Source organism: Acetobacterium wieringae (genome assembly GCF_023700225.1).
GTDB classification, from domain to species: domain Bacteria; phylum Bacillota; class Clostridia; order Eubacteriales; family Eubacteriaceae; genus Acetobacterium; species Acetobacterium wieringae.
The window spans coordinates 978514-1093856 of the sequence record NZ_CP097897.1; the positions used below are offsets into that span (position 1 = coordinate 978514).

Sequence of the window (115343 nt, forward strand, 5' to 3'; positions counted from 1 at the left end):
CAATGATCGTCGGCCGGCAATCTCAGCGTTTGAGTGAGGAAGTCTATCGCCAGATTGGTGCAGCCCTGGATGCAGGTAAAGAAAAGCTATATTTAGTGGTACCGGAGCAGTTTACGCTGGGTGCCGAAGAAGCCCTGATCAAGGCCAATCGGTTGTCCGGGTTGCTTGATGTCGAAGTGCTGAGTCCCAAACGGCTGGAAAATCGGGTGCTTCAGGAAACCGGTGGACTGACCAAGACCTATATGGACAGCCACGGTAAAAATATGCTGCTGCAAAAAACCCTGGGAGACATTCAGGAACAATTAACCATTTATCGATCGAGCGTGAAGAAACCCGGTTTTCTGCTAAACATAGCAGATCTGATTGGTGAGCTTAAGCAGAATGAGATCTCACCGGAAAATCTGGAAGAAACGAGAAAGCGCCTGAATCAGGGGATCATGCCTCAAAAATTGGGAGATGTGATTAAAATCTATCGCCATTTTCAGGAATTATTGGGAAATGATCGTAAAGACGAAGAAGACTTACGTAATTTTGTTTGCGGAAAAATACCAACGGCAGAATTTCTTAAAGATAGTGAAATCTGGATTGATGGTTTTCAGAATTTCTCAGCCCAGGATTACCGGATGATTGGAAATCTGCTGGAAACAGCCACAGAAATCCATATTGCCTTGCCCTGGGATCCCAATCCCGTTGCCAGGGATCTAGAAGTGTTTCACTTAACAGCCACTACCATGGACGCCATCAAAGCAATCGGGGCTCGGGCCCAGGTTTCATTTAAGGTAGAAAAGATTTCTAGTGTGCATCAAAAAAAACCGGAGCTTGCTCACCTCGAAGCCAATCTTTTTGCCTATCCCAAGCTGAAATACCTGGAAGCAGTCCATCAAATCAGCTTGATCCAATGCCAGAATACCTGGGAAGAGGTGGAAATGGGTGCCCACACGATTCTTGAGTTGATCCGGGAAGAGGGGCTGTCCTTTCGTGATATAGTGGTTCTGGCCGGTGATCTGGACGAATACGGCAGCATTATTAAGCGCATTTTTGCGCAATATCAGATTCCCTTTTTCATGGATGATCTGCGGGCCATTGGCGATAATCATCTGGTTGAAGCAGTGGTGACAGCGTTGGAGGCGATCCAGAGTAACTACCGGCTTGATGATGTTATTGGTTTTGTTAAAACCGGGTTTTCACCGATTTCCCTGTCTGAATGTGAAGATCTGGAAAACTATGCTTTGGAGTTTGGCATCCGGGGCAAACAATGGGAGCAGGAATTTTCCAAAATCAGCCAGAATTCGGCTCTGGAACTTGTAAGTCTGAATGCGTTGCGGGTTAAACTAATTACTCCCCTGGCTCAGCTCAAAGCAGCGCTCAAGGCTGGACAAACCTGCCAGGATTATACCCGAACCCTCTATGAATTTCTGGTCACAATCAAAACCCCGGAAAAAATTGAGGCCCTGGTGGAACAACTTTTACAGGAACAAAATTATGAAGCGATGGAGATTTATCACCAGATTTGGAATATTCTAATGGAAGTCTTTGATCAGATTGTCGAAACCATGGGAAGTGATGAAGTGACTGGTGAAGAATATTTGCGGATCTTAAAAAGCGGATTTCAGGGCTATCAGTTGGGGATTATTCCACCCTATCGGGACTATGTCAGCATCACTGATCTACGCCGGAGTCGTAGCTCGGCTTTTGAGGTTCTGATTGTTTTTGGTCTGAACGAAGGTAAAATTCCCGGCGCTGGGAGCGAGCCCAATCTTTTTTCAGATCTGGAACGGCAGATTCTTGGGGCGAACCAGATCTGGCTGCAAAACAATCGCAGTTTTCAGATGGATCAGGAACGGTTTCTGGTTTATGATCTGTTGACAAAACCACAGTCCCGGTTGGTCCTCCATTGGGCTTTAGCCGATCTGGAAGGCAACAGTCAGCAGCCCAGTATTCTGGTCAGCCAGATTCTGGGAATCTTTCCGACAATTGAGATCATCTCAACCCTTACTGATGGGGTAGCAGCGTTCTGGAACAGCCTCAGTACTCCCGATGCGACCCTGTGGCACCTGGTCAATTACCTCCGTAAAAGCCAGACCGAGTCTAGTGCGACCCAGCAGGAAAGGGTACTGTGGGCAGAAGTACTAGACTGGTATCAAAACAATCCGGCCTACCGAAAAAACATTGACAATCTGATGCAGGCCCTGAACTATGCCGGAGTTTCTCAGGCCATGACCGGAACAGAGGCTGCTGCGCTTTACGGTAAAAATCTGCGAACCAGTATTACCCGATTGGAAACCCACCGTCAATGCCCCTTTTCCCATTATGTCCGATATGGTTTAAAACCGGAGGGGCGGCCTATTTATACGATTGCAGCGCCAGAAATTGGTACCCTGCTTCATGAACTGATTGACGGTTTTTTTAGGGCTGTACGGGAGCAGCAACTTGATCTGCGTACCCTGCCAAAAATCAAACGGGATACCCTGCTGGAAGAGGTGCTGGAAAGCTGCCTGCCGCAGATCAAAACCAATGTTTTTAACAGCACTGGCCAAAACCAGTATTTAGGCAAAAAACTGGAACGGGTGGGTAAAAAGTCGATTGACATTCTGGTGCAACAACTGTGTGCCGGGGATTTTGAACCCCAGGCTACTGAGTTCTGCTTTGAACAGGAGTTAAGCCTACCGGATGCCAAACTGGGTGAGGTCAAAATTTACGGCAAAATTGACCGGTTGGACCTCTATCAAAAAGACGGCCACACCTGGGTCAAGGTGATTGATTATAAAACTGGCAGTAAGAAACTGGGTTACGATGACATTTATTATGGTCTTTCGCTCCAACTGCTGGTCTATCTCGACGGGGCGATGACCGTTATCCCGGCTGAGGAGATCCTGCCTGGTGGAACCTTCTACTTTTATGTGGATGATCCGATGCCTCGGCTGGATTTTGGCGAGAATGTTCAGGCAGCCATTAACAAGTCCTTTAAGCTTAATGGGCTGCTGTTGGATGATGATCTGGTCATTGCCGCCATGGATCATGATGCTGATGCTAAAACATCGGACATTTTGCCAGTATACCGGTCGGAATTCAAACTTAAACAGGACGAATTTACGGACATTATCGACTACGTCCGAAAAACCGTAATCCGTCAAATTAAAAATATTTATCAGGGTGATATAAAGATCCGGCCCTATAAAAAAGGTGCAGACTATGCCTGTCAGTATTGCGATTACAAAGGCATCTGCCAGTTTGACGAGGCGATCAGCCAGGGCGGGTATGAGGTGCTGAAATCAGCGATGAAAAAAGAACAGTTCTTTACACTAATCCGGGAAGGAGAAGGCAATGAAGTGGACCAGTGATCAGTTAGAAGCAATCGAAAACCGGGAAAGCAACATGTTGGTTTCTGCTGCCGCCGGATCAGGTAAAACAGCACTGCTGATCCAGCGGATTATACGCATTATTCTGGAAGAAAAGGTTGGTGTTGATGAGCTGCTCATTCTGACCTTTACCCGGGGGGCTGCTGGCGAAATGAAAAATCGTCTGAGTCAGGCTTTGGCCCGGGAACTGGAAAACCCCAAAAATGACCGCAGCTTTTTAATGAAGCAAATAAATAGTTTAGGGGGGGCTTCCATTTCCACCCTGCATTCTTTTTGTCTTAGCGTTTTACGCCAATATTTTCATAAGGGTGACATTGACCCGGGTTTTGCCATTGGCAATGATACGGAAATGGCATTGATGCAAAAAGAGGCTCTGGAAGAGGTCTTTGAAGAAGAATACCAGCAAGCCATCGCCCGGAGAGATTCAGAAGCGTCCGAGCAGAGCCAGGAAATAAATCAGAAACAAAATGATCGGGATATCGATTTTTTGGATCTGATCGAAAAATACAGTGGCAATAAAAATGATCAGGCATTAAAAGACACAGTGGAAACCCTCTACCGTTTTCTGGCCACCCAGCCAAATCCCGGGAGCTGGAGTCGTCAGGCCTTGACATTGTTTGATTGCGATCAGAAAAGCCTGAAAACATCGGTGTGGGGTAAGGCCTTGAAAAAAATAATTAAAACCGAGCTTCAGGGGGCCATGGATGCCGCCATTAAAGCCAGAGACCTCAGCGCTGCTGCCGGTTTTGAGAAAACCCATGAGCAGATGATAAGTGAAGAGGCGATGCTAAATTCCCTAAAAAAAGCGCTACAAGACGATCTGGTTGCGGGGCTGGAAGCGTTAAAAAATCTTAGCTATGAACGCTTTAAAGGGTCGGCCAAAGAGAATAAGGAACATAATGAGCAAATCAAAAAATATCGGGATGAAGCCAAGAGCTGTATCGCAAAACTGCAGAAACGTTTTGCCATCAATCTGGAGGAGATGGTTCAGGAGCTTAATGATCTGAAAAAACCGATGGCCGATCTGGTGGCACTGACCGAAAAATTTTGGGCGGCCTTTCAGGCCCAGAAAGCCCGGAAAAACCTCGTCGATTACAATGACCTGGAGCAGCTGACCCTTAAGATTCTGATGGATCCGGATGTGGCGGCAGAGGTTCGCTCCCGCTATCGCTATATTTTTCTGGATGAATATCAGGACACCAATGAAATGCAGGAAACCATCCTCCAGCAAATTGTTCGGGATAATAATTATTTTATGGTCGGGGATGTTAAACAAAGCATCTACCGCTTTCGTTTGGCTGATCCAACTATTTTTATCGGCAAGTATGAACGTTTTGGTCGGGATGAAGACCCCAATAATCGTCTGGTGACCCTTAATCAGAATTTCCGATCAGCCCAGGGGGTGATCAACAGCGTCAATGCTGTTTTTGAGAAAGTCATGAGTGCCGGACTGGGGGAAGTCAATTATGATGAACAGGCTCGGCTTAACAAGGGTCTGCCCCATGAAGGGCCCTATCAAAAAACCGAGATCCATATCATTGAAGAGCAGCAGCAGGAAACCGAGGATGGTGATCGTGAGGCTTTTGATCAAGTGGAACAGGAAAATCTGACGGCTGTCGAAGTGGAGGCCCGTTTTGTGGCCAGGCAAATTCAAGCGTTGGTTGGCACAACCTTTTTTGATACTCGCCATAATCAGGAACGTGTCATCGGTTATGGTGATTTTGGAGTGCTGATGCGCAGTGTTGTCGGAAGAGGAGATGTCTATCTCAAAGTTTTCAGCGAAATGGGGATTCCCACCTATTTCGACGGCGGTACCAATTATTACGAGTCGCTGGAAATCACGATGATTCTAAACTTGCTGAACCTGATGGACAATCAGCATCAGGATTTGCCGCTACTGAGTATTATGACCTCACCGATCGGCAATTTTACCACCACCGAATGTACCCGGCTGCGGATTGCCCATCCTCAGGGATTTTTTTATCAGGCTGCGGAAGCCTATGCTCAGACTGAAGCTGACGAGCTGGCGCAAAAACTGGCTGCCTTTTATCAAAAACTGACAAAATGGCGCGATCAATCCAAGCTGATGCCAGTGGAAGATTTTCTCTGGAAAATTTATCTGGAATCCGGTTATTATGCTTTTGTCGGGGCCTTGCCCGGTGGTGAACAGCGGCAGTGCAATTTACGGATTTTGTTGAAGCGGGCTGGCGATTATAAAAAATCGACCCTCAAGGGTTTGTATCAATTCATCCGCTTTGTTGAAAATATGAAGAAATACAAACAGGATATTTCGCCGCCAGCCCTGGTTGGTAATGATCAGGCGGTGGTTCGGCTGATGACGATTCATAAAAGTAAGGGGCTTGAATTTCCGATTGTTTTTCTTACCGGAATCGGAAAAGGCTTTAATAAGCGCAGTAATTATGCCCAGGTGTTATTCCATAAAGAGCTGGGGATCTGCCCGGACTATGTCAATTTGGAAAAACGCTACAAACATAATTCGCTGGCCAAGGAGGTCTGCAAGGCCCAAAGTAACATCGAAATGCTTTCTGAAGAAATGCGGCTGCTGTATGTGGGGATGACGCGAGCTGAAGAAAAGCTGGTGATCGTTGGAACAGTGAAGAACTGTGAAAAAGCCTGGCAAAAATGGTACAACGAGTCGGACGAATACCACCTTCTCAATGCCGCCAGTTTGCTGGATTGGGTGATGATGGGCGTATTGGCGGGCCGGGATCCGGCGCTGTCCAATCGGGAGCTGGATGATTTTAGCATTGTATATCATCAGGCTGATCGGTTTACCGAAAACACGGAAATCAAGCAGAATTCAGCTGATCGGTCACTAGTGAATGATTCGGGGAGGGATGATCCGAAAGCAGTAGTAGATAAGGCAACACGTTACATTTCACAGGCCGACCGGGAGGCTATTTACCAGCGCCTGGATTTTAGCTATCCGGCCAAAGCGGAGAACGAACTACCCAGTAAGATGAGTGTGACCGAAGTTAAAACGTATCAGAAAAGCGATTTGACAGATCCGACTAAACGATTTGGAACGATTACTCCAAAACAGGAGAAACCAAAATTTCTGGAACAAAAACAGACGGATTTCACCGCTGCGCAACGGGGATCGGCCCTCCATCTGTTGATGGAAGTGGTCGATTTAAAACCGATTCGGGATGAATTGCTAAATAATGGCCAGCTGACCCTGTCGGTCTTTCTAAAAAAATATCTGGCAAACCAGATTGAAATCCTGATTCAAAAAGAATTTCTGCCAGAAGCTTTGGCCCGAACCATCTGCATTGATAACCTGGTTCGGTTTTATACCTCAGCTCTGGGGCTCCGGTTATTGTCAGCTGAAACAATCAGGCGGGAAATACCGTTTAACTTTGCTTACCCACCGGCAGCAATACGAGCAGAGTGGGCGGGAATTTCTGAAAAGATCATTGTTCAGGGAATTATTGACTGTGCCTTTATTGAAGCCAATCAATGGGTGATCATCGATTATAAAACAGATTATTTAAAAGATACCCGCCAGGAGATCATTAATGGCTATGAAACGCAGATCAATCTGTATGCCCAAGCCCTGGCAGAATTAACCGGAATTCCGGTGGGGGAAAAAATAATCGCGTTGATTACCATGAACGAAGCGCTCAGCATTCCCTGAGCGGTCGAATTATTTTACCCGTAATTGGGTGTTTTCTTAATCAAAACATGGTAAAATATTAAAAATAAACAGGTTCTACTTTGCCTTAGCAGTTAACTTAGCTAGATTATATTAACGTACGATTGGTGGCAGAGTTGGACATAAAATAATGATAACAAAGGACAGTCCAATGAAAGCATTGCAAAAAGATACACTCAGAGAAATAAAAAAATCCAGGAACCGTTTTCTATCGATCGTTGCCATTATTGCTCTGGGGATTTGTTTTTTTGTGGGGGTTAAAACAACCGGCCCCAGCATGAAACACACAGTCAGTGAGTACTATCAGAACCAGCAACTGATGGACATGCGGCTGGTTTCCACCTATGGCTTTTTGCCAGCCGATGTGGAGGCCATCAAGAACACCCCGGGGGTGGCAACCGTAATGCCCAGCTATTCGGCAGATGTAATCATTGAGCGGGGCGACAAGCGACCGGTCATTAAAATGATGGCTTTCCAAAGGGATCAGACCCTTAATCAGCCAGTCCTGGTGGCTGGGCGGTTGCCGGAAAACGCCGGAGAAATACTGATGGAACAGCCCCAGGAAGATAAAGGCATGGGGGTTTCCAGCCATATTTATCAACTGGGCGAAGTCATTAAGTTATTCCCGGAGGTCGGCGATAAAGCCCTCTCCGAGTCGATCAAACGGGATCAATTCACCATCGTCGGTTTTGTCCGATCACCCCAGTTTGTTTCCATCGAGCGGGGCAGTACCTCGGTTGGTCGAGGGGAGGTCGATTATTATGGGTTCATTCCGGTTGAAAATTTCGCCTTTGAACGTTTTACTGAAGTTTATCTCCTGTCTCAGGCCAGTGTCGATGGGGTTAAGCCCTATTCTGATGAATATGCGTCAGCCATCGTTAGCCTGGAAAATAAGCTGGAAGCGTTGGGAATCGAACAACTGGAAATCAATTACAGCGATATTATGGACAAGGCTCAGGCTGAACTGGATAAGGGCCGGGTCAAGTACAACGATGGGGTAGCCCAATTTAATGCGGGGATCGCCCAAGGTGAGGCTAGCTTGGCTGATGCCAGAAACCAGTTGGTTGATGGCGAGGCAGCCCTCAGTGCTGGCTGGGATGAGTATTACTTCACCATCGCTCAGACTCAGGCTCAGCTTGATGATGCCCGGAATCAGATCGTTCAGGGTGAAGCTCAGCTGATTAATGGCGCCGCGACCTTAAAACAGGAACTGGCGGCAGGGGAAGCCCAACTGGAAACCTTGCGCCAGGGTATCAGTGAGTTAAAAAGCGGTATTGCTCAAATGGAAGCGCAGGATCCTTCAGGTCAACTGCCGGACTTGGAAGCTCAGCTGGCTGAGCTGGAAAACCAGATTACCCAGGGTGAAAGTGCCTTGGCAAACCTTAAAGCGCTGCAGGTCGGAGTTGAAGGCCAGATTGAGAGCCTGGATCCGACTGCTCCAGATTATCAGGAACGGCTGGCTGCGTTAGAAGCCCAACTGGCTGAGATCAACAGCCAGATTGCCGGAGTCGAAGCGGGCTTATCCCAGGCTTACGCTGGAAGAGATCAGATCCAGCAGGGGATCGATGATATTTATGCTTTTCAGGCCCAGCTAAACGGGATGCGAATCCAGCTGGCCGAGTTGGAAGCGACGCTACCCCAGGCAGAAGCTGCTCTGGCCCAGGCCAAAATCGATGGTGAGAATCAGTTGTCGGCCGGATGGACAAAACTGGCCGACAGTAAGAAACAGCTCAATGCCGGGATTGCTGCCTTCGAGGCGGGCAAGGAAGAGGGACTGGGAACCCTGATTGCTTCTCAGGCCAAATTAGAGGCTGGCTGGGGGGAGCTAGCTGATGGCGAAGCCCAGCTGGTTCAGAAACGGGCCGAGGGTGAGGCCGAACTGGCCAATGCAGCCAATGAGCTGGCCAAAGCAGAGGCGAAAATCGGCGATCTGGAATTTGGAAAATGGTATCTGTTCAACCGTGATGATAACCCCGGCTATACCAGCTATGGTGAGGATGCCCAGCGGATTGATAATATTTCCGGGGTCTTTCCCCTTATTTTTCTACTGGTAGCAGCGCTGGTGTCTTTTACCACCATGACCCGGATGGTAGAAGAACAGCGAACCCAGATTGGAACTCTGAAAGCGCTGGGTTACCGGCATTATCAGATCGGCTCGAAGTTTTTTATCTATGCCTTATTAGCAGGTAGCATTGGTTCTGCAATTGGTTTAATTATCGGGATCAATACGCTGCCGTATCTAATTTCCAGTGCCTATGGTCTGCTTTATCAGGTGCCCGATTTAGTCATTGCACCGCCCTGGTTGCCGATTATCGTTTCCTGTTTAATTGCGATTTCCTGCACCGTGGCGGCGGCGGTGATTGTTACCCATTATGAGCTCAAAGAACACCCTTCGGAGTTGATGCGCCCCAAGGCTCCTAAAATCGGAAAACGAATTTTTCTGGAAAGCATTCCGTTTATCTGGAAACGATTGGGTTTTATTGAAAAAGTGACTGCCCGTAATCTGCTGCGTTACAAGGGTCGATTTTTTATGACCGTGATTGGGATCGCCGGGTGCACGGCCCTGATTCTAGCCGGGTTCGGGCTTCAGGATGCAATCTTCTCGATGATCCCCCGGCAGTTTGAGAACATTACCGTTTTTGATGGCTACATGGCTTTAAAAAATGAAGGAACGCTGGCCGAAAAAGCCAATTTCAAAAAAATGCTGGATAGTGATAGCCGTTTTGGTGAAAATATGCTGGCCCATCAGTCCAAGATGACCATTGAAAAAGCGGGAACGGAGAGTGGTAAAGCTGCCTATCTGTTTGTACCGGAAACAGCGGCATGAAGATTGATCATTTTATTCACCTGCAGGACAGAAGTTCTGGAGAAGCCATTAATCTGGAAGCGGCTGGTGCTGTTTTATCGGAAAAAGTTGCCAATAGTCTGGGACTTAAGGTCGGGGACACGATCCGGATTTACAATGATGACGAAAGTCACGAGGTGGTTTTAGGTGCCATCACCGAAAATTATCTGGAAAATTATCTTTACTTATCGCCAGCCGTTTATGAAAAAGCCTTTGGAAACCCATTGATGGTGAATATGGCCTACGTTAATATTCCCGATACCAATACCGACCTGGAAAATGCCATTGCCAATGAGTGGCTGGCCAAAGATGGGGTGGTGGCAGTGAACTTTACCGGAAACATTGTTAAATCATCATCAGACAGCCTCAGCAGTTTGAGTATTGTAGTCGTTGTGATGCTTATTTCGGCGGGGGCGTTGGCAGCGGTGGTGCTTTATAATCTCACCAACATAAATATTTCGGAACGGGTCCGGGAAATTGCCACCATCCGGGTCTTGGGTTTCTATGACATGGAAGTATACAAATATATTTTTCGGGAGAACATTGTCCTTTCGGCGATTGGGATCGTGGTTGGTTTATTCTTAGGCGTTCTGCTGGATGGGTTTATCATCAACACCGTGGAAACCGATATTGCCATGTTTGCCCGGGAAATTGAGCCAACCAGTTTTATTTACTCGGTGGTCTTTACACTGGCTTTTACCTTTATAGTTAATATTCTAATGACCCCACTGATCAAGCGAATCAGCATGGTGGAATCACTCAAATCAATTGAATAATTTGGACAAAAAAGCCGACTGAAAGTTTTAAATTTTCAGTCGGCTTTAAATTTGTTGTCAATCTGTGGGGGTGTTTTATACCGGATTAGTGATAAACGAATCGCCGGAGGTATCAAAGGGGGTTCCTTTGGGAACAACTTTTACCTCAATGCTTTCCAGGCGGTAGCCGTAGCCGGAGGAGCCGGATTGTTCGCCGTTAGCTGCCCAACTCAGCCAGCCCAAATTTTGAACATGGGTACGGTAGTAGAGGTCAAATTGATTGGCATCGGCGCCGGTGAGTTTAATCTGAATGGCTTCCAGCCGTAATCCTGCTCCGGACGTACCGCTGAGCTCGCCGTCATAACGCCAATCCTGCCAGCCGATGTCCTGGATATGGGTGTGATAGGCAATACCCAGGTCGTAGCCAGGATTATCCAAGAGAATTTGAATGGCTTCCAGGCGGTAACCTAAACCGGAAGTGCCGCTGAGCTCGCCATTTCGTTTAAAGAGCGGTTCCCAGCCAAGATTTTGAATATGGGTTTTATATAAGACCGATAAAGGTTTATCCGTGACAACCTTTTGTAAGGCCTGATCCAACTGGATTAAACCATAACCGAAGGCATCATCTTTGCCAGGATCACCCAGATCAAGCGCAGTGCTTGTCAGAGCCGTTTCGACATCGCGGGCACTTAAATCACCGTTGGCAGCCAGCAACACGCCGCAGGCACCGGCAACAATCGGAGCAGAGAAAGAGGTGCCACTGTCGCTTTTGTAACCATTAGAAATTGAGGTCGTATAGACATTTTCACCAGGAGCAGCCAGATCGACCATGCTGTTATACTGGGAGAAGGTAGCCCGCTCATTGGTTCGAGTGGTAGCGGCCACCGAAATAACGCCATCGTAGGAAGCTGGATAAGAAGGGAGTCCGGCCTCCGGATCTGTTGGTTCTCCCTCATTTCCGGCTGCTGCAACCAGAACCTTGCCCCGGTCTTTTGCGTATGCAATAGCGGCAGCCTCGCTGTTATTGTATTCATAACCGCCATAACTCATATTAATGACTTTAATATCAGAGCGATCAGCAGCATCCATCAGAGCAGCGCAGATATTGGCCACCGAGAGACCCTTGGTTCCGACCCGGTAGGGGGCAATCTTTATATTGGCGGTGCCAGCGACACCAGAAAGACCGATGCCGTTATTGGCAGTAGCGGCAATAAAACCGCTGACCAGGGTACCGTGACCATCTTGATCCGTTACCGCATCGCTCTTGTTGACATAGTCATAACCGGCAATGATTCGGCCAACCAGATCGGGATGGCTGGTATTTAAACCGGTGTCTAAAACAGCGATACCAACGGTTTCAGAATTGGCTACCTGATCCCAGGTTTGATCAGCGCCAATGCTTACAAACTGCCAGGCGCTCCCATCGGTTACATACGGATCGTTTGGCAGGTCATAGGTTCTTAAGATACAATTGCGATCGGCCACCAGAACATTGGGGTTTTCATTGATGGTTTTAATAAAGGCATCGATGTCGACATCGCTTTTTACCTCTAAAACATCAACTCGATCTGAGATCGTTTCGCCGGAGACAACCTCATTGGTCGATAAAGACAGACTTTGAACATTTAAGGGACTGGTATTTTTGTAAATGATTACGACCTGCGAATCGATGTTTCCGGTGCTGTCCACATCAGGAATTTCGGACAGGGTATTGATAGTCATTTGCGCTTCCCCACTCACTTCACTGGGATTGTTTATAGCAACTGTTTTAGTTGATTCATTGGCTAGGATTGGGGCTGGCAGAAAAAACATTGACAGCACAATGCTAAACAAACACAGTAGGTGTTTCGTTTTTGGTTTCATGGAACTCTCCTTGGATATTTATCTAGTTGCCACAACACGAATTCAGAGTAACAACTCAAAATACTTATAAAATAATTGTAGCACAATTATCCCGTGATTACCTTATTTTTACTGCATAATGAAGTCGAAATGAGGGATGATTTTGAAATTTATAAGCCTGGCTTGCGAATTGGTTTATTAAGACGAACTGTCGTTTCATCAAAAGAAAAGAAGCATCAATACGCAAGCCGGTATTTTTCGAAATATGAATCGAAAATCGAATTTTTACAGCTTCTTTTTCTTTTAAATAAACTATATAAATGTTAAAATGATTACAATTGAATGTGTTTACCTGACAAAAAAGAAGTTCTGATTTGGAAGGAATTAGTTTAAAATTCAAATCTGCATCAGCAGATTGTTTTATTGCTGCCTTCCTGTTTAACAGGAAGTTTTTTTGAGTAATTTGAAAGGAGTGATCGAACATCGAACGTGTAGCGGTGCTAACTGCAATTTTAGAAAATCCACAGGAAGTTCAGGAAGCGTTTAATCGGATTATTGCATCCTATCAATCGCTGGTCATTGGTCGGATGGGCTTACCACTTTCGGATAAAGGCATCTCCATTGTTTGCGTCACCTTATGCGGTAATATGGACGAGATAAATTCTTTAAACGGTCAGTTGGGTAAATTAAAAGAAGTGCATTCAAAATTAACTGTTTCAAAAAAGAGTTTTAGTAAAGGATGAAGAAGAAAATGATTAAAAAAATGAACACAAAGAAAATGATTGTGCTGGCTGGCTTGATGATGGGGATGATCCTGTCTTTTACTGCTTGTCAGGCAAAGCCAGCAGAACCACAAACTGTTAAGGTTGGAACTCTGGCAGGACCAACTGGAATGGGAATGGCCGAAATGATTGTTAACGGCGTCAATCTGGGAGAAAATGTGACCACCGAATTTACTGTGGCCGGTGCACCGGATCAACTGACGGCCAGTGTGATCAGCGGAGAATTTCAGCTGGGCCGCCCTGCCCAGCAACCTGGGCGCAGTGTTGTTTAATAAAACTGAGGGACAGGTTGTTCTGGGATCGGTCAACACCTTGGGCGTGCTTTATATCGTTGCTGATGAAACCGCTGGGGTAGCCAGTATTGCTGATTTAAAAGGAAAAACCATTGTTGCCAGCGGACAGGGCTCAACCCCGGAATATGTGCTGAATTACTTACTGGAAAAAAATGGCTTGATACCAGGTGTTGATGTCACTATTAATTATGTGGCGGAACACAGTGAAGCAGTCACACAATTGGCGGCTGGACAGGCCACCATTGCGATGATTCCGGAACCGTTTGTGACGACGATTACAACAAAAAAACCGAATATCAAAATCGCTGTGGATATGTCAGAAGCCTGGGAAGCGACCAGCAACGGTTCGCAACTGCAAATGACAACATTGGTTGTTAATAAAGAGTGGGCTGAAGCGAACCCTGAGGTACTAAAGAAATTCCTAGAAGCCTACGAAGCCTCAATTGATTCAGTCAATGAGAACCCGGCCGAAGGGGCGAAAAATATTGTGGCAGCTGGGATCATGACCGATGCGTCCCTGGCTGAGAAAGCGATTCCCAATTGTAATATTGTCTTTATTCCAGTTAAAGAGGCTCAGCAGTCTTTAAATGAATACTACACCATATTAGCCGGTTTTGAACCAAAAGCTGTTGGAGGAAAAGTTCCTGGTGAAGAGTTCTACGTTCTTGGAAAATAAAAGACCGTTCAATAGGATCATAAAAAAAATAGGAGTCGCCATTTTTTGGGTGCTTCTTTGGGCCCTGGCAGCCTGGTGGGTCGATAGCCCACTGGTGCTGCCATCGCCGCTTAAAACCCTTGAAGGTGTGATTATCCTGGCAGGGGATTTTGAGTTTTTTGTGAGTATCGGGGCAACCCTGCTACGGGTTTTCGGAGGGGTTTTTATTTCAGTGGCGCTGGGTCTGGTGCTGGGTCTGGCTGGCGGACTCAACAAAGCTTTTTATGAGATCATGAATCCGTTTGTCAGTACCATCAAATCGTTGCCCGTGGTTTCGGTGATTATTCTGATTAATTTGTGGATTGCCTCGGGGGTGGTACCGCTAGTAGTCACCTTTCTGATCTGTTTTCCAGTCACTTGGACTAATGTGGTACAGGGGGTGAGAACCACCGATAAAAAGCTGTTGGAGATGGCTAAAATTTATAATGTCGATCAAACTAAAATAATCCGGGATATTTATATACCATCGGTTAAACCGTTTGCGGTTTCAGCACTGATGAATGCCATCGGTCTGGGCTGGAAGGTTACCGTTACCGCTGAAGTCCTGGCCAATGCCTTGCCATCCATCGGGATGAATCTGTATTATGCCAAAATATATCTGGAAACCGATTTGTTGTTTTCCTGGACACTTGTCATCGTGATCTGTAGCCTTGCCATTGAAAAGATCACCCTCCATGTGATTGGAAATAATCGAAAGGAGGAGGGCCAATGTCCATTGTCATAACAAACCTCAGTAAAAAATATGGGGCAGAGACTATTTTTGAGAACTTCAATCTGGTGATTAAAAAAAATAAAATAACTGGCATTCTCGGGCCCTCCGGGGCTGGCAAAACCACCCTACTCAATCTTTGTAGTGGTCTGGAACAACCTGATTGTGGAACCATAGCAGGAATTAACTTTCAGTCGATCTCGTATATTTTTCAGGAGCCCCGCTTGCTGCCCTGGCGAACCGTACGGGAAAATCTGCGCTTTGTCTTTAAAGAAAAATCGATTAAGAAGCCGAGTCTTCATGATGCCGACATCGATGCGATGCTGGAATTGGTAGGTCTGGCAACGGTGGGAGACCATTATCCTTCGGAACTCAGTGGTGGGATGCGCCAGCGGGTTTCGATTGCCCGGGCGTTTTTATACCCTTCCGAATTGCTGCTGATGGATGAACCCTTTAGCAGTCTGGACTGTGCGCTTAAAAATCGTTTGATCGACGATTTTTCAAAGATCTGGGCCCAAGACAAACGGACGGTGATTTTTGTCAGTCACAATGAAGATGAAATCAGTCGCTTGGCTCAGGAAGTGTTGACCTTTTCTGACAAACCGGTTCAGCTGCTCAGCAGAGAAATCCGGGTTTGATTGTAATCAAAATATTTAAATTGAATGGAGTTACCTGGTGAAAATTGTTAAGTCGTATGTTAAACTGAATCGATAGGCAAAAAACTAATTTAAGGAGAAGTCAATATGAATAAAAAAGCAATAATTGCGAAGAAAGCCCCGGCGGCAGTAGGGCCATATTCACACGCTTATTTAGTGGGGGATACCTTATACACGTCGGGTCAGTTGGGTCTGATTCCGGAAACCGGTGAATTGGCAGAAGGCGTAGCGGAGCAGGCTAAACGAGGTTTGGACAATTTGAATGCTGTTTTGGAAGAGGCTGGATTCAGTCGGAGCGATATTGTTAAAACCACGGTGTTTCTGGCAAATATGGCTGATTTTGGGGTGGTCAATGACATTTATGCCGAATTCTTTGAAGGCCAGGCAGAGTATCCTGCCCGTTCCTGTATGCAGGTAGCGGCTTTGCCCAAGGCAGCACTTTTCGAAATTGAAGCCATTGCTGTAAAATAAGATTACTAATGCTGAAAAACAGATCGAATAATTTAAACGCCCATGGTCATGCCGTTTCGGCAAATGATCATGGGTATCTTATTGACTGAATGTGACGATGAAAAAAGCGAGGGGAAGTTTGAACAAAAAATTGCAGAACTATGTGTCACTGGTAGATTTTTTAGCCGATTTTATGGGCGATAATACGGAAGTGGTACTTCATGATCTGACGGACTGGCATCATTCCGTGATTGCGATTCGCAATGGCCATATCAGCGGTCGGAAGGTTGGTGATCCGATTACTGAAACGAATCTGAGAATTCTCAGAAGTGAAGTGCACAAAAAAGTACCCTATATGAACAATGATCCCAAAAAATTCAAGAAGAAAGAATCAATTAAATCGGCATCATGGTTTATTAAGGATGAAAATGACGTTTTAATCGGGATGATCTGTATCAACTCGGATTGCCAGGACTTAATTGCCGCCAGAGAACTCTTGGATAAGATGATCCGGCCACCGCTCGTAGAGACCGCTGAACAAGAAAAAGGCCCGGATAAAATAAACATTGATGTCAAAGAATTGGTCGACAATAATTTAAATCACATCTCCCGGGATCTGTTGAAAAAACTGAAGTCTTTATCCAAGGATGAAAAAATTGAACTGGTCGGAAAACTCAATGAGATGGGTACTTTTTCGGTTAAGGGCACGGTCTGGTATTTGGCCAAGTGTATGGGGGTATCGGTGCCGACTCTGTATCGTTATCTTTCAGCAACAAAAAAATGATTATAGTAAGCAGCGACGATTTTAATTCTATGGGTAACGGTTAAAATGATAAACGCAACGTTAAAATGGTTAAGGTTATTCTTAATCAGAATAAAAATAAAATTATTTTTATTTAATCGTTTACTTTTTGCCTGAAAGATGTTATATTGATATCAATAATTCTCATTTTCACAATAATTTCCAGGAAGACCTCAGGCTTAGCCTGAGGTTTTTCCTTTTTTGACGGAGAAAAAGCTGTTATGAAGATGGAGAATTGAGTCTTAAGGAAATCTTGTTTCAATTGAGCTCCAGGTGAGAGAATTTACAAATCTTTTAAAATAGCATATAATATTGATATTACAAACAAGAAAACAATTGCCTAAATATAAGAGAAATAGAGGTGCAATATGACGAGTCAGTTAAATAGCGATAATCTGCCGGAACATATAGCCATAATCATGGACGGTAATGGCCGTTGGGCGAAGGCGAAAAATCGGCCCCGGTTATTTGGCCACAATGCTGGCATGAAGACATTGAAGAAAATTGTCCGGGCATCCTCTGATGCTGGAATAAAAATAATTACTATGTATGCTTTTTCAACTGAGAATTGGAAAAGGAGTCCCGAAGAAGTTGATGGACTGATGAATATTGCGGTTGAGTATTTTCATAAAGAAGTTGGCGAACTCCATCAAAACAATGTTAAAATTAATGTCATCGGCAACGTAAATGGACTGGCAAAAAAAGTCAGAGAAGCCGCTGTAAAGGCTATGAGCACCACCGCAGAAAATACTGGGCTGGTGTTAAATATTGCCCTGAATTATGGTGGCAGAGATGAAATTCTTCATGCCGTCAAAGCACTGATCGCTCAGAGGATTGATCCGGAAGCCGTGACAGAACAGCACATCAGTGATCAACTTTACACCAAAGGTCAACCAGATCCAGATCTGTTGATTCGGACCGGTGGGGAAAGCCGGCTTAGCAATTTTATGCTGTGGCAGATGGCCTACTCCGAATTTATGTTTACAGACGTTTATTGGCCTGATTTTGAAGTCGACGTCTATTATGAAATGATTAAAAATTATCAGAAAAGGAATCGGCGCTATGGATCGGCCGAGTAGCAGTCTTGAGAGTCGTCGGGCAGAACGGGCACTGGCTGAAAATCGACGGGCTGAAAAGAGCTCTATGAAAACCCGAATCTGGACTGGGGTCATTGGTCTGCCGTTGCTTATTTTTATACTCTATACCGGAGGGTTTATCCTGGTTGTCGGCGTGTCAATCCTGGCATTTGTCGGAACAATGGAATATACCCGTGCCATCAATAAAATGATACGGCCAAAAATGAATGTGGTTTTAATGATTATTCTGACGGTGATGCTGATGGTGACCATTAAGCTGGATTATTACTTTCTGATGCCGGTTCTGCTGGTAGCCTTTATCATTATTTTCTGTTATGAAATCCTATCTGGAAATGCGGGAATTGAGCGTGGCAGTGCGACCCTGATGGGACTTATTTATGTGCCGATTATGTTTGGTCACCTGTTTTTGTTTGAAACGGTTAATAAAGGGCCCTACTATATGTGGCTGATTTTTGTGATTGCGTTCACAACTGATACAGCGGCATATTTTATCGGCAAATCAATTGGCAACCGTAAAATTGCGCCTTTGATTAGTCCCAAAAAAACCATCGCCGGTTCAGTCGGTGGTGTAGTCGTTGCGACCTTATGTACCATTCTTTACGGCACCATTCTGAGCTCCTATTTCAGTTTTGTGTTGCCCTGGTATTTATATCTGGTTGTTGGGGTTTTTGGCAGCATCGCCGGACAGTGTGGCGATTTAACCGCCTCGATGATTAAGCGAAAGGCCAAAATAAAAGATTTTGGCACCATCCTGCCCGGTCATGGCGGAATTTTGGATCGCTTTGACAGTATCCTATTTATTATTCCGCTAATTTATATTTTTGCCAAACTAACCATTGGCATTGCGTAGGTGAAAATTTGAATCTCTATACCATCCTGATTACACTACTGATTTTATGTGTCCTGGTGATTGTGCATGAACTGGGACATTTTATGGTTGCCAAAAAAACTGGCATCTTTGTCGAAGAGTTTGCCATTGGCATGGGGCCAAAACTGTTTGGCCGACAGGGCAAAGAAACCCTGTTCACAATTCGGGCCTTTCCGGTGGGTGGTTTTTGTAAAATGCGGGGTGAAGAACCGGAATTTGATACAGACGGAAACCTGATTCCCAGAGATCCCAATATCCCTATTGATCCCCGCAGTTATGAAGCCAAAAGCCGGGGCCAAAAGCTGCTGGTACTGGTGGCCGGTTCGGCGATGAACATCATTTTTGCAGTGGTTTGCCTGGTTGTGGTGGCCCTGTTTACCGGTCATACCAATGTCTTTGATGCCATCGGCACGGCCTTTTTAAACACCTGGCGGTTTTCCGGTCTGATTTTTCAGAGCTTTGGGATGTTGTTTACCGGCCAGGTGGGTCTGGATCAACTGGCTGGTCCGATTGGCATGGTATCGATGGTGGATACCTTTTTACAGAGCGGACTGATTATTTTACTGGCCTTTACTGCCATGCTCAGTGTCAATCTGGGGATCATCAACCTGTTTCCATTGCCAGCGCTGGATGGCGGACGGATCTTTATTATTTTGATTGAAATGGTGGTGCGCCGGAAACTCAGTCCCGAACTGGAAATGAAGATCAATTATTTTGGTTTTATCGCCTTGATTGCCCTGGCAATTCTGATTGCTGTGAATGATGTCATGCGTTTGGCGGCATAGGAGAGGGATATGAAAATACGAAAAAAGACCCGGGTGGTCAACATCGGCGGGGTAGCCATTGGTGGTGAAAACCCTATTGCCATCCAGTCAATGACCAATACCGATACCAGAAATATCGAAGCGACGATTGCCCAGATTAATAGTCTGGAAGCTGGTGGCTGTGAGATTGTCCGGGTGGCTGTACCTGATGAAGCGGCTGCCAGAGCGATTGCTGGGATTAAAAAGGGCATCGGTATTCCCCTGGTGGCGGATATTCATTTTGATTATCGACTGGCTTTAAGTGCCATGGAAAATGGGGTTGATAAGTTGCGCATCAATCCAGGGAATATCGGTTCGGAACGGGGCATCCGGGAAATTGTTGCCATGGCCACTGAACGGGACATCCCGATCCGGATTGGCGTCAATGCCGGTTCCCTGGAAAAAGAAATCCTGATAAAAAACGGGGGTCAGGCCACCCCGGCCGGGATGGTCGCGTCAGCCCAACGCCACATCCAGATTCTGGAAGATGCTGGCTTTGATAATATGGTGGTTTCGATGAAGGCTTCGGATGTGCGCTTCACCATCGAATCCTATGAACAATTTTCTAAAAGTTATGATTATCCACTCCATCTGGGGATCACTGAGGCCGGAATCCTGCGCAGCTCGGCGGTTAAATCCGCTCTGGGCATCGGCTATCTGCTTCTCAATGGATTGGGGGATACCCTGCGGGTGTCAATCACTGGTGATCCCCGGGAAGAAATCGAGGTTGCCCGGGATATTCTCAGCGACATTGGCTTATACACTGGCCGTCGACCCCGGGTTGAAGTGATCTCCTGCCCCACCTGTGGCCGCACTGAAATTGATCTGATCGGTATCGCCGAAGAAATTAATAAGCAGCTGCGAACCGTTGAAAAAAACATCAAGGTTGCGGTGATGGGTTGTATTGTCAATGGCCCCGGGGAAGGCAAGGCCGCGGATATTGGCATTGCTGGCGGAAAAAATAAAGCAGTATTATTTAAAAAGGGTGAAATAATAAAAAGCATTGCCGAGGATGAAATTATCTCGGTGTTAATGGATGAAATAGAAAAAATGTGAGGCGAGATCTTTGAGTATTTTAACCCGACGACAGGAACGATATCAAAAAATAATAGCGGATTATCATCTGATTACCGATAGTATAAAAATCAATTCCAGAAACGAGGAATTGATTTTTAAATTTTCCAGTCCGAAAAAACAAACGGACACCGAATTTATCAAAAAAGAAATGCAGGAAATATTTGATTATGCCAAGGCCCTGGAAATCGAGGTGGCACCACTAAACTATCAGGATGGTGAGCATCTTCTGGCTACCGATGGCCAGGGGGTCAGTCAGTTGTTGATTGGCATCAATCAGAAGATTGCCAATATTCTGCTGATTAATACCCTGATTGCCGAAGGCAATACCTTTTATGTCCGGGGGCGATCCACCGGAGAACTGGATGGTGAAGCGCTGGCGATTTTTACGGGTCGTTTTAAACGACTGATTGCCGAGCATTATGGTCTGGAATCAGAATTGGTGGTGCGTTTCACCGATGAAGGCTCGGTGGCAGAAAAAAGTCAGCAGGATCTGGAAAAACGATTGGCGGCCATTAAGCCGGTTGCTTCAAGCAGCAGTGCATCCAATTCAGGCGCTACCCAAAGCCCGGCCAAACTTCCCAAGGCTGAAAAGCCCGGCGATGTGGTCATTGGAAAAAAAATAACCAATTCCTGGGATTGGTTGAAGAATATCGATTTTAATATCAACGGCGAATCGGAAGGAAAAAGTGTGGTCATCCGGGGCTGGGTGTTTGGAGTCAATACCCGGCCACTGAAAAATAATAAGACCTTGCTGACCTTTAATATCACCGATAATACCAACAGTATTACCGGTAAACTATTTACCGACAAAGAAGAGGTCATCGCTGGAATCAACGAAGGCTGCTGGTATCTGGTAGAAGGCAAAATCAATTATGATGAATATTCCCAGGAAATGATGTTATATCCCCGCAACATCAATCTTTCCAAAGAAACCATCAAAACCGATGATGCTCCAGTAAAACGGGTGGAGCTTCATATGCACAGCCAGTTCAGTGCCATGGATGCGGTCAGCAAGGTCGATCAGATCATGAAGCAGGCCGCCAATTTTGGGCATGATATCATCGGTATCACCGACCACGGTGTACTGCAGGCCTATCCGGAAATGATGGAACTGGGCCGCAAGAAAAAAATTAAGGTGCTCTATGGGGTGGAGGGGTATCTGGTTGAAGATCAACTGAACATGGTTTATGGCAATCAGGATCAGGACTTCTGTGGCGAATTTACTTTTTTTGACCTGGAAACCACCGGTCTGGTACCGGGTAATCATAAGATCATTGAAATTGCGGCGGTTCGCATTAAAAATAAACAAATCATCGACAGCTTTTCAACCCTGGTCAATCCCCATTGTGAAATACCGGCATTCATCACAAATCTGACCAATATCACAAATCAGATGGTGGCCGATGGGATGGAAGAACGGGCGGCACTGGAAAAATTCCTAGATTTTGCCGGTGAGACCATCCTGGTTGCCCACAATGCCCCTTTTGATATGAGTTTTTTAAATAAGGCCTTAGTTGATCATGGCATTGTTCGGGAAAATACTGCAGTGGATACCCTGGCTCTGTCCCGCTGTCTGCTGACCCAGATTACCCGCCATAATCTGAAAAAGCTTTGCTCACATTTTAAAATTGATATTCAGAATCATCACCGGGCCCTGGATGATGCGGCGGCATCGGCCAAGGTATTTGTCAAACTTTTAGATCTGGCTGAGAAAAAAGGCTGTACGTCAATCCAGGCCCTCAATACCCTGTCCAGCCGGGAACGGAGTATTCGTCTTAATGCCACCAACCATATTATTATTTATGCCAGAAATCAGGCGGGCATCAAGGATTTATATCGGATCGTTTCGGAGTCGCATCTCAATTATTTTTATAAAAAGCCGCGAATTCCCAAGTCACTGCTGGCAAAAAATCGGGAAAACCTCTTGCTTGGTTCGGCCTGTGAAGCTGGCGAATTGTTTTCTGCCATGGTTCACAATAAGTCTCAGGATGAGATCCAGCAGATCGCCAGCTTTTATGACTATCTCGAAATTCAGCCACTGGGTAATAATCAATATCTGATTGATAATAACAGTGTGGCGGATCAGGAGGCCCTGAAGACTTTGAACCGGCGGATCATTGCATTGGGAAAAAGTCTGAATAAGCCGGTGGTGGCCACTGGGGATGTCCATTTTGTCAATCAGGATGATGCCCTTTACCGGGAAATCTTATTTACCGGCCAAGGTTATAAGGATGCTGGCAAACAACCGCCGCTGTATTATCGAACCACCCAGGAAATGCTGGATGAGTTTGACTACCTTGATGACGAAACCGCCCGGGAAGTGGTGATTGATAATCCCCGCAAAATCGCAGCGATGATTGACGAGATCCTGCCGATTCCTGATGGCACCTATCCGCCAGTTATTGAAGGATCGGATGAAGAGATTAGAGAAATGGTCGAAGGCCGGGCCCGGGAGCTCTTCGGTCAACCGCTGCCGGAGATCGTTGAAAAACGGATTAAGAAAGAACTCGATTCGATTATTGGCAACGGCTACTCGGTCCTCTATCTGATTGCCCAGAAACTGGTTTACCATTCCATGGAAGATGGTTACCTGGTGGGGTCCCGGGGTTCGGTGGGATCCTCCTTTGTAGCCACCCTTTGTGGGATCACGGAGGTAAATCCGCTGGCGCCACATTATCGTTGTCCCAGCTGTAAACATTCCGAGTTTTTCAACAGCACGGAGGTTGGGGTGGGGCCGGATTTAAAAGACGCCGATTGTCCCCACTGCGGCGCCAAGCTTGATAAAGATGGCTTTGACATTCCCTTTGAGACCTTTTTAGGATTCGAAGGCGACAAGGAACCCGATATCGACCTTAATTTTTCCGGTGAGAACCAGGCCGAAGCCCATCGCTATACGGAGGTGTTGTTTGGTAAGGGCAAAGTCTTCCGGGCTGGTACCATTTCCACCATTGCTGAAAAAACAGCCTTTGGCTTTGTTAAAAATTATTATGATGAAAAAAATCTTAAAGTAACCCGGGCCGAGTTGGAGCGGGTGATCTCCTGCTGTGCCGGGGTTAAAAAAACCACCGGACAGCATCCCGGCGGGATTATGGTGGTGCCAACCTACAAGGATATTTATGATTTTTGTCCGGTTCAGCGTCCGGCCGATGACACCGAAAGCGATACCGTCACCACCCATTTTGCCTATGAATCCATCAGTGGGCGACTGCTGAAACTCGATATTCTGGGACATGATGATCCGACGATGCTTAAAATGCTCAAGGATTTTACCGGCGTCGATCCCGTGGGGATCCCGCTGGATGATGAAAAAACCATGAGTTTGTTCACCTCCACGAAAGCGCTGAACTTTAAGGATAATGATTTTGAGTCGCCTTTGGGGGTATGCGGAATTCCTGAATTTGGCACCAGCTTTGTCCGGGAAATGTTGCTGGACACCAAGCCGACAGCCTTTTCGGACCTGATCCGGATATCCGGCTTGTCCCATGGCACCGATGTATGGCTCAATAATGCCCAGGATCTGATTCGCGATAAGAAAGCCACCATCAAAGAAGCCATCTGTACCCGGGATGATATCATGATCTATCTGATCTATGCCGGTCTCGAGGCAAAAACGGCTTTTACGATTATGGAAGCGGTGCGAAAAGGCAAGGGACTGAAGCCGGAATGGGAAGAAGATATGCGCAAGAATAAGGTACCAGAATGGTATATTGATTCCTGTAAAAAAATCAAGTATATGTTCCCCAAGGCTCATGCGGTACGCCTACGTGACCATGGCCTTCCGGATTGCCTGGTACAAAGTTTATTATCCGCTGGCCTATTATGCTACCTATTTCTCGGTTCGGGCCAGCGAGTTTGATGCCCAGCTGATCAGTCAGGGCAAGGGGGTGGTGGTGCAGCGGATGAACCAGATTAAAGAACTGGGCACCAAGGCTTCCAACAAAGAAAAGTCACTGTTGACAGTGCTGGAGATTGCCCATGAAATGATGTGTCGGGGCTACAGTTTTAAAAATGTGGATGTCTATCAGTCTCATTTCAGTCAGTTCCGAATCATTGGGGATGCCCTGCTGCCGCCTCTGAATGCCCTGGAAGGAATCGGTGATAAAGCGGCCCAGCGGATCTTTGAAGAAGCGCAGCTGCGCCCTTATATGTCCCGGGAGGATTTGCAGAATCGTACTAAGATCAGTAAGTCGGTGATTGAAACGCTTGAAAAACAGGGTTGTCTCAACCAGCTACCAGCTTCCAATCAGATTACCTTTTTTTAGCGGTGTAAAATGATCGATCCTTGCAAAAAAATCGTTTTATGCTAGAATAAGATCAATATCAGAGAGCGAGGAAGAAACGTTGGCTAATTATAAAACCGGTCTGGAAACAAAGCAAAAGATTTATGTAACTGCAAAACAGTTATTCTATGAATATGGATTTACAAAAACAACACTGGCACAAATCGCTGAAGACTCGGGAACAAACAAAGCGATGGTTGCATATTATTTCAAAAATAAGAACAACCTGGCACTGGAAGTGTATAATGAGTATATGGTTGCGAATAAAGTAAAAACCCAGAAGGCCATCGACGAAAAATTCCCTGGATGCAATGTGATGTTAAGAACCGCAATCGAGTTTCGGATACAAAATCGTAATTGTCGGTTGAATCGTCATTTGAACCAGTTTTATCATGAGTTGTGTGACACCAATACATTGATGAAAACGGAAAGTGCGTCGGTAGGGTTTGTCGAAAACATCAACCGGTCTTACAAGCTTGGACTTGACCGATTGGAAGTAAAGGCGTTGGCATTGGCAAATCTGGCTGTTGTTCATGGACTCCATGTCTCCCGGGATGATGGTTATCTGGACTGCAGCAGCGAGTATCTGGCCGAACTCGAAATTCGTTTGCTCTTTCAGAGCCTGCGATTTGAAAATAGCTTTATTGACCAGTGCATCGAAGAGTCTCGGGGGATGATTGATGCCATCCAACTTAAAGTTGAGAAAAATTTTATGGTCATAGCGGGTTAAGCATTTAGCAACTGCTTAACGATGCAAAAAAATACCATTGTTGCTGGTTTGAGATCAGCGAGCGATGGTATTTTTTTGCGCAAATTTACGAAGCAGGAACGACTCCAAAAGATTAAACGTGTAAAATATACAAACTAATATTACAAATAAAGGTAAATATTAAAAAAATGATATGGTGATGATACGATTGAAATAACAAAAATTACGAAAAAAAGCGATGTAAAAACGATTACTACAAGCATATAACAGTATAAAATTAATAATTAACAAAAAAAGAGGTGACAAAAACAGCAAAAGATGTTATTGTTTAATAAATTAACCACGTTTATATTTTACACTCGAAAGGAAAACAAAATGGAAAAAAGTAATAACAGTAGTCTATGGGTTCAGATCGCTGCATTGTCGGTTGCATTACTGATGTATACAACCAGCATGACGACACCGGCATTAGCCGAAATTGCAAAAGCATTTCCTGATGCGGCGCCGGAGACAATTAAATTATTGTCAACCATTCCTTCGCTGATGATGGTGTTCTTTGCCCTGATTTCCGGTAAGTTGACCCAATACATAAGTATTAAGAAAATTATTTCCATTGCGATGGTTTTAATTTTTATCGGTGGGATTCCATCAGCATTCATTGGAAATCTTCAATTTATGATATTTATGAGGTTTGTCTTCGGTGCTGGATACGGCTTGGTTTTCCCAATGGCATCGGCGGTCATTACAGACCTCTACTCTGGCCAACAGGCGAACAAGCTGATGGGCTTCAAGAGTGCGGTTGGTGCAGCGGCAGGAATGGTTTTCCAGATGATGGGTGGCATGTTGGCCGCATATAATTGGCGTTTTTCATTTCTTGGTTTTTTACTGGTGATTCCAATTGCGCTGATTATCTGGTTTAAACTCCCGGATACCGGGGTTAAAAAACCGGAAAAAGTCGACGATTCGGCGATAAAAGAAAAGAAAGTAACAACGATGACCTACATTCTAGCAGTTGCTTGTGGGTTGGTTAATATGGTTCAATTCAGTTTTATGACAAATGTGGCCATGGTTATGAAAGCGGATGGAATTGGTAATGCTACGCAATCCGCCACAGTTCTGAGTATTTTTACGGCTTCAGCATTTGTGGTGGGGTTACTCTATGGAAACATTGCTAAACGATTAAAACAGTATAGTGCTTCATTCGGTGTTTTGTGTGTGGGGTTGTCCTTTGTGATTTTGCTCTCAGCGAACAGCCTGACATTGCTCATTCTGGGCGCCATTATTTTTGGAATTGGATTTGGAATTTTTAACCCTGCGATTGTGATGGCTGTAGCTGCCAGTGCAACAAGCCCGAAATATGCGGCGGTGGCCATTTCAATTTATGTCAGTGGAACCGGGATTGGACAGTTTTTGTCACCTTATGCTCTGAAATTTTTACGTGAGACATTTAATTTAACATCGGCACGGGCAGACTGGCAAATTGCAGCACTTACACTAATACTTGGTAGCATTATTTCAATGGTATTGGTAGCAATAAAAATTAAAAATAGCGTCGAGATCAAGCAAACGGTTTAATGCGGGATTAGTGGCAAATAAAGACGAATAAAAAAGAGACAGTAGTAAATAGTTACTGCTGTCTTTTTAGTTGCAGAAGATGTCGCTTAAAAGAAGTACCATTTCTGGATCGTAAGTGCTTAGTTATAAGCGTTTGAAATTTCCCGGGCCCAAGCATCTGCCGCCAGTACATCATCAAGATTGGGATGGACAATCACCTGATGTTGTTCCATCACCTGCCGGTTGATTCGGGGAATGTCGAGAAAACTGATTTCCTGATTTAAAAATCGAGACACAGCAATCTCGTTGGCGGCATTAAGGACACAAGCCATGGTGCCACCAATTTCCAGGGCATCATAGGCTAACTGTAAGCAGGGAAAGGCGATCCGATCAGGTTCGGAAAAGGTCAGCTCACGAATCTGGCTAAAATCCAGAGCGGGTCGATTGTTGGCGACCCGTTCGGGATAAAAAAAAGCGATTTGAATCGGTAGGGCCATATCCGGCAGCCCCAATTGAGCGATGGTGGAATGGTCGATAAATTCCACCATTGAGTGGACAATGCTTTGAGGATGAACCACCACGTCAATCTGATTATTGCGCAGATTAAAAAGCCATTTAGCTTCGATGACTTCAAGCCCCTTGTTCATCAGGGTGGCTGAATCAATCGTGATTTTTTTTCCCATCGACCAGTTGGGATGCTTCAAGGCCTGGGCCAGTGTAACCGACTCCAGCTGTTTGTGGCTGTATCCCCGGAAAGGCCCGCCGGAAGCGGTAATAATGATCCGATCAATTTCTTCATGTTTATTGCCCATCAGACATTGAAAAATGGCACAGTGTTCACTGTCAACCGGAAGCAACGAAACCCCGCTGGCGGCTGCTGCATCCATTACAAGCTGGCCACCGGCTACCAGTGTTTCCTTGTTGGCCAGAGCAATGTCAATGCCTGCATTAATGGCGGCAAGAGTCGGTTGCAGACCAATCATTCCGGATACCGCCGTGAGCAGCAAATCATTTTCCGATGCCGTGGCAACGGCAATCAGGCCCTCTAAACCAGTTACCACGTCCACCGCTAAACCCCTTTTTTTGAGGCGCTTTTCCAGTACCAGTGCAGTATCGCCATCCATCACACAGACAATCCGGGGTGAATAGGTGTCAATCTGTTTTTCCAGCAGATCAATGCTGGTATTGGTGGTTAAGCCGACAATATTTAAAACGTTGCTGTTTTCTGAAACCACTTCCAGGGCCTGGGTTCCAATCGAACCAGTTGACCCGAGAATACTGATGTTTTTCATATTTACCTCTTTAAAAACGTAATTCTATCAATTTTTTTAAAATCATATAATAGTATTCTTAAAAATAAGAGATAAATCATAAGAAAAGCCGTTTATTATTTATTGTGTTCGGTTTATTCCATGTTATTGATCAATCATTTCAATAATGTATCTCAAACAAGAAAAAATTTCCATTTATTCAGCCATTTCGATGGCATATAATCATGTAAACGAATAATTTTGGAGGTGTTCTTATGGCAAGAACCTATTATTTTCCACCAGTAGTCATTATGGAACCGGGAGCAATTGAACTGATTGCGCCAGAGATCAAACGTATGAACGTGAAAAAAGCCTTAGTTGTAACCGATAAGGTACTTGTTGAAGCAGGTATTGTTCAAGATGTACTCAATGTATTAGATGGAGCAAAAGTTCCGTATGCCTTATTTTCAGATGTTAAACCCAACCCTACTGTTACCAATGTAAATGCTGGTCTTCAGGCTTTACAGGAAAATGAATGCGATTTTGTCGTCAGTATCGGCGGGGGATCGCCCCAGGATACCGCCAAAGGAATTGCCATTCTGGCTACCAATCCCGGGGATTTACGGGATTACGAAGGCGTTGGCAAAACTGCCAATAAATCCCTGCCAATTGTGGCGATTAATACCACCGCCGGAACCGCCAGTGAAGCGACTATCAATTATGTTATCACTGATGAAGAGCGTAAACTCAAAATGGTTATTGTTGATCCCAACTGTCTGGCAACCGTAGCGGTCAATGATCCGGTTTTAATGCTCAAAATGCCAAAATCATTAACGGCTGCCACCGGTATGGATGCGTTAACGCATGCCATTGAAGGTTATACCACAGCCGGTGCTTCACGATTCACTGATCTTTTTAATCTCGAAGCCATCAAAGCCATTTCTGGTAGCCTAAGACAGGCCGTTGAAGATGGTGATGATTTGGATGCCCGGGATGTCATGGCTTATGGTCAGTTTGTCACCGGGATGGGATTCTCGAATGGCGGATTGGGAATCGTCCATTCTATGGCGCACCAGTTAGGCGGATTCTATGATTTGCCGCATGGGGTTTGCAATGCCATTCTATTGCCTTATGTTACGGCGTTTAATGCTGACGCTGTTGGTGATCGACTAAAAGATGTTGCCCAGGCGATGGGCGTGGACACCAGTCGCCGTGAACCGAAAGAAATCAATATTATGGCCATTGATGCCATAAAAAAACTCTCCAAAGATGTGGGGATTCCGGCCGGACTAAAAGAAATCGGGGTCAAAGAAGAAGATTTCAGTGAATTGGCTGATCTGGCACTGGCCGATATTTGTACCGGTGGTAACCCCAAATGTCCAACTAAAGAAGACGTGATTGCGATCTACAAAGCAGCTTTTTAAGTTAAGCATTTTTTTACAAATATAAAAAGACATTCTGAATTACTAGAGTGTCTTTTTTATTATGAAAAAATTAAAAACATCGTATTATTAAACATTTTATACAAAATATTTTCAAGTTATTTTATTGTTTTTGTTTTAATTACGACAGGTTTATGGTATAATACAACCGTTACAAAAATAATAAAATTACTGTAAAAGTAACAAATAGACAGGGTCACAATTATTAATTGTGGGAAAGGGGAAAAATGAAAAAACATCGAGTTGTATCAGGTATCGTTACTGGTTCCCTGGTTTTGGCATTTTTAACAGCACCCGTCAATGCAGCTTCGTTAACCGAGCAGTTAGCTCAAAGTAATGCTCGACAGGCTGCAGCAAAGTATCAAGTCGACATGACTCAGAATACCATCAATGGGATTGAGGACGAAATCGGCAAAGTCAATGAAGAAGTAAACCGGATCAATGGAATAATCGGCGCGATCAATGCCGATATATCTTCCATCGAAGCAAATATTGCAAAAAAACAGGAAGAGCTGAAAATTGCTGAGGCCAAGAAGCAAGAACAGGAAGCAGCCATGAGCGATCGGGTTCGGGCGATGTATATGTACGGCAACGGCAGTATCATGGAATTTATTTTCTCAGCTTCAGATTTCTCGGATTTTATTACAAAATTAGATATGTCTCGTTACATTATGACGGCAGACAAGGACTCCCTGAATGCTCTGGAAGAAACGAAAAAAGTGATCGATGAAAAGAAGCTGAGCATTGAGGCAGATCGATTAAAAACAGTAGCGAAAAAAACCGAACAGGAAGTGGTACTAACTCAACAGGAAGAAGTTTTGGCTCAAAAGGATCAGCTATTGGCCCAAAACCAGGCAGCCTTAGAAGAATACAAGGCCATTGAAGAAGCTGAAGCAGCCACATCGGCAGATATTGAAGGCCAGTTACAGGCCTATTACGAACAACAGCGGGCCGCCGCCGAGCAGGCAGCTCAAAATAACGGCAGCACCGGTACGACGGATGGCTCGACAGGCGGTGATACGACCAATACTGGTGGTGGCGACACAACTGGTGGCGGATCAACGGCGCCTCCAGTGTATTCTAGCTCGTATGTCTGGCCTTGTGGGGGAGAGATAACCAGTGAATTTGGCTGGCGAATCCATCCCATCTGGGGTGATTCCCGCTTCCATGCTGGCGTCGATATTGGCGCATCAACCGGGACACCGGTGGCCTGTGCCGGAAACGGAACTGTGATTTCAGCCGGTTGGAATGGCGGTTATGGAAACTGTGTCATTGTTGATATCGGCAATGGTTTGTCGGCAGTATATGCCCATTTAAGTGCAATTAATGTATCATCAGGCGAAACGGTTGCGGCCGGTCAGACCGTTGGAGCGGTTGGCAGCACTGGCGACTCAACAGGTGCTCATCTTCATTATGAAGTGCGTTTGTATGGATCACCAATTAGTCCCTATATTTAGAATTAATTTTTCCAACCGTTACACGGTATATATGATGAGAAAAGATGAACAACGTCTTTTCTCTTTTTATTTTGCCAATTGAATTTCTTAAATCAATAGAAAAACAGGAATTCGGACGAATTTCGATACATTTGTTACAAAATATTTATTTTTTTAATGAAATTATTCAAAAAGTATGCTAAAATGAATACAGTTTCAAATGAGGAATGATTTGAAGGCCAAAAAACGGACCAATACCCGGAAGTCTTTTTCAATTAACATTCTTTTGATTAAAATAATCTTAACTTGTCAAAAAACATTTAAGCAGAAAATAGGATAGCGCGTGTTAAAATGCCCTGTCAAAGCAAGCGAATGATAAGTAAATTAGGAGTGGCTAAGATATGATCGAATTTAAAAATGTAACCAAGGGTTACGATAAAAACAAGAGCGATGCGCTTAAAAACGTCAGCCTCTTTATTGATAAGGGTGAGTTTGTCTTTCTGGTGGGTCGAAGTGGGGCCGGAAAATCAACATTTATTAAGCTTCTTTTAAGAGAGATTGAAGCGACAGAAGGTTCAGTATACATTAATAATTTTAATGTCTCAAAATTGTCAAAAAAAGAAATCCCTTTCTTAAGACGAAAAATGGGGATTGTCTTTCAGGATTTTAGGCTGCTGGAAAACAAAAGCGTCTATGAAAATGTGGCCTATGCCATGGAAATAATCGGAAAATCTGAAAAGCAGATCCAGAAACGGGTGCCGTTGGCTCTGGATATGGTTGGCTTATCCCATCGGATGAACCACTATCCCCATGAGTTATCTGGTGGTGAGCAACAGCGGGTGGTTATTGCCCGGGCGATTATTAACAACCCCTCTATTTTGATTTGTGATGAGCCGACCGGAAACCTTGATCCCGAAACATCCTATGAGATTATCAGTATTCTGGAAGAAATCAACCGTAGAGGAACAACTGTGGTGGTGGTTACCCATGACCGGGAAATCGTTGATACCATGAAAAAACGGGTTTTGACATTGGAAGACGGTGTTCTCAAAGTAGATGACGCGACAGGTAGGTACGGATATGAAGTTTAGTTCCATTAAAACAATGCCCAAAAATGTTGTCCGGGATACCTTAAAAAGCATTGAACGAAATAACCTGATGAGTGCGGCTTCGGTGCTGTCGGTAATTGCTGCGTTGATTATCCTGGGGATTTTTCTGATCTTAACCATCAATGTTCAGGAAGTGACCAAAGATGTGGAATCGAAACTGGAACTGAAAATCTTTCTCCAGTCCGATTTTACCGACACTCAAAAAGCAACCATCGAGCAGGCTTTGGAGAAAAGTGACCTGATTGAAGAAGTTACCTTTGAAAGTGCGGAAGAAGCTTTGGAAAAGTTCACCGTCAGTCTGGAAGATTATGCGCCGCTGCTCAGTGGTTATAATTCAGAAAACAACCCAATGCCAGCATCCTTTGTTGTCCGGGTGACTGATCCGGATGATATGGATGAAGTTCAAACCCTGGCCATGTCGTTTGAAGGCCAAGGGGTTGAGTACGTCCGATATGGTCAGGAATATGTGGAAGCACTGGTGAGTTTCAATAAATTTACCAATACTTTAAGTATAGTGGTATTGGTGGTGTTATCAATGATTTCCATCTTTATTATTTACAATACGATTAAATTAACCGTTTTTGCAAGACGACGGGAAATTGGCATTATGAAATATGTGGGTGCAACCAACGCCTATATCCGGGCGCCGTTCATTCTGGAAGGGACGCTGTTGGGGTTGATGGGAGCCATTGTTGCTTTCCTGATTATTCGGATCACCTATTATTATATTTTGGGATTAGTTGGCGGAAATTTATTTTTGCCAGTGGATGCCAGTTTGGCTTCTCCCGATGCAGTGATGGGACAATTGATTTTCTTCTTCCTGATTTACGGAGGGTTTATCGGTGCCGTTGGTAGCGTATTTGCGATTCGCAAATTCTTGGATGTATAAATGATTAGACTTGGTCAAACACAGGAGGATTGTTGGATGACAAAAAAACATATTATTTCAGGCATAGTGGGTATGATGGTGACATTGGGGATACTGATATCTCCGGTTAATGCTGCATCCCTGACCGAACAGCTGGCAGAAAGTAATCAAAAACAGGCGGCTGCACAATACCAGATTGACATGACCCAGAATACGATTGCTGGTATCGAGGCCGAAATCGGCAAGGCCAACGAAGAAATGAGCCGGATCACGGGCGTCATTGATAAAATTAATTCTGAGATAGCCGTATTGGAAGCGAACATTGCCAAAACTCAGGAAGAACTCAATATTGCCGAAGCCAAACGGAAAGAACAGGAAGAAGCCATGAACGAACGTGTCCGTACTATGTACATGTACGGAAATGGTAGTATGTTGGAGTTTTTATTTACTTCATCCGATTTTGCCGACTTTGTCACCAAGGTTGACATGTCCCGCTATATCATTGAATCGGATAAGGCATCATTGGACGCTTTAGCTGAAACAAAGAAAATAATCGATGAAAAGAAAGCTAAAATTGAGGCCGACCGGCTGCAGACAGTTTCTAAAAAAACTGAGCAGGAAACGGCCTTAGCCCAGCAGCAGGAAATTAAAGCTCAGAAAGACAGTCTCTTGGCCCAAAACCAGGCGATCGTCGCTGAGTATCAGGCAATTGTGGCGGCTGAAGCAGCCAACGCAGCGAGCATTGAAGCTCAGGTTCGGGAAATGATGGCAGCCCAGGCAGCCGCTTCTGGCGGGTCAACCACTGGTGGCAGCACGACCTTTGTCCCATCAAACGGAACCTATCAATGGCCGTGTCCGGGCTATTATCCATCCGCCGATGATGATTTCTTCGGTACCCGGTTGCACCCGATCTGGGGTGATTACCGGACCCACTATGGCGTCGATATGGGTGCCCCATCCGGAACACCGATCCTTGCTATGGGCAACGGTGCGGTGTTATCAGCCGGCTGGAACGGTGGTTATGGAAATTGTGTTATTGTTGATTTAGGTAACGGCCTCCAGGCCATGTATGCGCATATGAGTGGTTTTGCAGTATCAGCAGGCCAAACTGTCAACAAAGGCGATGTGGTTGGTTACGTCGGCTCCACCGGGGATTCCACCGGGGCCCATCTCCATTTCGGCGTACTTTCCGGCGGATCATTTGTTGATCCTTTAGGATATTTTTAAGCGAAACATTGTAGACTATAACGAAAGAACAGGAGAAAAGAATCATGATTCTTTTCTCCTGTTTTATTTGTATAATAATAAAATTTAGGATAAGGTGAAAAAATGGAAAATAAGTCAAAAAAAACCAAACTCATCGTGGTAATTGTGGTGCTGATCATCACAAATATCATCACCTTCACAGTGGCCACAACTGGCAATTATCTGATCGGCAACAAGTTGATTGTGACGGTTGACAGCAGTGAAACAGCCGCCGGGATAAAAAAACTATTAGCGCTAAAAGAACAGATTGGTCTGGAGTATTATAAGGATGTTGATAACACCACTTTAATTGATGGGGCCATCAAGGGCATGTTTGACAGTCTGGGTGATCCCTATAGCAGTTATTTTACCTCCGAAGAATTTAAGAAATATATGGAGTCAGCCACTGGCGTCTATGAAGGCATTGGGGTCGTCGTGACAGAGGATGATCAGGGCGTGACCTATGTAATTGCCCCGCAAAAAGGCACACCGGCTGATCAGGCCGGGATAAAAACGGGCGATAAAATTATCAAGGTGGATGGTGAAGATGTCAGTACGATCGGTTCGGATGCGGTAGTGGCTAAGGTAAAGGGGCCAGCTGATACCACCGTTAATATCACCCTCTTACGTGGTGAAGAAGTCATTGATATGCAATTGGTACGCAAAACCATTGAAGCAAAAACAGTGGAATCCCGGGTGATCGGCGATAAAGGCTATATCCAGATCAGTGAATTTACGGATAAAACCGCTGATGATTTTGAAGCCCAGCTAAGTGAACTGTTGGCTCAAAATATTACCGGTTTGGTGATTGATTTGCGTAGTAACCCCGGCGGCGTAAAGGAAGCGGTGGAAATCGCTGATCGGATTCTGGGCGAAACCATGGTCGTTTATACGGTTGATAAAAACGGCAATAAAACCGAATATACCTCAGATGGCGAAGAACAGCTTAGTCTGCCAATGGTTGTCCTGGTTGATGGCGGCTCGGCCAGTTCCGCTGAAATATTGGCTGGGGCTCTCCAGGATACAGGCGCTGCCCAGCTGGTCGGCACCAAGACCTTTGGAAAAGGGATTGTTCAGGAAATCATCAGTCTCACTGATGGCGGTGGCTTTAAGGTGACCAATTCCGAATATTTCACCCCTAACGGCAACAACATTCACGAAAAAGGTATCGAGCCAAATATCGTGATTGAAGCGACTGACTTTATGAAGAATAACTTTTTCACCGACGAAGAAGATGTCCAGCTGCAAAAAGCCTTGCAGGTCCTCAGTGGAACCAATTAGAATTTATGAGCATGCCATAACGGCATGCTTTTTCTATTGGTGAGGAATAATTAAGATTTTATTAAATGATAAGGATTATTGTTTGCCATTAAAAAAAAGCTGTGATAGAATAATGGAACGAATGTTCATCAAACTGATTGGAGGGTGCTGATGAAAGATATGAAGCATGCATTTAAGGTTGTCTCGGAATACGAACCTAAGGGTGATCAGGGACCGGCCATCGAAAAAATTGCCAACGGAATCAAGGCGGGGTTAAAGTATCAAACCTTACTGGGCGTGACTGGCTCCGGAAAAACCTATACCATGGCTAAGGTAATTGAAGCGGTTCAGAAGCCAACCCTGGTGATTGCTCATAATAAAACCCTGGCGGCCCAGTTGACCAATGAGTTTCGGAGTTTTTTTCCGGATAATGCGGTGGAGTATTTTGTCAGCTATTATGATTATTATCAACCGGAAGCTTATGTACCGCATTCGGATCTGTTTATCGAAAAAGACTCGTCCATCAACGACGAGATTGATAAATTACGTCACTCTGCTACGGCAGCTTTATTTGAACGTCGGGATGTAATTGTGGTGGCCAGTGTGTCCTGCATTTATGGACTGGGAAGTCCTTTTGATTATGAAAATTTGATGCTGTCACTCCGTCCGGGGATGGAAAAAGATCGGGATACGATTATCCGTAAGCTGGTGGATATTCAGTTCACCCGAAACGACATTGCTTTTGAGCGGAACAATTTCCGGGTGCGCGGCGATATTCTGGAAATATTTCCCTCGGCTTCGTCAAACAAGGCGATCCGGCTGGAGTTTTTTGGTGATGAAATTGAACGGATTACTGAGATTGATACCCTGACCGGGGAGATTTATGGGGAGCTGAACCATGTCTCGATTTTCCCGGCGTCTCACCACACCACCACCCCGGAAAATCTGGAACGGGCGATTGCTGGAATTCAACAGGAACTTCGCCAACGCTATGACGAATATACCCAAAACAACCGTCTGGTGGAAGCCCAGCGGATTCTGCAACGGACCAACTATGATATTGAAATGCTCCGGGAAATGGGCTATTGTAACGGCATTGAGAATTATACCCGCTACATCAACGGGCTGCCCCCAGGATCACCACCCTATACCCTGATTGATTATTTTCCCAAAGATTTTCTGATGATTGCCGATGAGTCCCATGTCTCGATTCCCCAGATTGGCGGGATGTATGCCGGGGATAAAGCCCGTAAGAGTAACCTGGTGGACTATGGCTTCCGGCTACCCTCAGCCTATGATAACCGGCCGCTGAATTTTTCCGAATTCGAAAGCAAGATCAATCAGATTGTCTTTACTACGGCAACCCCCAGCAAATACGAAAAAGAACACAGCCAGAATACCGTTGAGCTGATTATTCGACCGACCGGTCTGATCGATCCGGAAATTACGGTTCGCCCGGTTGCTGGTCAGATCGATGACCTGCTCGGTGAAATCAAACTAACCACCGGACGGGGCAATCGGGTATTAGTCACCACGTTAACAAAGAAAATGGCTGAAGATCTAACCGACTACCTAAAAGAAAATGGTATCCTGGTGAACTATCTGCATTCGGATGTGGATACCATCGAGCGGATGAAGATTCTAAGGGATTTACGGCTGGGTACCTTTGAGGTGCTGGTGGGCATCAACCTGCTGCGGGAGGGTCTTGATTTGCCGGAAGTTGGTCTGGTGGCGATTCTGGATGCTGACAAAGAAGGATTCCTCCGTTCAGAAACGTCACTGATCCAAACGGTTGGCCGGGCGGCCCGTAATCTGGAAGGTCATGTCATTATGTATGCGGACAAGATGACACCCTCGATGGATCGGGCTATCAGCGAAACCAATCGCCGCCGGGGTATCCAAAGCGCCTACAATGAGGCCCATGGTATTACCCCCAGTTCGGTCAAAAAAGATATCCATGCTGTTATCGAGGCGACCAAGGTGGCCGAGGAACCGGCAACCTATGCAATTGGTGATGAAGCGCTGGATATTGATGTGAAGATTAAAGAACTCGAAGTCGAAATGCTGACGGCGGCCGAGGCCCTGGAATTTGAACGGGCTGCCAATTTGCGGGACGAAATTCATCATCTCAAAAATTACCGAAGATAGCTTAAGGTGATGTTATAGCGGGATGGCTGAAACTAAATTTTAGTTGTTTTTTAATTTACAGAATCGGCAAGTACCCGCAAACGAATGTACCAGACCATGACTTAATGGTGTTTTTTCATTTAATAATTCATGCGGCATAATTAAGGAGAGAATAAACATAAATATGAAATATATCGAAATAAAAGGTGCCAAGGAGCACAATTTAAAAAACATTAACTTAAAAATACCCCGGGATCAGCTGGTGGTTTTTACCGGGCTGAGTGGCTCGGGGAAGTCCTCATTGGCTTTTGACACCATTTATGCTGAAGGACAGCGCCGTTATATGGAGTCGCTTTCTTCCTATGCCCGGCAGTTTCTGGGTCAGTCCCAGAAGCCTAATGTGGAAAGCATTGACGGCCTATCCCCGGCAATTTCCATTGACCAGAAAACCACCAACCGCAACCCCCGATCCACGGTGGGGACGGTCACCGAGATTTATGATTATCTGCGGCTGCTTTACGCCCGGATTGGGATTCCCCATTGTCCCAAGTGTGGCAAGGTGGTACAGTCGCAATCGGTGGATCAGATTGTCGACAGCATCATGGCCCTGCCTGAAAAAACCAAATTTCAAATTCTGGCTCCGGTAATCCGGAAGGAAAAGGGACAGCATAAAAAGATCATTGATCATATCAAAAAAGAAGGTTTTGTCCGGATTATCGTTGATGGGGAGGCGATGGAAGTCACGGATGAAATCAATCTCGATAAAAATAAAAAGCATACCATTGAAGTGGTGGTGGATCGTCTGGTGGCCAAGGATAACCTTGGCAAACGGTTGTCCGATTCACTGGAAATTGCCCTGAAGCTATCCGGGGGACTGGTGATTTGTGACGTGATTGGCGATGAGTCCCAGCTTTTTAGCGAAAAACTGGCCTGTGCCGATTGCGGCATTGCCATGGACAAATTGGAGCCCCGGACGTTTTCGTTTAATAATCCCTTTGGGATGTGTCCGGATTGTCACGGTCTGGGCTTTCATCAGGAAGTGGATCCGGATCTACTGATCCCTGATAAAAGTTTATCGATTGGCAATGGAGCGATTAAATTTTTTGGTTTAAAAAGTGATTCCAAGTATTATTATAACCTGATCAAGGCGCTGGCAAAAAAACATCAGTTTGATATTGAGTTACCCCTGGAAGATGCCAGCGAGGCATTTTTACAGGCGCTTCTATATGGCAGCGACGAGGTTCTGGAAATCGCCTACGAAGGCAAGTTTTCAGGAACCTACAGCTCCACCTTTGAAGGGCTGATTAAAAACATGGAGCGGCGTTATCTGGAAACGACCTCGGAGCGGATGCGGTCCTTAATTGAACGCTATATGTCAGAAACCCCCTGTCCCACCTGTCACGGTAAACGGCTCAATCCCACCAGTCTGGCAGTGACAATTCATGATCGAAATATCATCGAAATAACCGATATGGCCATTGGTCAATTGCTTGAGTTTTTTAAAGCGCAGACCATGACTGACCGGGAAATGATGATTGGTGAATCGATCTTTAAAGAAATTGAGGCCCGGCTCAATTTCTTAAAAAATGTTGGACTGGAATACCTGACCCTGTCCCGGAATGCCGGTACACTTTCGGGGGGAGAATCCCAGCGGATTCGGTTGGCCACCCAGATTGGCTCAGGTCTGGTGGGGGTATTATATGTTCTGGATGAACCCAGTATTGGTCTCCATCAACGGGACAATCAGAAACTGCTGGAAACGCTGCGGCGCTTAACCGACTTGGGAAATTCACTGATTGTGGTGGAGCACGACGAGGAAACCATGCAGGCTGCCGACCACATTGTCGATATTGGCCCGGGGCCCGGGGTTCACGGTGGCCAGATTGTCGCACAGGGAAGTCTTGAAGAGATAATGGCGGTGTCGGAGTCGATCACTGGCCAGTATTTCAGTGGCCAGCGCTTTATTCCGATTCCGCAAAAGCGTCGGGAAGGCAGCGGCGAGGTAATTAAGATTGTCGGTGCCCGGGAGAACAACTTAAAGAATCTGGATGTCGATTTTCCGCTGGGGAAATTTATCTGTGTAACCGGGGTTTCCGGATCCGGGAAAAGCACGCTGATTAATGAGATTTTATACAAGGGGATTTCCCAGAAGCTGTATCGCAGCCTGAAAAAGCCGGGGAAATACACCCGTATCGATGGGGTTGAATTCATCGATAAGGTAATCGATATTGATCAGTCACCGATTGGCAGAACCCCCCGATCCAATCCGGCCACCTATACCGGGGTCTTTGACCTGGTTCGGGATCTGTTTGCCAAAACCCCGGAAGCCAAGGCCAGAGGTTATCAGAAAGGCCGATTCAGCTTCAATGTCAAGGGTGGCCGTTGTGAAAAATGCAGCGGTGATGGAATTATCAAAATTGAAATGCATTTTTTACCCGATGTTTATGTACCCTGTGAGGTCTGTGGCGGCAAGCGCTACAACCGGGAAACCCTGGAGGTTAAATACAAGGGCAAAAACATTGCCGACGTACTGGATATGACGGTGGAGGAAGCCCTGGAATTTTTTGGCAATATTCCCAAAATCAAAGAAAAGCTCCAAACCCTAAATGACGTCGGTCTCAGTTATGTAAAACTGGGACAGCCATCGACCCAATTATCCGGCGGGGAAGCCCAGCGGGTTAAATTGGCCACTGAATTAAGTAAGCGCAATACCGGCAAAACCCTCTACGTTCTCGACGAGCCCACCACCGGTTTGCATATTGCCGATGTCCACCAGCTGATCAATGTCATTCAGCGTCTGGCTGACAGCGGCAGTACGGTAGTTGTCATTGAGCATCAGTTGGATATGATCAAGGTGGCAGATCACATCATCGATCTTGGCCCCGAAGGGGGCGAGGGCGGCGGCACCATCATTGCCATTGGGACTCCCGAAGAAATCGCCCGGGTGCCCCAATCCTATACCGGCCAGTATCTCAAGAAAATTTTACCGAATTGCTAAAAGAGCTAACCCAGTACCGACAATTGTTACATCATGTTGTGACCTAGGGGTCAGACCCTACGCATCGGAGCGGACACTGCAGAGCCTGTCCGATTTGCGCGTAGGCAACGAGCCAATCACAAGCTTGCTTGTAGTTGGCGACTGCCCGCGACCAATGCGAAAGGAGCAAAGCGGATTTCGCATGGCGCAGCGAACAACAGATTAACAATTGGTCGGTACGGTGGTTCATTGATAACCTCAAGAACGCTGTTTCAGCGTTCTTTTTTTGATACGTTTAAAAAATGCTTAAGGCCATAAAAAGTTACAGACTCTAATTGACAATGAATTTCAATTAGAGTATAATAAAGCTAACAAAAAGAAAGCCATCTTTAACAAATGATGGCGACGACAACTAAATTTAAACCATAAGAATAGAGGGTGTGTTTATGTTTACTTTGAAAGATTTAAGACCAGGTCAGAAGGCATGTGTTGGTTCAATTGCTGTAGAAGGCTTAATGCGTCGCAAACTCATGGACATGGGTGTAACACCAGGGGTAGAGATTCAAGTTAATAAAACAGCTCCATTTGGCGATCCCATAGAGGTTCGCTTGAGAGGATATTCCCTCAGCCTTCGGAAAAAAGATGCTGAAAATATTTTAATGGTTCAGTAATAAATAAAAAACCACCTTTTGAGGTGGTTTCGTTATTTTAAGATTAATCAGCATTTAGTGAAAAAGGGAAATGAGGAATGGAAATGAAATATAAAATTGCGTTGGTGGGAAATCCCAACTCGGGAAAAACTACGCTGTTTAATTGTCTCACCGGCAGTAATCTCTACGTGGGGAACTGGCCCGGAGTAACGGTTGAAAAAAAAGAGGGAGACTTAAGAGGCACCAGCAGTGACATGACCTTGGTGGATTTGCCGGGCATTTACTCACTGGCACCCTACTCGATGGATGAGATCGTCTCCCGGAATTTTTTGCTGGATGAACGGCCGGATCTGATCATCAATATCATAGATGCCTCCAACATTGAGCGAAATCTATATTTAAGCACCCAATTGATGGAGCTCAACTGTCCGATGGTGGGGGCTCTTAACATGATGGATGTGGTCAAGAAAACCGGGGTGGAAATTGATGTCCGGGAGATGGAAAAAATCTTCGGCTATCCCTTTATTGAAATATCGGCCCAGAAGGAAACCGGCATTGACGAATTGATTAAAGAGGTTGAAAAAACCGTCGAGATTAAACGACTTAAAGAATTTCCGCAGATCTTTCCGCCGGATATAATGACCATCTTCAATGAATTTGATGAGCTTATTCAAAATAAGTATCCCGAACTTTTGCCTGATTATCCACGGTTATTCCGGGTTATTAAACTGATTGAAAAAGATGAAGAAGTGCTCCTGAAAATTGATAAAAATATCGAATTATTAGCAGATATCGGGTTGGTCAGAAAAAAAATCGAAGTGCTGTCAAAGCATGATGTCGACAGTGCCATTGCCGATTATCGCTATCGTTTTATCACTGATGGGATTAGCATGGCAACAAAAAAACAAAGATCAGAGCATCCCTTTCCAGGAAAGACTGGATCGAGTGCTGATGAACCGCTATGCGGCCCTTCCGATTTTCTTTTTCTTTATGTTTGTGATTTATTATGTATCAATTACCCTGGTGGGTGAAATTACCATTGGTGGGATTGAGTGGTTCATCAATGATGTGCTGATGGTAACGGTAGCTGCTGGTTTGGGGAGCTTGGGAGCAGCAGATTGGATCATTGCCCTGATCAATGACGGCATTATTACCGGGGTTGGCGCAGTATTGACCTTCGTACCACAGTTGGTGGTGTTGTTTATTTTTATCTCCATTCTCGAGGACAGCGGTTATATGGCTCGGGTTGCCTTCATTATGGATCGGATTTTTCGGCATTTTGGTTTATCTGGAAAATCCTTTATTCCGATGGTGGTGGGATTGGGATGTTCGGTGCCGGGAGTAATGGCTACCCGAACCCTGGAAAATGAACGGGAGCGGAAGCTGACTGCGGTATTAACCCCATTTATCTCCTGTGGGGCCAAGATGCCCATCTATGTTTTGATGGCATCGGTGTTTTTTGTTGAGTATCAGACTCTGCTGGTGTTCTCCCTTTATCTGGTTAGCTTGACGGTGGTTTTCGCATCGGGATTTGTATTGTCGAAAACCTGGTTTAAGGGAGCCGATTCTGGTTACCTGCTGGAAATTCCGCCGTTGCGACTGCCAAAGCTTAAGAATACCGCCACTCAGGTATGGCAGAGAACCAAAGAATTTATTGTCCGGGCTGGAACAATTATCTTTGCGGCTTCAGTGGTGCTGTGGTTTTTGCAGAGCTTCACCCCAGGTTTGCAAATGGCTCAGACTCCGGATGAAAGCATTTTAGCGGTATTTGGCAAGATCATTGCGCCAATCTTTATCCCGCTGGGTTTTGGTAACTGGGTCGCTTCAGTAGCGCTGCTAACGGGCATTGCCGCCAAAGAAATGATTATCAGTACTATGAGTGTACTTTTGTCGGGTCAGGAAGGCAGCTTTACCGATGCGGTCAGTCTGATCTTTACACCGGTTTCCGCCTACAGCTTCGTGATCTTTGTTTTATTGGCATCACCCTGTATGGCTGCCATCGCCACTATGAAAAAAGAATTGGGAAACTGGCGTGATTTTCTTTTTGCATTGGCTTATCAAATTGGTTTAGCCTATACCATTGCCTTAATTGTTTATCAGGTTGGCAGTCGAATTTTTAGTTAATTTTCCATTGTGCGCATTGGATCAGCGTAATTGAAGAAAGAAGGAATAGAAGTGATTACCTGGATTTTAGCAGCAATAATTTTAGGTGCGGCGGGTTATATAATTTTCAAAAAAGTAAAAAAAATGAAGGCCGGAGATTTTTCCTGCGAAGGCTGCAAAGGGGGCGACGGCTGCCCGGGCTGTCATCTCAAATCGGAGCCGCCTAAAGAAGATTGATAATTGGTCGGTACGGTAGTTAGGAGCGAGCAAGAAAAAAAGCCCCACCAGCGCAGCTGGTGGGGCTTTTAAAAAAGACTTAATTATGCAAGAAAAACGTTGGTAGCCTGTAAGCCACGATCAGTTTTTTCAGTATCGAAAGTAACGCGTTGTCCTTCAACCAGGCTCTTACGACCGTCAGCGATAATTGCTGAGAAATGGACAAAGACATCATTGCCGCCATCTACTGAAATAAAACCAAATCCTTTTTCGTCGTTAAACCATTTTACTGTACCATTATTCATTTTTGGTACCTCCTAAATATTAATTGTAAATCGTAATGCAAAAACAAAAACACATATTTTTGCAAATCATTTCAACGTAAAAATGACTTGCAAAAATATGTGAAATCAATAAATACACTTTAATTCTTTTTCATTATAGCACCTAACGAAGGTCGTTGTCAATTTATTTAACAAACACTTTAGAAATTAAAGGAATCATGACAAATAACGCATCAGGTCAGAGCAAAGATCAAAAAAAGAACGGATCCAACTTGTTTAGAAACAAGTTGGATCAAAAAAAGCTGATCTCAAGATTTATGTGGTACAATAGCTGTTGAAGTCAATGGACTCATATTTTCTTTTTAACAAATCTTTCGCTTCCTTTAAAACTTCTTTTTCTGATAGTGGAAGTCTTATCTCACGTATTTCGATGATTTTAAAGGGATTGTCTTTAATTGATTTTGTCAGGGTAAATCCACCATAAATTTTCGGAACAATCTTCACTTCGAAATTACCGAATGAAATCAGGGTGTTGTGGCCATCTACAGTTATTTTTTCAAACATGGTAACACTTCCTTTCTGTTTAATAATCGGATGTTTAAAAAAGTATTATTATTATACCAAAATGTGGTGACGAATAAACAAAAAATTCCAAAAAATATTTATTTAAGGTTGATATCTATGTATGATAAAGAGAAATTAAAAGATCTGCCCCAGAACCCCGGGGTCTATATAATGCGAAATAAACCGGGTGAAATAATCTATGTCGGGAAAGCCATTAATCTACGCAACCGGGTTCGGCAATATTTCCATTCGACCAGTCAGCTGACGGCTAAAACAGCTGTTTTGGTATCCCATATCGAAACCATTGAGACGATTGTTACCGATTCGGAAATGGAAGCGCTGATACTGGAATGTAATCTGATAAAAACCCATCATCCCCGCTATAATATTCTGCTAAAAGATGACAAAAGCTATCCCTGGATCCGGTTGACGGTAAATGAGGAATATCCCCGGATTTTGATGACCCGGGAGTATAAAAAAGATGGAGGTAAGTACTTTGGGCCCTTTACCAGTTCCTATGCGGTAAAGAATACCATTGAAGCGATTTTAAAGATCTATCCCCTAAAAACCTGCAACCGTCAGGTTGCTTATGGCAAAAAGTCCGGTCGGCCCTGTTTGAACTATCACATTGGCCAGTGTCAGGCCCCTTGTCAGGGGAATGTGCCCAGAGAAATGTACGCCAAGGATATCCAGTCGATTCTGGATATTTTAAATGGTCGACATCCGGATCTGTTAAAAAACCTTAACGACAAAATGACTACTGCCGCTTTAGCGCAGAATTATGAAGCGGCGGCTAAATACCGGGATCAGATTGCCGGGATTGAGCATATCGTCGAAAAGCAGAAAATCAGTTCCAGCACCAAACAGGATCAGGACTTTATTGGTTTTGCCGCCAGTGAGAGTCTGGGTTGTGTGCAGGTTTTTCATGTCCGGGAAGGGAAGCTGATGGGGCGGGATCATTTTTTTCTCGAAGACATTGGTGATGTCAGTTCCCGGGAAGTATTGGAAAGCTTCGTTAAACAATATTATGCCAGCTGTGGCTTTATTCCCCGGGAAATCATTTTGAAAGAAATGCTGGAAGACAAAAGAGTCATCGAAGAATGGTTGGGGGATCTGGCCGGTAAAAAAATTGCAGTGTTATCACCGCAACGGGGACAGAAAATAAAAATGTTGGAAATGGTGGCGGATAATGCCGATTTGGCCCTGAAGCAGCAGCTGCTGGAAAAACGGGAAAAAGAAATTCGCTCCAAAAGCCGCCTGGTTGGACTTTCGGAGCTGCTGGGTTTAACCCGGCCGCCCAGTCGTATTGAGGCCTATGACATTTCCAATATCAGCGGCACCAATAATGTTGGTGGTATGGTGGTGTTTGAAGAAGGCAAGCTGAACAAGAAAGCCTGTCGCCGCTTTAAGATCAAGTCGGTGGAAGGACAGAACGACTATGCCAGTATGCAGGAAATGATTTTCAGACGGATGGAACGAGCCATGAAAGCCTCGGAGGGTAATAATTTTTTGCCCTTGCCGGAAATTATGATGATCGATGGCGGCAGCGGACATGTCAACGCAGCAGAGAGCATTGTGTCGCTCTACCCGATGGAGATTGCGGTCTGTGGATTGGTTAAGGATGATCACCATCGACTCCGGGGAATTTTTTTTAAGGGTACTGAATATCCGATCAAAAAGGCTACCCCGCTGGGCGTTTTTCTGTTTGAGATTTCCGAAGAGGTGCACCGCTATACCCTGGGTTACCACCAGATTTTAAGAAAAAAAGAAATGCTGGCTTCTCAGCTGGAGGAAATCCCTGGCGTTGGCAAAAAACGCCGGGAAGCCCTGATGGCTCATTTTGGACAGGTGGAGAAAATCAAAAAAGCTACCCTGGAAGAACTCCAGGCGGTTCCTGGGATGCAGGTGAAAACAGCCCAGGCGATTTTTGCGTATTTTAAAAACAAGACATAAAAAAACTTTTAACAATGGAAACTTTGAGGTAGAATAACTTGAGTAGACTAATTAGCAGTAAATCAATGAAAAGAGATAGAAGAATGAATGGCAAAGTAAATCTGGATGATTTTTGTAAAGAAATTAAACTTGAAAAAATTTATTATCAGTCAACGGAATTGGATCTGCTAAACAGCGGGATCAACCGACCCGGGTTGCAGCTTCATGGTTACTATGAACACTTTGACTCCAAACGAATTCAGGTTATTGGTAAGGTGGAAGTTTCCTATTTGCTGGATCTGGATCCAGCGGTCCGAAAACAGAAGATCGATGACTTTTTTTCCTATGATTTCCCCTGTTTTATTGTATGTTGGGATCAGGATGAGACCCATCTGTTTGAAGAGGCGGCTCAAAAATATGGTCGAACCCTCTTAAAGAGCAGAGTAACAACCACTACCCTTTTTTACGATCTGGTCAATTATATTGACCAGCTGTCAGCCCCCCGGATCAGCTTACATGGGGTTCTGGTTGAGGTTTTTGGGGTGGGGGTATTGATCACCGGGCCCAGTGGCATTGGTAAGAGCGAAACAGCACTGGAAATTGTTAAGCGGGGGCATTGTCTGATTGCCGATGATGTGGTTGAGGTCAAACGGATTCGGGATGGTCACCTGATGGGAACGGCTCCGGAGCTGCTTCAGCATTTTATGGAAATTCGCGGTATCGGAATTATCGATGTTAAAACCCTCTATGGCGCCAGAGCCGTGAAGCGGGACGTCGAAATTGATATGGTTATTCGCCTGGAGAACTGGGATGAACGTTCACCTTATGACCGCCTGGGTCTGGATGAACAAACCCTGGATATATTGGGAATCGAGGTGCCGGAAGTGATGATTCCTGTTTCGGGAGGTCGAAATCTGGCCTGTATCATTGAAACCGCCGCCATCAATAATCGTACCAAGCAGTACGGTTACCATTCTGCCCAGGTTTTTTGTGATCGGGTTGCCCATCAGAATGACCTGGAAGTACAGAAACGGGAAGCCAAGAAAAAACTGGAAGAAAAAAAACCGGCCGACGATTAGGCACATTCGAGAAATATATAGAAAAGAGAGTTAAAAAATGAGAAAGTATGTTTTAGATGCCCATACCCACACAATTGCCTGTGGGCATGCTTATAACACCATCACCGAGTTAATTGATGCGGTACCGCACAAAAAAATCTGGAAATGATCTGCATCACCGAACATGGTCCGGCTTTGCCCGGAGCACCAACGCCCTTGTTTTTTGCCAACTATCGGGTGATTCCCGGGAAAATAAACAATGTCAAATTACTAAAAGGGATTGAGAGTAATATTATCGATGCGGATGGCAACACCGATATTCCGATGACGTTTATTGACTCGCTGGAAATAATTTCTGCGTCGTTGCACACCCCCACTTTTATACCGCAAACAAAAGCCATCAATACCGGGGCGGTACTGGGGGCCATTGCCAATCCCCAGGTTGACTTTATTTGCCATCTCGGCAATCCTACCTACGAACTGGATTACGAGGCGATTTTGCAGGCAGCAAAAAAACACAACACCTTAATTGAAATAAACAACGGTTCTTTTTTTATCCGCAAGGGTTCCAAGCCGAATTGCGTATGGATTGCCAACCGTTGTAAAGAATTGGAAATACCGATTATTATTGGCAGTGATACCCACTTTGCCTCAGATATTGGTGATTTTCCCTATGTCGACAAGGTTTTGGATACGGTTGGTTTTCCCGATGAATTGATTATGAATCTGGATACCAAACGATTAATAGATTATCTGGAAAGTAAGGGACGGGTACTTTTTGCTGATCCCCGGGAGTATGCCCAAGAATTGTTTTTGATAAATGACTAATTTTATGATAAAATAAGCTTTTAAATCAAGTGGGAAAGGATACCAACGATGAACATAAAAATCATAACCGATTCTGCCTGTGATATACTTAAAAGCGATCAACAAAAATTTGACATTGAGATCATGCCGGTTTATGTGGTCGAAGATGAAATAAATTATCGTGATGGGATTGATATTTCACCTGAAGTTGTTTGCGACAAGATGCGTAAAGGGGTGCGCTTTAAAACATCTCAGATTCCCTACGGGGATTTTTATAAGCGATTTGAAGAATTAATTGCTGAAAAACAGCCATTTATTTATCTGGCCTTTTCCAGTGGTCTGTCCGGCACCTACCAGGCAGCGGCGTTGGCGGAACGGGATTTAAAAGAAAAATATCCCGAGGCGGCCTTTAATGTTGTCGATACCAGAGCGGTTTGCTATGGTCTGGGACACATTGTCTATGGCGCAGCACAAGCGGCAGCGGAGGGCTTTAGCATGGACGAGCTGATGTTGCGGATTAATTATTACATTGATCATGTCAAACATGTTTTTACGGTAACGGATCTCCAATATTTGTATCGCGGTGGCCGATTGAATAAGGGAACTGCCATCATTGGGAATATGCTTAACATCAACCCCTTGCTGGAAGTGAGCAAAGCTGGAGAACTGCAGCAAATTGACAAGGTCAGAGGTGAAAAGAAGCTGATTAAAAAAATGGTGGATTATCTGGAAGAAAATGGGGATCAGATGGATCGACAGACCATCGGCATCAGTCATGCCGATAATCCCGAACTAGTCGATCTGTTTGTCAAAATGGCCGGTAAGCGCTTCAATACTGAGCGTTTTAAGATTGTGCCTCTGGGTTCGACGGTTTTGACGCATTCTGGTCCGGGAACTCTGGCCGTTTTTTTCTTCGACGAATGGAAGGAAGCGTTTCAATTTGAGTAGACCTTTCTTTAAACAAGTCAACCGAAATATAAATTTAATTAAATAAAAATTAAGGAGCACCATGTTAGATAAGTTAGATTTTTTAGCAGAAAAGTATGCTGAATTAAATGAAAAGATCAGCGATCCCGAGGTGATTGCGGATCAGAACCAGTGGAAAAAACTGGTTAAGGAGCACGCCTATATCGAACCGATTATCCAAAAATACAATCAGTTTTCCGATACCTTGACAGCTATTGACGATACCAAAGAGATGCTTTCAGATAAACAACTGGAAAAAGATTTTAAAGAAATGGCTGAAGTTGAGCTCGATGAATTGTCTAAAAAGAAAGTGGAATTGGAAGAGGAACTGAGAGTTCTGCTACTGCCTAAGGATGCCAATGATGATAAAAACGTTATTGTTGAAATTCGGGCCGGAGCTGGTGGCAGTGAAGCAGCCCTGTTTGCCGGCGATCTCTTTAGAATGTTTACCCGTTATGCTGAGCGACAAGGCTGGAAAAGTGAGATCATGAGCTCCAGTATTCCCGACATCGGGGGAATCAAGGAAATCATTTTTGCCATTGAAGGGACTGGGGTATACAGTCGGCTGAAATATGAAAGCGGGGTTCATCGGGTACAACGGATTCCCAGTACTGAGTCGGGTGGCCGGATTCATACCTCAACCGCTACGGTGGCAGTGTTGCCCGAGGCTGAGGACGTCGAAATTGAAATTGGCACCAATGATCTGCGAGTCGATGTCTATCGTTCTTCCGGAAATGGGGGGCAAAGTGTCAACACCACGGACTCGGCGGTTCGGATTACGCATATTCCCACTGGGATGGTGGTCACCTGTCAGGATGAAAAGTCCCAACTGAAAAATAAAGACAAGGCTTTAAAAATTTTAAAAGCCAGACTTTATGAAATTGAACAGCAGAAACAGCAAAGTGAAATTGCCGAAAACCGGAAAAGTCAGGTCGGCACTGGTGACCGCAGCGAGCGGATTCGGACTTATAATTTTCCCCAGGGACGGATCTCTGATCACCGCATCAATATGACCGTTTATCAACTGGATGCTTTTCTCGACGGTGACATCGATGAAATGGTCAATGCCTTGATCACCAACGACCAGGCTGAAAAACTGAAACAGCATTCATAATTAGCAAAAGAAGCTTTTCCAATGTGAAGAGCTTTTTTTGTTGCAGGGAATTAATTGATAAAAAATTAACCTTGTTTAGAAGGAGTACGGGCAAAGAGCTGTAATATTTTATCAGCGGGAAGAAGATTAGTAGCGAAACACGATAAATACCTATAAAAATTCCGGATTAGGTTGACATTTTTGGGCTTTATCAGTAGAATGAAAATCAGTTGAAAAAATTCAAACATAAATTTGATCAAAAGATCAGATTGTCCTTAAGGAGGAGTAACAATGAAAAAAGTAGTCGTAGCAGATCAGTCAGCATGTGTTAAGTGTTTAGGTTGTGAATTAGCATGTGCAAACGCATTCTACAAAGAACCGGTTTCAGAATTGGCTTGTATTCGCATCACCGAAAAAGAAGATGGTAGCCCTAAAACATTGGTATGTGTTCAATGCGGTAAATGCGCTAAAGCATGTGAAGCAGGAGCCATCACTCAAAATGCCAAAGGTGTATACATGATCAGTAAAAAATTATGTGTAAACTGTGGAAAATGTGTTGAAGCATGTCCATTTGGCGTACTGGTTAAATCAGAAGATCGGGATGTTCCTTCAAAATGTATCGCTTGTGGTATCTGTGTTGAAGCATGTCCACAAGACGTATTGGCAATTAAAGAAGCTTAATTTTAATTTATCACTCAAAAATGATCCCTGTTCGAAAGCTTTCGAACAGGGATCGTTTTTTTTTAAAAAAAGGTTCGCTAAAAATCAATCCGCTTCGTAATATAATCGACCACTTCAGCGATGGGGATACGAACCTGATCCATGGTGTCGCGGTCCCGGAGGGTAACGCATTCATCGTCCAGGGTGTCAAAATCGACGGTGACACAGAAAGGCGTACCGATTTCGTCCTGACGTCGGTAACGCTTGCCAATGCTGCCCGCTTCGTCGTATTCAATCATAAAGTGTTTTGACAGCAGGGTGGAAATTTCCAGGGCTTTATCGCTTAGTTTTTTAGAAAGCGGTAAGACAGCAGCCTTGTAGGCCGACAGGAAGGGATGTATCCGCATGACGTTGCGCTCTTCGGTTTTGTCACCGCTGGTAATCGTTTCTTTTTCCATGGCGTTGCATAAGAAGGCCAGGAAAACCCGGTCAGCCCCTAACGATGGTTCAATACAGTAGGGGATATATTTTTCATTGGTAACCGGATCGGTGTACTTCATGTCTTTTCCCGAGTGGTTCTGGTGTTGGGTTAAATCAAAATCGGTTCGGTCAGCGATGCCCCAAAGCTCGCCCCAGCCAAAGGGGAAGCGAAACTCCACATCCGTGGTGGCATTACTGTAATGGGAAAGCTCTTCTTTCTCGTGATCCCGGAAGCGGATATTTTCATCTTTCATCCCGAGGTCAAACAGCCATTTCTTACAGAACGCTTTCCAATAATCAAACCATTCCAGATCGGTGCCAGGCGCACAGAAAAATTCCAGTTCCATTTGTTCAAACTCCCGGGTTCTAAAAATAAAGTTACCCGGTGTAATTTCATTTCGGAAGGACTTACCAACCTGGGCGATTCCAAACGGTACTTTCTTGCGGGTCGTTCGCTGAACATTTTTGAAATTGACAAAAATACCTTGGGCTGTTTCCGGGCGCAGAAAGATTTCGCTGGCGGTATCTTCATTAACCCCCTGGAAGGTTTTAAACATCAGATTGAACTGACGGATATCCGTGTAATCCATTTTACCGCATTCCGGACAGACAATGTTGTGTTCTTCGATAAAAGTCTTCATTTCTTCGTTGGACCAGGCATCAACAATGACATCCTCGCCTTTTTCAAAATAGTAGTCAGCAATTAGCTTATCAGCTCGAAAACGGGATTGACAGGCTTTGCAATCCATCAGCGGATCATTGAAGCCTCCCACATGTCCCGAGGCGACCCAGGTTTTGGGGTTCATCAGGATGGCAGCATCCAGCCCCACATTATAAGGTGATTCCTGAACAAATTTCTTCCACCAGGCTTTTTTAACGTTGTTTTTCATTTCAACACCCAGTGGGCCATAATCCCAACTGTTGGCAAGACCATCGTAAATTTCTGAACCGGGGAAGATTATTCCCCTCATTTTGGCAAGACTGACAATTTCAGCCATGGTAAATTCTGACATTTTTTTCCTCCTGATTAACATTATTTTTAAATAGCATTTTGGTTTAATAAAAAATACCGTCCCTTGTTAAAAAACAAGGGACGGTATAACCGCGGTTCCACCCAAGTTGTCTGCCAGAAATGACAAACCACCTTAAAAATTTAACGAATTTCACGGCAACACCAGTCAATCACCCAAAGAATTAATGGTATCGCAGCTCAAAAAGTGCCATTCATAGAGTTTGATTACAGATCTTTCACCAGCATCTGTTCGCTTTAAACCATTGACCCACTGAGTTATTCTTTTCTCAACGCTTTTGCTATTAATTTGTAAACTAGAATGAAGAATATCAAATACAAGCCCTGATGTCAACCTAAACTTTTGTTATTTAAACGAACTTCGTTTTCATTTCTTGAAATAAAACCTCAATGACAAAGAAAATATTGTTAACGTGGTTGATGATAATAATGAAACGATAACAAAAAAGAAAATTAAAAAAATTAAAAAAAGGTTCTCTTGCCCATTGGTTAATGTTAAAATTATGTTAAATTCAAAAAGGTGATATAACTCAGAGGAATATAGTTACCCTGGTTAATATTAAAAGATTGAGTTGCGATAGCTGGTCTTTCGTGATGTTTATTAATTTTGAAATAAATGTTACCTTAATCAATGATTATTTTGGAGGAAATAATGACGTTAGAAATGCTGATTGGCCTTTTCGGAGGTTTAGGGTTATTTGTTTTTGGGATGCACATGATGAGCGAAGGCTTAAAAACGGTGGCCGGAACAAAAATGAAAAAACTACTGGAAGTTTTGACCAATAATAAGGTCAAAGCGATACTGGTGGGAACCGTTGTCACAATGATTGTTCAGAGTTCCAGCACCACAACAGTGATGGTGGTTGGTTTTGTCAATGCTGCATTGATGACACTTACCCAGGCGGCTGGGGTTATTCTCGGTGCCAATATTGGAACAACAGTTACTGCTCAATTAATTGCTTTTAATGTGACGGAACTCGCACCCGTTTTTATCGGCTTTGGTGCCCTGATAACGCTGTTCAGTTCCCGCAAAAAAAATCGGGATTGGGGCAGTATCATGCTTGGTTTTGGGATCTTATTCTTTGGTATCGCTGCGATGTCAACGGCAATGGAGCCACTCCGGGAGAGTGAGGATTTCATTTATCTGTTGTCAACCTATGGAAAGAATCCACTACTGGGAGTTCTGATCGGAACCCTGATCACTGGTATCATACAAAGCAGTAGTGCCTCCATTGGTTTGCTCCAGGCACTGGCTTTGTCAGGGGTATTTGCCAGTATTGGCGGAACCGGTGCGATCCAAATCTGTATTCCCATTTTAATAGGTACCAATATTGGAACCTGTGTGACCGCTCTGATTTCCTGCATTGGTACCTCCACAGCTGCAAAAAAAGCGGCCTTTATCCACCTGTTTGTTAATGTATTTGGAGCTATCTGGGTGATGATCCTGTTGGTCGGAATGGACAGCATCATGGCGACTAATCCCATTTATGAATTCATTGTCGGTATTTCCGGCGTATTTATCAGTAGCAGTGGTGAGGTGGTTCCTAATGTGGCAAGACAAATTGCCATGGCGCATACCTTTTTTAATGTAGCCAACACCATTGTGTTATTTCCCCTGATTGGTTATTTTGTCACCTTTCTGGATCGGATCTATCCGGAGAAAGAAGAAGAAAAAGGATTGCAATTGGATGATCGATTGCTCAATAATCCTTCCGTTGCTTTAGGTCAGGTTGTCAAAGAAACAAATCGCCTGGCCGAAATGAGTTTTAAGAATTTTAAAATTGCCTGTGAATCCATCATGGATGGGAATGAAAAGCTGGTTGAAGAAATAATCAAGCGGGAAGAACGCATTGATGAATTTCAACAGGGCATCGTGGAATACTCGGTTAAGCTTTCAAACGAAAATATGTCAGAAGAAGAAAATGACCGCCTGGCCTTTGTCATGAAAGGGAGCCATGATCTGGAGCGAATTGGCGATCATGCCATGAATATCGGGGAGCTGGCTGAAATGCGGGCGACTAACAAAATCATCTTTAGTGATATTGCCAATCAGGAAGTGTTAAATTTAATCAGTTTGACTTCCAACACCCTCAGGGATATGGTAGAATTAATGGAAACAGAAGAGTCAAGCTTATGCTATAAAATTCTTGATGAAGAAGAAGAAATTGATGAAATGACAGAAAGCTTAAAGGATGACCACATCCGTCGCCTTAACGAGGGAATCTGCAATCCTTATGCCGGAGTCATTTTTCTGGATCTGTTGACCAATATTGAACGGGTTGGTGATCATGCCTCGAACATTGCCCAGGGTATTTTGGGCTTAAAACTGCATCAGGGGTTGATTGCCAAAGATGATTATGACAATGAAATGGAAGATAGTCAGCAATAAATACAACCAACCAGATAGGGTCGTAACATAGATAAATACAGCTAAATAGAGGTATTTACAAGAAATTTACCTTAAGAAAAGTAATATTTTCATTGACAATGAGAGGATTATATCGTAATATTATAACAACCTAATATTGGCATACTTATTGAAAAGTAAGGACGCAAAACTACAGGGTCTAAATACAATGGTACATGACAGCCAGTTGCAATTAAGATGGTTATAACCATAATGAGCAGCGGTATTGTCGCTGCTTTTTTTGTCAGAAATTAACCATAAAATGAGTTGCAGGGTTTTCCTTGACTGTTATATAATAATGGCCGGTTTGTTTTTCAGGAAAGATTCTTTTAGCGGGAATAATTGTTATTTAAAATAGGAGTTTTCTTAAGATCCAATTTAATTTGTGATTTAGATGTTTACTGCGGTTATTTTGGCTTATATAGTATACATATGATTATCACAGCCGTTTCGGCTGTTATAATAAACGAACAATTTGAATTGTTCGATCATGTTAGCGGTATGATTGTGTATCGGTAATAATCAAATTTACGAAGGGAGGTAGGCAATGAATTTAGAGTTTCAAGCGACAGGAAGGTCGACAATGGCAGGATTGAGAGGGATGAGTGGACAATCAGAAAATCCATCCACCAGTCAGACAAGCGGACATGAAAAAAGCGCCCAATTTAAGGATTTGCTGGATCAGTCAAAACAGACGATCAACCATGCGGATCATCATGCGGAGAAGGTTCGAAAGAATCAGCGGGAAGCCAAATCGATTGCGGAAAACAATCGACGGCAAAGCGATCAAACATTGGTAAAAGATGGTGAAGTCACGACTGTTGATGATCAAGTTGAAGAACCAAAGATTGCGGAGCAAAAAAGCGATGAAGAACGGGGAACAAGTTCTTTATCAACACTGGATTCAACACAGTTAATGGCTATCCAGAGTTTTCAGGGAGGTATCGAAACAGCGCTGACAAGGCTTAACCTGAAATTAGGTATTCAAGGAGTTGAAGAGCCGGAAGCTATGGGTGAACAGGGGCAAATGCTCACCGTGACAACGGAGAGTAGTCAGCCATTACTGTCACCTGCGTTAGAAGGTATGTTACCGTTTGAAGAAATCAGGGAAGAAGTCACACCGGTAGTGGTGCAAAACAGTGAACGTTTGAATGATGGAACGGTTTTCGAAATTAAAGGCGAACCGGAGTTGCAAAAAACCGTTGGGTCTGAGTTGGATTTAGTTGATGTTACAACCAATAGACGCAACCCGGATCAGGAATTGGTTAGCCAGTCAATCAAAGTCGATGGTTCTGATTTACAGACCGTTGATGAAAGCCAACAACTACAGGGTAATCAACCGTTGGAAAACAAATCTGAAATTGCGGTTGATGGAGCAAACAAACCTGTTTTAACGGAAGAATCTGAGGCCGATCAATTTAAAATCGATGTTCAAACCAACCAGATCAATCAAACAGAAAAACAGAGTTTGGGTGAAAATGGTGTTCAGGAAATTAATATGGCCGGGGTTAATTCAAACAAAAGCGCAGAAGTTCAAGTAACGACCAAAACAGAGGTCGCTCAGCAGGTTCAGCAGAAAATTCTTCAGAATTTCGAACCCAACAAGCCCATGGTATTTCAAATGACCCTGTCACCAGATAATTTAGGCGATATTGATGTCAAATTGAGTTACGATCAGGGAAAACTGATCATTGATATTATGGCTGTCAGCCAGGAAACCCAAAAACTGTTGGGAAAACAAATTAATCAATTGGTTAGAGGTTTGGCGCTTCAGAATGTTCAAGTGGAAACGGTGCACTTAAATACCCCGGTAGAACAAAGTGGCGATAGTCAGAACGCAGCATTTATGATGAACAATGGTTCTGATCCCAATCAAAATCAAAATCAGGCTCTGTTAAGAGAACGGTTTATTAAAAACAGCGGGGTATTAAACAGCATCACAACAAATGGTGATGAAGACGAACCGGTATTAATTCCCCAGAATCTCCAGAACTATACCAACCACCGTGTGAATTACTTGATTTAAGGAGGAAAATATAATGGCGATTGATAGTATTAATAATTATTTAAGTACTGCAGCAACGACATCAGCAACAACAGCTACTTCGACAAAGAAAACCGGCACATCGATGGATATGGATGATTTTCTCAAGTTGATGGTGGCCCAGTTGCAGAATCAGGATATGAATAATACCGCAGACACTTCGCAATATACAACCCAGATGGCCCAGTTTTCGATGGTGCAGGCCTTGACTGAACTGAATGAAATGACCAAGACAGTCTATTCCATGAGCTTGATTGGAAAAGAGATTACGCTGGCAGAAAACGCTTCAGATGGTTCGCTTCATGTTGTTGCCGGGACAGTAGAAGGTGTCAATTTATATAATGGTGACGCTCAGGTGATTGTGAATGGTGTGTCTTACCCGATGAGCAGTATTATGGAAGTGGCCCAGGCGAAATCAGAATAATTGACATTTAGTGTTTAAGAAGAGGTGATCCAATGGCGGACAGAATCAATGGAAATTTTTATCGGTTAAATGATGCCATCATTCGACAAACCGAAAAAATAACCAATCCCACAAATCAGGCCTCAAAAGTCACGAATCCGGAAAAAAGCGAAAATAGCTTTCGTGAGCTTCTCGATCAACAAATAAAAAACAGTGTCACATTTACCAAACACGCCAGTATCAGAAAAGAACAGCGTAATATTGAAGTGTCTGACAGTGATTTGGAAAAGTTGGGAGATGCCTGTGACAAAGCTCAGGAAAAAGGGATTGGCAATGCCTTAATTATGATGGATAATTCAGCATTTATCGTCAATGCGGCAGATAAACGAGTTATTACCGTAATGGACAAAAACGAAATGAAAAATAAACTATTCAATGATATTGATGGTGCCGTGTTTATATAGTTGGACCTCGATGAGGAGACTGGAAGCTTTGACCGACAGATAAGCTTCGAACGGCACAGAAAGGAATCAAAAATGATCAGATCTTTATACTCAGGAATTTCCGGGATGGCAGCCCACCAGACCAAATTAAATGTAATTGGTAACAATATTGCCAATGTTAATACTTACGGCTTTAAAGCCAGTCGAGTGGTCTTCAGTGATGTGCTTTATCAGAATTTATCAACCGCTACTGAGGCAACCAACACGACTGGCGGGACCAATGCCAGCCAGTTGGGTTATGGTGCCAAGGTTGCCAGCATTGATATGCTCAATACTATTTCCTCTGGAGCCAGCACCGGTCGAGCCCTGGATGTCTATATTGCCGGTGAAGGCTACCTGGTTGTACAACCGGAGGCCGGAGCAAACCGCTATACCCGGGTTGGTAATTTAAAATTTGATGCCTTGGGAAATCTAACCGATGGTGCTGGTAGCAAGGTTATGGGGATACCACTGGATGTGGATAACAATCCTGTTCTTGATGCCAATGGAACTTTGGCAATTGATGACCTTCAGGCAATTAACGTTCCACCAGCAGAACTGGCTAAATATACCGGTATCACCATTGGTAAATCGGGCGAGATTACCGGGATCAAAGCTGGGGATCCAGAATTTACGAAAGCGACAGGAAATACGTGGTTAAATGGAATGACGCTTCCGACGGACTCCAATTATACAGGTAATGTTCAACTGGCAGTTGGAGAGATGGTGAATATCGATGCTGCCAGTACTGAAATAGCAGCTCTTTCAATTGAGCCAACCGCAGATGTTGTTGGAACATTGACATTGACGAAAACTGGTAATGTGTACACACTGGATCCAGCAAACCTTACACTTAAAGACGAAACAACTCCAATAACAGGAGACTTGACAGGAACGTTATCTTCAAGTGGGATTTTAACGTTTGCAAATCTGCCTGGACTTAAAATTGATACAACAAAACTAGTATCGGCTGCTGCAGATTTAGAAAGCGGTGTGGATATTGGAACAATCGCTTTAGATGGTTTTACTTCAGTAGTAGCAACGGTTAAAAACCAGGGAGGTGTAACAGAATACCTAAGAACACCCCAAGGTACGGACATTGAATTTGATCCGACAACAGATAGCAGTGTCGTACTTACAAGTACAACGGGTGGCACAGTTACTTTAAATGTAGATCCAACAGCATTTGACACGATTGTCCAAAATTTGGATACAAATCCGATAGAAAATACGTTAGTCGGAAAAATCGAAGCCGGAAGTGATAAACCCGTAACCTTGGGCTACCTGGCACTTGGAAAATTCGCTAACAACGATGGTTTACTGCAAGATGGGAATGGCTACTTTATGGAATCCGCCAACTCTGGAACGCCGGTTGCGACCAAAGCTGGAACCAATGGCACCGGTGGCACCGAATCTGCCAACCTGGAAATGTCAAATGTTGACTTATCTCAGGAATTTACCGACATGATTGTTGCCCAACGTGGTTTTCAGGCAAATTCCCGGATTATCACTGTTTCGGATTCTATTCTGGAAGAATTGATTAACCTGAAACGATAGCAAATAATAATTAAGATGAGCTCACTCGAAGGAGAAAATCCTTCGGGTTGAGCTTTTTATCCTGGCCAGATACCAAAGGGGTGATCACCCCTTTGGTATCTGGCTGTTAATTAGTATAAAAGTTGAAAATTACTTCTGTTTAGGTTATACTATGAGAATAAAAAATTACATATTAAGGTGGAAATATGATAGAATTAACCAGATTGAATAAACAAAAAAATGAAAAATTTCTTCTCAATTGTGAAATCATAGAAATTATTGAAGAAAAACCAGATACCACCATTCGCTTGACGAATGGCAAACACTATGTGGTAAACGAAAGTTCTGCCCAGGTGCTATCAAAGATTATCGCATATAAACGTAACATTTTCAGCCGTTAACCACTAAATTCTGACAGGAAGTATAAATTTATGGAAATTTCAACAATCATTGCTTATGTCCTAGTCATCTTTACGATGTTTTTTGGGATGACATTCAGTTCCGCAAATGGTTTTAACATCGGGGCATTAATGAATTTCATTGATCCTCAAAGTATGTTTATTACCATCGGGGGAACATTTTTCGTGCTGATCGCCTCCTTTCCGATCAAATCGTTTAAACATATCCCCAAACATTTAAAGATGATATTTTTTAAAAGTAAACAAGACCCTCTGGAGTATGTGGATATTCTGACAGAACTTTCCAAAGAGGCGAGGCGTAAGGGATTGTTGGCTCTGGAAGCAAAGGCTGCCGATATTCAGGATGAGTTTCTAAAGGAAAGCGTTTTGCGAATTGTCGATGCCATTGAACCGGATAAATTGAGATCCTGGTTTGATCAGAAAATCGATTATATTTCGGAACGAAATGATCTCGAACGAAAAATATATGATATGGGCGCTGCGTTGGGACCAGCCTTCGGGATGATCGGAACCCTGATTGGTTTGGTAAACATGTTAAAAAACATGAGCTTTGAAGGTGGCGCCAGCACCCTGGGTGCCGATATGTCGGTCGCATTGATTACGACCTTTTATGGATCGGTACTGGCAAACTGTGTCTTTATGCCAGTTTCCAGTAAATTGGAAATTGCCCAGGAGCGGGATCTGCTAATAAAAGAACTGATTATCGAGGGGGTAGTTGCCATAAAAGAAGGCGAGAATCCCAAGTACATCCGAGATAAATTAATGAACTTTTTAACGGAAGATGAAATCAGAAAGGCAAATGGTGAATCTCCTTCAAAAGGTGGAAAATCCAAAGGTAAAAAAGGAAAAGCTGTTGAAAGTTAAAAATAGGGGTATAATATACTATGGGTAAGCGAAATAAAAACAAAAAAGGAATCAATAAAGATGCCTGGCTGAATACCTATGCAGACATGATCACCCTGATTTTAATCTTCTTTATCCTACTTTTTTCGATGTCAACGCTGGATGCAGCAAAGTATAAGCAACTGGTTGAGATATTTAATCCAGCAGCAGTATATGAAACGACCGGAACAGCGACCGAGTCAGACGGTTCAACATCGCCAAACGAGGATATATCGGTGGAAGAGATTGTTGATTTGGAAGATCTTTACCAATACCTGAGTCAGTATACCAAGGAAAATGGCTTGGATGAGGCAGTCAGTATTGAAAAATATGAAAAAGCGGTTTCGATCAAGTTTATGTCATCAATCTTTTTTGAACCCGACAGTTCCCGGATTAAACCCGGCGGACAACAGGTCTTATCAGACATTGGCCAGGCCTTTAAAGCTGTGGAGCCGACGATAAAATCAATCCGAATTGATGGACACACGGCCCAGGCTGATTCACCAGTTGATGATCGGGACTTATCCAGCAGCCGGGCCAATGAGGTGCTAAGATTCTTGCAGAATGGCTATATTACTGATCCGGCAAAATTATTGTCAGTGGGATTTGGCCAGTATCGGCCCATCGCACCCAATGATACTGAAGAAAACCGTGCCAAAAATCGCCGGGTTGAAATCATTATTTCCGAAACTGAAGATTTCTTCAGTGACATTGCGACAGGAACAGATACAGTTGCACAATAGAATTAGAGACAAACACTTAGGAGAAACGAAATGGCAGAAATTCTTTCGCAAAGTCAAATTGATAGCCTTTTAAGCAGCCTGATCAGTGGTAAAGATGAGCCGGAAGCGCCAAGTCCGGTGGCCGGTAAGAAGGTTAAAGATTACGATTTTAGAAGACCAAAGCTTTTTACCAGAGAGCAACTTAAGCATTTATTCAGTATTTATGAAAATTATGCCCGGCTGGTGTCTTCTCATATAACAGGAATTCTGCAGACATACAGTTTGGTAGAAATAATCGAGGTGGAAGAACAGCAGTACTACGAGTTTAATAATGCCCTCCCCGATTCGGTCTTAATGGGGCTGATTGATTTTGATATTAAAGACAGCGAAGATGAAGAAGATCTGGTCATCATGGATCTTTCCAAAGACGTTGGTTTTTGCAGTTTTGACCGGTTATTGGGCGGTTCAGGCAAGCCCCTCAAGGAAGATCGGGAGTTTACTGAAATTGAAATTGGGGTTATGGAGTATTTTTTCAGAGGAATGATCAACCTGATGAAAAACGTCTGGTTTGATTATCTGGAAATCTCTCCCCGGTTAATGAAAATTGAAACCAATTCCCGAATTCTTCAGGGGATTGGGGCCGATGAAAATGTCGTCATTATTGTTATGAGTATTAAAGTAAATGAAACCCAGGGAAAGATTAACATCTGTATTCCGGCGACAACCCTGGATATGCTCTTTAAAAAGAAAATGTCTCAAACCAAGAAGAATATCAAAAGAGGCGATCAACAGGCAGAGGAAAAGAGACGCTTAAATATTATCAATGAAATCAGAAAGACGGAGTTGGAAATAAAAGGTGTCCTAGGTGATACGGAGGTACTCTCCCAGGATATTTATGAGCTGGAAGTTGGGGATATCATCAAGCTGAATAAACCGGCAAATTCGATGGTTGATATTGTTGTCAACGATGAAGTCTGGTTTAGGGGAGAAATGGGTGATTACAAGAAGAAAAGAGCGATTCAGATAAAAGAGCTTAACGAGAGGGGAAGTGAACTATTCATATGACAGAAGCAGTAGAAAATCCAGATAAGCTATCCGGAATGGAAGTTGATGTTATCGGCGAGGTTATGAACATCAGTATGGGCACAGCCGCCACCGCAATGTCAACCATTTTAAATACCAAGGTTAATATTACGACGCCAAGAATTGAAACAATCGGAGTCGAAGAGTTTGAGTTCGCTTACCTTGAACCAGTAATCGGGGTTTTGATTAACTATGTTGAGGGAATCGAAGGGGCTAATGTCCTGTTGTTACAAGAGTCGGACATGAAAAAAATCTTGTCACAGTTGTTTGATATGGACACCAGTGATGATATTGAGTTTGATGAAATCAGCAAAAGTGCCATTGGTGAAATCATGAACCAGATGATGGGAGCGGCAGCAGGCGCATTAGCTTCATTTCTGGGAAAAGTCGTCAATATTTCACCGCCAACCCTACTGGATACTACCAGTAAAGCCAGTATTCGTGATTTGTTTTCCTTGAAGGGCGATAATCTGGTTAGTATAAAGTTTAATCTGAGCATTGAAGGCCTGGTTGAAAGTGAATTTATCAGTGCCATGGAACCTGCTCTGGCCCGGGAAATTGTAACCATGTCGATGGGTGCCAGTGGCATGGACGATGAGGAAGAAGTTGCCCCGCCCCCGCCCCCGCCGGTACAACCGGAAGTGGCCTACCAGCAACCACCCCAGGCTCCGCCAGCAGAACCGGCTCGGGTGGTTCGAAATGATCCGCCACCAGCGGCTTATGCCCCACCCCAACAACCGGTGCAGGTCAATCCCTATGAATATCGAAAACTTGGTGAAGAGCAACCAATGAATATCCCTGGTGACAATCTGGACTTACTGATGTCTGTGCCAATTCAGATTACGGTCGAATTGGGCCGAACCAGAAAAAAATAAAAGATATCGCCGAGTTGACACTGGGGAATATTGTTGAGCTGGATCGCCAGGCAGGCGATCAGGTGGATGTCATTGCCAACGGACGATTAATTGCCCGGGGTGATGTGGTCGTTGTCGATGATAACTATAGCGTAAAAATTACCGAAATTATTAAAGTCAGAGATAATTCTGAACAAAAAAAATAGCAGAAATTAGTATAGATAATAAATTCAAAGCATGAATTAAAGGAGAAGAAAATGAGTAAAATTTTAATTGTAGATGATGCGGCTTTTATGCGGATGATGATCAAGGATAGTTTAAAAAAGGGTGGTTATACCGATTTTATCGAAGCTGAAAATGGCGAAATTGCCCTGGCAGAATACAAAGAAAATCGACCGGATTTAGTGCTTCTGGATATTACAATGCCAGTGATGGACGGTATTCAGGCGCTTCAGGCAATTAAAGGATTTGAGCCCCAATCCAAGGTTATTATGTGTTCGGCCATGGGTCAGGAAGGGATGGTCGTCGAAGCCATCAAAAATGGTGCGCTGGATTTTATCGTAAAACCCTTTAAAGCAGATCGTCTCCTTCAAACCGTTAATAGTGCCCTTGGCAAATAAAAGAGAGCAGGTTCAAATTGGGTTCGAGTGATGTATTTTCAATTATTCTGGCACTATTGGGAACCATCGGGGTCATTGTTTTAACCTATTATGGAAGCAGATGGTATATTGAACGGTTCATCAAACGGCCAGGATCATTATCAGGCGAACACCATATGAAAGTCATCGAACGATTAATTGTCGGGAAAAACGGTTCAATTATTATCGTTGACATCCAGGGAGTTCAGTACCTGGTTGGCGTCACGGAACATAACATTCAAATTTTATCACAATTGGATGAGCCTATTCCTTATCAAAAAAAGCAGGAACTATCTAAAGAGAGCTTTTTGAGTATGGTAAAATCATTTTCTCAAAAGGAAAAACAGAATGAATGATTTAATTGAGACATCAAAAAATAGAAGTGTGCGTTTAAAAAAAATACTGATTAGCCTTACGGTCTTAGCCATTTTGTTTTCTCTGACTGCTGTAAAAGCTTATGGTGCCGAGTTGTCGGTGGAAGGTTTGTTGGCTGGGGAAAGCTCGGATACGGTAAAAATCATTGTTCTGATGACATTGATTGCGATTGTACCGACGCTGCTCTTAATGATGACGTGTTTTGGCAGAATTATTATTGTTCTGTCGTTTTTAAGAAACGCATTAGGCTTGCAACAAACACCTCCCAATCAGATTCTGGTGGGTCTGGCGCTGGCCATCACCTTTTTTGTAATGTCACCGGTTTTAACCGAGATCAATGAGGTGGCATTGCAACCCTACAATGCCGGTACAATAAACACCCAGCAATTTTTGGATTTGGCAGTGGTGCCGATTAAAGAATGGATGTTGATGCAAACCACCACCACGGATGTGGATTTATTTAAAAGTCTGGCAATACAGGCAGGCCAAACCGGTATTGAAAACGTGTCGCCAGCAGACTTGCCCATGACCGTTGTGATTCCTGCCTTTATCATCAGTGAATTGAAACGGGCCTTTTTGATTGGTTTTTTGCTGTTTATCCCTTTTCTGATCATTGACATGATTGTTTCGAGTGTACTTATGTCCATGGGGATGATGATGCTGCCACCGGTTATGATTTCCATGCCATTCAAACTGATGTTGTTTGTGGTGGTGGATGGATGGGGTTTACTCGTCAAAACCCTGATCATGACCTACAATTAAAGAAGGGAGCAGCTAATGAGTACAGGTGATTTAATTGGTATCTTTAGAGATGCAATCTTTACCGGGATGAAGGTGGCAGGTCCCATCCTGTTGATCAGTATGCTGGTGGGCTTGATTATTTCAATTATTCAGGCAGCTACATCCATCAATGAACAGACCATGACATTTGTTCCCAAACTGATCATCACCGCACTGATGATGATTATTGCCGGTGGGTGGATGCTTCAACAGATGATGGATCTGGTCTTTCGGATTTTTGAGCTGATTGCCACCAAGATCTAACAGATAAATATGGGTGATAAATGTGACATTTGACATGAACCAGTATTTGATTTTTTTGCTTGCCAGCTGTCGAACCGCCGGGGTGATTTTTTTTAATCCGATTTTTGGTCGAAACAGTGTCCCCAGTATCGTGAAAGTTGGTTTATCTCTGGCCATTGCGATGTTTGCTGTCTTTGAACTCGGAACGACCCAGGTAATTAATTACAGTGCGATTGAGTTTATCGGGGCGATGCTTCAGGGCTTTATCATAGGTATTGTAATTGGTTTTATCATGACCCTTTTTCTTTCAGTTTTTCAACTGGGTGGAGAAGTTATTGATATGCAAATGGGCTTGAGTATGGCATCCATGTATGACCCGGCCACCAAGGCCAATATCTCAGTGACCGGAAATTTGTTGACTGCGATGTACGTGCTTGTTTTTTTTATTTCAAATGCGCATCTGGCCCTCTTTACCGTAGTGATTAAATCATTTCAGGTTATTCCGCTGGGGCTTGGACAGGTCAGTGATAAGGTGGCTGTCTATTTTATCGAATTGATGTACTATATTTTTATCTATGCCGTACAGGTAGCGATCCCCATTATCGTCACTGAAATCGTGTCCGAATTTGCAGTAGGGATCCTGATGCGCCTGGTACCGAACATCAATGTGTTTGTTATCAATATCCAAATTAAAGTTTTCATTGGTTTAATTGTTATCTTCACTTTAATCCCGGCATTGGCTAATTTTATGACTCAAATGAATTTGCTGATGATGGAAAAAATAACTCAGGTACTGACGTTTTTTGTCTAACATCGCTAATAATCGGAGAAAAGAATGGCAGGATCAGAAAAAACCGAAAAAGCAACCCCCAAAAAAAGAAGAGATGAGCGAAAAAAGGGGAATACCTTTCAAAGTAAAGATGTCGTCTCTGTGGTGCTTCTCTTTGTGGCTTTTTTTATCTTAAACCTGCTGGTGCCATTTATCTATCAGCAGATCAAGAATCTCTATATTGCCCAAATGAAGAAAATAATGACCGTGGAGACCCTTACCGTGTCCGGGGTTAATCAGTTATTTCGGGAAGGGGCTTTGGTATTTTTTATTTCCGTGCTGCCGGTGGCAATCGTAATCATGTTTGTTGCAGTTATTATGTCAGGGGTACAAACTGGTTTTCTGGTAACTGGGGATGCATTAAAACCAAAATTTAACCGAATTAACCCACTATCAGGAATCAAGCGGATGTTTTCACTGCGATCACTCGTAGAGCTCCTTAAATCACTGGCCAAGGTAGCGTTGATCATTGCCATTATTTATACCACCATTTTGGCCATGATTCCAATGACACCGGATATGCTAATCACTAAGATTGATGAAAATGTGATGTTTATGATGGATCAGACCATGTCCATGGTTCAGACTGTCTGTATGATTTTTGCGGTTGTGGCCATTCTGGATTATGCCTATCAGCGTTACGACTATGAAAAAAAACTCAAAATGACCAAGCAGGAAGTCAAAGACGAATATAAGCAGACGGAAGGAAACCCCGAAATTAAAGGGAAAATCCGGCAAAAACAACGGGAAATGAGCATGAGCCGGATGATGCAGATGGTCCCACAGGCCGATGTCATTGTCAGAAACCCAACCCATTTTGCGGTGGCCTTAAAATATGATGCCGACCAGGATGTGGCCCCGCTGGTATTGGCGAAAGGGAAAGACCATATTGCTCTGCGGATTGTTAAAGTCGCTGAGGAAAACAAGGTACTGGTTAAAGAAAATAAGGGGTTAGCCCGCAGTCTGTATGAATCGGTGGAGATTAATGCCTACATCCCGGCAGAACTCTACAAAGCTGTAGCAGAATTAATGGCTTGGGTTTATAGCACACGTAAAAAGGAAAATGTCAAATGAAAATCATTCAGAACCTTGTCGTTGTCTTTGTAATTCTGACAATCGCCCTTATTATTATACCACTGCCGCCATTTATTCTGGATTTTATGTTTATTTTAAACATATCCATATCCCTGATTATTCTCTTAACAACCATGTACATCAAAGGGCCGTTGGACTTTTCGATCTTTCCATCGCTGCTCCTTATTACAACGCTGTTGCGACTGGCCCTCAACATTTCCTCAACCCGATTGATTCTTTCAAACGGCGGAGAAGCTGGGAAAATCATTGAAACCTTTGGTTCATTTGTTTTGGGCGGTAATGCCGTTGTCGGTTTTATCGTCTTTATTATCATTGTTATTGTCCAGTTTATCGTAATTACCAAGGGGGCTGAGCGAATTTCTGAAGTATCGGCCCGATTTACGCTGGATGCCATGCCCGGAAAGCAGATGTCCATTGATGCCGATCTTAGTTCCGGGGCAATTACCGATGCCGAAGCCAAAGAAAGGCGACAGAAAATTCAAACCGAAGCCGAGTTTTATGGTTCTATGGATGGGGCTACCAAGCTGGTTAAAGGCGATGCGGTCGCTTCAATGATTATTGCGGTCGTCAATCTCGTCGGTGGAATGATTATCGGGATGGTTCAGGGATCCATGCCCCTTGAAGAAGTGGTTTCGGTTTATACCATTGCCACCGTTGGGGATGGTCTGGTCAGCCAGGTACCGGCACTGATGATTTCAGTGGCTACCGCCATGATTGTGACCCGGGCCGCTTCGGAAAACAACCTGAATGTGGATGTCAAGAACCAGTTTTTATCTCAACCCCAGGTTTTGGTCATTGCCGGGATTGGTATTGCGGCCCTGGCTTTTATTCCCGGCGCACCAGCATTTCAAATCCTGCTGTTAGCGGTCATGCTCAGCGGATTTGGTTTACTGATAATCCGTCGCTCCAATGTCAAAGTGGTGGTGGATGAGGTTGAGCAGATGACCCAGCTGATTCAGGAAGAAAGCAGTGAAGTTGATTTTTACCGGAACATCGATAATGTTTATAATATAATCGGGGTGGAACCGATTGAAATGGAGTTTGGTTACTCCCTTTTGCCGATGGTGGATGAAGGCAGCTCCGGGAATTTTATCGACCGGATCGTTATTTTTAGAAAACAATTTGCGATGGACATGGGCGTGGTTATTCCCACTGTTCGATTAAGAGATAATGGACTCATTAACCCCAACCAGTATATAATTAAGATCAAAGGCGAAGAAATTGCCAAGGGCGAAGTTCTGGTCGGCTATTATCTGGCCCTTGATCCAACCAATACCAGTGAACCCATTGATGGGATTGAAACAATTGAGCCAGCCTACGGCATTAAGGGGAAATGGATCACAGAAAACGAGAAAGAATTGGCTGAGGTTTACGGTTACACCGTTATTGATGCCCTTTCGGTGATTGTGACTCATATGTCTGAGGTTATCAAGAAGCATATGCATGAATTGCTGAGTCGTCAGGACATCAATACGCTGCTGGAAAACGTCTCAAAAGCAAACCCGGCCATTGTTGATGATGTCATTCCCAATATTATTTCGATTGCTGATTTCCAGAAAATTCTGATTAACCTCTTAAATGAAGGAATCCCCATCCGGGATATGGAGAGCATCCTGGAAACCCTGGGAGATCATGGTACCAGTATTAAGGATACGGACATGCTTACCGAATACGTCAGACAGAAACTCAAACGAACCATTACCCGGAAATACACCGATGGCAACAGCATCAAGGTTATTGCGCTGGATCAGGAAATTGAAAACATCATTCTGAATTCAGCGAAGAAGAACGAGCATGGTACCTATCTGGCCATTGATCCACAGGTGGTACAAACCATTGTCGAAAAGGTTACCGAGCAAATTGAAAAACTCAAGGAAATCATTGATCATTCGATTATTCTCACCTCCCCAATTGTGCGTATTTATTTTAAGCGATTAATTGAACAATTTATGGCAGACCTAACCGTCCTATCCTTTAATGAAATAGATACCAATATTCAGATTCAGGTGATCGGTATGATAAAGTTGGAAAACTAATCAACGCAAATCCTTCTAAAAATAAGGAGTGTCAGAATGAATGTTGCAGAAATAAATAGCGAAAAAAATGAACTAAGTGATAATGTATCGGAAGAACAGGCAGTCGATCAGATGCTTGAGCAGTCAGTGGAGACACCAGTGACAGAAAAGCTTGTCGATGAGAAGACGATGGCGCTCTGGCAACTCTATAAAGAACAACGGACTACTGAGATCCGGAACGAAATCGTTCTGCAATATACCGGTCTGGTTAAGAAAATTGTGTTAAGATTTAAGGGTAGTTACAACAATTTCGGGCAGCTGGACGATATGGTTAACCAGGGGATGATTGTTCTGATTGATGCCGTTGAAAAGTTCGACCCGGAGATGGGGAATAAATTTGAAACCTTTGCTACCTTAAAAATCAGAGGAGCAGTGATTGATTTTATGCGTAAGCAGGATTGGGTGCCCCGCAGCCAGCGGAGTCTTTCAAAAGTGCTGGAAGAAACCTACGGCGAATTGTATGCCGCCCTGGAAAGAGAACCCAGTGAAGCAGAAATTGCCGCCAAAATGGGAATATCGGAGGCTAATCTCCAGAAGATTTTACAGCAGCGACATAATTCCATTGTTTTATCTTATGAAGAAGCCATAAACGAAAAAATGATGGAAGTTTCTCCGCTGATTACCGAAGAGCGAGCGGATGACTCACCGGAATCCACCATCTTGTTTGATGAACTGAAAATGAAGTTGGGAGAAGCCCTTGACCAACTGAAGGAAAAAGAGCGGCTGGTGGTTTCGCTTTATTATTATGAAAACTTAAAACTCAAAGAAATCGCCGAGGTGCTGGGCGTAACAGAGTCCCGAGTGTCTCAGATTCACTCCCAGGCGATGATAAAAATGAGAAATCGCTTAAAAAATTATTGATAAGAGAACTATTAAATTAAAGAATGATTAACCAGGAGGTATTATAATGGACAGAGGATCCTATTCAGCCGCAGCTGGGATGTTATCCGGACAGCGAGCCATTAATGTCGTGGCTCAGAACGTTGCCAACGTTAGTACGGCCGGCTACAAAAACCAGTCAACAATACAGGCAACCTTTGCCGAATACATGGCCTCACGGATGAGCACTGATCCCCAAATTGCTCAAGCTGACATTGGCCCCGGTGCCTACGTTACAATTAATGATGCGCAGTACATTGATTTTACACAGGGTGGTTTTGAGAAAACCAACCGGTCGGTGGATATGGCGATTCAAGGTCAGGGTTTTTTTGTCATCCAGAACCCCAATTTTGGACAGGTATTGACTCGGAATGGTCAATTTGAATTGGATCAACAGGGCTTTTTAACGCTCCCAGGGGTTGGTCAGGTTTTAAACACAGCCGGTCAGCCGATTCAACTGGCTGGAAGTGATTTCAAGGTGGAACCGGATGGCACCATTGTTCAAAATGGCGCAGAAGTAACCCGGATCAATATCTCAACGGTGGCCAATGCTGCTGATCTAACCCCGGTAGGAGAAGGGTATTTTCAGAGTGCCACCGGCTTTCAATTAGCTCCGGCTGGATCATTTAACCTGTTTCAGGAGATGATCGAACGATCAAATGTCGATATGACCGAAGAGATGAGTGACATGATTGCCAAACAGAATAATTTTACATCGTGCACACAGATGTTAAAAATATTCGACAAGATCAGTGAAATTGCCTCCAATACCATTGGTAGGGTTGGCTAATAGTGGGATCGCAGTATTTCGGATAGCTAATACCGGAACGAAAAAGGAGAAAAACGAGCATGATTAGAGGATTTTATGCAGCAAAAACGGGCCTGATCAGCCAGCAGAACACCCTGAATGTAATTGGAAATAACGTGGCAAACATTAATACCCTGGGCTTTAAGCCCCAGGTCGTGGCTTTTGCATCGCTCTTATATGAAAATATCAACGGTGGAGCTGGTGCCGACATCAGCACTGGACACGGCGCCAAGGTTCAAAAAATCGGGATCGATTTTACCCAGGGGGAATTGGAACCCACCCGAAGGGAGATGGACTGTGCCATCCAAGGTGACGGCTTTTTCGGAATTCTTAATCGGGAAACAAATGTCGTTACCTATACCCGCGATGGCGTCTTTCACGCCAGCGTCGAAGGTGATCAAAAATATCTGGTGGATATCAGCGGTAACTATGTCTTGGGGAAAGACAACAACCGAATCAATATCACTGCTGGCTATGATAGTGAATTAATCGGTGTTTTTTCATTTCCTAATCGCTATGGTCTGGAATTGTTAGGTGCCAACCAATTTGCGCCAACGGCCGATTCGGGCGCCGCTCAGTTAGACAACGTCAGCATTATCAGAACCGGCTATATCGAATCGTCAGCGACCGATTCGGCTTCAGAAATGGTTAAAGTGCTTCAGGCCAATAGTGCTTTTTCATTTAATTCACGAATCATTCAATCCACGGATGACATGGAAAAGACGGTAAATCAACTTAGATAAATAAGATGAAATAAAGAAAAAGCGTAGGGAAAAGGGGATGGATTATGTGTGAGGAGAATGCCAAAACAGAACATGCAGCCTTGATTGAAGTCAGTGTCAGTGATGATAAAAAACAGGCTTTTATCAAACTGGAGAAACAGGAAGAAGGCAACACCGTTTTTACCAGAGAAGAGTTACTGGCCGCTCTGGCTGAGAACCAGATTGTCCACGGGATTATCGAAAGTGCGGTGGAAAAGCTGGCCCAGCGACCGATCTACAAAATTCGGATCAAGGTCGCCGAAGCGACTGACCCGATTGATGGGAATGATGGGGTCGTCAAACTGCTGGTAAAAAAAGACGCTGATTATAAACCGGAATACAGCGAAGATGAAACCATTGATTATAAAAATCTTAATTATTTTCAGATGGTAAAAAAGGGGCAGATTTTATGCGAGATTACCAAAGAAACTCCGGGAATTGATGGGAAAGACCTTTATGGCCAGGTGATTCCGGCCCATAAAGGCAGAAAGCCCCAGGTACCAGCAGGAAAAAATACCAGCCTGACTGCCGATGAATCCAAGCTTCTGGCAGACTGTGACGGCATTATTAAATTCATCAATACCATTAATATTGATGAGATGATGCACATTCGCAAGAACATCGACTTCTCTACTGGTAATATTAATTTCCCTGGAGACGTGACCATTGATGGTGATGTCAGTAGCGGTTTTTCAGTGAAAGCCGGGGGCAATCTGATCATTAAAGGGGTCGTTGAAGATGCTAAAATCGAAGCGGCCGGGAACGTGGTTATTGCCAAGGGTATCTATGGTGGAAGTTCTGGTGATGTGATCGTCGGTCAGGATCTCCGCTGCAATTACATCGAAAATGCTGTTTTGCACGTTGACGGTGATATTACCGTGGATTATATTATTGATGGCAAAATCACCTGTAATGGTAATATTTATCTATCTGGCAGTAAAGAACTGGTGGTTGGTGGTGAAATACAATTGCTGGGTGAGCTGGTCGCCAGGGATATTGGAAATGATCGGGAATATCCCACCGTTATTCGGATCTTGGGAGAAAAAATCATTGATCAGGATGAAATCGACCGATTAAGCGCAAAGGCGGCAGAAGTCCGTCTGCAGCTGGCTGATAGCAGCGAAAAAGAAGCGCAGGTAACGGCGCTGTTGCTGGCTCAGGAAAAGAAGGACATGCTCAGTCGTAAGCACGACAGTCCCGCCATGGAACAGATCGCCACTTTGAAAAAACAGATTGATCGACAGGTACTGAATCTGAAAAAAGAAATAGCTGAAATAGAAGATGCCATTATTTATGTCAAAAAAAGAGCCAGTGTCTCTTATTACGGATCAGTTTCAGCAAAACGAAAACTCTACCGGGGCACCCGGATTTATTTTGGCGAAATACCCTTTTCATTCGAATTCGACAGCCTGGATCACTGCAAAATATATTGGGACAACGATACGATTATAAACGGAATGCTGTAATAAAGAGAAAAATGATTGAGGAGAAAGAGGTATAAATTTGTTCGAGAACTATGATGAACTGAATGAAATGCAAATTGATATGCTCCGGGAGATCGGTAATATCGGGGCTGGCAATGCGGCCACAGCGCTGGCAACAATCCTGGATGAAAAGGTGGACATGAGTGTTCCCTCGGTTCGGATCACCGGATTTGACGAGGCAGTTGCCAATCTGGGCGGGGCCGAAACCATGACCGTAGCGGTGCTGGTCAATTTCAGCGGCGACGCTCACGGGATGATTATGTTTTTACTTAACGTGGAAGATGCAAAAAGTATTATGGACATTCTGGTGGGTGAAGATGATGGCGAAGAAGGACTCAGCGAAATGAAAATTTCCGGCATCAAAGAAATTGGAAATATTCTGGCTTCATCCTATGTCAATGCCATTTCGGCCTTAACTGGGCTGACCATTGAGGTATCCGTTCCCTATGTGGCCATCGACATGGTCGGGGCTCTGATGAGTGTGCCGATTATTGAATTTGGTGCCATTGGTGACAAATTAATGTTTATTGAAGAAAATTTCCTGGGCGAAACCAACGATTTAAAGAGCAACATGATTATGTTTGCCGAGATCAATACATTAAAAACGATTATGCAAAAACTAGGGCTGGAAATATGAGTCAGGCAATTGTAATTGGAATATCGGATTATAAATTAGCCAAAGGCCCGGAAGTTTTGGTCACCTATGCTTTGGGTTCCTGTGTGGGCGTATGTTTGTATGACAAAGTCACAAAGGTTGGCGGCTTATCTCATATTATGCTACCGGACAGTACTAATTTTTCAAATAAGGACATCAATCGCAAAAAATTTGCAGATACTGCCATTGTGGATCTGGTCGATGAGATGAAACGAGCTGGATGCGGCAATAACCGTATTGTTGCAAAAATTGCTGGTGGCGCCCAAATGTTTGAGGTACAGCCCGGCAGTAAGCTGGGAGCCATCGGGGAACGCAATATTCTTTGTGTCAAGCAGGTATTAAGCCAACTACGGATTCCCATTCTGGCCGAAGATACCGGTCTTAATTTTGGACGAACCCAATATTTTGATCTGGCTACGGGCGTTATGAAGATACAGTCTCTGAATCGTCGGATTGAGGAATTTTAAAGCTAGTTCAGTTGAATATAGTATTATTTCGTAGGGGCGATCCGAGATCGCCCGCACACTACTTGAATAATTCGATTAGTTCAATTTTCAAGATCCTTTAATTGATTAATGTGGTTATAATTAAGATAACTAATTATTTGTTGAACACGTTGTGCTCAGCATTTTTTTGAATATAAATTTACACATCATTCACAGTAAGTTTAAACGGCATTAATCAGGGTAAAAAAAGAACAAGAATTTTGTTAAAGAGATGAATAAATTAGGGTGTACCTTTTTAGGTGTTTCAAGTATAATGGTTACAATGAAAACTTTAAAAAATATTTGAAGAGGAGATTTATAATGGCAGAAAATGTTGTAGATAATTACAATCTGGAAGAAGATACTCAGCACGGTAGATTTCTAACCTTTTCCTTAGAAGATGAAGTATTTGGCATTGAAATAAAATATGTAACTGAAATCATTGGAATGCAGTCGATTACCAAGGTTCCGGAGGTACCGACCTACATTAAAGGGATCATCAATCTGCGGGGAAAAATTATTCCGGTGCTTGATGTCCGTCTGCAGTTTGGGAAAGAACCGGTGGACTATAATGATCGTACCTGTATTGTGGTTATTGATATTGAAGCGGTTTCGGTGGGCCTAATAGTCGATAACGTGGAAGAGGTTCTGACCATTGACGATGAAGAAATTGCGCCACCGCCATCCAACAAAACCGGCTTTGAAAATCGCTTTATGAAAGGGATTGGTAAAGCAGGGGGCAAGGTTCAATTATTGCTGGATTGTGAACGCCTGCTGAAGAATGAAGAAATCGAAGTGATTGAAGAATTGCTTGAAGAAAAATAAGTGGAGGATCCGTGATGAGACTTAAGCAAAGAATTAAGGTGCTGATCGTAGACGATTCCCTGGTCTTTCGTGAGTCTTTATCAAGGGAAATATCGAAAGATCCTGACATTGAAGTCGTTGGAACGGCAACTGACCCCTACATGGCCAGAGATTTGATCATTAAACTAAAGCCCGACGTCTTAACCCTGGACGTTGAAATGCCCAAAATGAATGGCATTGAATTTCTAAAAAAACTGATGCCGCAGTATCCCTTGCCAGTCATTGTCGTCAGCTCGGTTTCGAAAAACGTTCTGGATGCTCTGGATGCCGGGGCCGTGGAATTTGTCACCAAACCCAATGTCACCCGCCCCGGGGGGATGGCATCTTTTGTCAATGAACTGATTATCAAAATAAAAATTGCCTCCACCGCCAAGGTTGGCAATCGCAAAAGCGACTATACACCAAGCCGACCGGTAACCAATCAGGGCATTGATACGATGAGCAAGATCATTGCTATTGGTGCCTCCACAGGCGGAACCGATGCGATCCATACGGTGATTTCTGGCCTGCCCCGGGATATGCCTCCGATTATCATTGTCCAACATATGCCCCCGGTGTTTACTAAGCTCTATGCCGAGCGTCTGAATAACACCTGCGAACTGGAAGTTAAAGAGGCCGAGGATAGTGACGCCTTAAGACCCGGCCGGGTTCTGATTGCCCCCGGCAATTTCCAGATGCGTCTGGCCAAACGGGGGACCGGTTACATTGTTAAATGCACCCAGGAAGAAAAAGTCAGTGGACATTGTCCCTCGGTTGATGTTCTTTTTGATTCAGTGGCCGCTGTGGCCGGGAGACAGTCTGTGGGTGTTATTCTCACAGGTATGGGCCGGGACGGCGCCAACGGTCTGCTGAAGATGAAAAAAACCGGGGCCTACACCATCGGTCAGGACGAAAAATCCTCGGTGGTCTATGGTATGCCGATGGTGGCCTATAACATCGGTGCTGTTGACAAACAATTGCCCCTGGATCGCATTGCCGACGAAATCATCCGATTCTTGTCAATATAAGGCCGATGCCGGTGATGGGCGAACGCGCTTCGACCCTAAAAACTAAAAAACACCAATGCAATAATAAAAAACCAACGTAATGCATCATCCCGTAGGAGCGATTCGAGATCGCCCGCCATACCCTGCACCTAATAATCCAGACACCGATACTTTACGAGGCTGTCTGGATTTTTTTCTTCATCCCGCCATTATTATTTTTCTTTCTTTTGCTAAAGTTTTCTTTTATAATGACGATAAGTATAACAAGCAGAAATATCACAAAAATTCAGACAAATTTTAATAAAATAGATTATTATATAGAGGAGGTAAAGTCATGAAAATATCATTAGGCAATAATCCCGCTGTTCAATCCAAAATTGGTCAGGATACCGCCACAGAATCAGCCCGTCGTGTTAATTCTGAAAACAAAAAAATTCCATTGCTAAAACAGACAGCACCGATATTTCCAACAGTCGAAGTGCATCGTTTGAAGACAGTCGGGTTGCCACTGCTAAATCAGCCATTTTGTATGACGTCACCGTCAAAGATTCAGACCGTTTAAGCGAGCTTAAAGCTGCCGTTCAAAACGGTACCTATCACGTAGCCACCAGTGATCTGGTTGATGCGATTTTAAAATAAGTTCCCGGCCCTTTGAAGCAGTCGGGAACTTGATTCGAGGAGGCTTAATATGCTTGAAACAACAGAATATCAAGAAACACTCGATAGTTTTTATAACTATCTTTTCGGGGTTATTAAGCTTCATCGTGACACCATACCCAAACTCAAAGATGAGTTGATGCTGATTCAGAGCAATAGCATCGATGAGCTAAATGATAACCTTAATCATCAGCAGCTATTTTTATATCAGATTAAAACATTTGATCAGGATGTTACCGCCTACATGGAAAAGCTGGGTGTCAGTGGAGAAAACATCTCTGAAGTAATTAAACAGCTGCCCGAAAAAGAACAAAAACGATTTGAAGAATTGCTGGCCGAATTTAAAGAAACAGCCAAAGAAATGCAATTTTATAAAGATAAATGTAAGACCTTGCTTCAGACAAAACTGCATACCGTCAATAAAAGTATTGCTCAGTTTAAAGCAAAACAGGATAAAATGACGTATGGCGAAGATGGAAAAGAAGAGGGTAGTGTCAAACTTCCCAGCGCTTTTGAAAAGAGTGTTTAAAATAGATTAAGGAGAAATGATATGACCGCAACATTTGTATCATATAACATAGCCAGCCGGGCCATGGATACCAGCCAGGCTAGCATTAATATTGTCGGAAATAATATTTCCAATGTTAATACCGAAGGATACACCCGCCAACGGGTCGATATTGTGTCGGTGACCACCAGTGGAAAGGTTGAAAAATATGCAACACCAGTGGTTTCAACCGGCCTTGGCTCCAAAGCCACCGGTACCACTCAGCTTCGTGACCCTTATATTGATGCCCGGTATCGCAATCAGAATTCCGAAAACAACCGCTATGAAACCATGGTTAAGGGTCTTAGCAACCTGGAAGATGTCTTTGATGAAGCCTCGGCCGAAGCCCTTCAGGGGGAATTGTCCAGCTATATTAACGACCTTCAGAGCTTATCACAGACACCAACCAGCTCGGACATTGCCCAGGTAGTGAGGTCCGCTGCCGAAAAAGTCACCCAGATGCTTAACATGTATGCCAATCAATTGGATGAAATTCGTACCGAGCAAACCGAAAACCTGGAAGTGACCGTTAAAAGTGAATTTAATACATATGTTAAAAATATAGCAGCGCTGAATGAACAGATCCAACGGGAAGAGATTTATGGCAATACACCCAATGAACTGTATGATCAGCGCAATTTGCTTATTGATAAGCTTTCAGAGGTTTCTAACGTCAAAGTTAGCATGTCTCCCGCTGATCGGATTTCGGAGAACCTCTCCATTCCTCATTATCGCATCACCATTGAAAATCCCAGCGGTGGCGAGCCAATTCTGATTGTCGATAATGATAAATACGCCGAAATGAGTCTGGATGCTACCACCGATCCCCTTGATGTGAAACTTTCAATTACGGATACTGTTGGTAATCTAAGAGATGATGCCAATAGTCTAGTCTCCGACGGTAAACTTGAGGGCTATTTAAGCATTATCAATGGCAAGGGCAGCTTTGCCAGCGCAACTGAAAATGATGCCAAGGGTATTTATTACTATAATGAAAAGATTGATATTTTCGCCAAACAGTTCGCCGATACCATGAATAAATTAAACAGTGAAATTTATGAATCGGATGGATCAGGCGGATATGTGCTCAATGATTATAGCACGGATCCCAAGAATCTCTTTACCGATGCGTCAGGTACCTCAACAGCAAATCTGACCGCCCGAAATATTCAGGTTTCAACGGCCTGGCTCAGCAACCCATCTTATATTAATACCACCCGTAAGCCCGTGATTGATCCAACTCCGACTGGCTATGAAGCAACGCCAGCTGGTTCGGACAATGTGCTGCGAATGATTGAAAATATGAGCAGTAAAATTGACTTTAAGGACAGTGATGGTAATACCATTTTAAGTGGAACTTTTAATGAATACATGACCAGTGTGGTTAGTGAAGTAGGTACTGATGTGGAGTTATATACCAATTTCTCTAAAACTGCCACTAACGTGTTCCAGACCATTTCCGATGCCAGAGACTCGGTTTCTGGGGTTTCACTCAATGAAGAAGGAATCAACCTTTCAGCTTTCCAGAAGATTTACGGAGCAGCGGTGCGGTATTTTAACGTACTGGATGAAAATCTCGATACGATTATTAATCGGATGGGTGTCTGATTACCGTAAAATGAAAACAAATATAAAACGATTATAACAGGAAGGGGAGTGAAATTATGCGAATTACCTATCGAATGATGACCTCAAAATATTCAACCAATTTAAATAGTTTGTCATCAGATCTGGATAAACTGAATACCCAGGTGGCAACTGGACGAAAATATGCCAAAACCTCTGAGGATGTGTCTTCGGCAGTACGGGGGTATCAGATCAGACGGAATCTGGCTAAGGTAGAGGGATATCAGGATAATATTAAACATGCTGATGGATTTTTAACTAACTCGGAAACAACTTTAGGTCAGATTGAATCATCGCTGGCAGAAGCCACTGATAAAATATTGCAGGGGATGAATGGCACGACCAGTGAAGGGGATCGAAAAATAATCGCCTCTGAACTGCGAACCATTCAAACCCAACTACTTGAAACACTAAACACTGATGTGACAGGTATGTATCTTTTTGGTGGTACCAATAATCAAAAACCGTTTAGTTTGGATTCATCAACTGGGAAATTACAATATAATGGGGTTAATCTTGATGATTTGGTTGAAGGCTCGTCTGAAGCCAATAAGCTTGAGAATGACAGTATGTATGTGGACATTGGTCTCGGGGTCAAATTTGACGAATCGACTGGAGAAGTTGATCGCAATTCGGTGTTTAATTATTCCTTTCCAGGTTTGAGTATTGTGGGAATGGGAAAAAATTCAACCGCGATATCAGGAGAAGATGTATCGAATAACCTCTATGATCTTTTGGGTCGGGTTGCGACAGAGTTTGAAAAGGAGAATGATCAATATTCTTTTGATAAGGTCGACAGTCTATATGGCTTGTTTAAAGAAAACAGCTTAAAGGCATATCAAGCAACGACAGAGATTGGTGCCAAGACTCAATACTTGGAATTTATGTCAAATCGTTACGAAACCCAAAATTTTAATCTGGAAGAACGTCAGACCGAAGTTGAAGGCGTTGACGCTGCTTATACTTATATCGCTTTTCAGAGCCAGAAGGTCGCTTACCAGGCGGCTTTGCAGATGGGAAGTAGTGTAGTACAGCAGTCGGTCTTCGATTACATGTCTTAAGTTGTAGAGGAAGGAGGATAACATGGAACAACTGATTACTATTGAAACTGTCCCAATAAAGATTGAATATGTTGAGAAAGAGTCGCTCGCACTATCATCAGTCCATGCTTTCGATGGTAAAGCTGATCATAATAAAGCTGAACAACCTGCTCATGTGCAACCGATTCGGATTAATTTACAGGATTCTTTTGTCCCTAGTTCAAGCTATAATTGGGATAATTCGACGTATACGGCAACTGCCAAGATAGGCGATGACGGTAATTTAAAGCTTAATATTCAAATGGAAGATGGCGATTCCCGGGCGATCCGTTTTACCCAGGCTAATCGGAGTATAAATTCAATGGCACGCAAAATGAAAAGTGAATTAAATCCTGAATATGCTAATATGGAACTGAGCATTCCGTTAGCAGCATTACCAAGTGGGATGCCGACAGTTGATAATTTTAACTCCGAGTTTATGCCTCCCGATCTGGAGTTAGTCGTTACCCAACGGGCGGATGTGGTCATCAAATATGTTGGTGGACCAATTTATGTGCCGCCCAGTGCTGATCCCAATTATAAGCCGCCGCTGGGATTTGAACAGCAAAGGAACATGTCGGCGGCACCACTGCTGGATGAAAAAGTATAATGCTTGACAAATAAAATTATATAAAAAGAAAAACTGTTGTGCCTCGAGTTTATATGAAGCAGAGTTTGGTTTTTCTTTTTTTAATTGACTGTCTATCGGTTAGTATTTCCACATAAATCAGTACTAATCTATTAATCGTACTTACTTCATTCTACACGCTTTTGCGAAAAAAATTAAAATGAAAGAAAAACTTCTAAAGTAATAGTTCTAAAGTAATAGAAAGAACAACCGATAATTAATACAACAAAGAAAAAGTATATGTTATTAAAAAGCCAACAAAAAACTTTAAAAATACAAAAAAAGTTTCTAAAGTAAAAGACAGCTTGGCCGATATTAATAACAAGAGCGAAAGAGCTTAAAAAATTTGGCAGGCCTTGCGTACGAAGGAAAGCCTAAACAAAATTCCCAGGCCGAGGGTATCGGTCAATAAAAAAACGGAGGAAAAAACAATGAGAATCAATCATAACATCGCAGCACTAAATACTTACAATAAGTTAACAGCTAACAATGCGGCTACTTCAAAATCACTGGAAAAATTATCATCAGGTTTAAAGATTAACCGAGCTGGCGATAACGCCGCGGGTTTGGCAATTTCAGAAAAAATGCGTGGCCAGATTAGAGGTTTGGATCAGGCTTCCACAAATGCCAGTGACAGTATTTCATTAATCCAAACTGCAGAAGGTGCTTTAAATGAAACTCACTCCATTCTTCAAAGAATGAGAGAACTGGCTGTTCAATCGTCAAATGATACCAATACAGCTACAGATCGTGACGAAATTCAGAAAGAAATTAACCAGTTAACTGATGAAGTTGATCGAATTGCCAATACAACTGAGTTCAATACCCAAAAATTATTGGATGGATCTAAAAAAGGATTGGTAGAACAGGCTGATTCAACTGCGGTACTTCAAAATAATAGCGGTACTACCTTCACTTTGGGTACGGTTGATGCAGATATAGGAGCTAGTTTTACGGTTACCCTTACTGCAACCAACGAGTCAACTGGCTTTGCTGTTGGTAATTTTGACAAATCTGTAGTAGGAGGGACAGCTGCATCCTTATCCTTTACCGATAATTCAATCACTTATGATGGGGATACTATTGATTTATCAGCTGGTACATTAAAGGATTTAAAAGCTGGAGAAAGTATCACGATTTCTGTTAAAAAAGAGGTTCTTGCCAATACAGATGTTACAGACGCATTAACAATGCAGATCGGTGCAAATAGTGGCCAGAGTATCCTTGTTGGTATTAATTCAATGAAATCGGATGATTTGGGACTAAGAAATAGTGACGGTACAGCTTTAGATCTTTCCAGCTCTAAATTAGCGACTGGTGCAATTACTCAGATTAACAACGCCCTTGAATCAGTTTCAGCTGAACGATCAAAACTTGGTTCAATTCAGAACAGATTAGAACATACCATCAACAACCTGGGAACTTCTTCTGAAAACTTAAGTGCAGCTGAAGGACGAATCCGTGATGTTGATATGGCTAAAGAAATGATGGAATTCACTAAGAATAATATCCTTTCTCAAGCTGCTCAGTCAATGCTGGCCCAAGCTAATCAACAACCGCAGGGAGTTCTGCAACTGTTACAATAATCAATACGCAAAAGTAGCTAATGCCAATAAGAGTCAGGGAATCTTTTCTCTGACTCTTTTTTAAATACTTGAGGTGATGAATGAAAATATCAGCATGTATGATTGTAAAAAATGAAGAAGAAAATATAAGAAAATGCATTGAGAGTTATAAAAGTTTTGTTTCAGAAATCATAGTCGTCGACACCGGTTCAACTGATTGTACTGTGCAGTTAGCAAAGAGCTTAGGAGCAGAGGTATTCCATTTTGAATGGGTAAATGACTTCGCGAAAGCGAAAAATTATGCACTAGGCAAAGCTACAGGTGATTGGATCATTTTTCTGGATGCAGATGAGTATTTTGATTTGGAAAAAAGTAAAAATATCCCAAAGATAATTAAGAAATTAAGTCGAAAAAAAGCAAAGCTAATCGGATGCAAAATGATAAATATTGACAAAAAATCAGGTGAAATAGTAGGTACATTTTTACAAACCAGAATATTTAAGAAAGAAAAATCAATTTATTATACGAATTCGATTCATGAAAGGCTACACTCCGATGAAAAAGATGTTAAAGTAGTATACCTTCCTCAAAATGAATTGGTGATTTTTCATACTGGCTATTCAAAAGAACTAATTAATGAAAAGGCCGAACGTAATTTAATAATGCTTCTTGACGAAAAAGAAAAAAATCCAACTGACTCAACAGTTGATTACTTTTTAAGTGATACGTATATTTCTTTAGGTAAATATGAAGAGTGCATCACACATGGGAACGCATATTTAAAAAATAGAATCAATATGACGGGCTTGAACAGTAAAGTCTATCAGAATATTATTACTGCAATGATAAAGTTAAAAAAAATTGGGGGGAGATTGAAGTACCCTTACAAAAGGCATTGGCAGAGTTTCCAAATCACCCGATGTTTCATATGTTTTTGAGTGAAAAATATTTTAATGCCAAGAAATATGAAGAAGCATTAAATAATTACAAGAATACATTAAGAATGCAAGAGCATTATACTGATATTGAAATAAATTTCCTAGAAGGAAAAATCCACGAAATAGAACGCCCAATCGCATATTTGTATTATTATAAAAATGACGAAAAACTCGCAATCGAGTATTATATAAAAGCACTTAAACGAAAAAAAGACTATCTTCCGGCCTTACGTGAGTTAATCAAGCTGACTGAAAACAATGATACCGTAGAGACAATTGCGACATTTAACGATCTTTATGATCGTAACAATCTAGAAGAAATGCGTCTGTTAGTTGAGGAATTGACCAAACAACGAAGTGGGAAGCTTCTAGCCTATTATGTTGCCCATATGAATAGTCAGTTTGGACACCAGGATTTTTCAATGGTGATTATGCTTTTGGCAAATAAAAAATATGAGCAAGCATATAGACAGTTTTATGAGGCATACAAAATCAATTACGAGAATACCTATGCCAGACTGGCAGTCGTCGCCGCACTCTTAATGAATGATAAAGTAGCTTTGTTAAATCTGGCAAATCTGGTTAAACCGTCTTTTAAAAGGATAATAGAAGCATTGGTTCTGGGGAATGATGAGGTTTATTTGTACAAAGAAGATCTTAAAGACTTTTTTGATATTTTCAGTGAGCTGATCAAATTAAAAGAGGACAATTACTTTGATTGTTTGATAAATCTGAAAGATAACTTTGTAGATGAGATTTTGGGGATTGAAACAGCAATCGGCAATATTTTTAAAGACGAAGGCAATTATGATAAAGCAGTGGAAATGTATATGGAATCCATTAGAATTTGTCAGGCCAATGAACAACAAAAAAAGGAACTAAAATCGCTTTATTTTATGATTGGTTATTGTTATTATAAGTGTAAGAGTATGCAAAAGGCTTTGGATTATTTTGATGTAGCTATTGAGACTGGTTATTTGGAAAATGATATTCGAGAGTTTGTCACATGGATTATTGATCAGACGGAAGATGGTAAGCTAAAGGGTCACGCTCAAAAACTAATCGATCAATTTGACAATGATAAATTGCATGTTTTAGAATAGTATTTTAGAGGAGCAATTGATGGAAATCGATCAAAAGTTAAAGGTATTGTCAAATATGATCGCTGACACTGATTTTTCAAAAATCGACTTTGGATTCATCGACTTTGAAAATACAGATGAATATATAAAAATAAAAAAAAGCAGATTTATCTTGATTTTAATTGCGTAATTCCTTCAGAAGACCAGGCATCGGACTCGATAATTGAGCAATTAGAAATTGCCATACAGATTTTGATCAACCAAGGTTATACTTTTATCGTTTATTGTTACGACGAGACACAGCATGACTTCTGCAAAAAATTTGTGGAAGTTTTTAAAAATGAGGCAATCATTTATGTTAAACAAAACAAAAAAGGGAAACGGGAATTCAGAAACTTCATTGAGTCAGGCTTGTCAATTGTAATGAGCGATCAATTTCTCTTCATTGCCCTGCTATGTGGAAAACCATTTGTGGCATTACAAATGAATGAAGAGATATCAAATAAATTAGTTAGTATTAATGAGAATTTCTTTATCAATTCCAACGAGCTGAATGCTGGTTCTATTGTTGGTAAAATAAAAAATATATCGGTAAGTTATGAAGTGCGAGAAAAACAAATATCACTGATATTTGAAGAGCGTGAAAGTTTATATGAAAATACCAATAATAAAACCAGAATTAATGGAGAAACGGATATAACAGTGGATTTACCAGATCAAATGATTGGCAAAAATGATGATTTTAGATTATGGCAACAAAAAATAATAGAAAATATTCAAACTTTGATAGAGCAGGGATTATTAATAGAAGCAAAAGAGATTGTCAATGAATATGAGAAAATAAATACTGATGATATAGAAATTTTCGCCATTAAAGGGGTTATAACTATGATGGAAGGAAATTTGGATGAATCTGAAAGTTTATTTAAGCAAGGGCTTGATATTGACGCAAATCATTTCGATTTAAATTTTAATATGGGTTACCTATATAGTTTGAAAGAAGAAAAAGATACCGCTAGGAGCTATTATGAAAAAGCGCAATGCAATGCTAAAACAAAATCTGAATTGAATGAAGTTACTATCATTATTAGAGAACTATAAAAAGTAGATTTTGATTATGCGAAATAAATTTGAGTATTTTGGAAAAATCGGTAAATTATTTTAGATAGCAAAAGGTGTTAAGATATGAAGGTTGTAATACTAGCAGGTGGACTTGGTACTCGTATTAGTGAAGAAAGTCATTTGAAGCCAAAACCAATGATAGAAATCGGTGGAGCACCCATTTTATGGCACATAATGAAATATTACTCGTACTTTGGTTATAACGATTTCGTGATATGTTGTGGTTATAAAGGTTATATTATAAAGCAGTATTTTGCTGACTACTATCTTCACAGATCAGATGTAACTTTTGACTTTTCTAAAAATAACTGCATGACAGTCCATAATAATGTGGCTGAACCTTGGCGGGTTACTGTGGTAGATACTGGTCTAGAAACACAAACCGGAGGAAGGATAAAAAGGATTCAGAAGTACACTGGCAATGAAACATTTTTAATGACATATGGCGATGGTGTTAGTAATATTGATTTGAATGCATTAGTGTCAAAACATCATGCTTCAGGAAAAGTAGTGACGCTTTCAGCAATCCAACCCGGAGGGCGATATGGTGTTTTAACGATTGGTGATAATGATGATTCAGTGATCGGCTTTCGAGAAAAAGCCCGTGAGGATGGGGGCTGGGTTAATGCTGGTTTTATGGTTATGGAGCCGGAAATTTTTGATTACATCGATCACGATAACACCGTATTGGAAAGAGAACCATTAGAAAAACTAAGTTTGGATGGAAAGCTTGGCGTTTATAAGCATCATGATTTTTGGCAGTGTATGGACACCACTAGAGATAAAGTTCTTTTAGAAAACCTATGGGAAAAGAATAAAGCCTTATGGAAGATTTGGAATAATTGATAGATTCTTTTTCAAAAAAGTATTATGATGGAGGTATAACAATTGTCACTACCTAAAATTAGTGTGATTATGTTGACCTATAACCGGGAAAACTTAGTCGGACGAGCAATAGAGAGTATACTAAATCAATCATTTTCTAATTTTGAGTTTATTATTGTCAATAATGGTTCTACAGACCAAAGCGGAGCAATTGCTGATAAGTATGCATCAAAGGATTCACGTATTAGTGTTATCCACTGTCGAAGGGGGAACATTGGAAGCGGGCGAAATATTGGATTAGATGTATCTAAAGGTGAGTATATCTCTTTCATTGATGATGATGACTATGTTGATCCGGATTTTTTAGAGTTTTTATATAATCTTGCAGTTTTAAACAATGCAGACATATCTATTTGCGGTTCATTTATAGTTGGATTTGATAAAATTAAGAACGGTTATGTGTTCGATAAGATGTATATTATGAATGCAATTCAAGCTACAGAAGAATTCTTGAAAAGAAAACTATACAGCGCTGGAATGCCGATGAAACTTATTCACAGATCGTTACTCAATAATATTCGTTTCTTTGAAGATAATGTATATGAAGATATTAGAACAACATATCGTTATTTCGCAAACGCAAAAACAGTGGCGGTACATGGAGTACCTAAGTACTATGTTTTTCGTCATGCTGGGAACAACTCAGGTACTGCAACAAAATTTAATATGATGAATTCGGAACAATTGTATGAATACCTCTTAGCTTTTAAGGAGAGAACAATATATATAAGTGAGTTATTGCCTGAGCTAGGTGATTTTGCTCTTTATAGTGAATGGTCATACATGATATCGATGATAGAAAAAATACATAGATTTGAGCTGTTGAATTGCAACGGACCTTTGGCGTTTATGCGCGGTGAGCTAAGAAGAAACTGGGATGAATTCTATAATGGAAAATATATAATGGAGTTTGAACAAAAATGGATGAAGAAGTATGTAGAATAATTAAGAGTAATGGAAAAGGCCGTATCATCACTTCAGGTAATGTCATTATTGATGTGCATCCGACAGCTGAAATAGAGTTAAATGCAAATTTAAGCTTAGGTCATAATATTAGAAAAGGCTCAAATGCAGAAACATATTTAAAAATGCATGCGAATTCAGGACTCACTATTAATGGTTATTTTAGGGCATTTTATAATACAAGCATAGAAATATTTTCTGGAGGAGTATTAACTCTTTCAAACGCATATGTCAATTCTGATTGTGTTATAGCATGTACAAAGCATGTTTCAATTGGTAATGGTACAGCTATTGCACGCGGTGTTTATATCTATGATAGTGATCATCATAAATTAATCGGTAAAAGTGGTGAACAAACCAATCTATCAGCACCAGTTATAATAGGAAACCATGTTTGGGTTGGTGTTGGAGCCATTATTTTAAAAGGTGTGACAATTGAAGATGGAGCTGTAATAGCAGCGGGTGCAGTTGTTACACATGATATTCCAGCTGGCTGCGTTGCGGCTGGAAACCCCGCAAAAATAATTAAAGAAAAAGTTGATTGGAGGTAACTTATCACGAACACTGTTAGAACATTGGAAAAGAATAAATGTACTGGATGTGGAGTATGTGAAAATGTTTGCCCAAAAGGTAATATCTCCATGGAATCAGATTCTGAAGGATTTTTATATCCCGAGATAGATGTGATAAACTGCATTAGCTGTGAAATGTGTGTTACACATTGTCCGGTTATTAATCCACTGGAAAGCACAGAAAAATTAAAAGAACTGAAAGCTTACGCAGCTTGGTCTCGCAACAAGGAAATTAGGTATAATAGTACGTCGGGAGGTATATTTTCAGAACTTGCTCATATGATAATTCTACAAGGTGGTTATGTTGCTGGAGCAATTTACGATGAGAATCTCTTAGTTCATCACCATATTAGCAACTGTAAAGACGACATTATAAAACTAAGGCAGTCAAAATATGTTCAAAGCAAAACAGGAAAAATATATGCACGCATAAAAAAAATACTTGATGACGGCAAACTTGCCATGTTTGTTGGCTCACCCTGCCAAGTATCTGGCTTGAATAGATTTTTAGATAAAGAATATAAAAATTTATTAACTTGTGATTTTATATGTAGAGGAGCAAATTCTCCTAAAGCGTATTTGAAGTATCTATTAAGTCTTGAAAATAAGTTTGGTTCAAAAGTCGAAAGGGTTTGGTTCAAAAACAAAAAAAACGGTTGGAACAAATTTTGTACAAAAATTGAGTTTGAAAATGGACAGGAATATTATGCAGACAGATATACTGATCCATATATGAAAGGTTATTTGAAATATAACCTTTTCATCCGTCCTTCTTGCTCACAGTGTCAATTTAAAGGTTTGCCAAGATACTCAGATATAACACTTGCTGATTATTGGGGTGTAAATTTAAGAGACGAGAATGTTGATATTGAACAAGGTATCTCTCTTATTATTATAAATACAAAAAATGGGAAAGCAAATTATGATTTATTAATAAAAAGGATATTTCGAAAAGAAAGTGACTTAACTGATGCATTAAAAAATAATCAATGTGCAAACGTATCAATTAAACATGGAATATACAGAGATAAATTTTTTGAGGAGATAGATGAGACTGATTTTATGGAATTAATAAAAAATATTTCAAAGGAAAGAGAAAAATAGCTAATGGAAACTAATCAATTAATATTAAAAAGAAGCGGTATAGTTATTACATTAAGATGTACATTAAAATGTAAATTATGTGGTGGTTATGCGCCGTACTATAAAACGCCCCCACACTATTCTTATGATTATATTGCTGATACCATAGATAATTATTTCGGAGTTATTGATAAAGTAGGAGATTTTTCGATAACTGGTGGCGAACCCTTGCTTCACAAGGATTTAGGTAGAATACTAAATAAAACAATGGAGTATTCAAGTCAGATAGGTAGAATTTTAATACTTACAAACGGTACAATGCTTTTTTCTGATGAAGTTTTAGAAATTCTTCAGAACCATAAAGATAAGCTTCATGTAACAATTAGCAATTACGGTTTTTTATCAACTAGAGCTGACGAATTAGAGAACAAATTAAAGATCCTTGACATTTCTCATCGAGTAATTAAATACAGCGGGGAGAATCTATTTTGTGATGGTTGGGTCGATTATGGCGATCATTCTAGAAAGCACTTCACGCAAAAAGAAACTGATATAAAAGGGAAAAAATGTGCAATTAGAAGTAGAGATGTTTCGATAATATTAAACGGTGAATTACACAGCTGTGGCCGTTCTTTTAGACGTATGGAACTTGGAATAATACCAAAAAATAAAAATGAATACGTTGATTTGCTAGACAGTAATACTACAATAAATGAAAAAAAAGATATTATATCACTTATGTTTAGATCCGATAGCACAACATCTTGTGCATATTGTAATGGTTTGTGTGAGGACTCAGAACGATTTCCTCCTGCTGAGCAACTGATGGAGGAAAAATAAATGGAGTTGAATTTAAAGGGGACAGGTTTAACAAGTACATTAAGATGTTCTTTAAAGTGCAAGTTATGTTGTACATTTTCACCTTATTATGACCCAGCGCCGCATTTTCATAGCAAATACATCGAAAAAGAAATTGTCAAATATTTCGAAATTGTAAATCATGTTGAAAAATTTACAATATCTGGGGGAGAACCCTTTTTACATGAAGAACTTTATCTAATAGTTGATAAGATATCCCTGTATTTTGGTCAAATAGGGGTATTAGAAATTATAACAAACGGTACTATTTATCCAAGTGATGAATTAATTAGAGTACTTATTAAATATAAAGATAAAATGACAATAATGATTGATGATTACGGAGCACTTTCCAATAAAATAACGAATATAAGATCATTGTTTGATGAAAAGGGAATAGATTATAGAGTTAGAAATTACAATGGTGACAATTTGCATTGTGGAGGATGGGTTGATTTTCGTGACTTAAGCAGAAAACACTTTTCAAATGAAGAAATACAAACGAAATATGAAAAATGTGCATATCCAGGAAAACTCCAATTTTGCTTTTCTATTATGAATGGTGAAATACACCCGTGTATACCTTCACGGAGATGTATGGAACTTGGCATTATAGCTAAAAACAAAGAAGAGTATATTGATTTATTTGATGGGTCTATTTCAATTGAAGAGCAAAAACAGAAATTTTATAATATTTTAAACGGAAAATCATTGACAGCTTGTGCATACTGTAATGGGCTATGTGATGATTCAGAAAGATTTGTACCAGCAGAACAGCTATAGATAAGGAAGATAATTTATGAATACAGAATTAAAAATGAAAAGATGTGGTATAATAATTACCTATAGATGTAATTTAAAATGTAAATTGTGTACTGCTTACTCCCCATATTATAAAAAACCGCCTCATTTTTCTTATGAAAGTTTGGCATTGTCAATTGATAAATATTTTTCGATGGTATCTTTTGTTGATAAGTTTACTGTTTCAGGTGGTGAACCTCTAATACATGATGAATTAGAGAAAATAATGAAACATTTACTGGAGTATTCAAATCAGATTGGAACAATCGAAATTATTACTAATGGTACAATTGTACCAAAAATCAGTTTTTGAAAGTAATAAACGGATGTGAAAAAATATCGTTTTTAATTGATGATTATGGAGATCATTTGTCCACTAAAATAAGCAGCCTAGAAGAGTTATTTAGTAAAAATAGGATCAATTATTCAGTAAGAAATAATAATGAAATAAATGCTCACTGCAATGGTTGGATTGATTTTGGAGATTTCACTCAAAAGTGGTTTGCACAAGAGGATATTGATGGGATTTTTAATAAATGCGCAATACCTCAAAAAATGAACTTTTGCTTTACAATAAAAAATGGTGAGATTCATCCTTGTGGACCTTCTTACCGCTGTATGGAGCTAGGAGTAATACCAAAAAATGAAAACGAGTTCATTGATTTACTTAGTGAAAATACTACTGTAAATCAAAAGCGAGAAAAATTGATAGATATTCAAAAATGCTCTTCGTTAACTGCCTGTAAATTTTGTAATGGTATGTGTGAAGATTCACCTCGATTTCCACCTGCGGAACAACTAGATTGAAGGATAGATAATAGATATGCCAAAAATTACAATATTCACTCAAGCATATAATACCGAAAAGTACATTGAAAAATGCATAAAAAGTGTATTAAATCAAACGTTTGCGGATTTTGAATTTATATTAGTTGATAACGGATCAACTGATAAAAGCAAAAAAATAATTCAAAAGTATGCAGAATTGGATAGTAGAATTGTATATATTCGTCATGATATAAATAAAAAAGGATTTTGGCCACAATACGCTAAAGAAATGACTAAAGGAGAATATTTTACAAATCTGGATTCTGATGATTGGTTTGAAAATTCGTTCTTAGAAACTTTGATTGATTTATCGGAGAAATACAACCTTGACATGGCAATCGGAGGAACAAAATTCCATTACTTGAATAATAATAAAACTAGTTACAGAATATCTAAAGAGGAGATGATATTAAATAAAACTGATATTATAAATAATTTCAGTTTTATTTACCAATTTATCCGAACAGTTTGGGGAAAAATATTAAAAACGGAAATAATTAAAAATACTGACTATAGTGATTTCTATAAAGTTGCTGGATATGGTTATGGTGGAGATACAGCATTCTGTATAGACAGTCTATATTTAGTTGAAAAAATGGGTGTTACTGATAAAGTGCTTCATAACTATATCGTGCATAGTAAATCAACATCATATGATTATAATAAAAATAGAATTCTTTCAGATGTATTTCTTTTCGAAAAAGCTGAAAATTTTCTTGCGTCTGGCGGTTCAATTAAGGATGAAAGCTATTTGTTTCTTTTTAGTGTATATTTCTATGCAATAAAAGACACAATAACAGTCCTTTTAAATTCGCACATATGCACACTAGATAAATTAAGCAACTTGAAAGATATTATATATAATACAAGAATGCAGGAAATGATTAATTCTGAATATGTAAAATCAGAAACTAGAATTCTATTTAATCAAATTGGTAAATGGTTACTATCTCAAGAAGAAGTTCAGAATAACGAAGGTTTAGATTTGGCAGCTACTATACTTGCGGGAATGCGTCTATATCCTAATGAGATTAATGGTTGGGATGAAAAAATGATATTCATTCTTCTGATAAAAATCAAAGAAAACCTTTCAAAAATGAACTTGTCCAAAGATGCTGACGTGGCAATTTTATGCATAACTTCAAAGCTACCTTTGCTTCGTGATTTGAACGCAGATTTTCTGTCTTTTTTTCGAGAAATAATTTTCCATCTACTAGATGATGATGAAATCGAAACTCAAAATCAAATTTATAACGTTATATCAAAAGGAATAGATATACCCGATGAATATTTTGAGTCATTTATATCATTAGGTATGAATTTATCAGCGAAAATGGAGCAAGCGGACAGTTTTATATTTTTTAAAAAGCAAAAGATATCATTATATATTGATAGAGGTCAATTTACCGATGCATTGAATGAACTAGCTGATTGGGATGAAATATTACCGGATGATGTGGATTTTGAGAATATGAGAAAGAGGTTAACCAAATGACTAAATTTCTAATTTATGGTCACGGTGGGGCCTATAATCATGGCGCTGAAGCAATAACTAGACAAACAATCAGTTTGATCCGTAATAAATATCCAGAATCTGAAATTATTCTTTCAACTCATTTTCAGCAACAGGATGAAGATTTTAGAATTGACGCAGATATTCTGACAAGTCCAGATGCAAAACTTTGGGAAAAAGAAAAAAGTGAATCTCCGGAAAAGAAAAATGAAATTGCACGTCAGATGTATGCAGAAGCCTTATCTTACATAGACTCAAATACAACTCTTCTGTCGGTCGGTGGTGACAATTATTGTTATCCTACGTGGCATCGTCTTGCAGTATTTCAAGAACGGGCAAAAGAAACAGGGGCGCATAGCGTGCTTTGGGGATGTTCGATAGAACCTGTAGCTGTTTCAACGGATATGATAAAGGTATTAAATACTTATGATTGTATTTTAGTCCGTGAAGGTCTTACTGAAAATGCGCTTCGGATACATAGAATTAAGTCAGAGATAGTATTATTACCCGATATTGCTTTTGGCCTCAAACCAGAATTTTATCAGATAAAAAAAAGCGCGCGTTCACTTGTTGGCATAAACTTTAGTCCGCTTATTGAGAGGCGGGAGAAAAAAACTGGCATCATTTTAGAGAACATGAAAAAACTTGTGAGGTGTATTTTAAATGAAACAGATTCCGAAATAGTCCTCATCCCTCATGTTATAATGCCCATGGATAATGATATAATGGCACTAAATAAATTGTACGATTCGTTGTTGGACGAGGAAAAAAGAAAAGTGATGATTATTGATGAAAATTTAACTGCAAGTCAGTATAAATATATCATAGCTTGCTGTGATGCGTTTATTACTTCGCGAACACATGCGTCTATAGCCGCTTATTCGTCTGGTGTGCCATGCCTTGTGATAGGTTATTCGATTAAATCAAAAGGTATTGCTATAGACTTAGGTATGGGTGAGTATATTGTGAATGTCAAAGACATTCTGAACTCTGAAATTATTGCAAGCTATTTCAGAGCATTGTGGTATGAGAGAAGTAAATTAAAAGGTCTGTTGACCAATAAAATGAAAAGTTACAGGGAAATACTGGAATTGTATAACAAATATTGCTGAGCTAATTTGCGATAATGATAAACTGGGCGAGAATGAGAAGTTGATTAAAATGAATAAAAAAAACTCTTTATACAATATCATCCTTGTAATATTTTTACATACGCTGCGAACTCTAAGTGCGTTCAGAACATTTCGAAATCAAAATAGCCGATCCCCGACATCATTCCCCTCTGCTAAATTAAGCAGGGAGACATAAATATTTACCACAATCTGAAACAACTCAGGGGGAATTTCCTGGCCCATTTGGAGCTTTGACAGCAGGGTCGCGGCAGAGTCATCGTGATAAATGGGGATGCCATTTTCTTCAGCGACGTTTAATATATTCTGGGCGACAAAACCCGTCCCGGCGGCAACAATCACCGGAGAATTGTTTTTTTCCGGATCATAGCGCAGGGCGGTTACCTTGAGCGGTTTGTTCGGATCAGATTGATCGTTGTTGTTATTTTTTATCTGGCCGTCCTGAATATGGACGGCCTTTGTTTTTTTATTTTTAGATGGTGACATCGAGTCCTACCTTTCGAAAAGCCAGTTTGGGAAATCGCTGCAGGATGGTTTGGCTTTGGGTGTATTCGCCAACCCCATAACCAGCCAGGGAATAACCCTGTTCTTCAACGATGGTTCTTAATTGTTCACGGGTGGATTTTAAGGTTTCCACCACCGGGGGGCGGGTGATTTGATATTGAGGGTAATATTCTTATCACGGGCCAGCAACTCCACCTCAAAATTGCCATAACGGTCCGATTGGATCGTGAAAAAGATATCAGTGGCGTTTTCGGCCTTTCCTTTTTCACCTTTTTTTGCGGGGTCTTTATCCACAAAAAATTCACCGTAGGAGTTTTCATCCAGAAACCGCAGTGGAATTAAAAAGTGCATAATCGTCAAAATCGGGCTTTCGTTCCGAACCATGGTTTCTAACAGGCTGTGGGCTGAATTGATGATTTTACTGGAGTTATTTTCATCCAGGGCCTGTTCCAGCAGTTGCGCCAGGGCCACCTTTTCACCTTCACCAGGATTTCGGGAAGAAGATTCCAGCCGTTCGGCTAGAATCTCGGCCTCTTTAGCATGACGAAAAAGCTGGTTTTTCATTTCTACAATATCACTGTCGGTTAAGTTGGAAAGCGGCTTTAAAGCCTGGGAAAACCGCAACACTGCTGCTTCAAGTTGTTCGGGATTACCTTTGTCATAACGGACAATATGATCGATGATGGTGGCCACCGACTGATAGGTTTTATCGCTATAGGCTTGCGTCTGCAAAATCTGCCGCAGGGTGGGGATGGTTTCATTTTTAAGCAGCTGCTGGATTTCCTGGTAGTTGAGGTTTTTAGATTGTAACAGAGTCTCAATCCGGGCCAGACGTTGTTCAAGTTGATCACCCAGTTTACCATTTTGGGCAGCCTTTAAATTGATCAGGTTTTGTAGCTCCTGATTGGGTTGTTCAATTCCGTTTGATTTACTTAATACCGCTTCCAGTTTAATCAGTTGCTGTTCAAGTAGTGCCCGTTCTTTGGAAGGAAGGGTCATCAATAAGCGGCTGCTTTCCAAAAAATCCCATTAAGGGTCTGGTTGCGATTCACATAGGCATCATAATGACGAAGAATTGATACGATGGCATCCTTTAACTGGGGGTAACCTTCCAGTTTAGCCAGTGATCGTAGACTGTCAAAAAAAGTACCCTTAAAGATCGAGTCGGTTTTATCCCGCAGCAGCAATTCACTGAGGAGATCCTGGGAATTAATAAAAATACCATCCAGAATTTCTTTGGGAATGGCACCGGCGGACGATTCAAAAAGCTCAGATATCAGCACTAGCTTGCGCAGGGCATCGGCTTCAGCAGTGGTGCTGTTCATCAGCGGTTTTAATATTTCTTTTTGTAAATTTTGAAATAGGGTTTCCCGGAAACTCTCCTTTTGGTAGTTTTCTGACACCGGTTCTATTTTTACAGCGTTATCAAGGTTATTGATGTCAAAAATAGAATCACTGGGGGTATGTTTACTGGGTATATCGGTGACTTTGGGGGTGGAAACGGTAGAGGTAATTTTGATACTATCCAACAGAGAGCTCCTTCCAATTTAAATAACATTTGTAATGTGAGAAGTGGCAGTGTATTTATGTTAGTTACGATTATACTGTATTAGCAAAAGATAATCAATCATTTCAGTAGCTATTTCGGGTAAGATCAGAAATGATAAAGTTTTGACCGATTTTCAAACGTCTTTTTATTATACTAAGGATTCATGGGATTTAGTCGATATAATATGTGACAAATAATTAATACGGGACATTTACAGAAAATGGGTTGTAAATGTTGATAAAGTCTGCTAAACAGGGGTATATTAATAGCGATCAAAAAAATAAAGTGCATTTAGCTTAAAAACCCGATATAATAAAATAAGCCAAAAATTTCGTGTATATAAAGGATGGACAAAATGAGTAATTATGATTCTGGAAATGATTCCATTTTAGAGATGTATATTTTTGAATCGGAAACCCTGCTTGATCAATTAGAGGAAATATTACTTCAATCTGAGGACAATGCGGAACTGACACCGGATGACATTAATGAAATCTTCCGGATTATGCATACCATCAAAGGGTCTTCAGCCATGATGGAATTTGACATGCTGGCGCATTCTGCCCATAAGTTGGAGGATCTGTTTTTCGTTATCCGGGAAAACGGCATCAAACCGGAGGACTTTGGGGATTTGATGGATCTGGTACTTAATTTCTCCACCTTCTTAAAGGGAGAAGTTGAAAAGATCAAGAACAACGAGACCCTGCTGGATGAAAACGAAGAACTAACCGGTGAAACAGATGCCTTTTTAAATCGAATTAAAGGCTTGGTGACGGAAACCCCTGAACAAGCCCAGGCGCAAGCGATGGAAAACCAATCAGATGATGAATCAATCACATTGGCAGCGGCTATGGAAGATGATTTGTTTGGCGATGTGAATTTTGATGAGACCCGAAACGATGCAGATACGGATCATGAAGTGAGCCTTTCAAGCGACGACAAGCCCCATGTTTACTGTATTCATACCCGCTTTAATGAAGACTCACAGATGGAAAATATCCGGGCCTTTATGCTGGTTAACAAACTGGAATCCATTGGCAAGGTCTCAAAAACAGTTCCAGAGCAACTCAATAATAATCCTGAGGCTGCTGGCATTATTCTCAAGAACGGCTTCTTTTGTCATGTTGAAACCACGGCCGATAAGGAAACCATTGAAAATATTGCCCTGAGTATTTTATCAGTTAAAAGTATCGAATTTTTGGATTGTGCCCAGGAAGAAATTATCGAACCAGAAATTGAAGCAAAACCGGAAGTTGTTGAGACTGGGAAAAAGACACCTGAAAAGGTGGTTGATGCCAATAAACAAAAAAATAATGTCCAGAATCTGATCAGTGTTGATCTGAATAAGCTTGATACCCTGATGAATCTGATCGGGGAGATTGTTATTACTGAATCGATGGTTTTTGGCAGTGTCGGTATGGAAGGCAAGCGGGATGAAAGCTTTGAAAAAGCTTCCACCCAATTGCAGAAACTCACCGATGAGCTTCAGGATATCGTTATGTCCATTCGGATGATTCCCATTTCGGGCACCTTTAAAAAAATGCAGCGAATTGTCCGGGATGTGGGCAAGAAGTTAAAAAAAGAAGTGGAATTTATTACCATGGGTGAAAGCACCGAGGTTGACAAAACCATCATCGATGGTATTGCCGATCCACTGATGCATCTGGTTCGAAATGCCATGGATCACGGTCTTGAAAGTGCGGCAGAGCGAATTGCCGTCGGTAAGAACCCAGTGGGCAAGGTTATTCTATCGGCCCAGAATGTGGGGGGCGATATTATTATTTCGGTTAGTGATGACGGCAAGGGGCTGGATCCGGCCGGGATTCTGGAAAAAGCTAAAGAGAAAAAGCTGCTGGTTAAACCCGAAGAAGAGTATTCTGAAAAAGAAATTCTCAATCTGATCATGGCGCCCGGCTTCTCTACCAAAGAGACCGTGACGGAGTTCTCTGGTCGTGGGGTTGGGATGGATGTGGTTAAGAAGAATATTGAAAAGGTTGGGGGCTCTATTTCCATCGAAAGTGAGAAAGGTTCCGGCACCAATATCTTCCTGAAAATTCCCTTGACCTTATCAATTATTTCCGGCATGGAGGTTCTGGTAGGGGAGGATATTTATGAAATCCCCATCAGCAATATTCGGGAAACCTTTAAAATTACTGCTAACCAACTGATTAAAGACCCGGATAATAATGAAATGGTCATGATCCGGGGGGTATGCTACCCGCTGATTCGTCTCCATGATATTTTCGAGGATAAAAAATGCGAAACCCACATTGAAGATGGGATCCTGATGTTAGTGGATTCAGGCGACACCTTTGCCTGTTTGTTTATGGATGATCTGATCAAGAAACATCAGATTGTCGTTAAGCCGATCCCTAAATATTTAAACCATTATTCAATTAAAAACTCGGGGATTGCCGGCTGTACGATTCTGGGAAATGGGAGTATCAGCCTGATTGTTGATATCCCGGCGATTTTAGACCATTATTGAGAAGCGTTCAATAAAAACACGAGGTAAAGAAAATGATAAAACTTAAGGAAGACGAATTTCAGGCCATCACAACCTATGTGCATTCGAATTATGGGGTCGATTTACGGAAAAAGCGACACCTGATTGAAGGCCGTTTGAGTCATTATGTTTCCCAATTGGGTTATGACAACTATATGGATTATTTTGAGTATGTAAAAACCGATAAAAAGAATGATGAAATCAGTGTGCTCATAAATAAGCTGACAACTAATCATACCTATTTTTTACGGGAAAGTGAACATTTTGATTTCTACAAACAACAGGTGCTTCCTTGGGTGGATGAAACAACCAAAACCAGGGACCTGCGGGTCTGGAGCGCTGGTTGTTCCTCGGGGCAGGAGCCGTATACCCTGGCCATGATTACCCATGATTATCTGGGTAATAAACTTAATTCTTGGGACAGTACCATTCTGGCTTCGGACATTTCGGATCGGGTTTTAATGACAGCCAAATCCGGGGTATATTCAAAAGAAGAGCTGTCCAAGATTCCCATGGAATGGAAACGGAAGTATTTTAAAGATTATGATGAAGAATATCTGTCTGTAACCGAGCCAATCCGCAAAGGCGTGGCCTATCGGAACTTCAATTTATTATCCCGATTCCAGTTTAAAAAACCATTTCATGCCATTTTCTGCCGGAATGTGATGATTTATTTTGACAAGCCGACCAAGAACAGTGTGGTGCAAAAATTCTATGATGCCCTGCTCCCAGGAGGTTACTTTTTTATCGGACAAAGCGAATCACTGGCCTCGGTGGAGCATAGCTTTAAATATGTTAAGCCATCTATTTATCAAAAAGAAGGCTAAAGTTTTTTTGATGCGGGCCGATATTGTAGATAGTGAATAATAAAAAAGCAATCTTGGAAAAATAGATTTAAATTTAAGTTTGGAGGGATAGAAATGGCAACTTCAGTTAATTCTTCAACAAGTGCATTATCATCGTTGTCAGCAAAAACCGGAATGGCTGGCCTGGTTTCGGGCCTGGATACCGATTCGTTGGTGGAAAGTCTGACAAGTACCAGCCGATCAAAAATTACCCAAAAACAACAGAGTGTTCAAAGATTGGAATGGAAGCAAACGGCTTACCGAAATGTTTCCAAAGCCTTGAAAGAGTTCCAAAGCAAATATCTGGACGTATTATCGGCAACTAATTTTAGGAGTGCATCGCTATACAATACAGTAAAAGCCTCAACAGCTTCAACAAAGATTTCAGTTTCTGCAACCAGTGCCGCAACGACCGGAAGTATTGAAATTTCGAATGTTACTCAGTTAGCGACAAGTCAGACAATAACAGGTGTTTCAGGGGCATCAAAAACACTAACTGGTGGCACTGCATATGATTCGTCCCTCTTGGATGGTATTTCTGGAACAACCAGCAAGTCTTTTTTGTTAAAAATGGATGGAACAGTTCGGACGATTACACTGGATCAGGCTTTTAAAAACAGTGTTGGAACAGATGGTTTGGAGGTAGCACTTCAAAATAAGATTACCACAGCATTTGGCGAAAAGAGTGCCGGAGTGCCGGTTGTTGATGTCTCTTTTTCGGATGGGAAAATTGGATTTACTTCATCAGGAGCCCAACTAACAGTCAGTGCACTTAATTCTGATACTGCCACACTAACCAAATTAGGGTTTACCGATGGTCAGACGGATCGCTTAAATACAAGTAAAACACTGGCGGATCTCCCGCTGCTAAAAAGTACGAATGCTGTAGATGGGGAGTATAAATTCTCGATCAATGGCAAGAATTTTTCTTTTAAAACCACAGACACACTTTCAAGCGTTATCAGCAAAGTCAATGCCAGTGATGCTGGTGTTACGATGTCTTATTCTACCATTACTGACAAATTTTCATTAACTGCCAAGGAAAGTGGTGCCGGGGACAATATTGTTGTCAAAGAGACGGCGGGTACATTAATGAACGCATTTGGCTTGGCGGGGACAGAAGATGTGGATATGGATACAGTTGCTGGGAAAAATGCAATACTGGAAGTTAATGGACAGTCCATTGTCCGGACTTCCAATTCAATTGAAGTCAACGGGGTTAAAATCCAGCTTTTAGAAACAACGGCTACCAACGAAAAATTGACAATCTCAATGAGTGAGAATACAACGACACTAAAAGATACTATAAAGAGTTTTGTTTCCGATTACAACAACATGATTACAATGATGAACGGCCTGATAAAAGAGAATGCTGATTCAGATTATGCACCATTAACTGATGCACAGAAGGAAGAAATGTCTGAGAAAGAAATTGAGACATGGGAAACCAAGGCTAAGGTTGGACTATTGCAGGGGGACAGTGTTTTAAAAGGAATTACCTCAAAAATGCAGTCCATGATGTACGGATCGGCTGTAAGCGGGGGGATCACCCTATTTAACATTGGAATCAGTTCTGCAGGGTATGCAGAAAATGGAAAATTAAAAATAGACGAAGAAAAGCTCGATACTGCGTTAAAAACAAAGGGCTCTGATATTAAAGAGCTTTTTACAAAAGAAACAACTGGATTGGCTAATCAATTGAATTCTATTATTGATGGTGCAGCAAAAACGTCAGGAGTTAAAGGATCACGTGGTTCTTTAATCGAACTGGCTGGTTATGAATCAACTCTATCAAATACTGAAAATAGTATTACAGAATCAATCACCAAAACGAATAAGAGTATCACCAGCTTGAAAACGAAGTTAAAAACGGAAGAAACGTATTATTGGAATAAGTTTTCAGCATTAGAAACAGCAATGCAGCAATTAAACACTCAAAGTTCAATGATTTCTTCATTTGGATCAAGTTCATAAGCTCAGAAAGGGGGAGAACGTAATGCAATATGCCAATGCTTATCAGGAATCAAAACGCTATGCCATTGAATCTTTGTCAAAAGGAGAAGTGGTCATTAAGCTTTTCGAAGAAGCGGAAAAACAGGTAAAAATGGGCATCATTCTAATTGAGAAGGATAGTTTCGCAAAAGCCTACAATTGTATTGCAAAAGCACAAAAGGTTATCAGTTCATTAAATCTTTCGTTGGATATGCAATACCCCATTTCAATTGAACTTAATGAGATGTACAATTTTATTTTTGCTAAATTAGGGGAAGCCAACGTCAGTCGGGATATTCAGTTATTGCAAAGTTTGTTGGGTCTAATTATTGATTTGAAAGACTCATTTAAGGAAGCAGAAAAAATCAGTAACCCTGCAAAATCCCGGGGACTTTAAAATGAATGCTAATTCACATGAATTATGCCAGGAAAAAATTCTTATTCTGAAAGAATACGTAACCAAAGGTGAAGAAATTCTCAGTAGTATTGAAGATTGGGAAAATCTGGCGACAATCCTGGAAGAACGGGATCAGTTGCTCCTCCGATTAAAGAGTATGGAAGATCAGTTTACAGGGCTTAAGGGAAATCAGATCTGTACAATTGAAGAAAAAGGGCAGATTGACAGTTTGATCAAACTGATTACAGATATGGATCAAAACTGTATCCAGCTGATCAAATCAGAACAGCAAAAAACCTTACAGGATTTGAAAAAAAACCAACAAAATCAAAAAGTGGCCGACTACGAAATCAGTTTGACTCCAAGCTATGGTACCTTTCTGGATGCCAAAAAATAAATTGAAGTTAACGTCTTGTAAAAAAAGCAACTGCGGTTGCTTTTTTTGTGTGACAGAATATAATAGAGTTACACTATCAGAATGACAATATTATGATATTTATTTCTAGTATTTTCAAGGAACTTTACAATAATTATCGTAATTGATTGGCATGAGCACACCTAACTTAATTACAACTAAGCTAGGGTATATTTCTATTTGTCGTTTCCAGTAAATTATGGTATTATGTTACTGTACGATAGTATTGTTATTTGCGAAACAGTTACCAATGCAAAAGATAATAGTTATTAAATTAATAGTTAGCAAAATAGTTTTAAAATATTGCTGGTGATTAAACCGGCACAAAAGGAGGCCATGATGATTGGTGATTCAATAACCTCTGCCTTATATCAAAAAGCTCTGGATGGCACCTGGCAAAGACAAAAGGCTACCAGCAACAACATTGCCAACTCTGAAACACCGGGATATAAAGCGGTAAAAGTCAACTTTGAGGATTCATTAAAGACTGAGATAAATAAGCTAAAGACCACTGGAAGTTCCACCGCTTTTCTCGACAAGATGGAAAGCATTGAGTCCATCGAAAATTCGAAAATCAGCGTCTATGAGGGTGCGACCTCCAGTCGTCTGGATGAGAACAACGTCGATCTGGAATCAGAAAATATTGATATGTCCAAGTCGGTGTTGCAGTATTATTATCTGGTTCGGGGTTTCTCGGACTCCTATTCCCGGTTAAAATATGCGGTTAACGGAGGAAAATAACAATGAGTTTCTTAAGTACTTTTAATATTTCTGGATCAGGAATGACGGCGCAAAAATATCGGCTGGATATTATTTCTCAGAATATTGCCAACGCCCAGGTGACTAGAACGGAAGGTGGTGGGCCATATCGTCGAAAAATGACCGTACTGAGCAGTGTCAGTACCGGAACCTTTCAGGATGCCTTAAAAACAGCAACTGGAGTGGTTCAAAAAGATGGCGTTCAGGTTGAGGCTGTTATCGAAGACGAATCAGCCTTGGTACCGGTTTATGATCCCACCCATCCCGATGCTAATGCCCAGGGCTACGTTATGTATCCCAATGTGAATACCGCCCAGGAAATGACGGATGCCATGGGCGCCAGTCGAGCTTATGAAGCCAATGTGACGGCCTTTAATGCGACCAAGTCAATTGTTTTAAAGGCCTTGGAAATTGGCCGATAAAAGGAGAAGAATATGTTTATAGTTCCAATGACCTCAATTATGGGCACAACTGGTATTGGTTCGGTTACTGGTAACCCTGCTGCAAGTACAACTACAGCCTCAGAAACCGGAGTAGCTGGCGATTTTCAGAATATTTTAAATGATGTAATTAACAATGTGGAAGAAACTGAAGCCGTCACCAAGGTTGATGCTTACAATCTTTCCATTGGTAACATGGATGATATGCACACCATGATGATTAACACCGCAAAGGCGGATGTAGCCCTGCAAACCATGGTTCAACTCCGTAATAAGGTTTTGGAAGCATACCAGACAGTTATGAATACCGGCTTGTAAATTTGAACTTGAAGAAATACCGTTTAAACCTGGTGGAGGATGCCGATCGGAGAATTTTATTTGATGTTCAGTATCCCCTCTTTGTATGCACGGATTTAATAATCGGGATTGACATAAACTATTTTGGATGGATAAATAAAGACGATGAATGAGAAGATTAAGGGCTACTTAGAGAAAATTAAAAACCTATGGACCGGAACATCCAAGAAAGTCAAGATTTTGTTGATTGGCGGGGTTGTGCTGGTCTTATTGGCGTCCATCGGACTGACTGCGCTGCTCAATTACAAGGAGTACGTGCCGCTTTTTGAAGACCTGACTCAGGCCGAAACAACTGAGATTATGGCCGCCCTGACAGAGATGGAGGCGGATGTCAAGCTGGATGCCAGTGGCAATATCATGGTGCCAAAAGAAGACGAGGCTCAGGTTCGTATGGAGCTGGCCACGGCGGGCTATCCCAAAGACGGATTGAGTTACTACGTCATTCAAGACAACAGCAGTATGCTGTCCACCGACTATGAGCGTAAGCAATACGAAAACATGCAGCTTCAGGAGCGGATTGGTGCCAGTATTAAAACCCTGGACGGAGTTAAAGATGCCATTGTCACGATTTCGGTACCAGTGGAAAATGTTTTTTATTTACAGGAAACCGAAGCAACCACCGCATCAGTTATTATTCATTTAGAAACCGGAGCAACCCTGACAAAAGAGCAGATCGCAGGAATCCAGAACCTGGTGGCTAAATCAGTAGCTGGGTTGACAAAGGATAATATTGCCCTTACCGATGGTGAAGGCAATGATTTGACTAATAGTTTGACAGCTTCCAATGGTGGCGAGTCCAAGATGAAGCTGACCAAAGCAATTGAAAATGATCTGACCCAAAAAGTCAATAACGTTTTGGATGGCCCCTATGATCCTTCCCAGTTTAAGGTATCCGTAACGGCGACCCTTAATACCGACGCCGTTAAGCAGGAGGCGACTGTCTACACTCCCTCACCGGATGGCAATAATTCTGGGGTGATCAACCAGGAATCATCGAGTATGGCGATTGCCAACGAAGATGGGACGGTTGGCGGTGTTGCCGGAACTACCGGGAATACCGATGTCACCACCTACGCTCAGAATGCTCTGACCAACGGTGGTGTTGTTACGGGGATCAATGAAAATACCACCTATTCGGTAAGTCAGGAAATTACTCAAACCGAAAAATTGGATCCGGCCATCGAAACCGTGTCGATTGGGATTGCCATCAACGATCCGGCAATGACTCCGGTAGCCCGGGAGAATCTGGTGCAACTGGTGGCCTTTGCTGCTGGGGTAACCCCGCAAAGCGTTACCGTGCGGAACTTTGAATTTGTCCAGGCTGAAGAAGAACCCGTCGAAGAACCGCTTCTCACCACCGAGCGATTACTGGTATTTGGTGGAATTGGCGCTGGGGTATTGCTGCTGTTACTGGTGCTGTTGTTTGTGCTGACCAGAGGCAAAAAGAAAAAGGGCGACGGCAAAGAAAAGAAAAAGAAACGGGGCAAACGAGGCAAAGACATCGAAGATGCCTTTGCGACCGGTGAAGATACCGAAACAGATGATTTATTTGGAGCGCTGGCAGCGGACAAAACGGAACCAATTGAGCCAATCCATCCGCTTAAAGATGATAAAAAAGAAAAAATCAAAGAATTTGCCACCACAAATCCAGAAATTGCGGCGCAGTTGTTTAAATCGTGGCTGAAGAATGAAAGCGAATAGATTCATATAAATGAAGGATGTTGACAAATATGGACGTTACCCTAACACCAAGACAAAAAGCAGCCCAGGTGGTTATTTCCCTGGGAGCCGATATTGCTTCCAGCATTTATAAACACTTACAGGAAGATGAAATAGAAATCCTAACCTATGAGATTACCCGGCAGGAAAGTGTTCCGCCAGAGGTGGCAGATCAGGTTATTGACGAGTTTTATGGTCTTTGTGTCGCCCAGAAGGTCTATATTGAAGGCGGGATAAACTATGCCCGAAATGTACTGGAAAAGGCTTTTGGTGTTCAGCAGGGGAGTGCTCTGTTAGAGCGGGTGACCAAAACCCTGCGTACCAAGGCCTTTGAGTTTATCCGCAAGGCTGACTATAAAAACCTGATGAATATGATCATGAATGAGCATCCCCAAACCATTGCGTTAGTGTTATCCTATGCCCGGGCGGATCAGGCCTCGGCGATTATCTCTGAGCTGCCCAAGAGTATTCGGGTTGAAGTGGTGGAGCGGATTGCCCGGATGGATCGAACCTCACCGGAAATTATCAGACAGGTTGAAACCATTCTTGAGCGTAAATTTGAATCAGTGGTGTCCTTCGATTTACTGGAAGTTGGCGGTATCAACTATATTGCTGAAATTATGAACAATATTGATCGTGGTACAGAAAAATACATCTTTGATGAACTCAGTAAAAATGATGCCAAACTGTCTGAAGAAATCAGAAAGCGGATGTTTGTATTCGAAGATATTGTCATTCTCGATTCAATGTCGATTCAACGCTTCCTGCAGGAAGTCGACACCAAAGAAATGTCCGTTGCTCTTAAGGGGGCGAATAAGGGAGTTGCAGATGTAATTTTTGCCAACATGTCCCAGCGAATGGGTGAAACCGTCAAGAGTGAAATGGAATTCCTCCATAATGTACGGGTTCGCGACGTGGAAGAAGCCCAACAGAAGATCGTTTCGGTGATCAGACGACTGGAAGAAGAAGGCGAAATCGTAACATCGAAGGGTGGAAAGGACGAGATCATTGTCTAGTATTGTAAAAGCGAAATGGGTATCTCAAACAACTACCCCAGTGGTGATACCAATGACAGTTCAACCGGAAGCAGAAAAGAGTAGCGAAGGTCAACCGGTTTTAAACCCCGAAACCGCTGAAAGTAAAATTGACCATGATGACAGTGTCGAAGCCATGCACGCCGCCAATGAACTGATGAAAGAAGCCATTCGGGCTAGCCAGGAGATTAAGGAAAAATCGCAGGAAACCGGTTATCAGGAAGGGTTTTCCCAGGGCTATGCAACAGGGCATGAAGAAGGCTTTCGGGATGGTAGCCAGGAGGGCTTTCAGACTGGCTTAAAAGAAGGGCTTCACGAAGGCATGACCCAGGCCGCCACCGAAATTGACAACAAGCTCCAGGAGATCAATCAGTTGCTGGAAGTGATCAGCAATGAAAGACAGCAGGCGTTAGCCAATCAGGAACAGGAGTTGCTGGATATCGCTTTTGAAATCGCCAAAAAAATTATGAAACATCAGGTTCAGGAAGACCGGGATCTGTTTTTAAAATTCTTTGATGAGGTGATTCATGGTGATGAAGAGGATTTAAAAATCTATTTATCGGAAAACCAGAAAACCCTTGATCTCCATATAAACAAAGAAATGTCAGAAAAATTAAAGAAGCTGGCTAAAAAGTCTAAAGTGATCATCCTAAAGGATGAGGATAAGATCATGGTGGAAACCAATGATTCGGTCATTGATATGAGTCTGCCGGTACAATTAGAGCAATTGGAGAAAGCCATCGAACAGAGTTCGTAACTGGAGGCAAAAATGAATAAATCTGAGATTTGCAAAGCCATTCAACGGGCAGAAACCTATCATTATTTTGGCAAAATTGAAAAAGTTGTGGGAATGATGATTGAATCGGTGGGCCCGGAGTGCAGCATTGGTGATTTATGTAAAATCTTCGATCAGAATGCCGACCGCTATATTTTAGCGGAGGTGGTCGGGTTTCGCGGCAATAAAGTATTGCTGATGCCCTATGAAGAACCAGAAGGAATCAGTTTTGGAAATATTGTGGAACCGACCGGATCGTCCCTGAAGATTGGTGTGTCAGATAGTATGATTGGTCGGGTTGTCAATGCCATGGGGGAACCCATCGATGGGGGTGGCCCCATTGACGATACGATGCCCTATGATATTAACAGCACTGGTGCAAATCCCTTTTCACGACCATGTATCGACGATATCCTGGAATTTGGGGTGAAGGCGATCGATGGTCTATTAACGATTGGTAAGGGGCAGAGAATGGGAATTTTTGCCGGTAGCGGCGTCGGTAAAAGTACCCTGATGGGAATGATTGCCCGTAACGTTAAAGCCCAGGTCAATGTCATCGCCCTGGTAGGCGAGCGAGGCCGGGAGGTTCGGCAGTTTCTGGAAAATGATCTGGGTCAGGCCGGTCTGGAACGGTCAGTGATCGTGGTGGCGACCTCGGATCAGCCACCGATGCAGCGAATGAAATGTGCCCTGACAGCCACGACCATTGCCGAGTACTTTAAGGATCAGGGTAATGATGTTTTGCTGATGATGGATTCGCTGACCCGTTTTGCGATGGCGCAGCGGGAAATCGGTCTGGCCACCGGAGAACCGCCGGTAGCCCGGGGTTATACGCCGTCCATCTATGCGATGATGCCAAAACTTCTGGAGCGCAGCGGGAATTTTGAAACTGGCTCGATCACCGGTATTTATACCGTATTGGTTGAAGGTGATGATATGAACGAACCGGTAGCTGATACTGTCCGGGGGATTATAGATGGGCACATCGTCCTCTCCCGTAAGATTGCCGCCAGAAATCACTATCCGGCCATCGACGTGCTCAACAGCGTCAGCCGGTTGATGTCCAACATCGTTAGTAAAGATCAGATGGAAGCAGCGTCTTCCATGCGGAATATGATGTCGGTGTATGATACCAACTACGATCTGGTCAGCATTGGTGCCTATAAAAGTGGAACCAATCCGTCGCTTGACATTGCCATTAAGAAAATTGGTGGCATTAATAAGTTTCTACAACAAAAAGTTGATGAAAAGTGTTTCTATGATGACAGCATTGAAGCCATGAAGAAGGCCGTCTTATGAAAAAATTTCAATTCCATTTAGGAAAGTTGCTTTCCTACAAAGATCAAAATCTAGAAAACGAAATGATGATATTGGGTGGGTTGACCAGACAATTAAGTGAAGAGATGGATAAACAACTGGATCTGGAAGATCAGTTGGAGAAAAGCAGGAAAAAATTATGAACGGGATATGGCCGCATCGATTACCGCCACAGCTTGTCAGGTTTATCTTCACTACATGTCCTTCCTCAAAGAACAGATTCAAATTGTTGAGAAAAGAATTGATGAAATTACCGAAAAAATTGATGTTCAGATTGAAGTGGTAAAGAACTTGAAACTGGAAACCCGATCACTTGAGATCGTTAAAGAAAATCGATATGATGAGTATAAAAAAGAAATCGTCAAAGAGAACGAAAAACAGATGGAAGAATTTATCACCACCAGTAAAATTATGAATGAAGAACCCTGATTATCGGGGCAACATAAAGATGAAGAGGTGTAAAGATGCAATATGATACAATCATCGTGGGCGCCGGACCAGCCGGTTTAGCAGCTGGGATCTACGCTGCCCGGGGGGCACTAAAGGTTCTGATTATTGAAAAGGGTGGCATTGGCGGACAGATTGCCACCAGCTGGGAAATTGAAAATTATCCGGGCTCTCCCCCGGACAGTACTGGCCCCGGTCTGACTGAGCGGATGCGCCAGCAGTGTGAAGAATTCGGGGTGGAGTTTGCCACCCGAACCTATCTCCGCTTTGAGCAAACAGTCTCGGGGTTTATTGTAAAAACCGATGCCGGTAATCTGGAAACCCAGACCATCATCATGGCAACCGGAGCAGAACCCAAGCTGATTGGCTGCAAAGGAGAACGGGAACTCCGCGGGATGGGGGTCTCCTATTGTGCCACCTGTGATGCTAATTTTTTTAAGGGCTTAAAGATAGCAGTTATCGGGGGCGATACAGCTCTGGAAGAAGCCTTATACCTGACAAAATTTGCCAGTGAAATTATTATTATTCATCGCCGGAATGAGCTTCGGGGTGCTAAAATTTTGCAGCAGCGGATTAGAGAGAATGAAAAAATATCGATGATGCTCAGCTGCGTCGTGGAGGAAATCAAAGGCAACGGACAGGTTGAAAGCATTATCGTTAAAAATGTGGTCTCCGGTGAGTGCTCTGACGTACCCATTGACGGCGTTTTCGTTTTTGTTGGTCAAAAGCCAAATTCAGAGGCGTTTGTGGGCCAGCTGGAACGGGATGCCCGGGACTACCTGATTGCTGATGATGAAATGCATACCAACATTCCGGGCATCTTTGCCGCCGGTGACATTCGCCGAAAATCGCTGCGACAAGTGGTTACCGCTACGGCTGATGGGGCCATTGCCGCTGTAAATGTGATCAAATACATTGAAGAACGCAAGTAAACTGTGATATGATTAGGACTAACGAAAGTTAGTCTTTTTTGATTTTAGAAATAAAGTGTAATCAGGTGTAGAAATGAATATCAAATTTGATTTAAATATTACCCAAACCCAAAAACTGATTATGACCCAGGAGATGCGTCAGTCCATCGAGATTTTGCAGCTGACAGCTATGGAACTCAATGGTTTGATCGAAACCGAAATCATGGAGAACCCGGTATTGGAATTTAATGAAGTGTCCATTAAAGAAGTGGTACCAATTAACGAGGATGGCGGACCACTAAAAGGCGATTTGGTTAAAGAAGAACCAAATCCAGAGCCGCCGCCCAAGGAGGAAATCCAGTGGGATGAGTATTTTCATAGTATGGAAAATGCTGATTACCGGGGTCAGCTTCAGCCGATTGCTGACAATGATGATGAATACGGTTTTGAAAAATTTACGTCCCAGGAAAAAACCCTTAACGAATATCTGCATTTTCAATTTACCATGCAGGAAAAGGACTTTAGTGAAGAAGAAAAACGGATCGGTGAGTATTTGATTGACTGCATCGATGATAACGGTTACCTGCTCATCGACCTGGACTATGTAAAAAACATTCTGGAAGTTGCTGAAGAGCCAATCTCAAAAATGATTGCCGTTATTCAAGGATTTGATCCCAGTGGGGTGGGATGTCGGGACATAAAAGAGTGTTTGCTGATTCAATTGCGTCAAATGGGGTATGATGATGATGAAGTGTTCATGGACATTGTCAAAAACCATTTAATTGATCTGGCTGATAACCAATTTAAGCGGATTGCTCAGGAGACTGGCTTAACAATTGAGGATGTCTATGAATTCAAAGAAGTGATCAAAACCCTGGAACCAAAGCCCGGCCGGGAGTTCTCCTGTTCGGAGCGGGTCTCGTACGTCATTCCCGATGGGAGCATCGAAATTGTCAATGATGAGTTGGTGGTGAAGGTCAATGATGTGTCGGCGCCCCGATTGCGAATCAATAATTATTATAAAGGACTCCTTAAAAATTCGGATAAAAATGATGAAACCAAGCTTTATCTGGAAAAAAAGCTCGATAGTGCGGCTTTTTTAATTAAAAGCATTGAACAGCGGCGGGATACGATAAAAAAAGTGATTACCGCCATCGCCGAATCCCAGCGGGGATTTTTCTTTGAAGGGGTGGGTGATTTAAGGCCACTGACCCTTAAGACAATCGCTGAAACCATTGAAGTTCATGAGTCGACAGTCAGTCGGGCAATTCGCGGAAAGTATATTCAAACACCGAAAGGCACCTATGCGCTTAAGTTTTTCTTTAAACGGGGATACTCACAGGGCGAGGAAGACCGATCCTCCGATGCAATCAAACGATTGATTCAAGAGCTGATTGATCAGGAAGATAAGAAAAAACCCCTGAGTGATCAGCGAATATCAGAATTACTACAGGCTAAAAATCTGGATGTGGCCAGGCGAACCGTTGCCAAATATCGGGAAGCACTTTTGATCCCGCCGTCCTCCAAACGAAAAGAATACCGGTAGATTGATGACCAAAAACTAATTACCGATAAATCACTAACAAATGCCTGCAGTTTTCGTAAAATTGGGTTTGGGATTATCTTTTTAGTTTTTGGTTTTTTTTAACTTGTTTTTAAATTTAAAATGGGGTATAATGATTTTGTCCCAGTGGGACAAAAGTGAGCATGTATCCGAAAGAAGGGTGATTCTGTGTCAAATCAATTAAAAATCAGTAAGGAAGTCATTGAACTTCAACAGTTGGTCGCTCCGGAAGTGAATCGTCTCATTGAAATGCGTTACAATATTTTGTCAACCATTAGCAGTGAGCAGCCCATCGGACGGAGAAATCTTGCATTTGTTCTGGATATGAGTGAGCGTCAGGTTCGTAATGAGATCGATTTTTTCCAAACCCAGAAGCTGGTTTCGGTGGAACGACAGGGTGTTGTCATCACTGATGCTGGCAACGAAGCCTTGATCCAGCTGAAGTGCCTGCTTTATACCTATAATGGTCTGGAACAGCTGGAAAAGGAACTAATGGATCGACTCCATCTCAAACGGGTGATTATTTGTCCCGGCGATATGGATATGAACTATGAAGTGTTGCGATTTATGGGACGGTCCGGGGCAAAATATGTGTTATCGGTGATGAAGTTATAAAGACACCCTGGCATTAACCGGCGGTAGCTGTACAGCGGCGGTAGCTGATGAAATGCGGGAAGCCTTTTATCCTGATGTATATGTCATCCCAGCTCGGGGTGGGATCGGAAAAAGCCACTCCACCCAGGCAAATAATGTGGTGGCTGAAATGGGCCTCAAATTACATTCCAATTACGAGCTGCTTCATTTGCCGGATAACATCGACCAGCGATTACTGGAAGCATTAAAAGATTATCCGGAAATAAAAAGGGTATTCAATAAGATGGATAACATTGATATTTTTATCTTTGGTTTGGGACGGGCAGATGTTCTGGCTGACTGGCGAAATTTGTCAACAGCAGAAAAACGAAAAATTCTGGAACAGGGTGCTGTAGCTGAAGCTTTTGGTCACTACTTTGACATTAACGGTCAGGTTATTTCGCCATCCAGCACCATTGGCATTGGCACCGATAATTTTAAAAAAATACCCCATGCCATTGCGGTAGCCGGTGGGGTCACCAAGGCCGAGGCGATTATTGCAGTCAGTCGGATTCGGGAAAACATGGTTCTGATCACGGATGAAAGCGCAGCCAGAGAGATTTTAAGAAAATTGCAAACCATGTCAGACACAAAATAGCGGGTGTCTGACTGAGTATATATTCAGTAAACATTATTTTAAGGAGGCAGATAAAATGTCTGTAAAAGTAGCAATTAATGGTTTTGGAAGAATTGGTCGTTTAGCATTCCGATTAATGGCAGATAACCCGGCGTTTGATGTTGTGGCTATCAATGATTTAACCGACGCAAAAACCTTAGCGTACCTATTAAAATATGATAGCGCCCAGGGAAAATTCAAGCAGGATGCCATCGAAGTAAAAGATGATACCATGGTGGTTGATGGAAAAGCCATCAAAATCTTTGCTGAAAGAGATCCTCAAAACTTACCATGGGGCACCATTGGTGTCGATGTTGTCATCGAATCAACTGGCTTCTTCACCGATAAAGATGGAGCTGGCAAACACATCAAAGCTGGCGCTAAAAAAGTCATTATTTCTGCACCAGCCAAAGGCGATGTTAAAACCATTGTTTTCAATGTTAATGAAAATATTCTCGATGGTACCGAAACAGTAATCAGTGGGGCTTCCTGTACCACCAACTGTTTAGCACCGGTAGCCAAGGTATTAAATGACAGTTTTGGTTTAGTTAGCGGTTTAATGACCACTGTTCATGCCTATACCAATGACCAGGCAACCCTGGATGCACCACATAAAGATTTACGACGTGGCCGTACCGCTGCGCAAAATATCGTTCCCACTTCCACTGGAGCTGCAGCCGCAGTTGGCAAGGTATTACCAGCCTTAAACGGCAAACTGGATGGATTTGCATTACGGGTACCAGTCATCACTGGCTCGCTGGTTGACCTGACCTGTGTACTGGAAAAAGACGTGACCGCTGATGAAATTAACGCCGCTGTCAAGGCTGCCGCCAATGAAACCATGGGTTACAACGAAGAACAAGTGGTTTCGACGGATATTATCGGAATGTCTTATGGTTCCCTTTTTGATGCAACCTTAACCCGGGTTATGAATGTCGAAGGTGGAAAACAACAGGTTAAGATCATTGCCTGGTACGATAATGAAATGTCCTATACTGCCCAGTTAATCCGTTTGGCAGAATATGTTGCCACAAAATTTTAATCAGCTGAACTGAGTATAAAAACAAATATCATTCAAAAAACTTTTCAGAAGCTTTTGCAAAACCATTGCAACTGCTTCTGAAATTGTTTATAAAGCAAATGAGAAACCGAGAGGATAAAAAGATGAGTAAAAAAACCGTATCTGATATCGATTTAAAAGGAAAAAAAGTATTAATGCGGGCGGACTTCAATGTGCCATTGGATGAAAACGGCATCATCACTGATGAAACCCGGATCACTGCCGCCTTACCTACGATTAATTATATTTTGGAACAGGGTGCTTCATTGATTTTAATGTCTCACATGGGTCGCCCCAAAAATCAGCCAAATCCTAAATATTCGTTGGAACCGGTTGCTAAGAAACTGTCGGAATTACTAAAAAAACCGGTTATCTTCAATGATGACGGCGCAGTAACCGGTTCGGTAACGGTTGCCGCCGCAGCGGGACTGAAACCCGGTGAGGTGTTATTGCTGCAAAATACCCGTTTCCGAGCAGAAGAAGAGAAGAACGATCAGGGCTTCTCTAAAGAACTGGCCGACCTGGGGGATGTCTTTGTCAATGATGCCTTCGGAACGGCTCACCGGGCGCATGCTTCAACAGTTGGGATCGCAGAGTTTTTACCGGGCGTTTCGGGTTTTCTGATTCAGAAAGAACTGGATTTTATGGGAAAAGCTCTGGAAAACCCGGAACGGCCCTTTGTGGCGATTCTTGGTGGGTCAAAGGTTTCTGACAAAATCGGAGTCATTAACAATCTGCTGGAAAAGGTTGATACCCTGATTATTGGTGGCGGCATGGCCTTTACCTTCCTGAAAGCTCAAGGCTATGAAATTGGCAAGTCGCTGCTGGAAGAAGATAAGTTGGAGCTGGCAAACGAGTTGGTGGCAAAAGCCAAAGCCAAAGGCGTCAACCTGTTACTGCCGGTGGATGTGGTCGCAGCTGAAGCCTTTGCGGCTGATGCGCCTTTTGTGGTAGTGGATATCAATGCCATCCCGGCCGGTTCGATGGGACTGGATATTGGCCCGGTAA

Annotated in this window: 112 protein-coding genes, 1 riboswitch and 1 other annotated feature (2 of these 114 only partly in view); of the genes, 103 read left to right on the forward strand and 9 right to left on the reverse strand. The window is 42.5% G+C overall.

Annotated elements, in window-relative coordinates; translation table 11 throughout:
• The 4 genes from CHL1_RS04850 to CHL1_RS04865 form a co-directional block, all read left to right on the forward strand.
• Positions 1-3341, forward strand: the 3' portion of a protein-coding gene (locus tag CHL1_RS04850; RefSeq protein WP_070371857.1) for a PD-(D/E)XK nuclease family protein. 10 nt of this gene lie to the left of the window's left edge; 3341 of the gene's 3351 nt are visible here — the last part of the coding sequence; its start codon lies beyond the left edge, outside the window; the stop codon is at positions 3339-3341.
• The gene (gene addA / locus CHL1_RS04855; RefSeq protein ID WP_070371858.1) at positions 3325-7017 is read left to right on the forward strand and encodes a helicase-exonuclease AddAB subunit AddA; all 3693 of its coding nucleotides are present in this window, start codon (positions 3325-3327) and stop codon (positions 7015-7017) included. The genes CHL1_RS04850 and addA overlap by 17 nt, the downstream gene beginning before the upstream one ends.
• Before the next feature lie 169 nt (positions 7018-7186).
• Positions 7187-9862 carry an ABC transporter permease gene (locus tag CHL1_RS04860; RefSeq protein WP_250934933.1) on the forward strand — a complete coding sequence of 892 codons (2676 nt, stop codon included), beginning with the start codon at positions 7187-7189 and terminating at the stop codon, positions 9860-9862.
• A complete protein-coding gene (locus tag CHL1_RS04865; protein ID WP_250934934.1) occupies positions 9859-10656 on the forward strand; it encodes an ABC transporter permease in 798 nt (265 codons plus the stop codon). Before CHL1_RS04860 ends, CHL1_RS04865 begins: the two co-directional genes overlap by 4 nt.
• A 75-nt stretch (positions 10657-10731) precedes the next feature.
• Here the strand turns inward: CHL1_RS04865 and CHL1_RS04870 are convergent, their stop codons facing one another.
• Positions 10732-12498, reverse strand: coding sequence for a S8 family serine peptidase (locus CHL1_RS04870; RefSeq protein ID WP_070371860.1), 1767 nt, complete (start codon positions 12496-12498; stop codon positions 10732-10734).
• Between the two features lie 476 nt (positions 12499-12974).
• On the opposite strand from CHL1_RS04870, the gene CHL1_RS04875 reads away from it, so the two are divergent.
• The 15 genes from CHL1_RS04875 to CHL1_RS04945 all read left to right on the forward strand — a co-directional run bounded on the left by CHL1_RS04875 (position 12975) and on the right by CHL1_RS04945 (position 27293).
• Positions 12975-13220 carry a TM1266 family iron-only hydrogenase system putative regulator gene (locus CHL1_RS04875; protein ID WP_250934935.1) on the forward strand — a complete coding sequence of 82 codons (246 nt, stop codon included), beginning with the start codon at positions 12975-12977 and terminating at the stop codon, positions 13218-13220.
• Positions 13221-13228: 8 nt separating this feature from the next.
• Positions 13229-13531, forward strand: a complete 303-nt coding sequence (locus tag CHL1_RS04880) for a hypothetical protein (protein ID WP_250934936.1) — start codon at positions 13229-13231, stop codon at positions 13529-13531.
• A complete protein-coding gene (locus CHL1_RS04885) occupies positions 13524-14228 on the forward strand; it encodes an ABC transporter substrate-binding protein (RefSeq protein ID WP_250934937.1) in 705 nt (234 codons plus the stop codon). The genes CHL1_RS04880 and CHL1_RS04885 overlap by 8 nt, the downstream gene beginning before the upstream one ends.
• 49 nt (positions 14229-14277) lie before the next feature.
• Positions 14278-14991 carry an ABC transporter permease gene (locus CHL1_RS04890; RefSeq protein WP_242871622.1) on the forward strand — a complete coding sequence of 238 codons (714 nt, stop codon included), beginning with the start codon at positions 14278-14280 and terminating at the stop codon, positions 14989-14991.
• Positions 14976-15614: an ABC transporter ATP-binding protein gene (locus CHL1_RS04895; protein ID WP_070371865.1), complete on the forward strand. Its 639-nt coding sequence runs from the start codon at positions 14976-14978 to the stop codon at positions 15612-15614. Before CHL1_RS04890 ends, CHL1_RS04895 begins: the two co-directional genes overlap by 16 nt.
• A 105-nt stretch (positions 15615-15719) precedes the next feature.
• On the forward strand, positions 15720-16103 hold the full coding sequence (locus CHL1_RS04900) for a Rid family detoxifying hydrolase (protein ID WP_070371866.1): 384 nt from the start codon (positions 15720-15722) through the stop codon (positions 16101-16103).
• A 118-nt stretch (positions 16104-16221) separates the two neighbouring features.
• A complete protein-coding gene (locus CHL1_RS04905) occupies positions 16222-16866 on the forward strand; it encodes a helix-turn-helix transcriptional regulator (RefSeq protein WP_070371867.1) in 645 nt (214 codons plus the stop codon).
• Between the two features lie 386 nt (positions 16867-17252).
• Positions 17253-17963: an isoprenyl transferase gene (locus CHL1_RS04910; protein WP_070371868.1), complete on the forward strand. Its 711-nt coding sequence runs from the start codon at positions 17253-17255 to the stop codon at positions 17961-17963.
• Entirely contained in the window at positions 17947-18831 is an 885-nt protein-coding gene (locus CHL1_RS04915; RefSeq protein ID WP_250934938.1) for a phosphatidate cytidylyltransferase, read from the forward strand. The genes CHL1_RS04910 and CHL1_RS04915 overlap by 17 nt, the downstream gene beginning before the upstream one ends.
• A gap of 8 nt (positions 18832-18839) precedes the next feature.
• Positions 18840-19634, forward strand: a complete 795-nt coding sequence (locus CHL1_RS04920; protein ID WP_070371869.1) for a M50 family metallopeptidase — start codon at positions 18840-18842, stop codon at positions 19632-19634.
• Positions 19635-19643: 9 nt separating this feature from the next.
• A complete protein-coding gene (gene ispG, locus CHL1_RS04925) occupies positions 19644-20708 on the forward strand; it encodes a flavodoxin-dependent (E)-4-hydroxy-3-methylbut-2-enyl-diphosphate synthase (RefSeq protein ID WP_175440952.1) in 1065 nt (354 codons plus the stop codon).
• 10 nt (positions 20709-20718) lie between these two features.
• On the forward strand, positions 20719-24585 hold the full coding sequence (locus CHL1_RS04930; RefSeq protein WP_250934939.1) for a PolC-type DNA polymerase III: 3867 nt from the start codon (positions 20719-20721) through the stop codon (positions 24583-24585).
• On the forward strand, positions 24500-24991 hold the full coding sequence (locus tag CHL1_RS04935) for a helix-hairpin-helix domain-containing protein (protein WP_250936233.1): 492 nt from the start codon (positions 24500-24502) through the stop codon (positions 24989-24991). The genes CHL1_RS04930 and CHL1_RS04935 overlap by 86 nt, the downstream gene beginning before the upstream one ends.
• Positions 24992-25070: 79 nt before the next feature.
• The gene (locus CHL1_RS04940; protein ID WP_070371871.1) at positions 25071-25739 is read left to right on the forward strand and encodes a TetR/AcrR family transcriptional regulator; all 669 of its coding nucleotides are present in this window, start codon (positions 25071-25073) and stop codon (positions 25737-25739) included.
• A 354-nt stretch (positions 25740-26093) separates the two neighbouring features.
• Positions 26094-27293, forward strand: coding sequence for an MFS transporter (locus tag CHL1_RS04945; protein WP_070371872.1), 1200 nt, complete (start codon positions 26094-26096; stop codon positions 27291-27293).
• A gap of 119 nt (positions 27294-27412) precedes the next feature.
• On the opposite strand, the gene CHL1_RS04950 is transcribed toward CHL1_RS04945, so the two are convergent.
• Positions 27413-28564 carry a 1-deoxy-D-xylulose-5-phosphate reductoisomerase gene (locus CHL1_RS04950; protein ID WP_070371873.1) on the reverse strand — a complete coding sequence of 384 codons (1152 nt, stop codon included), beginning with the start codon at positions 28562-28564 and terminating at the stop codon, positions 27413-27415.
• A 233-nt stretch (positions 28565-28797) separates the two neighbouring features.
• Here CHL1_RS04950 and CHL1_RS04955 point away from each other — a divergent pair, with 233 nt between their 5' ends.
• From CHL1_RS04955 to CHL1_RS05010, 12 genes are all read left to right on the forward strand, one after another.
• The gene (locus CHL1_RS04955; RefSeq protein ID WP_070371874.1) at positions 28798-29946 is read left to right on the forward strand and encodes an iron-containing alcohol dehydrogenase; all 1149 of its coding nucleotides are present in this window, start codon (positions 28798-28800) and stop codon (positions 29944-29946) included.
• A 245-nt stretch (positions 29947-30191) separates the two neighbouring features.
• Complete coding sequence (locus tag CHL1_RS04960) at positions 30192-31421, forward strand: murein hydrolase activator EnvC family protein (protein WP_250934940.1); 1230 nt, start codon at positions 30192-30194, stop codon at positions 31419-31421.
• A 380-nt stretch (positions 31422-31801) separates the two neighbouring features.
• On the forward strand, positions 31802-32491 hold the full coding sequence (gene ftsE, locus CHL1_RS04965; RefSeq protein ID WP_070371876.1) for a cell division ATP-binding protein FtsE: 690 nt from the start codon (positions 31802-31804) through the stop codon (positions 32489-32491).
• Entirely contained in the window at positions 32481-33398 is a 918-nt protein-coding gene (gene ftsX / locus CHL1_RS04970) for a permease-like cell division protein FtsX (RefSeq protein ID WP_084633686.1), read from the forward strand. The genes ftsE and ftsX overlap by 11 nt, the downstream gene beginning before the upstream one ends.
• A 36-nt stretch (positions 33399-33434) precedes the next feature.
• Positions 33435-34604: a murein hydrolase activator EnvC family protein gene (locus CHL1_RS04975; protein ID WP_228882326.1), complete on the forward strand. Its 1170-nt coding sequence runs from the start codon at positions 33435-33437 to the stop codon at positions 34602-34604.
• Positions 34605-34706: 102 nt separating this feature from the next.
• The gene (locus CHL1_RS04980) at positions 34707-35903 is read left to right on the forward strand and encodes a S41 family peptidase (protein ID WP_250934941.1); all 1197 of its coding nucleotides are present in this window, start codon (positions 34707-34709) and stop codon (positions 35901-35903) included.
• A 150-nt stretch (positions 35904-36053) separates the two neighbouring features.
• Entirely contained in the window at positions 36054-38030 is a 1977-nt protein-coding gene (gene uvrB / locus CHL1_RS04985; RefSeq protein ID WP_276520474.1) for an excinuclease ABC subunit UvrB, read from the forward strand.
• Positions 38031-38193: 163 nt separating this feature from the next.
• Positions 38194-41007, forward strand: a complete 2814-nt coding sequence (gene uvrA, locus CHL1_RS04990; RefSeq protein ID WP_250934942.1) for an excinuclease ABC subunit UvrA — start codon at positions 38194-38196, stop codon at positions 41005-41007.
• 425 nt (positions 41008-41432) lie between these two features.
• Positions 41433-41657 (forward strand): FeoA family protein, encoded by a 225-nt coding sequence (locus CHL1_RS04995; protein ID WP_026395981.1) that lies wholly within the window; start codon positions 41433-41435, stop codon positions 41655-41657.
• An 83-nt stretch (positions 41658-41740) separates the two neighbouring features.
• Positions 41741-42667 carry a FeoB small GTPase domain-containing protein gene (locus CHL1_RS05000; RefSeq protein WP_250934943.1) on the forward strand — a complete coding sequence of 309 codons (927 nt, stop codon included), beginning with the start codon at positions 41741-41743 and terminating at the stop codon, positions 42665-42667.
• The gene (feoB, locus tag CHL1_RS05005) at positions 42588-43760 is read left to right on the forward strand and encodes a ferrous iron transport protein B (RefSeq protein ID WP_250934945.1); all 1173 of its coding nucleotides are present in this window, start codon (positions 42588-42590) and stop codon (positions 43758-43760) included. Before CHL1_RS05000 ends, feoB begins: the two co-directional genes overlap by 80 nt.
• A gap of 30 nt (positions 43761-43790) precedes the next feature.
• Positions 43791-43976, forward strand: a complete 186-nt coding sequence (locus CHL1_RS05010) for a FeoB-associated Cys-rich membrane protein (protein ID WP_084633687.1) — start codon at positions 43791-43793, stop codon at positions 43974-43976.
• 83 nt (positions 43977-44059) lie between these two features.
• Here the strand turns inward: CHL1_RS05010 and CHL1_RS05015 are convergent, their stop codons facing one another.
• Both CHL1_RS05015 and CHL1_RS05020 read right to left on the reverse strand, forming a co-directional pair.
• Complete coding sequence (locus CHL1_RS05015; RefSeq protein WP_070371881.1) at positions 44060-44260, reverse strand: cold-shock protein; 201 nt, start codon at positions 44258-44260, stop codon at positions 44060-44062.
• Positions 44261-44554: 294 nt separating this feature from the next.
• On the reverse strand, positions 44555-44803 hold the full coding sequence (locus tag CHL1_RS05020) for a hypothetical protein (protein WP_070371882.1): 249 nt from the start codon (positions 44801-44803) through the stop codon (positions 44555-44557).
• A gap of 117 nt (positions 44804-44920) precedes the next feature.
• Here CHL1_RS05020 and uvrC point away from each other — a divergent pair, with 117 nt between their 5' ends.
• The 6 genes from uvrC to CHL1_RS05050 all read left to right on the forward strand — a co-directional run bounded on the left by uvrC (position 44921) and on the right by CHL1_RS05050 (position 51340).
• The gene (uvrC, locus tag CHL1_RS05025) at positions 44921-46756 is read left to right on the forward strand and encodes an excinuclease ABC subunit UvrC (RefSeq protein ID WP_250934947.1); all 1836 of its coding nucleotides are present in this window, start codon (positions 44921-44923) and stop codon (positions 46754-46756) included.
• 83 nt (positions 46757-46839) lie between these two features.
• Positions 46840-47814, forward strand: coding sequence for an HPr(Ser) kinase/phosphatase (gene hprK / locus CHL1_RS05030; RefSeq protein WP_070371884.1), 975 nt, complete (start codon positions 46840-46842; stop codon positions 47812-47814).
• A 144-nt stretch (positions 47815-47958) separates the two neighbouring features.
• Positions 47959-48621: a PHP domain-containing protein gene (locus tag CHL1_RS05035; RefSeq protein ID WP_250934949.1), complete on the forward strand. Its 663-nt coding sequence runs from the start codon at positions 47959-47961 to the stop codon at positions 48619-48621.
• A gap of 48 nt (positions 48622-48669) precedes the next feature.
• On the forward strand, positions 48670-49548 hold the full coding sequence (locus CHL1_RS05040) for a DegV family protein (protein ID WP_250934951.1): 879 nt from the start codon (positions 48670-48672) through the stop codon (positions 49546-49548).
• A 61-nt stretch (positions 49549-49609) separates the two neighbouring features.
• Positions 49610-50680 (forward strand): peptide chain release factor 1, encoded by a 1071-nt coding sequence (prfA, locus tag CHL1_RS05045; protein ID WP_250934953.1) that lies wholly within the window; start codon positions 49610-49612, stop codon positions 50678-50680.
• Positions 50681-50950: 270 nt separating this feature from the next.
• Positions 50951-51340 (forward strand): 4Fe-4S binding protein, encoded by a 390-nt coding sequence (locus CHL1_RS05050; RefSeq protein ID WP_070371888.1) that lies wholly within the window; start codon positions 50951-50953, stop codon positions 51338-51340.
• 77 nt (positions 51341-51417) lie between these two features.
• Here the strand turns inward: CHL1_RS05050 and CHL1_RS05055 are convergent, their stop codons facing one another.
• Positions 51418-52812 (reverse strand): glycine--tRNA ligase, encoded by a 1395-nt coding sequence (locus CHL1_RS05055; RefSeq protein ID WP_250934963.1) that lies wholly within the window; start codon positions 52810-52812, stop codon positions 51418-51420.
• A 73-nt stretch (positions 52813-52885) separates the two neighbouring features.
• Positions 52886-53111 (reverse strand) — a binding site (T-box leader).
• Between the two features lie 370 nt (positions 53112-53481).
• Between CHL1_RS05055 and CHL1_RS05060 the strand changes: the two genes are divergently transcribed.
• From CHL1_RS05060 to CHL1_RS05285, 47 genes are all read left to right on the forward strand, one after another.
• The gene (locus tag CHL1_RS05060) at positions 53482-55218 is read left to right on the forward strand and encodes a Na/Pi cotransporter family protein (protein WP_250934965.1); all 1737 of its coding nucleotides are present in this window, start codon (positions 53482-53484) and stop codon (positions 55216-55218) included.
• 128 nt (positions 55219-55346) lie between these two features.
• Positions 55347-55431: riboswitch (cyclic di-GMP riboswitch) on the forward strand.
• 388 nt (positions 55432-55819) lie between these two features.
• Positions 55820-57262 (forward strand): flagellar hook-length control protein FliK, encoded by a 1443-nt coding sequence (locus CHL1_RS05065; protein ID WP_250934967.1) that lies wholly within the window; start codon positions 55820-55822, stop codon positions 57260-57262.
• 13 nt (positions 57263-57275) lie between these two features.
• Complete coding sequence (locus tag CHL1_RS05070; RefSeq protein WP_250934969.1) at positions 57276-57704, forward strand: flagellar hook assembly protein FlgD; 429 nt, start codon at positions 57276-57278, stop codon at positions 57702-57704.
• Between the two features lie 32 nt (positions 57705-57736).
• A complete protein-coding gene (locus tag CHL1_RS05075) occupies positions 57737-58147 on the forward strand; it encodes a TIGR02530 family flagellar biosynthesis protein (RefSeq protein WP_148637463.1) in 411 nt (136 codons plus the stop codon).
• A gap of 72 nt (positions 58148-58219) precedes the next feature.
• Positions 58220-59722, forward strand: coding sequence for a flagellar hook-basal body complex protein (locus CHL1_RS05080; protein ID WP_250934970.1), 1503 nt, complete (start codon positions 58220-58222; stop codon positions 59720-59722).
• Between the two features lie 185 nt (positions 59723-59907).
• Positions 59908-60102: a flagellar FlbD family protein gene (locus CHL1_RS05085; RefSeq protein ID WP_148637465.1), complete on the forward strand. Its 195-nt coding sequence runs from the start codon at positions 59908-59910 to the stop codon at positions 60100-60102.
• 30 nt (positions 60103-60132) lie between these two features.
• Positions 60133-60984 (forward strand): motility protein A, encoded by an 852-nt coding sequence (locus tag CHL1_RS05090; protein WP_250934972.1) that lies wholly within the window; start codon positions 60133-60135, stop codon positions 60982-60984.
• A 20-nt stretch (positions 60985-61004) separates the two neighbouring features.
• Positions 61005-61745: an OmpA/MotB family protein gene (locus CHL1_RS05095; protein ID WP_070371896.1), complete on the forward strand. Its 741-nt coding sequence runs from the start codon at positions 61005-61007 to the stop codon at positions 61743-61745.
• A 30-nt stretch (positions 61746-61775) separates the two neighbouring features.
• Positions 61776-62789 (forward strand): flagellar motor switch protein FliM, encoded by a 1014-nt coding sequence (locus tag CHL1_RS05100; RefSeq protein WP_070371897.1) that lies wholly within the window; start codon positions 61776-61778, stop codon positions 62787-62789.
• Positions 62786-63682, forward strand: a complete 897-nt coding sequence (locus CHL1_RS05105; protein WP_250934974.1) for a chemotaxis protein CheC — start codon at positions 62786-62788, stop codon at positions 63680-63682. Before CHL1_RS05100 ends, CHL1_RS05105 begins: the two co-directional genes overlap by 4 nt.
• A 14-nt stretch (positions 63683-63696) precedes the next feature.
• Positions 63697-63867, forward strand: coding sequence for a FliM/FliN family flagellar motor switch protein (locus tag CHL1_RS05110; RefSeq protein WP_250934994.1), 171 nt, complete (start codon positions 63697-63699; stop codon positions 63865-63867).
• A 51-nt stretch (positions 63868-63918) separates the two neighbouring features.
• The gene (locus CHL1_RS05115; RefSeq protein ID WP_070371898.1) at positions 63919-64281 is read left to right on the forward strand and encodes a response regulator; all 363 of its coding nucleotides are present in this window, start codon (positions 63919-63921) and stop codon (positions 64279-64281) included.
• A gap of 17 nt (positions 64282-64298) precedes the next feature.
• Positions 64299-64655 carry a FliO/MopB family protein gene (locus CHL1_RS05120; protein WP_070371899.1) on the forward strand — a complete coding sequence of 119 codons (357 nt, stop codon included), beginning with the start codon at positions 64299-64301 and terminating at the stop codon, positions 64653-64655.
• The gene (gene fliP, locus CHL1_RS05125) at positions 64648-65436 is read left to right on the forward strand and encodes a flagellar type III secretion system pore protein FliP (protein ID WP_250935004.1); all 789 of its coding nucleotides are present in this window, start codon (positions 64648-64650) and stop codon (positions 65434-65436) included. The genes CHL1_RS05120 and fliP overlap by 8 nt, the downstream gene beginning before the upstream one ends.
• A gap of 15 nt (positions 65437-65451) precedes the next feature.
• Entirely contained in the window at positions 65452-65718 is a 267-nt protein-coding gene (fliQ, locus tag CHL1_RS05130) for a flagellar biosynthesis protein FliQ (RefSeq protein ID WP_070371901.1), read from the forward strand.
• Positions 65719-65740: 22 nt separating this feature from the next.
• Positions 65741-66508, forward strand: a complete 768-nt coding sequence (fliR, locus tag CHL1_RS05135) for a flagellar biosynthetic protein FliR (protein WP_250935006.1) — start codon at positions 65741-65743, stop codon at positions 66506-66508.
• Positions 66509-66532: 24 nt separating this feature from the next.
• Positions 66533-67600 carry a flagellar biosynthesis protein FlhB gene (gene flhB / locus CHL1_RS05140; protein ID WP_148637471.1) on the forward strand — a complete coding sequence of 356 codons (1068 nt, stop codon included), beginning with the start codon at positions 66533-66535 and terminating at the stop codon, positions 67598-67600.
• A complete protein-coding gene (flhA, locus tag CHL1_RS05145; RefSeq protein ID WP_070371904.1) occupies positions 67597-69657 on the forward strand; it encodes a flagellar biosynthesis protein FlhA in 2061 nt (686 codons plus the stop codon). Before flhB ends, flhA begins: the two co-directional genes overlap by 4 nt.
• A 36-nt stretch (positions 69658-69693) precedes the next feature.
• Positions 69694-70557, forward strand: coding sequence for a sigma-70 family RNA polymerase sigma factor (locus CHL1_RS05150; protein WP_084633693.1), 864 nt, complete (start codon positions 69694-69696; stop codon positions 70555-70557).
• Between the two features lie 46 nt (positions 70558-70603).
• Positions 70604-71365 (forward strand): flagellar hook-basal body protein, encoded by a 762-nt coding sequence (locus CHL1_RS05155; protein WP_250935008.1) that lies wholly within the window; start codon positions 70604-70606, stop codon positions 71363-71365.
• 59 nt (positions 71366-71424) lie between these two features.
• On the forward strand, positions 71425-72126 hold the full coding sequence (locus CHL1_RS05160; RefSeq protein ID WP_070371906.1) for a flagellar hook-basal body protein: 702 nt from the start codon (positions 71425-71427) through the stop codon (positions 72124-72126).
• A 44-nt stretch (positions 72127-72170) separates the two neighbouring features.
• Positions 72171-73610, forward strand: a complete 1440-nt coding sequence (locus tag CHL1_RS05165) for a DUF342 domain-containing protein (protein WP_250935010.1) — start codon at positions 72171-72173, stop codon at positions 73608-73610.
• Between the two features lie 37 nt (positions 73611-73647).
• Complete coding sequence (locus CHL1_RS05170) at positions 73648-74265, forward strand: chemotaxis protein CheC (protein WP_084633694.1); 618 nt, start codon at positions 73648-73650, stop codon at positions 74263-74265.
• The gene (locus tag CHL1_RS05175) at positions 74262-74750 is read left to right on the forward strand and encodes a chemotaxis protein CheD (RefSeq protein WP_250935012.1); all 489 of its coding nucleotides are present in this window, start codon (positions 74262-74264) and stop codon (positions 74748-74750) included. The genes CHL1_RS05170 and CHL1_RS05175 overlap by 4 nt, the downstream gene beginning before the upstream one ends.
• 339 nt (positions 74751-75089) lie before the next feature.
• Positions 75090-75593, forward strand: coding sequence for a chemotaxis protein CheW (locus CHL1_RS05180; RefSeq protein WP_026395950.1), 504 nt, complete (start codon positions 75090-75092; stop codon positions 75591-75593).
• Positions 75594-75607: 14 nt separating this feature from the next.
• Positions 75608-76639: a protein-glutamate methylesterase/protein-glutamine glutaminase gene (locus CHL1_RS05185; RefSeq protein WP_250935013.1), complete on the forward strand. Its 1032-nt coding sequence runs from the start codon at positions 75608-75610 to the stop codon at positions 76637-76639.
• Between the two features lie 313 nt (positions 76640-76952).
• Entirely contained in the window at positions 76953-77180 is a 228-nt protein-coding gene (locus tag CHL1_RS05190) for a hypothetical protein (protein WP_250935015.1), read from the forward strand.
• On the forward strand, positions 77144-77257 hold the full coding sequence (locus CHL1_RS18480; protein ID WP_420840486.1) for a flagellar biosynthesis anti-sigma factor FlgM: 114 nt from the start codon (positions 77144-77146) through the stop codon (positions 77255-77257). Before CHL1_RS05190 ends, CHL1_RS18480 begins: the two co-directional genes overlap by 37 nt.
• Positions 77258-77306: 49 nt before the next feature.
• The gene (gene flgN / locus CHL1_RS05195; RefSeq protein ID WP_250935017.1) at positions 77307-77804 is read left to right on the forward strand and encodes a flagellar export chaperone FlgN; all 498 of its coding nucleotides are present in this window, start codon (positions 77307-77309) and stop codon (positions 77802-77804) included.
• Positions 77805-77825: 21 nt separating this feature from the next.
• Positions 77826-79430, forward strand: a complete 1605-nt coding sequence (gene flgK / locus CHL1_RS05200) for a flagellar hook-associated protein FlgK (protein ID WP_250935019.1) — start codon at positions 77826-77828, stop codon at positions 79428-79430.
• A gap of 56 nt (positions 79431-79486) precedes the next feature.
• Complete coding sequence (locus CHL1_RS05205) at positions 79487-80509, forward strand: flagellin N-terminal helical domain-containing protein (RefSeq protein WP_250935021.1); 1023 nt, start codon at positions 79487-79489, stop codon at positions 80507-80509.
• 22 nt (positions 80510-80531) lie between these two features.
• Positions 80532-81137: a hypothetical protein gene (locus CHL1_RS05210; RefSeq protein WP_250935023.1), complete on the forward strand. Its 606-nt coding sequence runs from the start codon at positions 80532-80534 to the stop codon at positions 81135-81137.
• A 449-nt stretch (positions 81138-81586) separates the two neighbouring features.
• The gene (locus tag CHL1_RS05215; RefSeq protein WP_250935024.1) at positions 81587-82741 is read left to right on the forward strand and encodes a flagellin N-terminal helical domain-containing protein; all 1155 of its coding nucleotides are present in this window, start codon (positions 81587-81589) and stop codon (positions 82739-82741) included.
• An 80-nt stretch (positions 82742-82821) separates the two neighbouring features.
• Positions 82822-83658 carry a glycosyltransferase family 2 protein gene (locus CHL1_RS05220; RefSeq protein WP_250935026.1) on the forward strand — a complete coding sequence of 279 codons (837 nt, stop codon included), beginning with the start codon at positions 82822-82824 and terminating at the stop codon, positions 83656-83658.
• A complete protein-coding gene (locus tag CHL1_RS05225; protein WP_250935028.1) occupies positions 83649-84761 on the forward strand; it encodes a hypothetical protein in 1113 nt (370 codons plus the stop codon). Before CHL1_RS05220 ends, CHL1_RS05225 begins: the two co-directional genes overlap by 10 nt.
• A gap of 19 nt (positions 84762-84780) precedes the next feature.
• Positions 84781-84930, forward strand: coding sequence for a hypothetical protein (locus CHL1_RS05230; protein ID WP_250935030.1), 150 nt, complete (start codon positions 84781-84783; stop codon positions 84928-84930).
• A gap of 134 nt (positions 84931-85064) precedes the next feature.
• The gene (locus tag CHL1_RS05235; protein ID WP_250935032.1) at positions 85065-85841 is read left to right on the forward strand and encodes a tetratricopeptide repeat protein; all 777 of its coding nucleotides are present in this window, start codon (positions 85065-85067) and stop codon (positions 85839-85841) included.
• 84 nt (positions 85842-85925) lie between these two features.
• Positions 85926-86708 carry a glucose-1-phosphate cytidylyltransferase gene (gene rfbF, locus CHL1_RS05240; RefSeq protein ID WP_250935034.1) on the forward strand — a complete coding sequence of 261 codons (783 nt, stop codon included), beginning with the start codon at positions 85926-85928 and terminating at the stop codon, positions 86706-86708.
• A gap of 42 nt (positions 86709-86750) precedes the next feature.
• Complete coding sequence (locus tag CHL1_RS05245) at positions 86751-87692, forward strand: glycosyltransferase family 2 protein (protein ID WP_250935036.1); 942 nt, start codon at positions 86751-86753, stop codon at positions 87690-87692.
• Positions 87668-88261, forward strand: coding sequence for an acyltransferase (locus CHL1_RS05250; protein WP_250935038.1), 594 nt, complete (start codon positions 87668-87670; stop codon positions 88259-88261). Before CHL1_RS05245 ends, CHL1_RS05250 begins: the two co-directional genes overlap by 25 nt.
• Positions 88262-88285: 24 nt before the next feature.
• Positions 88286-89386 (forward strand): Coenzyme F420 hydrogenase/dehydrogenase, beta subunit C-terminal domain, encoded by a 1101-nt coding sequence (locus CHL1_RS05255; RefSeq protein WP_276520475.1) that lies wholly within the window; start codon positions 88286-88288, stop codon positions 89384-89386.
• A 3-nt stretch (positions 89387-89389) separates the two neighbouring features.
• Positions 89390-90205, forward strand: a complete 816-nt coding sequence (locus CHL1_RS05260) for a radical SAM protein (RefSeq protein WP_250935075.1) — start codon at positions 89390-89392, stop codon at positions 90203-90205.
• On the forward strand, positions 90206-91006 hold the full coding sequence (locus tag CHL1_RS05265; protein ID WP_250935077.1) for a radical SAM family protein: 801 nt from the start codon (positions 90206-90208) through the stop codon (positions 91004-91006).
• Between the two features lie 16 nt (positions 91007-91022).
• Positions 91023-91337: a radical SAM protein gene (locus CHL1_RS05270; RefSeq protein WP_250935078.1), complete on the forward strand. Its 315-nt coding sequence runs from the start codon at positions 91023-91025 to the stop codon at positions 91335-91337.
• A gap of 56 nt (positions 91338-91393) precedes the next feature.
• Positions 91394-91831, forward strand: a complete 438-nt coding sequence (locus CHL1_RS05275) for a hypothetical protein (protein ID WP_250935080.1) — start codon at positions 91394-91396, stop codon at positions 91829-91831.
• A 16-nt stretch (positions 91832-91847) separates the two neighbouring features.
• Positions 91848-93347: a glycosyltransferase family 2 protein gene (locus tag CHL1_RS05280; RefSeq protein ID WP_250935082.1), complete on the forward strand. Its 1500-nt coding sequence runs from the start codon at positions 91848-91850 to the stop codon at positions 93345-93347.
• Positions 93344-94477: a polysaccharide pyruvyl transferase family protein gene (locus CHL1_RS05285; protein WP_250935084.1), complete on the forward strand. Its 1134-nt coding sequence runs from the start codon at positions 93344-93346 to the stop codon at positions 94475-94477. Before CHL1_RS05280 ends, CHL1_RS05285 begins: the two co-directional genes overlap by 4 nt.
• Positions 94478-94615: 138 nt before the next feature.
• On the opposite strand, the gene CHL1_RS05290 is transcribed toward CHL1_RS05285, so the two are convergent.
• Genes CHL1_RS05290 through CHL1_RS05305 form a run of 4 tightly spaced genes read right to left on the reverse strand, consistent with a single transcriptional unit; the run spans position 94616 to position 96528 of the window.
• Entirely contained in the window at positions 94616-94981 is a 366-nt protein-coding gene (locus tag CHL1_RS05290; protein ID WP_250935094.1) for an EscU/YscU/HrcU family type III secretion system export apparatus switch protein, read from the reverse strand.
• A complete protein-coding gene (locus CHL1_RS05295) occupies positions 94968-95132 on the reverse strand; it encodes a hypothetical protein (protein WP_250935095.1) in 165 nt (54 codons plus the stop codon). The genes CHL1_RS05290 and CHL1_RS05295 overlap by 14 nt, the downstream gene beginning before the upstream one ends.
• A complete protein-coding gene (locus CHL1_RS05300; protein ID WP_250935097.1) occupies positions 95120-96019 on the reverse strand; it encodes a hypothetical protein in 900 nt (299 codons plus the stop codon). The genes CHL1_RS05295 and CHL1_RS05300 overlap by 13 nt, the downstream gene beginning before the upstream one ends.
• On the reverse strand, positions 95998-96528 hold the full coding sequence (locus CHL1_RS05305; RefSeq protein WP_250935098.1) for a hypothetical protein: 531 nt from the start codon (positions 96526-96528) through the stop codon (positions 95998-96000). The genes CHL1_RS05300 and CHL1_RS05305 overlap by 22 nt, the downstream gene beginning before the upstream one ends.
• Before the next feature lie 375 nt (positions 96529-96903).
• Here CHL1_RS05305 and CHL1_RS05310 point away from each other — a divergent pair, with 375 nt between their 5' ends.
• The 19 genes from CHL1_RS05310 to CHL1_RS05400 all read left to right on the forward strand — a co-directional run.
• Complete coding sequence (locus tag CHL1_RS05310) at positions 96904-99036, forward strand: chemotaxis protein CheA (protein ID WP_250935100.1); 2133 nt, start codon at positions 96904-96906, stop codon at positions 99034-99036.
• 32 nt (positions 99037-99068) lie between these two features.
• Positions 99069-99881 (forward strand): CheR family methyltransferase, encoded by an 813-nt coding sequence (locus CHL1_RS05315; protein WP_250935102.1) that lies wholly within the window; start codon positions 99069-99071, stop codon positions 99879-99881.
• Between the two features lie 93 nt (positions 99882-99974).
• Positions 99975-101873, forward strand: coding sequence for a flagellar filament capping protein FliD (fliD, locus tag CHL1_RS05320; protein ID WP_250935104.1), 1899 nt, complete (start codon positions 99975-99977; stop codon positions 101871-101873).
• 22 nt (positions 101874-101895) lie between these two features.
• Positions 101896-102288, forward strand: a complete 393-nt coding sequence (fliS, locus tag CHL1_RS05325; protein WP_250935106.1) for a flagellar export chaperone FliS — start codon at positions 101896-101898, stop codon at positions 102286-102288.
• A gap of 1 nt (position 102289) precedes the next feature.
• On the forward strand, positions 102290-102685 hold the full coding sequence (locus CHL1_RS05330) for a flagellar protein FliT (RefSeq protein WP_250935115.1): 396 nt from the start codon (positions 102290-102292) through the stop codon (positions 102683-102685).
• Positions 102686-103042: 357 nt separating this feature from the next.
• On the forward strand, positions 103043-103444 hold the full coding sequence (flgB, locus tag CHL1_RS05335) for a flagellar basal body rod protein FlgB (protein ID WP_250935116.1): 402 nt from the start codon (positions 103043-103045) through the stop codon (positions 103442-103444).
• 2 nt (positions 103445-103446) lie between these two features.
• The gene (flgC, locus tag CHL1_RS05340) at positions 103447-103884 is read left to right on the forward strand and encodes a flagellar basal body rod protein FlgC (protein WP_228882249.1); all 438 of its coding nucleotides are present in this window, start codon (positions 103447-103449) and stop codon (positions 103882-103884) included.
• Between the two features lie 12 nt (positions 103885-103896).
• On the forward strand, positions 103897-104220 hold the full coding sequence (gene fliE / locus CHL1_RS05345; RefSeq protein ID WP_084633485.1) for a flagellar hook-basal body complex protein FliE: 324 nt from the start codon (positions 103897-103899) through the stop codon (positions 104218-104220).
• A 144-nt stretch (positions 104221-104364) separates the two neighbouring features.
• The gene (gene fliF / locus CHL1_RS05350; protein ID WP_250935118.1) at positions 104365-105960 is read left to right on the forward strand and encodes a flagellar basal-body MS-ring/collar protein FliF; all 1596 of its coding nucleotides are present in this window, start codon (positions 104365-104367) and stop codon (positions 105958-105960) included.
• 29 nt (positions 105961-105989) lie between these two features.
• The gene (gene fliG, locus CHL1_RS05355) at positions 105990-106994 is read left to right on the forward strand and encodes a flagellar motor switch protein FliG (RefSeq protein WP_148637525.1); all 1005 of its coding nucleotides are present in this window, start codon (positions 105990-105992) and stop codon (positions 106992-106994) included.
• Positions 106987-107769 (forward strand): FliH/SctL family protein, encoded by a 783-nt coding sequence (locus tag CHL1_RS05360; protein WP_250935120.1) that lies wholly within the window; start codon positions 106987-106989, stop codon positions 107767-107769. The genes fliG and CHL1_RS05360 overlap by 8 nt, the downstream gene beginning before the upstream one ends.
• 12 nt (positions 107770-107781) lie before the next feature.
• Positions 107782-109086, forward strand: coding sequence for a flagellar protein export ATPase FliI (gene fliI / locus CHL1_RS05365; RefSeq protein ID WP_070370151.1), 1305 nt, complete (start codon positions 107782-107784; stop codon positions 109084-109086).
• Between the two features lie 96 nt (positions 109087-109182).
• A complete protein-coding gene (locus CHL1_RS05370; RefSeq protein WP_250935122.1) occupies positions 109183-109533 on the forward strand; it encodes a hypothetical protein in 351 nt (116 codons plus the stop codon).
• A 35-nt stretch (positions 109534-109568) separates the two neighbouring features.
• The gene (gene trxB, locus CHL1_RS05375; protein WP_250935123.1) at positions 109569-110483 is read left to right on the forward strand and encodes a thioredoxin-disulfide reductase; all 915 of its coding nucleotides are present in this window, start codon (positions 109569-109571) and stop codon (positions 110481-110483) included.
• Positions 110484-110556: 73 nt separating this feature from the next.
• Positions 110557-112008 carry an RNA polymerase factor sigma-54 gene (gene rpoN / locus CHL1_RS05380; protein ID WP_228882237.1) on the forward strand — a complete coding sequence of 484 codons (1452 nt, stop codon included), beginning with the start codon at positions 110557-110559 and terminating at the stop codon, positions 112006-112008.
• 186 nt (positions 112009-112194) lie between these two features.
• Positions 112195-112641: a sugar-binding domain-containing protein gene (locus CHL1_RS05385; RefSeq protein ID WP_250935125.1), complete on the forward strand. Its 447-nt coding sequence runs from the start codon at positions 112195-112197 to the stop codon at positions 112639-112641.
• A 52-nt stretch (positions 112642-112693) separates the two neighbouring features.
• Entirely contained in the window at positions 112694-113257 is a 564-nt protein-coding gene (locus tag CHL1_RS05390; protein WP_250935126.1) for a sugar-binding transcriptional regulator, read from the forward strand.
• Positions 113258-113312: 55 nt separating this feature from the next.
• Positions 113313-114317, forward strand: coding sequence for a type I glyceraldehyde-3-phosphate dehydrogenase (gene gap, locus CHL1_RS05395; RefSeq protein ID WP_250935127.1), 1005 nt, complete (start codon positions 113313-113315; stop codon positions 114315-114317).
• A 122-nt stretch (positions 114318-114439) separates the two neighbouring features.
• On the forward strand, positions 114440-115343 hold the 5' portion of the coding sequence (locus tag CHL1_RS05400) for a phosphoglycerate kinase (protein WP_070370156.1). 287 nt of this gene lie beyond the right edge of the window; only the first 904 of its 1191 coding nucleotides appear in the window; its start codon is at positions 114440-114442; the stop codon falls past the right edge of the window.

Coding starts and splice junctions, on each gene's coding strand:
- CHL1_RS05165 (WP_250935010.1), top strand. CDS start 72,171: ATGTGTGAGGAGAATGCCAAAACAGAACATGCAGCCTTGATTGAAGTC.
- CHL1_RS04860 (WP_250934933.1), top strand. CDS start 7,187: ATGAAAGCATTGCAAAAAGATACACTCAGAGAAATAAAAAAATCCAGG.
- prfA (WP_250934953.1), top strand. CDS start 49,610: ATGTTAGATAAGTTAGATTTTTTAGCAGAAAAGTATGCTGAATTAAAT.
- CHL1_RS05205 (WP_250935021.1), top strand. CDS start 79,487: ATGCGAATTACCTATCGAATGATGACCTCAAAATATTCAACCAATTTA.
- CHL1_RS05105 (WP_250934974.1), top strand. CDS start 62,786: ATGACAGAAGCAGTAGAAAATCCAGATAAGCTATCCGGAATGGAAGTT.
- CHL1_RS05055 (WP_250934963.1), bottom strand. CDS start 52,812: ATGTCAGAATTTACCATGGCTGAAATTGTCAGTCTTGCCAAAATGAGG.
- CHL1_RS05060 (WP_250934965.1), top strand. CDS start 53,482: ATGACGTTAGAAATGCTGATTGGCCTTTTCGGAGGTTTAGGGTTATTT.
- CHL1_RS04980 (WP_250934941.1), top strand. CDS start 34,707: ATGGAAAATAAGTCAAAAAAAACCAAACTCATCGTGGTAATTGTGGTG.
- CHL1_RS05260 (WP_250935075.1), top strand. CDS start 89,390: ATGGAAACTAATCAATTAATATTAAAAAGAAGCGGTATAGTTATTACA.
- CHL1_RS05065 (WP_250934967.1), top strand. CDS start 55,820: ATGGCAGGATTGAGAGGGATGAGTGGACAATCAGAAAATCCATCCACC.
- CHL1_RS05075 (WP_148637463.1), top strand. CDS start 57,737: ATGGCGGACAGAATCAATGGAAATTTTTATCGGTTAAATGATGCCATC.
- CHL1_RS05115 (WP_070371898.1), top strand. CDS start 63,919: ATGAGTAAAATTTTAATTGTAGATGATGCGGCTTTTATGCGGATGATG.
- CHL1_RS05080 (WP_250934970.1), top strand. CDS start 58,220: ATGATCAGATCTTTATACTCAGGAATTTCCGGGATGGCAGCCCACCAG.
- CHL1_RS05090 (WP_250934972.1), top strand. CDS start 60,133: ATGGAAATTTCAACAATCATTGCTTATGTCCTAGTCATCTTTACGATG.
- CHL1_RS05095 (WP_070371896.1), top strand. CDS start 61,005: ATGGGTAAGCGAAATAAAAACAAAAAAGGAATCAATAAAGATGCCTGG.
- CHL1_RS05220 (WP_250935026.1), top strand. CDS start 82,822: ATGAAAATATCAGCATGTATGATTGTAAAAAATGAAGAAGAAAATATA.
- CHL1_RS05085 (WP_148637465.1), top strand. CDS start 59,908: ATGATAGAATTAACCAGATTGAATAAACAAAAAAATGAAAAATTTCTT.
- CHL1_RS05185 (WP_250935013.1), top strand. CDS start 75,608: ATGAGACTTAAGCAAAGAATTAAGGTGCTGATCGTAGACGATTCCCTG.
- flgN (WP_250935017.1), top strand. CDS start 77,307: ATGCTTGAAACAACAGAATATCAAGAAACACTCGATAGTTTTTATAAC.
- CHL1_RS04945 (WP_070371872.1), top strand. CDS start 26,094: ATGGAAAAAAGTAATAACAGTAGTCTATGGGTTCAGATCGCTGCATTG.
- feoB (WP_250934945.1), top strand. CDS start 42,588: ATGAACCGCTATGCGGCCCTTCCGATTTTCTTTTTCTTTATGTTTGTG.
- CHL1_RS04870 (WP_070371860.1), bottom strand. CDS start 12,498: ATGAAACCAAAAACGAAACACCTACTGTGTTTGTTTAGCATTGTGCTG.
- ftsX (WP_084633686.1), top strand. CDS start 32,481: ATGAAGTTTAGTTCCATTAAAACAATGCCCAAAAATGTTGTCCGGGAT.
- CHL1_RS05225 (WP_250935028.1), top strand. CDS start 83,649: ATGTTTTTGAGTGAAAAATATTTTAATGCCAAGAAATATGAAGAAGCA.
- CHL1_RS04865 (WP_250934934.1), top strand. CDS start 9,859: ATGAAGATTGATCATTTTATTCACCTGCAGGACAGAAGTTCTGGAGAA.
- trxB (WP_250935123.1), top strand. CDS start 109,569: ATGCAATATGATACAATCATCGTGGGCGCCGGACCAGCCGGTTTAGCA.
- CHL1_RS05315 (WP_250935102.1), top strand. CDS start 99,069: ATGATAAAACTTAAGGAAGACGAATTTCAGGCCATCACAACCTATGTG.
- rfbF (WP_250935034.1), top strand. CDS start 85,926: ATGAAGGTTGTAATACTAGCAGGTGGACTTGGTACTCGTATTAGTGAA.
- CHL1_RS05000 (WP_250934943.1), top strand. CDS start 41,741: ATGAAATATAAAATTGCGTTGGTGGGAAATCCCAACTCGGGAAAAACT.
- CHL1_RS05050 (WP_070371888.1), top strand. CDS start 50,951: ATGAAAAAAGTAGTCGTAGCAGATCAGTCAGCATGTGTTAAGTGTTTA.
- CHL1_RS04935 (WP_250936233.1), top strand. CDS start 24,500: ATGGCCTTCCGGATTGCCTGGTACAAAGTTTATTATCCGCTGGCCTAT.
- ispG (WP_175440952.1), top strand. CDS start 19,644: ATGAAAATACGAAAAAAGACCCGGGTGGTCAACATCGGCGGGGTAGCC.
- CHL1_RS05270 (WP_250935078.1), top strand. CDS start 91,023: ATGAATACAGAATTAAAAATGAAAAGATGTGGTATAATAATTACCTAT.
- CHL1_RS05190 (WP_250935015.1), top strand. CDS start 76,953: ATGAAAATATCATTAGGCAATAATCCCGCTGTTCAATCCAAAATTGGT.
- hprK (WP_070371884.1), top strand. CDS start 46,840: ATGAATGGCAAAGTAAATCTGGATGATTTTTGTAAAGAAATTAAACTT.
- CHL1_RS05070 (WP_250934969.1), top strand. CDS start 57,276: ATGGCGATTGATAGTATTAATAATTATTTAAGTACTGCAGCAACGACA.
- CHL1_RS05290 (WP_250935094.1), bottom strand. CDS start 94,981: ATGTCACCATCTAAAAATAAAAAAACAAAGGCCGTCCATATTCAGGAC.
- CHL1_RS05215 (WP_250935024.1), top strand. CDS start 81,587: ATGAGAATCAATCATAACATCGCAGCACTAAATACTTACAATAAGTTA.
- gap (WP_250935127.1), top strand. CDS start 113,313: ATGTCTGTAAAAGTAGCAATTAATGGTTTTGGAAGAATTGGTCGTTTA.
- CHL1_RS05265 (WP_250935077.1), top strand. CDS start 90,206: ATGGAGTTGAATTTAAAGGGGACAGGTTTAACAAGTACATTAAGATGT.
- CHL1_RS05330 (WP_250935115.1), top strand. CDS start 102,290: ATGAATGCTAATTCACATGAATTATGCCAGGAAAAAATTCTTATTCTG.
- fliD (WP_250935104.1), top strand. CDS start 99,975: ATGGCAACTTCAGTTAATTCTTCAACAAGTGCATTATCATCGTTGTCA.
- flgC (WP_228882249.1), top strand. CDS start 103,447: ATGAGTTTCTTAAGTACTTTTAATATTTCTGGATCAGGAATGACGGCG.
- CHL1_RS05015 (WP_070371881.1), bottom strand. CDS start 44,260: ATGAATAATGGTACAGTAAAATGGTTTAACGACGAAAAAGGATTTGGT.
- CHL1_RS05020 (WP_070371882.1), bottom strand. CDS start 44,803: ATGTTTGAAAAAATAACTGTAGATGGCCACAACACCCTGATTTCATTC.
- uvrB (WP_276520474.1), top strand. CDS start 36,054: ATGAAAGATATGAAGCATGCATTTAAGGTTGTCTCGGAATACGAACCT.
- CHL1_RS05150 (WP_084633693.1), top strand. CDS start 69,694: ATGAATGTTGCAGAAATAAATAGCGAAAAAAATGAACTAAGTGATAAT.
- fliS (WP_250935106.1), top strand. CDS start 101,896: ATGCAATATGCCAATGCTTATCAGGAATCAAAACGCTATGCCATTGAA.
- CHL1_RS05310 (WP_250935100.1), top strand. CDS start 96,904: ATGAGTAATTATGATTCTGGAAATGATTCCATTTTAGAGATGTATATT.
- CHL1_RS04910 (WP_070371868.1), top strand. CDS start 17,253: ATGACGAGTCAGTTAAATAGCGATAATCTGCCGGAACATATAGCCATA.
- CHL1_RS04880 (WP_250934936.1), top strand. CDS start 13,229: ATGATTAAAAAAATGAACACAAAGAAAATGATTGTGCTGGCTGGCTTG.
- CHL1_RS05040 (WP_250934951.1), top strand. CDS start 48,670: ATGAACATAAAAATCATAACCGATTCTGCCTGTGATATACTTAAAAGC.
- CHL1_RS04955 (WP_070371874.1), top strand. CDS start 28,798: ATGGCAAGAACCTATTATTTTCCACCAGTAGTCATTATGGAACCGGGA.
- CHL1_RS04960 (WP_250934940.1), top strand. CDS start 30,192: ATGAAAAAACATCGAGTTGTATCAGGTATCGTTACTGGTTCCCTGGTT.
- fliG (WP_148637525.1), top strand. CDS start 105,990: ATGGACGTTACCCTAACACCAAGACAAAAAGCAGCCCAGGTGGTTATT.
- CHL1_RS04895 (WP_070371865.1), top strand. CDS start 14,976: ATGTCCATTGTCATAACAAACCTCAGTAAAAAATATGGGGCAGAGACT.
- CHL1_RS05210 (WP_250935023.1), top strand. CDS start 80,532: ATGGAACAACTGATTACTATTGAAACTGTCCCAATAAAGATTGAATAT.
- fliP (WP_250935004.1), top strand. CDS start 64,648: ATGAATGATTTAATTGAGACATCAAAAAATAGAAGTGTGCGTTTAAAA.
- fliI (WP_070370151.1), top strand. CDS start 107,782: ATGAATAAATCTGAGATTTGCAAAGCCATTCAACGGGCAGAAACCTAT.
- CHL1_RS05160 (WP_070371906.1), top strand. CDS start 71,425: ATGATTAGAGGATTTTATGCAGCAAAAACGGGCCTGATCAGCCAGCAG.
- uvrA (WP_250934942.1), top strand. CDS start 38,194: ATGAAATATATCGAAATAAAAGGTGCCAAGGAGCACAATTTAAAAAAC.
- uvrC (WP_250934947.1), top strand. CDS start 44,921: ATGTATGATAAAGAGAAATTAAAAGATCTGCCCCAGAACCCCGGGGTC.
- CHL1_RS05035 (WP_250934949.1), top strand. CDS start 47,959: ATGATCTGCATCACCGAACATGGTCCGGCTTTGCCCGGAGCACCAACG.
- rpoN (WP_228882237.1), top strand. CDS start 110,557: ATGAATATCAAATTTGATTTAAATATTACCCAAACCCAAAAACTGATT.
- CHL1_RS04915 (WP_250934938.1), top strand. CDS start 17,947: ATGGATCGGCCGAGTAGCAGTCTTGAGAGTCGTCGGGCAGAACGGGCA.
- CHL1_RS05250 (WP_250935038.1), top strand. CDS start 87,668: ATGGATGAAGAAGTATGTAGAATAATTAAGAGTAATGGAAAAGGCCGT.
- CHL1_RS05155 (WP_250935008.1), top strand. CDS start 70,604: ATGGACAGAGGATCCTATTCAGCCGCAGCTGGGATGTTATCCGGACAG.
- flgB (WP_250935116.1), top strand. CDS start 103,043: ATGATTGGTGATTCAATAACCTCTGCCTTATATCAAAAAGCTCTGGAT.
- CHL1_RS05175 (WP_250935012.1), top strand. CDS start 74,262: ATGAGTCAGGCAATTGTAATTGGAATATCGGATTATAAATTAGCCAAA.
- CHL1_RS04975 (WP_228882326.1), top strand. CDS start 33,435: ATGACAAAAAAACATATTATTTCAGGCATAGTGGGTATGATGGTGACA.
- CHL1_RS05230 (WP_250935030.1), top strand. CDS start 84,781: ATGGAAATCGATCAAAAGTTAAAGGTATTGTCAAATATGATCGCTGAC.
- fliQ (WP_070371901.1), top strand. CDS start 65,452: ATGAGTACAGGTGATTTAATTGGTATCTTTAGAGATGCAATCTTTACC.
- CHL1_RS04900 (WP_070371866.1), top strand. CDS start 15,720: ATGAATAAAAAAGCAATAATTGCGAAGAAAGCCCCGGCGGCAGTAGGG.
- CHL1_RS04995 (WP_026395981.1), top strand. CDS start 41,433: ATGTTTACTTTGAAAGATTTAAGACCAGGTCAGAAGGCATGTGTTGGT.
- CHL1_RS05390 (WP_250935126.1), top strand. CDS start 112,694: ATGCGGGAAGCCTTTTATCCTGATGTATATGTCATCCCAGCTCGGGGT.
- flhA (WP_070371904.1), top strand. CDS start 67,597: ATGAAAATCATTCAGAACCTTGTCGTTGTCTTTGTAATTCTGACAATC.
- flgK (WP_250935019.1), top strand. CDS start 77,826: ATGACCGCAACATTTGTATCATATAACATAGCCAGCCGGGCCATGGAT.
- fliF (WP_250935118.1), top strand. CDS start 104,365: ATGAATGAGAAGATTAAGGGCTACTTAGAGAAAATTAAAAACCTATGG.
- addA (WP_070371858.1), top strand. CDS start 3,325: ATGAAGTGGACCAGTGATCAGTTAGAAGCAATCGAAAACCGGGAAAGC.
- CHL1_RS05180 (WP_026395950.1), top strand. CDS start 75,090: ATGGCAGAAAATGTTGTAGATAATTACAATCTGGAAGAAGATACTCAG.
- ftsE (WP_070371876.1), top strand. CDS start 31,802: ATGATCGAATTTAAAAATGTAACCAAGGGTTACGATAAAAACAAGAGC.
- CHL1_RS04950 (WP_070371873.1), bottom strand. CDS start 28,564: ATGAAAAACATCAGTATTCTCGGGTCAACTGGTTCGATTGGAACCCAG.
- flhB (WP_148637471.1), top strand. CDS start 66,533: ATGGCAGGATCAGAAAAAACCGAAAAAGCAACCCCCAAAAAAAGAAGA.
- CHL1_RS05285 (WP_250935084.1), top strand. CDS start 93,344: ATGACTAAATTTCTAATTTATGGTCACGGTGGGGCCTATAATCATGGC.
- CHL1_RS05280 (WP_250935082.1), top strand. CDS start 91,848: ATGCCAAAAATTACAATATTCACTCAAGCATATAATACCGAAAAGTAC.
- CHL1_RS05100 (WP_070371897.1), top strand. CDS start 61,776: ATGGCAGAAATTCTTTCGCAAAGTCAAATTGATAGCCTTTTAAGCAGC.
- fliE (WP_084633485.1), top strand. CDS start 103,897: ATGTTTATAGTTCCAATGACCTCAATTATGGGCACAACTGGTATTGGT.